105 protein-coding genes, 7 pseudogenes and 1 riboswitch (1 of these 113 cut by a window edge) are annotated in these 114,689 nt (G+C 44.0%); of the genes and pseudogenes, 52 read left to right on the plus strand and 60 right to left on the minus strand.

All coding sequences use genetic code 11. The annotated features are described in order from the left end of the window. Together BWI96_RS06370 and BWI96_RS06375 are read left to right on the plus strand one after the other, a co-directional pair. Positions 1–347, plus strand: partial view of a nuclear transport factor 2 family protein gene (locus tag BWI96_RS06370; protein WP_106635846.1) — the 3' portion only. 154 nt of this gene lie to the left of the window's left edge; the window shows 347 of its 501 coding nt (coding positions 155–501); its start codon lies beyond the left edge, outside the window; the stop codon is at positions 345–347. A 26-nt stretch (positions 348–373) separates the two neighbouring features. Further along, positions 374–1,627, plus strand: coding sequence for a DUF937 domain-containing protein (locus BWI96_RS06375; RefSeq protein WP_106635847.1), 1,254 nt, complete (start codon positions 374–376; stop codon positions 1,625–1,627). Positions 1,628–1,679: 52 nt separating this feature from the next. Here the strand turns inward: BWI96_RS06375 and BWI96_RS06380 are convergent, their stop codons facing one another. The 3 genes and pseudogenes from BWI96_RS06380 to BWI96_RS06390 all read right to left on the minus strand — a co-directional run bounded on the left by BWI96_RS06380 (position 1,680) and on the right by BWI96_RS06390 (position 4,756). Next, the gene (locus tag BWI96_RS06380; protein ID WP_106635848.1) at positions 1,680–2,942 is read right to left on the minus strand and encodes a HAMP domain-containing sensor histidine kinase; all 1,263 of its coding nucleotides are present in this window, start codon (positions 2,940–2,942) and stop codon (positions 1,680–1,682) included. After that, positions 2,939–3,615 (minus strand): annotated as a pseudogene (locus BWI96_RS06385) (response regulator transcription factor). The gene BWI96_RS06380 and the pseudogene BWI96_RS06385 overlap by 4 nt, the downstream one beginning before the upstream one ends. A 505-nt stretch (positions 3,616–4,120) precedes the next feature. Continuing rightward, entirely contained in the window at positions 4,121–4,756 is a 636-nt protein-coding gene (locus BWI96_RS06390; RefSeq protein ID WP_106635849.1) for an HAD-IA family hydrolase, read from the minus strand. A gap of 522 nt (positions 4,757–5,278) precedes the next feature. On the opposite strand from BWI96_RS06390, the gene BWI96_RS06395 reads away from it, so the two are divergent. From BWI96_RS06395 to BWI96_RS06420, 6 genes are all read left to right on the plus strand, one after another. Then, entirely contained in the window at positions 5,279–5,725 is a 447-nt protein-coding gene (locus BWI96_RS06395; RefSeq protein ID WP_157830241.1) for a hypothetical protein, read from the plus strand. 100 nt (positions 5,726–5,825) lie between these two features. Beyond that, on the plus strand, positions 5,826–8,045 hold the full coding sequence (locus tag BWI96_RS06400) for a TonB-dependent receptor (protein WP_106635851.1): 2,220 nt from the start codon (positions 5,826–5,828) through the stop codon (positions 8,043–8,045). A gap of 15 nt (positions 8,046–8,060) precedes the next feature. Beyond that, entirely contained in the window at positions 8,061–8,615 is a 555-nt protein-coding gene (locus tag BWI96_RS06405) for an AraC family transcriptional regulator (protein ID WP_106635852.1), read from the plus strand. An 81-nt stretch (positions 8,616–8,696) separates the two neighbouring features. Further along, the gene (locus tag BWI96_RS06410; RefSeq protein WP_106635853.1) at positions 8,697–10,040 is read left to right on the plus strand and encodes a hypothetical protein; all 1,344 of its coding nucleotides are present in this window, start codon (positions 8,697–8,699) and stop codon (positions 10,038–10,040) included. Positions 10,041–10,071: 31 nt separating this feature from the next. Then, complete coding sequence (locus tag BWI96_RS06415) at positions 10,072–10,410, plus strand: four-helix bundle copper-binding protein (RefSeq protein WP_106635947.1); 339 nt, start codon at positions 10,072–10,074, stop codon at positions 10,408–10,410. A 183-nt stretch (positions 10,411–10,593) separates the two neighbouring features. Further along, entirely contained in the window at positions 10,594–10,938 is a 345-nt protein-coding gene (locus BWI96_RS06420; RefSeq protein ID WP_106635854.1) for a heavy-metal-associated domain-containing protein, read from the plus strand. Positions 10,939–11,198: 260 nt separating this feature from the next. On the opposite strand, the gene BWI96_RS06425 is transcribed toward BWI96_RS06420, so the two are convergent. The 3 genes from BWI96_RS06425 to BWI96_RS06430 are packed head-to-tail and all read right to left on the minus strand — an operon-like array spanning position 11,199 to position 13,090. Beyond that, on the minus strand, positions 11,199–12,371 hold the full coding sequence (locus tag BWI96_RS06425) for a glutathionylspermidine synthase family protein (RefSeq protein WP_106635855.1): 1,173 nt from the start codon (positions 12,369–12,371) through the stop codon (positions 11,199–11,201). A 57-nt stretch (positions 12,372–12,428) separates the two neighbouring features. After that, the gene (locus BWI96_RS23190; protein ID WP_369804089.1) at positions 12,429–12,641 is read right to left on the minus strand and encodes a hypothetical protein; all 213 of its coding nucleotides are present in this window, start codon (positions 12,639–12,641) and stop codon (positions 12,429–12,431) included. Further along, on the minus strand, positions 12,638–13,090 hold the full coding sequence (locus BWI96_RS06430) for a hypothetical protein (RefSeq protein ID WP_369804090.1): 453 nt from the start codon (positions 13,088–13,090) through the stop codon (positions 12,638–12,640). Before BWI96_RS06430 ends, BWI96_RS23190 begins: the two co-directional genes overlap by 4 nt. Before the next feature lie 201 nt (positions 13,091–13,291). On the opposite strand from BWI96_RS06430, the gene BWI96_RS06435 reads away from it, so the two are divergent. Both BWI96_RS06435 and BWI96_RS06440 read left to right on the plus strand, forming a co-directional pair. Beyond that, positions 13,292–13,855: a hypothetical protein gene (locus tag BWI96_RS06435; protein WP_198555157.1), complete on the plus strand. Its 564-nt coding sequence runs from the start codon at positions 13,292–13,294 to the stop codon at positions 13,853–13,855. After that, a complete protein-coding gene (locus tag BWI96_RS06440; RefSeq protein ID WP_157830242.1) occupies positions 13,816–14,355 on the plus strand; it encodes a hypothetical protein in 540 nt (179 codons plus the stop codon). Before BWI96_RS06435 ends, BWI96_RS06440 begins: the two co-directional genes overlap by 40 nt. A 131-nt stretch (positions 14,356–14,486) precedes the next feature. On the opposite strand, the pseudogene BWI96_RS06445 reads toward BWI96_RS06440, so the two are convergent. The 7 genes and pseudogenes from BWI96_RS06445 to BWI96_RS06475 all read right to left on the minus strand — a co-directional run bounded on the left by BWI96_RS06445 (position 14,487) and on the right by BWI96_RS06475 (position 22,366). Continuing rightward, positions 14,487–15,406: pseudogene (locus BWI96_RS06445) on the minus strand (sugar phosphate isomerase/epimerase family protein). Between the two features lie 174 nt (positions 15,407–15,580). Further along, entirely contained in the window at positions 15,581–16,261 is a 681-nt protein-coding gene (gene deoC, locus BWI96_RS06450) for a deoxyribose-phosphate aldolase (RefSeq protein WP_106635858.1), read from the minus strand. A 175-nt stretch (positions 16,262–16,436) separates the two neighbouring features. Next, positions 16,437–17,441, minus strand: coding sequence for a YpdA family putative bacillithiol disulfide reductase (locus BWI96_RS06455; RefSeq protein WP_106635948.1), 1,005 nt, complete (start codon positions 17,439–17,441; stop codon positions 16,437–16,439). 64 nt (positions 17,442–17,505) lie between these two features. After that, positions 17,506–18,120, minus strand: a complete 615-nt coding sequence (locus tag BWI96_RS06460) for a hypothetical protein (RefSeq protein WP_106635859.1) — start codon at positions 18,118–18,120, stop codon at positions 17,506–17,508. Positions 18,121–18,225: 105 nt separating this feature from the next. Next, positions 18,226–18,762, minus strand: a complete 537-nt coding sequence (locus BWI96_RS06465; protein WP_106635860.1) for a hypothetical protein — start codon at positions 18,760–18,762, stop codon at positions 18,226–18,228. A 308-nt stretch (positions 18,763–19,070) separates the two neighbouring features. Continuing rightward, complete coding sequence (locus tag BWI96_RS06470; RefSeq protein ID WP_106635861.1) at positions 19,071–19,739, minus strand: hypothetical protein; 669 nt, start codon at positions 19,737–19,739, stop codon at positions 19,071–19,073. 491 nt (positions 19,740–20,230) lie between these two features. Beyond that, on the minus strand, positions 20,231–22,366 hold the full coding sequence (locus BWI96_RS06475) for a M3 family metallopeptidase (protein WP_369804093.1): 2,136 nt from the start codon (positions 22,364–22,366) through the stop codon (positions 20,231–20,233). 194 nt (positions 22,367–22,560) lie between these two features. On the opposite strand from BWI96_RS06475, the gene BWI96_RS06480 reads away from it, so the two are divergent. After that, the gene (locus tag BWI96_RS06480; RefSeq protein ID WP_198555158.1) at positions 22,561–23,070 is read left to right on the plus strand and encodes a DUF1877 family protein; all 510 of its coding nucleotides are present in this window, start codon (positions 22,561–22,563) and stop codon (positions 23,068–23,070) included. Positions 23,071–23,126: 56 nt separating this feature from the next. Here BWI96_RS06480 and BWI96_RS06485 read toward each other — a convergent pair whose 3' ends face one another. After that, positions 23,127–24,647, minus strand: coding sequence for a DUF4394 domain-containing protein (locus tag BWI96_RS06485; protein ID WP_106635863.1), 1,521 nt, complete (start codon positions 24,645–24,647; stop codon positions 23,127–23,129). Between the two features lie 658 nt (positions 24,648–25,305). Between BWI96_RS06485 and BWI96_RS06490 the strand changes: the two genes are divergently transcribed. After that, the gene (locus BWI96_RS06490; protein WP_106635864.1) at positions 25,306–27,042 is read left to right on the plus strand and encodes an alpha-glucosidase; all 1,737 of its coding nucleotides are present in this window, start codon (positions 25,306–25,308) and stop codon (positions 27,040–27,042) included. A 302-nt stretch (positions 27,043–27,344) separates the two neighbouring features. Further along, entirely contained in the window at positions 27,345–28,382 is a 1,038-nt protein-coding gene (locus tag BWI96_RS06495; protein ID WP_198555159.1) for a hypothetical protein, read from the plus strand. On the opposite strand, the gene BWI96_RS06500 is transcribed toward BWI96_RS06495, so the two are convergent. Beyond that, entirely contained in the window at positions 28,354–29,586 is a 1,233-nt protein-coding gene (locus BWI96_RS06500; protein WP_106635866.1) for a glycosyltransferase family 39 protein, read from the minus strand. The two genes, BWI96_RS06495 and BWI96_RS06500, sit on opposite strands and share 29 nt — an antisense overlap. 6 nt (positions 29,587–29,592) lie before the next feature. Then, positions 29,593–30,438, minus strand: coding sequence for an orotidine-5'-phosphate decarboxylase (gene pyrF / locus BWI96_RS06505; RefSeq protein WP_106635867.1), 846 nt, complete (start codon positions 30,436–30,438; stop codon positions 29,593–29,595). A 298-nt stretch (positions 30,439–30,736) separates the two neighbouring features. Between pyrF and rfbC the strand changes: the two genes are divergently transcribed. From rfbC to BWI96_RS06520, 3 genes are all read left to right on the plus strand, one after another. Further along, a complete protein-coding gene (gene rfbC, locus BWI96_RS06510; protein WP_369804095.1) occupies positions 30,737–31,195 on the plus strand; it encodes a dTDP-4-dehydrorhamnose 3,5-epimerase in 459 nt (152 codons plus the stop codon). 65 nt (positions 31,196–31,260) lie between these two features. Further along, positions 31,261–31,782 (plus strand): hypothetical protein, encoded by a 522-nt coding sequence (locus BWI96_RS06515; protein WP_157830243.1) that lies wholly within the window; start codon positions 31,261–31,263, stop codon positions 31,780–31,782. 1 nt (position 31,783) lies between these two features. Continuing rightward, entirely contained in the window at positions 31,784–32,347 is a 564-nt protein-coding gene (locus tag BWI96_RS06520) for a thiamine phosphate synthase (protein ID WP_106635869.1), read from the plus strand. Here BWI96_RS06520 and moeB read toward each other — a convergent pair. Genes moeB through thiS form a run of 7 tightly spaced genes read right to left on the minus strand, consistent with a single transcriptional unit; the run spans position 32,336 to position 38,760 of the window. Then, positions 32,336–33,397, minus strand: a complete 1,062-nt coding sequence (gene moeB, locus BWI96_RS06525) for a molybdopterin-synthase adenylyltransferase MoeB (RefSeq protein WP_106635870.1) — start codon at positions 33,395–33,397, stop codon at positions 32,336–32,338. The genes BWI96_RS06520 and moeB overlap by 12 nt on opposite strands. Next, a complete protein-coding gene (gene thiH / locus BWI96_RS06530) occupies positions 33,394–34,512 on the minus strand; it encodes a 2-iminoacetate synthase ThiH (protein WP_106635871.1) in 1,119 nt (372 codons plus the stop codon). The genes moeB and thiH overlap by 4 nt, the downstream gene beginning before the upstream one ends. Positions 34,513–34,536: 24 nt before the next feature. Next, entirely contained in the window at positions 34,537–35,307 is a 771-nt protein-coding gene (locus BWI96_RS06535) for a thiazole synthase (RefSeq protein WP_106635872.1), read from the minus strand. Next, entirely contained in the window at positions 35,282–35,917 is a 636-nt protein-coding gene (locus tag BWI96_RS06540; RefSeq protein ID WP_106635873.1) for a thiamine phosphate synthase, read from the minus strand. The genes BWI96_RS06535 and BWI96_RS06540 overlap by 26 nt, the downstream gene beginning before the upstream one ends. Beyond that, complete coding sequence (locus BWI96_RS06545; protein WP_106635874.1) at positions 35,914–36,681, minus strand: hydroxymethylpyrimidine/phosphomethylpyrimidine kinase; 768 nt, start codon at positions 36,679–36,681, stop codon at positions 35,914–35,916. Before BWI96_RS06545 ends, BWI96_RS06540 begins: the two co-directional genes overlap by 4 nt. Then, positions 36,678–38,543 carry a phosphomethylpyrimidine synthase ThiC gene (thiC, locus tag BWI96_RS06550; RefSeq protein ID WP_106635875.1) on the minus strand — a complete coding sequence of 622 codons (1,866 nt, stop codon included), beginning with the start codon at positions 38,541–38,543 and terminating at the stop codon, positions 36,678–36,680. The genes BWI96_RS06545 and thiC overlap by 4 nt, the downstream gene beginning before the upstream one ends. 1 nt (position 38,544) lies before the next feature. Then, a complete protein-coding gene (gene thiS, locus BWI96_RS06555; protein WP_232793604.1) occupies positions 38,545–38,760 on the minus strand; it encodes a sulfur carrier protein ThiS in 216 nt (71 codons plus the stop codon). 91 nt (positions 38,761–38,851) lie between these two features. Continuing rightward, positions 38,852–38,946, minus strand: a riboswitch (TPP riboswitch). A gap of 144 nt (positions 38,947–39,090) precedes the next feature. Between thiS and BWI96_RS06560 the strand changes: the two genes are divergently transcribed. Continuing rightward, a complete protein-coding gene (locus BWI96_RS06560; RefSeq protein WP_106635877.1) occupies positions 39,091–39,429 on the plus strand; it encodes a hypothetical protein in 339 nt (112 codons plus the stop codon). A gap of 82 nt (positions 39,430–39,511) precedes the next feature. Here BWI96_RS06560 and rplI read toward each other — a convergent pair. From rplI to BWI96_RS06580, 4 genes and pseudogenes are all read right to left on the minus strand, one after another. Then, positions 39,512–39,954, minus strand: a pseudogene (rplI, locus tag BWI96_RS06565) (50S ribosomal protein L9). Between the two features lie 88 nt (positions 39,955–40,042). After that, on the minus strand, positions 40,043–40,294 hold the full coding sequence (gene rpsR / locus BWI96_RS06570) for a 30S ribosomal protein S18 (RefSeq protein ID WP_106635878.1): 252 nt from the start codon (positions 40,292–40,294) through the stop codon (positions 40,043–40,045). A gap of 84 nt (positions 40,295–40,378) precedes the next feature. Then, positions 40,379–40,741, minus strand: a complete 363-nt coding sequence (gene rpsF / locus BWI96_RS06575; protein ID WP_106635879.1) for a 30S ribosomal protein S6 — start codon at positions 40,739–40,741, stop codon at positions 40,379–40,381. 212 nt (positions 40,742–40,953) lie between these two features. Beyond that, positions 40,954–41,928, minus strand: coding sequence for a hypothetical protein (locus BWI96_RS06580; RefSeq protein ID WP_106635880.1), 975 nt, complete (start codon positions 41,926–41,928; stop codon positions 40,954–40,956). A 161-nt stretch (positions 41,929–42,089) separates the two neighbouring features. Between BWI96_RS06580 and BWI96_RS06585 the strand changes: the two genes are divergently transcribed. The 4 genes from BWI96_RS06585 (at position 42,090) to BWI96_RS06600 (ending at position 45,378) form a co-directional block, all read left to right on the plus strand. After that, entirely contained in the window at positions 42,090–42,770 is a 681-nt protein-coding gene (locus BWI96_RS06585) for a YggS family pyridoxal phosphate-dependent enzyme (protein WP_106635881.1), read from the plus strand. A 52-nt stretch (positions 42,771–42,822) separates the two neighbouring features. Continuing rightward, positions 42,823–43,803: a GSCFA domain-containing protein gene (locus tag BWI96_RS06590; protein ID WP_157830244.1), complete on the plus strand. Its 981-nt coding sequence runs from the start codon at positions 42,823–42,825 to the stop codon at positions 43,801–43,803. 123 nt (positions 43,804–43,926) lie between these two features. Continuing rightward, positions 43,927–45,036, plus strand: a complete 1,110-nt coding sequence (locus BWI96_RS06595) for an Mrp/NBP35 family ATP-binding protein (RefSeq protein ID WP_106635883.1) — start codon at positions 43,927–43,929, stop codon at positions 45,034–45,036. A gap of 90 nt (positions 45,037–45,126) precedes the next feature. Then, entirely contained in the window at positions 45,127–45,378 is a 252-nt protein-coding gene (locus BWI96_RS06600) for a NifU family protein (protein ID WP_106635884.1), read from the plus strand. A 5-nt stretch (positions 45,379–45,383) separates the two neighbouring features. Here BWI96_RS06600 and BWI96_RS06605 read toward each other — a convergent pair whose 3' ends face one another. From BWI96_RS06605 to atpA, 5 genes and pseudogenes are all read right to left on the minus strand, one after another. After that, the gene (locus tag BWI96_RS06605; RefSeq protein ID WP_106635885.1) at positions 45,384–46,235 is read right to left on the minus strand and encodes a transglutaminase family protein; all 852 of its coding nucleotides are present in this window, start codon (positions 46,233–46,235) and stop codon (positions 45,384–45,386) included. 222 nt (positions 46,236–46,457) lie between these two features. Then, positions 46,458–47,203 (minus strand): annotated as a pseudogene (locus BWI96_RS06610) (peptidase). Between the two features lie 141 nt (positions 47,204–47,344). Next, a complete protein-coding gene (locus BWI96_RS06615; RefSeq protein ID WP_106635886.1) occupies positions 47,345–48,307 on the minus strand; it encodes an alpha-E domain-containing protein in 963 nt (320 codons plus the stop codon). 224 nt (positions 48,308–48,531) lie between these two features. Further along, entirely contained in the window at positions 48,532–49,413 is an 882-nt protein-coding gene (gene atpG, locus BWI96_RS06620) for an ATP synthase F1 subunit gamma (RefSeq protein WP_106635887.1), read from the minus strand. An 80-nt stretch (positions 49,414–49,493) separates the two neighbouring features. Then, complete coding sequence (gene atpA, locus BWI96_RS06625; protein ID WP_106635888.1) at positions 49,494–51,083, minus strand: F0F1 ATP synthase subunit alpha; 1,590 nt, start codon at positions 51,081–51,083, stop codon at positions 49,494–49,496. Between the two features lie 457 nt (positions 51,084–51,540). On the opposite strand from atpA, the gene BWI96_RS06630 reads away from it, so the two are divergent. The 6 genes and pseudogenes from BWI96_RS06630 (at position 51,541) to BWI96_RS22210 (ending at position 60,451) form a co-directional block, all read left to right on the plus strand. Beyond that, positions 51,541–54,522, plus strand: coding sequence for a DUF5689 domain-containing protein (locus BWI96_RS06630; protein WP_106635889.1), 2,982 nt, complete (start codon positions 51,541–51,543; stop codon positions 54,520–54,522). Between the two features lie 455 nt (positions 54,523–54,977). Further along, positions 54,978–56,276 (plus strand): sialate O-acetylesterase, encoded by a 1,299-nt coding sequence (locus BWI96_RS06635; protein WP_198555160.1) that lies wholly within the window; start codon positions 54,978–54,980, stop codon positions 56,274–56,276. A gap of 262 nt (positions 56,277–56,538) precedes the next feature. After that, positions 56,539–57,309, plus strand: coding sequence for an FKBP-type peptidyl-prolyl cis-trans isomerase (locus BWI96_RS06640; protein ID WP_106635891.1), 771 nt, complete (start codon positions 56,539–56,541; stop codon positions 57,307–57,309). Between the two features lie 321 nt (positions 57,310–57,630). Then, a pseudogene (locus BWI96_RS06645) lies at positions 57,631–59,597 on the plus strand (carboxy terminal-processing peptidase). A gap of 108 nt (positions 59,598–59,705) precedes the next feature. After that, positions 59,706–60,104 carry an NIPSNAP family protein gene (locus tag BWI96_RS22205; protein ID WP_232793605.1) on the plus strand — a complete coding sequence of 133 codons (399 nt, stop codon included), beginning with the start codon at positions 59,706–59,708 and terminating at the stop codon, positions 60,102–60,104. 2 nt (positions 60,105–60,106) lie between these two features. After that, positions 60,107–60,451, plus strand: coding sequence for an NIPSNAP family protein (locus BWI96_RS22210; protein ID WP_232793606.1), 345 nt, complete (start codon positions 60,107–60,109; stop codon positions 60,449–60,451). 209 nt (positions 60,452–60,660) lie between these two features. Here the strand turns inward: BWI96_RS22210 and BWI96_RS06660 are convergent, their stop codons facing one another. The 3 genes from BWI96_RS06660 to BWI96_RS06670 all read right to left on the minus strand — a co-directional run bounded on the left by BWI96_RS06660 (position 60,661) and on the right by BWI96_RS06670 (position 63,938). Beyond that, complete coding sequence (locus BWI96_RS06660; RefSeq protein WP_106635950.1) at positions 60,661–61,635, minus strand: polysaccharide deacetylase family protein; 975 nt, start codon at positions 61,633–61,635, stop codon at positions 60,661–60,663. Between the two features lie 85 nt (positions 61,636–61,720). Then, the gene (gene murA / locus BWI96_RS06665) at positions 61,721–63,028 is read right to left on the minus strand and encodes a UDP-N-acetylglucosamine 1-carboxyvinyltransferase (protein ID WP_106635894.1); all 1,308 of its coding nucleotides are present in this window, start codon (positions 63,026–63,028) and stop codon (positions 61,721–61,723) included. A gap of 82 nt (positions 63,029–63,110) precedes the next feature. Beyond that, entirely contained in the window at positions 63,111–63,938 is an 828-nt protein-coding gene (locus BWI96_RS06670; protein WP_369804099.1) for a DUF4290 domain-containing protein, read from the minus strand. A 1,410-nt stretch (positions 63,939–65,348) separates the two neighbouring features. Between BWI96_RS06670 and BWI96_RS06675 the strand changes: the two genes are divergently transcribed. Both BWI96_RS06675 and BWI96_RS06680 read left to right on the plus strand, forming a co-directional pair. Beyond that, positions 65,349–66,197, plus strand: a complete 849-nt coding sequence (locus tag BWI96_RS06675; protein ID WP_106635896.1) for an SPFH domain-containing protein — start codon at positions 65,349–65,351, stop codon at positions 66,195–66,197. 67 nt (positions 66,198–66,264) lie between these two features. Further along, complete coding sequence (locus BWI96_RS06680; protein WP_106635897.1) at positions 66,265–66,438, plus strand: Arc family DNA-binding protein; 174 nt, start codon at positions 66,265–66,267, stop codon at positions 66,436–66,438. A gap of 72 nt (positions 66,439–66,510) precedes the next feature. Here the strand turns inward: BWI96_RS06680 and BWI96_RS06685 are convergent, their stop codons facing one another. Continuing rightward, positions 66,511–68,148, minus strand: a complete 1,638-nt coding sequence (locus BWI96_RS06685) for a M1 family metallopeptidase (protein ID WP_106635898.1) — start codon at positions 68,146–68,148, stop codon at positions 66,511–66,513. Between the two features lie 171 nt (positions 68,149–68,319). Further along, positions 68,320–68,946 carry a DUF1080 domain-containing protein gene (locus BWI96_RS06690; RefSeq protein WP_106635899.1) on the minus strand — a complete coding sequence of 209 codons (627 nt, stop codon included), beginning with the start codon at positions 68,944–68,946 and terminating at the stop codon, positions 68,320–68,322. A gap of 340 nt (positions 68,947–69,286) precedes the next feature. Between BWI96_RS06690 and BWI96_RS06695 the strand changes: the two genes are divergently transcribed. Continuing rightward, on the plus strand, positions 69,287–69,718 hold the full coding sequence (locus tag BWI96_RS06695; protein WP_106635900.1) for a hypothetical protein: 432 nt from the start codon (positions 69,287–69,289) through the stop codon (positions 69,716–69,718). A 4-nt stretch (positions 69,719–69,722) separates the two neighbouring features. On the opposite strand, the gene BWI96_RS06700 is transcribed toward BWI96_RS06695, so the two are convergent. Next, the gene (locus BWI96_RS06700) at positions 69,723–70,076 is read right to left on the minus strand and encodes a GNAT family N-acetyltransferase (RefSeq protein ID WP_106635901.1); all 354 of its coding nucleotides are present in this window, start codon (positions 70,074–70,076) and stop codon (positions 69,723–69,725) included. A gap of 403 nt (positions 70,077–70,479) precedes the next feature. Between BWI96_RS06700 and BWI96_RS06705 the strand changes: the two genes are divergently transcribed. From BWI96_RS06705 to BWI96_RS22220, 3 genes are all read left to right on the plus strand, one after another. Further along, positions 70,480–70,866 (plus strand): DoxX family protein, encoded by a 387-nt coding sequence (locus BWI96_RS06705; RefSeq protein WP_198555162.1) that lies wholly within the window; start codon positions 70,480–70,482, stop codon positions 70,864–70,866. A gap of 74 nt (positions 70,867–70,940) precedes the next feature. After that, complete coding sequence (locus BWI96_RS22215; protein ID WP_232793608.1) at positions 70,941–71,549, plus strand: MFS transporter; 609 nt, start codon at positions 70,941–70,943, stop codon at positions 71,547–71,549. Next, complete coding sequence (locus BWI96_RS22220) at positions 71,543–72,109, plus strand: MFS transporter (protein ID WP_232793609.1); 567 nt, start codon at positions 71,543–71,545, stop codon at positions 72,107–72,109. Before BWI96_RS22215 ends, BWI96_RS22220 begins: the two co-directional genes overlap by 7 nt. 51 nt (positions 72,110–72,160) lie before the next feature. Here BWI96_RS22220 and BWI96_RS06715 read toward each other — a convergent pair whose 3' ends face one another. The 3 genes from BWI96_RS06715 to BWI96_RS06725 all read right to left on the minus strand — a co-directional run bounded on the left by BWI96_RS06715 (position 72,161) and on the right by BWI96_RS06725 (position 74,471). Further along, a complete protein-coding gene (locus tag BWI96_RS06715) occupies positions 72,161–72,625 on the minus strand; it encodes a methylglyoxal synthase (RefSeq protein WP_106635903.1) in 465 nt (154 codons plus the stop codon). A 9-nt stretch (positions 72,626–72,634) separates the two neighbouring features. Continuing rightward, positions 72,635–73,132 (minus strand): AAA family ATPase, encoded by a 498-nt coding sequence (locus tag BWI96_RS06720; protein WP_106635904.1) that lies wholly within the window; start codon positions 73,130–73,132, stop codon positions 72,635–72,637. Positions 73,133–73,433: 301 nt separating this feature from the next. Continuing rightward, entirely contained in the window at positions 73,434–74,471 is a 1,038-nt protein-coding gene (locus BWI96_RS06725; RefSeq protein ID WP_198555163.1) for a PmoA family protein, read from the minus strand. Positions 74,472–75,716: 1,245 nt separating this feature from the next. Here BWI96_RS06725 and BWI96_RS06730 point away from each other — a divergent pair. Together BWI96_RS06730 and BWI96_RS06735 are read left to right on the plus strand one after the other, a co-directional pair. After that, on the plus strand, positions 75,717–76,490 hold the full coding sequence (locus tag BWI96_RS06730) for a response regulator (protein WP_106635906.1): 774 nt from the start codon (positions 75,717–75,719) through the stop codon (positions 76,488–76,490). 30 nt (positions 76,491–76,520) lie between these two features. Next, positions 76,521–78,332 (plus strand): histidine kinase dimerization/phosphoacceptor domain -containing protein, encoded by a 1,812-nt coding sequence (locus BWI96_RS06735; protein WP_106635907.1) that lies wholly within the window; start codon positions 76,521–76,523, stop codon positions 78,330–78,332. A 39-nt stretch (positions 78,333–78,371) separates the two neighbouring features. Here BWI96_RS06735 and BWI96_RS06740 read toward each other — a convergent pair whose 3' ends face one another. Further along, a complete protein-coding gene (locus tag BWI96_RS06740; protein ID WP_106635908.1) occupies positions 78,372–79,811 on the minus strand; it encodes an MFS transporter in 1,440 nt (479 codons plus the stop codon). A gap of 131 nt (positions 79,812–79,942) precedes the next feature. Between BWI96_RS06740 and BWI96_RS06745 the strand changes: the two genes are divergently transcribed. Together BWI96_RS06745 and BWI96_RS06750 are read left to right on the plus strand one after the other, a co-directional pair. Next, positions 79,943–81,148 carry a class I SAM-dependent methyltransferase gene (locus tag BWI96_RS06745; RefSeq protein ID WP_106635909.1) on the plus strand — a complete coding sequence of 402 codons (1,206 nt, stop codon included), beginning with the start codon at positions 79,943–79,945 and terminating at the stop codon, positions 81,146–81,148. Positions 81,149–81,256: 108 nt separating this feature from the next. Next, on the plus strand, positions 81,257–81,934 hold the full coding sequence (locus BWI96_RS06750) for a hypothetical protein (RefSeq protein WP_157830246.1): 678 nt from the start codon (positions 81,257–81,259) through the stop codon (positions 81,932–81,934). 293 nt (positions 81,935–82,227) lie between these two features. On the opposite strand, the gene BWI96_RS06755 is transcribed toward BWI96_RS06750, so the two are convergent. The 4 genes from BWI96_RS06755 to BWI96_RS06770 form a co-directional block, all read right to left on the minus strand. Then, entirely contained in the window at positions 82,228–83,154 is a 927-nt protein-coding gene (locus tag BWI96_RS06755; protein WP_106635911.1) for a fasciclin domain-containing protein, read from the minus strand. A 104-nt stretch (positions 83,155–83,258) separates the two neighbouring features. Beyond that, positions 83,259–85,550 carry an alanine racemase gene (alr, locus tag BWI96_RS06760; RefSeq protein ID WP_369804100.1) on the minus strand — a complete coding sequence of 764 codons (2,292 nt, stop codon included), beginning with the start codon at positions 85,548–85,550 and terminating at the stop codon, positions 83,259–83,261. A gap of 218 nt (positions 85,551–85,768) precedes the next feature. Then, positions 85,769–86,512: a magnesium/cobalt transporter CorA gene (corA, locus tag BWI96_RS06765; protein WP_232793610.1), complete on the minus strand. Its 744-nt coding sequence runs from the start codon at positions 86,510–86,512 to the stop codon at positions 85,769–85,771. Then, complete coding sequence (locus BWI96_RS06770; RefSeq protein WP_106635913.1) at positions 86,512–86,853, minus strand: hypothetical protein; 342 nt, start codon at positions 86,851–86,853, stop codon at positions 86,512–86,514. Before BWI96_RS06770 ends, corA begins: the two co-directional genes overlap by 1 nt. Before the next feature lie 192 nt (positions 86,854–87,045). Here BWI96_RS06770 and msrB point away from each other — a divergent pair, with 192 nt between their 5' ends. Next, complete coding sequence (msrB, locus tag BWI96_RS06775) at positions 87,046–87,594, plus strand: peptide-methionine (R)-S-oxide reductase MsrB (protein ID WP_106635914.1); 549 nt, start codon at positions 87,046–87,048, stop codon at positions 87,592–87,594. 85 nt (positions 87,595–87,679) lie between these two features. Here msrB and BWI96_RS06780 read toward each other — a convergent pair whose 3' ends face one another. Continuing rightward, the gene (locus tag BWI96_RS06780; RefSeq protein ID WP_106635915.1) at positions 87,680–88,396 is read right to left on the minus strand and encodes a YebC/PmpR family DNA-binding transcriptional regulator; all 717 of its coding nucleotides are present in this window, start codon (positions 88,394–88,396) and stop codon (positions 87,680–87,682) included. Between the two features lie 179 nt (positions 88,397–88,575). Here BWI96_RS06780 and BWI96_RS06785 point away from each other — a divergent pair, with 179 nt between their 5' ends. Continuing rightward, positions 88,576–88,941 carry a hypothetical protein gene (locus BWI96_RS06785; protein ID WP_106635916.1) on the plus strand — a complete coding sequence of 122 codons (366 nt, stop codon included), beginning with the start codon at positions 88,576–88,578 and terminating at the stop codon, positions 88,939–88,941. 419 nt (positions 88,942–89,360) lie between these two features. Here the strand turns inward: BWI96_RS06785 and BWI96_RS06790 are convergent, their stop codons facing one another. The 11 genes from BWI96_RS06790 to BWI96_RS06860 all read right to left on the minus strand — a co-directional run bounded on the left by BWI96_RS06790 (position 89,361) and on the right by BWI96_RS06860 (position 98,167). Beyond that, a complete protein-coding gene (locus BWI96_RS06790; RefSeq protein WP_106635917.1) occupies positions 89,361–89,762 on the minus strand; it encodes an Hsp20/alpha crystallin family protein in 402 nt (133 codons plus the stop codon). 193 nt (positions 89,763–89,955) lie between these two features. After that, positions 89,956–90,675 (minus strand): carboxypeptidase-like regulatory domain-containing protein, encoded by a 720-nt coding sequence (locus BWI96_RS06795; RefSeq protein ID WP_198555164.1) that lies wholly within the window; start codon positions 90,673–90,675, stop codon positions 89,956–89,958. A gap of 287 nt (positions 90,676–90,962) precedes the next feature. Continuing rightward, a complete protein-coding gene (locus tag BWI96_RS06800) occupies positions 90,963–91,559 on the minus strand; it encodes an outer membrane protein (RefSeq protein WP_106635919.1) in 597 nt (198 codons plus the stop codon). Positions 91,560–92,061: 502 nt separating this feature from the next. After that, entirely contained in the window at positions 92,062–92,712 is a 651-nt protein-coding gene (locus tag BWI96_RS06805; RefSeq protein WP_106635920.1) for a hypothetical protein, read from the minus strand. A gap of 122 nt (positions 92,713–92,834) precedes the next feature. After that, positions 92,835–93,542, minus strand: coding sequence for an MBL fold metallo-hydrolase (locus BWI96_RS06810; protein WP_106635921.1), 708 nt, complete (start codon positions 93,540–93,542; stop codon positions 92,835–92,837). Between the two features lie 244 nt (positions 93,543–93,786). Then, positions 93,787–94,170 (minus strand): hypothetical protein, encoded by a 384-nt coding sequence (locus BWI96_RS06820; protein WP_106635923.1) that lies wholly within the window; start codon positions 94,168–94,170, stop codon positions 93,787–93,789. A 146-nt stretch (positions 94,171–94,316) separates the two neighbouring features. Next, entirely contained in the window at positions 94,317–94,550 is a 234-nt protein-coding gene (locus BWI96_RS06825) for a hypothetical protein (RefSeq protein ID WP_198555165.1), read from the minus strand. Beyond that, positions 94,547–94,873 (minus strand): DUF2085 domain-containing protein, encoded by a 327-nt coding sequence (locus BWI96_RS23195; RefSeq protein WP_198555166.1) that lies wholly within the window; start codon positions 94,871–94,873, stop codon positions 94,547–94,549. The genes BWI96_RS06825 and BWI96_RS23195 overlap by 4 nt, the downstream gene beginning before the upstream one ends. Further along, positions 94,870–95,958, minus strand: coding sequence for a tetratricopeptide repeat protein (locus BWI96_RS06835; protein WP_106635925.1), 1,089 nt, complete (start codon positions 95,956–95,958; stop codon positions 94,870–94,872). Before BWI96_RS06835 ends, BWI96_RS23195 begins: the two co-directional genes overlap by 4 nt. A 1,228-nt stretch (positions 95,959–97,186) precedes the next feature. Further along, positions 97,187–97,498, minus strand: coding sequence for a DUF4304 domain-containing protein (locus tag BWI96_RS06850; RefSeq protein WP_106635927.1), 312 nt, complete (start codon positions 97,496–97,498; stop codon positions 97,187–97,189). A 453-nt stretch (positions 97,499–97,951) separates the two neighbouring features. Further along, positions 97,952–98,167 (minus strand): hypothetical protein, encoded by a 216-nt coding sequence (locus tag BWI96_RS06860; protein ID WP_106635928.1) that lies wholly within the window; start codon positions 98,165–98,167, stop codon positions 97,952–97,954. A 283-nt stretch (positions 98,168–98,450) separates the two neighbouring features. Between BWI96_RS06860 and BWI96_RS06865 the strand changes: the two are divergent. The 5 genes and pseudogenes from BWI96_RS06865 to BWI96_RS06875 form a co-directional block, all read left to right on the plus strand. After that, positions 98,451–99,521: pseudogene (locus tag BWI96_RS06865) on the plus strand (deoxyribodipyrimidine photo-lyase); the annotation flags it as partial. A gap of 101 nt (positions 99,522–99,622) precedes the next feature. After that, positions 99,623–99,811: a hypothetical protein gene (locus BWI96_RS23200; protein WP_369804096.1), complete on the plus strand. Its 189-nt coding sequence runs from the start codon at positions 99,623–99,625 to the stop codon at positions 99,809–99,811. 142 nt (positions 99,812–99,953) lie between these two features. After that, positions 99,954–100,526 (plus strand): hypothetical protein, encoded by a 573-nt coding sequence (locus tag BWI96_RS06870; protein WP_106635930.1) that lies wholly within the window; start codon positions 99,954–99,956, stop codon positions 100,524–100,526. 21 nt (positions 100,527–100,547) lie between these two features. Then, positions 100,548–100,880, plus strand: coding sequence for a hypothetical protein (locus tag BWI96_RS21490; RefSeq protein ID WP_157830247.1), 333 nt, complete (start codon positions 100,548–100,550; stop codon positions 100,878–100,880). Positions 100,881–101,053: 173 nt separating this feature from the next. Beyond that, positions 101,054–101,503 carry a response regulator gene (locus BWI96_RS06875; RefSeq protein ID WP_198555167.1) on the plus strand — a complete coding sequence of 150 codons (450 nt, stop codon included), beginning with the start codon at positions 101,054–101,056 and terminating at the stop codon, positions 101,501–101,503. A 49-nt stretch (positions 101,504–101,552) separates the two neighbouring features. Here the strand turns inward: BWI96_RS06875 and BWI96_RS06880 are convergent, their stop codons facing one another. Further along, positions 101,553–102,434 carry an SDR family oxidoreductase gene (locus BWI96_RS06880; protein WP_255400637.1) on the minus strand — a complete coding sequence of 294 codons (882 nt, stop codon included), beginning with the start codon at positions 102,432–102,434 and terminating at the stop codon, positions 101,553–101,555. Between the two features lie 232 nt (positions 102,435–102,666). Here BWI96_RS06880 and BWI96_RS06885 point away from each other — a divergent pair, with 232 nt between their 5' ends. From BWI96_RS06885 to BWI96_RS06920, 8 genes and pseudogenes are all read left to right on the plus strand, one after another. After that, entirely contained in the window at positions 102,667–104,964 is a 2,298-nt protein-coding gene (locus BWI96_RS06885; RefSeq protein ID WP_106635932.1) for a glycosyltransferase family 4 protein, read from the plus strand. A gap of 105 nt (positions 104,965–105,069) precedes the next feature. Continuing rightward, a complete protein-coding gene (locus BWI96_RS06890) occupies positions 105,070–106,569 on the plus strand; it encodes a glycoside hydrolase family 130 protein (RefSeq protein WP_198555168.1) in 1,500 nt (499 codons plus the stop codon). 109 nt (positions 106,570–106,678) lie between these two features. Next, positions 106,679–107,119, plus strand: coding sequence for a hypothetical protein (locus tag BWI96_RS06895; protein ID WP_106635933.1), 441 nt, complete (start codon positions 106,679–106,681; stop codon positions 107,117–107,119). A 156-nt stretch (positions 107,120–107,275) separates the two neighbouring features. Beyond that, positions 107,276–107,755, plus strand: a complete 480-nt coding sequence (locus BWI96_RS06900) for a MarR family winged helix-turn-helix transcriptional regulator (protein ID WP_157830248.1) — start codon at positions 107,276–107,278, stop codon at positions 107,753–107,755. A gap of 41 nt (positions 107,756–107,796) precedes the next feature. Then, the gene (locus BWI96_RS06905) at positions 107,797–109,137 is read left to right on the plus strand and encodes a TolC family protein (protein WP_106635935.1); all 1,341 of its coding nucleotides are present in this window, start codon (positions 107,797–107,799) and stop codon (positions 109,135–109,137) included. Between the two features lie 18 nt (positions 109,138–109,155). Then, positions 109,156–110,211 carry an efflux RND transporter periplasmic adaptor subunit gene (locus tag BWI96_RS06910; RefSeq protein WP_106635936.1) on the plus strand — a complete coding sequence of 352 codons (1,056 nt, stop codon included), beginning with the start codon at positions 109,156–109,158 and terminating at the stop codon, positions 110,209–110,211. A 102-nt stretch (positions 110,212–110,313) separates the two neighbouring features. Continuing rightward, a pseudogene (locus tag BWI96_RS06915) lies at positions 110,314–113,447 on the plus strand (efflux RND transporter permease subunit). A gap of 155 nt (positions 113,448–113,602) precedes the next feature. Then, the gene (locus BWI96_RS06920; RefSeq protein WP_106635937.1) at positions 113,603–114,133 is read left to right on the plus strand and encodes a ferritin-like domain-containing protein; all 531 of its coding nucleotides are present in this window, start codon (positions 113,603–113,605) and stop codon (positions 114,131–114,133) included. Positions 114,134–114,442: 309 nt separating this feature from the next. On the opposite strand, the gene BWI96_RS06925 is transcribed toward BWI96_RS06920, so the two are convergent. After that, positions 114,443–114,689 (minus strand): T9SS type A sorting domain-containing protein (locus BWI96_RS06925; protein ID WP_157830249.1); only part of this gene is annotated, 247 nt, incomplete at its 5' end.

Genomic DNA, 114,689 nt, shown 5'->3' on the forward strand with positions numbered 1-114,689 from the left:
CCACGGCTAACCTGAGAAGTTTGGCAAATGGGCGGGTAACGAGTACGCCCGTAAAGGAATTTATCGGCAGAACGCCCAAGGGAGGAGCCAACTGGACTGGCCGTATCGTTTCTTACAGTTATTTAGGAACGGCAGGTTCGGCAGTGCTTGAAATGCAACTGGATGCTTTCAAATTTGTTGACTTTTTGTCGTTGATGAAAATCGGAAACGACTGGAAAATCGTAAGTAGAGTATTTACGCGGGCCGACAAAAATCAGCCCATTACCTCAGTTGGAGGAGGAAAAGCCGCTGTAACGCAGAAAAAATCTGCTGCGAAGCCTAAGCCAAAGTCAGATGATGGTTGGTGAGATTGATAACCTCCAAAGAACTACTAATGAATATTTTTTCGTATCTAAAAGATTCACTTTCTGTTGAGGTCGTAGAAGCCATTGCTTCGTATGTAAACGAAAATTCGGATCGGGTAAAGCAGGCGGCAGATCTGGCCGCTTTGTCCGTCGTTGCTGGATTTCTGAAACGATCATCAAGCGAAAGTGGAGCTAAAGCTTTATTTAAAGCGATTGAACGTGAGAACATTTCTCCGGAAAAATCAGCTCAGCTACCTCAATTGCTGAAAGACCGGGATCAGATCTCACAGATTGCTCAGAAGGGAAGTAATCTCTTTAGTCATTTGTTACCTGATAAACGGAGTGTGGTAATCACGATGATTACTGGTCAGGTTAAAATTCGGAATTCTTCGGCGACCAATGTGCTGGGAATCTTATCCTATTTGGGGGTCGATATCCTGGGTAAACAGATTAGGGATCAAAACCTGGATGCCGTTGGCCTGGCGTTATTGCTTCGTAATCAGAAGGACAATTTAATTAAAGAAGTTGATCCTGAGTTATTTAATAGGGTAGCGGTTACGCTTTCCATTGAAGAGTTCGAACGGCTGGGTTACGTAACGCCCGCGGAAGAAGAAACCGTGGAAGTTCAGGAGCGTCCGCGTTCCAGAGGAAACGAAAATCCGTACGCGGATCTGACGGAAAGCTCCACTTTCCCCTGGAAAAGCGTCGTAGCTGGTTTGGGAATTCTGGCGGTTCTGGGCGGAGGTTATTATGCCTGGCAGAACTACGGAGATTCCATTAAAGCCAGCACCAGCCAGGATTCTACCTCGCTGGAAGAAGTAGCCGTTCCGGCTGATTCAACGGCTTTATATCCAGATACTTCGGCAGCAGCCAAGCCAGGGGTTACTCCCAATACAGCGACGTCGGCAACTTCGGCGGCGGGTGGTCTGGCGGATAAACTCACCAAACATCTGGCTGATCCGTTGGGTAAACCAGGAGCCTATTTCACGTTTGATGAGGTGAGCTTTGATCCGATTACAAATCAGCCTACGGCTCAGTCGACGCCGGCCCTGAACGCATTGGCAGAGGTTATGAAAAAGAATCCTAACCTGCAATTGAAGTTCACTGGAGTGACCAAGCAGTTGGGTAATAAGAAAAACGTTTTTAAGCAAGCCAATAGCATTAAATCCTTTTTAACCAACGCAGGTGTAGACATCATGCGACTGGATGCCGCAAGTTTCCTTTCTTCGGATTCAACCAAGCCCAACCGCAGCTACATTGCCGTGAAGGTGATACGTCAGTAATCCCTTATTGATAGAAGAACCTCCCGCCATCGTATCGTTGCGGGAGGTTCTTCTATGATTTTAAGCTCAAACAAAAGGTGTGCAGGCCGTTTACCTCGGTGTATTGAATTTGTAAGCCGTAGTTATCGCAGATTTCCTTCACGATGGCCAGGCCAAGTCCCAATGATTCGGAAGAACTGCCTTCTTTTTTGAATCGGGAAAAAAGCTCGTTGGGGGCGTGAAGAAGGACGTGCCCGGTATTGCTGAGACACAAACGATCTGATGATGAATGCAAGCGGATTTCACCGCCGGCTACGTTGTGCCGTAATGCATTACTAACCAAATTGGTAATCAGACTTTCCGCCAGAACTGGGGGCAACACAACCATAAATGGAGATTCAATAGTAACGCTCAACTGAATCTTTTTATACTGCACCATTTCCTCCATATCCGCGAGTTTCTCGGTCAACTCTTCGCTCAGATCGATGGTCTGTTGATTCACAAATTGCCGATTTTCAATCTTCGCCAGTAATAATAAACCCTGATTCAGGCGTGACATTCGGAGCGAGGCTTCGTAAATCGTTTGAATCCAGTGCGTTTGGTTTTCCGTGAGTTGCTCGGCTTGAATCAATTGCTCGACTTTGGCATTAATCAGGGCTAGCGGCGTTTGTAACTCGTGGGAGGCATTCTCCGTAAACTCCTTGAGATTCAGATAATCATGCAAAATCTTATCCGACATCTTCTGAAGGACTTCGTTAAGTTCATTGAACTCGATAATCTCCGGCTGAGCGAGCTGAAGTTTCTGTTTTTGCGTTAAATCGAAATGTTTAATTCGGGAAAGGGTATCGTAAAAAGGCTGCCAAATGCGGCCTGAAAGCTGGTTTTGAAACCAATAGGTACCCAGCAATAATAACCCCAGCATCAGAGCCATGGTAAAAGTAATGGCCTCAATGAGCCGATACGACTGAATCATGGATTTGCGAATCGTTACCCGATGCTCAACGCGTTGAATGGGCACGTAAAAGGTAAGCTGCCGAAAAGGGATCATTTTCTGCGAATACCGATCCTGAATGAGCGTGTCCTTGAACGTTTCTTTGAAGTCAGTGGGTTCGTGGGCGGGTTCTACCTCAATTTTATTCTCGACGAAATACGAATCCTGCTTCCAGTTGTAATGATGGATGTAGACTAGAAAATCGCGTTTTTCAACCAGCAATCGGCTTTCCACTTCATCGTAAATCAGCCATTTGATAATGCCATACATGCTAAATGCCGCTATGACGTACAGACTTAGCGAAAAGAATAGATAAATGCGGTTGGTTTTTTCCAGTAATCTCATACTTCGCCGAATTTATAACCAATGCCGTAAATCGACCGAATGTAGTCGCGGCTGCCCTTTTCAATCAGTTTGCGACGCAGGTTTTTGATGTGCGAGTACACCATATCCAGCGAATCGGCGGAGTCCATGTGGTCACCCCAGAGGTGTTCGGCAATGGAAACTTTGGTTAATGCAACGTCAATATTAGAGAGAAAATAGAGTAATAAATCGTATTCTTTGCGGGATAATAGTGTTTCCTGTTCTTTCACGAATACTTTCCGGGAAAGCGATTGCACCACGATTTCGTGGTACTGAATTTCATTGTGCCCTCCAAAATTTCGGCGACGAATCAGGGATTTGACCCGGGCGTGAGTTCTGATAAATGAAAAGGCTTGGTTAGGTAATCGTCCGAGCCCACTTCCAGTCCTTTGATCCGGTCTTCCAGAGCATTACGGGCTGAGATAATAATAATTCCCGTCGAAGCCGAGCGTTTTTTCAGGGTTTCAATCAATTGGAGTCCATCGCCGCCGGGTAGGGTTAAGTCAACAATGATACAATCGTATTCATAGAGATACAGTTTTTCGTCAGCCTCCTGATACGTAGCCGCCATCTCGCAACGGTACCCTTCTTTGCTCAGGTAAGCCGTTATACTCTCGGCTAAACCCTGCTCATCTTCAACCACTAACATTTTCATAATTCACCCATTTACTGATTTCGTCAGCGAAGATAAAGTACCAATTTGGGAAAGAAATGGGAGATTCTGCATTGAAATTCCAAAGCAGATACGCGGCTTCATCGCTTCTGGCCGGGAGATGAGTATAAATAAATGGGAAACAAAATTGCCTTTACCATCCGCCCTGGTTGGTGTCCTCACTAACCCCTACCTTTTAGTAATGGCTGGTGAAGACACCAGCAGGGTAGTAGAAAACCGCTTCTTATCCAGAAACATCCACCGTGGTTGGTGTCCTCACCAACCACTATACTTTTAGTAATGGCTGGTGAGACACCAGCCACGGCGGGAGGACTAGTTACAAAAGCCACCTCTTACCCAGACCCGATAAAGTCGCGTCTCCACACCCTGGTTGGTGTCCTCACCAACCACTATGCTTTTAGTAATGGCTGGTGAAGACACCAACCAGGGCGGGAGAATAAAAGGTAATAAAAACCAACTCATACCCTGACACAATGAATTCACATCCCTACAAAGGGGGATGCGTTAGTAAGGCCAGTAGTTCGTCCGTAGAATTTACGTAATAATCCGGCGGATTCTGATTGATTAATTCCATCGGATCATACCCCCAACTCACCCAGGCAATGGAAATCTGAGCGGCCCGGCAGGCGGTAATATCCCTTAATTCATCACCCACATAAAGAATCTCTTTTGGAGTTACCCGTAAATCTTTCATCAAGCGATTCATTACTTTATGTTTTCCGAACAAATTTCGAGACGTATAAATGTGTTGAATTGCGGTTATTTGATTGGATTGAAGGAAATTCTGAATGTTTGATTTAGCGTTGGAAGAAATAATGGCCAGCGTAAAACCCTGATTTTGGAGCTGATTTAACAGGGCTTTGATTCCTTCAAAACATTCCAGCCGATGCATGGCTCGTCCGTATTTTCTCAAAAAAAGAAAAGATATCCAGGGAATATGATACAGTGGAATTCGCATGATTTTAAAGCGTTCGCGAATGGAAAGCTTTCGTAGCTCATGGATGTTTTCGGAATCTAAGGAGAGGTAACCATATCTTCTGGCGATCTCGTTGTAGACCTCTACGAAAATGTATTTGGAATCAACTAAAGTGCCGTCGAAATCGAAAATGATGGTTTTATACATGAATGCATGGGTGGATAACAAAGAAAACTCAAGGTAATAAAATGCTTCGGCTGTTCATAAATCGCTCGATTATTATCCAGAAAATTAAGCCGAAGGTTTGAATAACTCAGTTCCAGAAATGAAAATACTAACCCAACAGACCACTGGCTTTCATCGCAATTATTCCCACCGGGTAAGAAAGCTACGCTTGATAAGTTCAGAACTGGTCAAGGGAATAAAAGAAACACTTTATTAAAAGTTGCCTAAAAGTTATAATCGAAGATATTATGGCGAATCAGGGCTTCTGAAATTTTAAGCGATGGGGTATGAGCTAACTTCCTCGCAGTGTCCCCGGAGGAAATCCGGGGAAGAAACGTGTGATAGATTGGAGCATAAACTTTTTCGCCAATGGTCATCTCAAAGAGGTAGAAGCCTATTTAACTCTTATTTTTAGACAGCCTCTTACATTTATATGGAAAAAATTTAAAAAGGTAGATTGGGGAAAAAATAGTAAATACCTTTGTGTCCAAACTTCTACGGTATATGAAACCGTCTATACTCTTTCGACTGTTTAACGTATTTATGGTATTGGTCGTCCTGACGACATCTACGGGTTTTGGACTCGTGGAGCACACTTGCCATATCCGTCACAAGAAGAAAGTTTCACTGGTTTCGTTTGATGAAAAGAAGTCTTGCCCCGCTTGCCTTCACAAGCAACATCCTAAATCCAGCCATCAGAGTCTTAAAAAACAGAGTTGCTGTCAGGAAGAAACCCGGTATGAACACGTTTCGTACACGTCTTCGATTACCAAGCTGGCGGCAAAGTTTGTTAAGATGGTCGTGGAATTCACGGCTCATGTGGCCTATTACCTCTTCCAGGTACTGCTCAATGCCTTTCGCTCACTTCTTTCGAGTGCCTATGACGCACAGGCGGCCATTCCGCTTTCCGGGCGAAGTTTACTGGTTTTTGTGCAATCTTTCCTGATTTGATTGGCTATGAATGATTCATTCTGAGGAAGTTACTGTCCTTTGATGGGCCTTGATGCTTGTGCATTAAGTCTTCATTCTGTATTCATTTAGCCATAATTTTATGCGTATTCAGCGATTCGTATTCACTGGAGCATTGCTTCTGTGGACCTGTTATACTTCCCTTGCTCAGACGTTAAACGGCCGTGTGGTCGAGAAGCAGAGTAATGGGAGCCTTGAACCTTTGGTAGGAGTAACCGTCTATTGGTTAGGAACTTCTATTAATACCCAGACCGACGGTCGGGGAAAATTTTCGATTATTAAACATTCGGATCAGCAAAAGCTGGTGTTTTCGCTGGTGGGGTATCGCTCGGATACCCTTCAGGTTAACTCACTGGATTCACTGACGGTTACTTTGGTAAATGCCAATCAGCTTCAGGAAGTAACCGTCACCAGTGCGGCCTCTTCCATTGACCGCATTAACCCGATTCATACGGAAATTATTACCTCAAAATCGCTGGCGAAAGCCGCCTGTTGTAATCTTTCCGAAAGCTTTGAGACCAATGCTTCGGTTTCGGTGAGTTACGGCGATGCCGTTACGGGAGCCAAGCAGATTCAGTTACTGGGTCTGGCCGGAACGTATGTACAGATCAATACCGAAAACATACCTAACATTCGGGGTTTGAATACGACGTTCGGACTGAATTATACACCGGGTACCTGGATCAGTTCGATTGATGTTTCCAAAGGCGTAGGCAGTGTAGTGAATGGCTACGAAGCCATGACCGGAGCGATTAATATCGAACTGGCTAAACCCGACGGTGACGACAAACTTTTTCTGAACGGTTACGTGAATAGTTTTGGCCGGGCGGAGTTGAATCTGAATCTGGCTAAAAAACTGACCGATAAATGGTCGGTGGGGCTGTTAAGTCACGGGAGTACGCTGCAAACCCGGCTGGACAAAAACAAGGATGGATTTATAGATGTGCCGCTGTATTCGCAGGGCAATATCATTAACCGCTGGAAATACCAAAGTGACCGCTGGATGACGCAGTTTGGCGTAAAGGCTCTATACGAAGATCGTTTAGGCGGACAAATGGACGCGGGGCGGGACCGACCCAACGTGTACGAGTTTGGTAACGTAACCCGCCGACTGGAATTCTTCAGTAAAACGGCCCAGCTTTTTCCTGAAAAGCCTTACAAGGGGTTAGCCTTAATCTTTAATGGCGTCTATCACGATGCTTCGGCTCGCTTTGGTTTCAAGCGTTATTCAGGAGTTGAGCAAACGCTTTATGGAAACCTGATTTACCAGAATATCATCGGTGATACCCGGCATACGTATAAGTTCGGAGCCAGTTTCATGCTGGATGATTTCAACGAGAAATTCCTGGATTCTGCTTTTGTAAGAAAAGAACTAGTTCCTGGAGCTTACGGAGAGTATACCTATACAATTCCCGAGAAAATGACGCTGGTCGCTGGTGGACGGGTAGATTTTCATAACCTCTATGGAACCCGCTTTACGCCTCGTTTACACGTATTAGTTCACTTGCCCGCCGAAATTGATGCCCGGGTGAGTGCCGGAAAAGGCTGGCGGGTGCCTAACCCAGTAGCTGAAAATTACGGAATGCTGGTTAACTCCCGGAATTGGACCATGCTCGATTCCCGCATTAATCCCGAACAAAGCTGGAACTATGGCCTGAGTCTGACGAAAGCCTTACCCTGGGGCGGTAAAAACAGCAGCTTCACGCTCGACTTTTATCGTACGGATTTCCAGAATCAACTGGTGGTAGATATGGAATCGGCGGATCGGATTGTGGTGTATAACCTGCGTGGCAAAAGCTATGCGAACAGTTTTCAGGCGGAATGGAACGTGCAACCCTTACCCCGTACGGAGATTAAGCTGGCCTATCGCTGGTTTGACGTGCAACAGACGGTTCGAACGCCGGGCGGCGACCAGACTTTGTTACCCAAAATGTTTGTAAACCGCGATCGGGTTCTCTTCAATATCGGCTGGGCTAGTGACCGATTTGAGAAATGGAAGTTTGACTTTACCTGGCAATGGAATGGTCGCCGACGCGTGCCTAATAGCGAAGCTGGGCATATTCATGACGTTACTTCACCACCCGTGTATGCTCCAGCCTTTTCGAATCTGAATGCTCAGGTAACCAAAAATTTCAGAACCTGGGCCTTATACGTAGGAGGTGAAAACCTGGCCAACTTTACCCAGAAAAATCCAATCATCGGAGCAAATGATCCCTTCGGGAAAAACTTCGATGCCTCGATGGTATGGGGGCCGGTGATTGGCCGAATGATTTATGCTGGATTTAGATACAAGATTCAGTAAACGAAAACGCAAAGGATGACGACGGTATATATCAAAAATATGGTTTGCGACCGCTGTAAAATGGTGGTGCGGCAAACGTTCGAATCGCTGGGAATGAAGCCCGAGCGGGTCGATTTAGGTGAAGTTGACCTTGCCAATGGCGTGTCTGATTGGGAGGTTCTTCAAACGCACTTAGAAAGCTTGGGCTTTGAGTTGCTGGAAGATCGGCGTCAGCAGTTAGTAACCCAGATGAAGCGATTGATGCTCGAATACATCAGTCAACCGGGACGGGCTAGGCTAAACATATCCAGTTACTTATCAGAAGAGCTGAACCGGGATTACAGTGCCTTAAGTAAGCTTTTCTCAGAGCTGGAAGGTCTGACTATCGAGCATTATCTGATACGGCTAAAGATTGAAAAGACCAAAGAGTTACTGACCTATAATGAACGTAACCTCAGTGAAATCGCGGATTTACTAGGGTACAGTAGCGTTGCTCATTTATCCAATCAATTCAAAAAAGTAACCGGGGTAACCCCCAGTCAGTTTCGGCAGGGCCATCAGTCTACCCGCCAGTCGCTGGATCAGATTTGAAATTGTAGACACGCGATTGATTGCGTCTAGTAATAAGACAAGGTTAAAGAGAAACGAACCGAGTAACAAACAGTAAAAGCCATGAAAAACCTACTGATAACTGCCTTGCTATCTGGCTTATCCGTAACCTCGTATGCTCAGCATGAGCATCACCAAATGCAGGCGGATACGACCAAACCCAACCATGAAATGTCGCATGAAGGTATGAATCACGAACACCACGAAGGTCACCCTTCGATGACACATTCGTATTCGCTGAGTTTACCAATGAATCGAAATGGATCGGGAACGGGCTGGCAGCCGGATGCTACGCCGTTGTATGCCTGGATGAAACATCAGTCGAAATGGATGTACATGGTTCACGGAAGTGTTTTTCTGAGGTATACGGGTCAGAATATAAACAATCCGGGCAAACGAGGGCAGGCGAGCCGATTATCAGCTCCGAACTGGGTAATGGGGATGGCCCAGCGGCCCGTAGGTAAGAATGGGTTATTCACGGCTTCGTTGATGGTATCGCTGGATCGTTTAACCGAAGGAGGTGGAGGTTACCCCTTGTTGTATCAAACCGGAGAAAGCTGGAAAGGAAGTCCTCTGATTGACCGTCAACACCCACACGATTTAATTTCGGGACTGACCGTCGGTTATACCCAGCGATTAAGTGCAAAAGTTGATATTTCGGGTTATGTGGGTTACCCGGGTGAACCAGCTTTGGGACCCGTGGCTTTCATGCACCGTTTTTCCTCCATGAATAACCCCGATGCCACCCTGAGTCACCACTGGCAGGATGCTACGCATATTACCTTTGGCGTAGCGACGCTGGGGGTTCGGATTGGTCAGGTAAAGCTGGAAGGGTCCAGTTTTACGGGTCGGGAACCGAATGAAAATCGATACAATTTCGATAGGCCTCGTTTTGATTCGTATAGTTACCGTGTTTCCTGGAACCCATCTATGCATTGGTCTTTGCAGGCTTCCCGGGCTTACATTCATTCACCCGAAGGATTGCATCCTGAAGAAAACGTCAATCGAACCACGGCTTCGGTTCAGCACGTGATTCCAGCCGGAAAGAATAGCTGGGTTGCTTCGACGGCTTCCTGGGGGTATAACCAGTCGGGAGATCATCATAACGAACATTCAGCTTTGGTGGAATCAAACTGGCAGCATGAGACCTGGGCGGTCTATGGGCGTTATGAATTTGTTCAGAAATCAGCCGAGGAGTTAGTTTTGCCTACCAGTCTGATTTACAACGTCAATGCTCTGAGTTTAGGATATAATCATCAAGTAGCCCAGATGGGAAAATTATGGCTAGTAGCGGGTGTGCAAGGCACTGTTTTTTTGCAGGATAAGGCATTGAATTCGTTATACGGATCAACGCCCTTAGCCGGGCAGGTTTATCTGCGACTGATGCCGACCCGGTTAAAAATGTAAGATTCATTTTCCAACCAAATCCTTGATTGCTATGAATAGGGAAGCCTGTATCGAGGCCTGTCTGGCCTGCGTAAAAACCTGTGAAGCCTGCGTTACCAATTGCGTAACCAAATCCGGGCACGAAATGGATCGTACGAAGTGTATTCAGTTATGCCGGGATTGTGCGGAAGTTTGTACCACCTGTGCTCGCTTGTGTGCCCGTGACTCAGACTTTGCTTTGGATATGTGTCGAATGTGTGCGGAAGTATGCAAAGCCTGTGCGGAAGAATGTGAAAAACACGCCACTCACGGCGATGAAGTATGTGCCCGTTGTGCCGAAGCTTGCCAATACTGTGCCGAAGTATGTGAAAATATGGCAGTTGCTGCTTAATTGATGGGTTTAAATAGGGTTTGATTGTTTGAGGTTTGAAAATATTGAGTGACTAAACATTTTCAAACCTCAAACTTTTCAAACCTCATCTAACTATCAACCTCAAACGTCTCAAACTTTTTCAACCCATTTTAAACTTTTAAAACTCCCTTTATTGTTTCATTACTAACCAATCAAAAAATCATGGTAAAATCTCTGGTATTAAGTTTCTGTTTGCTCCTTAGCGGAATGGTTTGGGCGAAGGACGAGCCTAAAACGGTGAAAATTAAAACTTCAGCCATTTGCGGCATGTGCAAAGCTCGAATCGAGAAAAATCTGGGATTTTCGAAAGGCGTGAAAGATGCCAACCTGGATTTGAAGGACAAAGTAGTAACCGTAACCTACGATGGTAAGAAGACCGACGAAGCTCAGATCATCGAAACCATTACAAAGACGGGTTACGACGCAAACGCAGTTCCTGCGGATCAGAAAGGTTACGATAAATTACCCGCCTGCTGCAAGAAGGACAGCAAAATGAAACATGAGTAATTAGTGTTCGGCGGCCGTCGCTACGGTTTGCCGTTTACTGGGTTCAGTTATATAGCCAAAAAGGTTCGTTTCACTCTAGAAACGAACCTTTTATTATGTAGAGACGCGACTTTATCGCGTCTGGGTAGAGGCGGTTTATGTTGCTGATTGGGATTTGTAATCCAGAACCATTCTGTTAAGGATCTGTGATCATTGCGATTGTAAATTCCCGGCAGATGGCTTTCGGATTGCAAATCCGAAAGAGCGGTCACTGTAAAGTATTATTCGACCAAATGGCCGGAAAACTGGGCCGAGTTATCCAGAATTTTTCCGCCTCTTCTAAATCCTAGACCGCAGCCTTCTCCGGCAAAAAACACGCCAGCCTGATAGCGATTCCCCTGAGCATCGGCGGGAAATTCGGTATATTCCTGATAAATAACCGGCTGCTCGCCGTATTCACCTTCCGCCTGTTCGGAGACGGCTCCGTTTGTATCCAGAATTTCAACATTTGCTCCTTCGCGGCCAAACAATACTTTCCGAACGGATGGTTTTCCAGTGGGAGCCTGCTCAGTGGTGGGTAATAACAAAGGGTGATTCGGGTAAAGCTCCCATAACACTTTCAGGATTGCTTTCGACTGAAACAGTAAAGTATAAGCTGGGTTAATAATCACCGTTTTCCGATTTTTTACCATCTGAGTTAATAGATCGGCCAAATCGGGCTCGTCCCAGGCGATGTATTCCCAGGGAACGAGCTTGAACCAGAAGTCAAATTTCTCGAACGTACCATTCTGAGGATTTTGGCGGAATAATCCTTCGCTGGGGGAGAATTCCACTTCGTCTACATACGCATATTCAATGTCAAAGCCGGCTTCGCGGGCGGCTTCTCCGATGACCTGCACGTTCGCATCATCCTCGGGCGTATCCCGCATGGAAGAGATCAATAGGGTAGGCGTAAGGTCGGAGTTGAGGTTCCGAAGAATTTCGAAATTCTCAACCAGCGATTCGTACAAGGTATTAAACTGAGCCGCTTCATCCAAACCATTGGCCTTTAAATGGGCCCACTGCACAATGCCCGTTTCAGGAATGCAGGTAGCAGTGTCGGCGTTAAATTCAATGAGTTTAATGGGTAAACCACTAATTCCACCCGCCAGGTCAAATCGTCCGTACAGATGCAAATGGCGGTCATCATTCCAGGACAATTTCACCAGATCAATCAGGTTTTCGGGAATGCCGAGTTCTGCAAAGCGATGCTGATCAATGACGGCCTGTCCGGCTTCGACGAACATTTCATAAAGATCATTCGCCGCGTCATAATAAGCCTGAGCTTCGGTCTGATTAACGCTGACTAATTCGTGGGTAAGGTAAGGCAGGGTATCGGAACCAAGCATCCAGTCCCAGCCAATCTGACGAAGCTGCGTTTCTGGTGAGGTTGGTAACGTTTTTATTTTGATCATGAATTTTTAGTTTTCAGTTTACCATTTTCAGTTGTCAATTTTATGAGGCTCAGAATTTTAACTGAAAATAGTAAACTGACAACTGAAAACTAAATCATCCTCCATAGCTTCGGCTGCGGCTTCCGCCGAAGAAACCACTGCGACCACTGGATGGACGGGAGGTTTTGACGATTCTGGTACTGCGGGAGCTTTGTACTTCCTGACGAACATCGTTGGAACGGCGAAAGGCACTGCTATTACTGTAAAAACGCGAGCGTTGCTGTTCTTCATCGGGACGGCCGTAGTATTGCTGATAGCGGCGGTTGTTGAGTGAGTTGGCTAGAAAATAACCCATTCCCCCAAAGCAGGGCACTCCCCAAGCCGCTATGTCCGGCGTGATACTGAGGGTTATTCACTACTTCCCGGTCAATTAAAGCCTTGGCCGACTGGGCATTTAAAGTATCCCGGTGCCCGTCGTAATACCGGACAATTGCCTGACTGCTGTCTGCCGCTACGGACACTTCGTCCGTAATTTTAAATTCTCCCGGACTTGTTTCAGTAATGTACGTACGTACGCCTTTACTAAACGTGGTTTCTCGTTTTTCCTCGTATTGTTGTTCATTAGAGCCGCCGCAACCCTGAAGGGCAACTGAGCCCGTCAGAAGAGCCAGAGCGATGGTGCTGCCAATGGTAATGTCTTTGGTTTTCCTAACAAAACTTCCTTTTCGCGTGGGTGTCATGGATATAGATTTAGAATGATGGATGTAAAATTTTTCGATAGTTGTTCTTGAAAATGTATTACAAAAATGGAATTAATCCGCTCATAATTGGAAGAATGATTTAGTCCAGCGGTAAAAAATGACCCGCCTTACGGGCACTTTTCGTGATGAACTCCTGAAAAGTTAACGCATAAAACCGTTCTTTGTGTTCACATGAAAACCATGCTTGATTCACTTATTGAACGAATTGCAGTCCTACAATCAACGGGAGACGCTACTTATGTGGCAGGTCTTTTTCCTTCGCAGCGTCTCAAAAAAGAACTGAATTACCTTCGGGAAGATTCCAATATTTTCTTTACCGCCATTACCGTTTTTACACTTCAGGAAATCCGCTCTTCTTTGTCAGGGCGGAGCCAGCAAATCGTTGATGACATTACTGATAAGGCGGCTTCTACGTATCCCCTTTATCAGAATAAGCACGGTTTAGCGACGTATAACTTTTACCAGACCCAGCCTTCCCATCACTTCCCTAACGGTCGAATCATGCATCGGACGCAGCATTTTAAACTGCCTGATGATGTGGATGATACCGTCATGATTTACCTGATTACGCCGCGTTCGCAGGAAGAGCATCTGTGGCTAAAAGCGAAGTTAAGGCTCATGCCAATACGATCAAAGGCTTATCCAAAACCGGGCCTTTGGCATTTCGAAAGCAAAAAATTTACTCCACCTGGTTCGGGGAAAAAATGCCAATTGATTTTGACGCCAGCACCCTGTCCAATGTGATGCTCTGGGTTTTTCGGAATCAGTTACCGCTGGACGAATTCGATCAAAATGTGCTGGAATTCATTGCGTACAGCATCCGTTCGGGTGACTATCGGGAGCGACCCCTGGAGGTTTCAGCGTATTATGCGACGACGCCCTTGATCATGTATCATGTCGGTCGATTACTGGCCGAAGTCCCAGTGCTGAGTGATTGTAAGCCCCTTTTAATCCGGGATATGAAAGCCTGGAAATCCGAGACGTTCATGGATCAGCTCATGCTGGCGACGACGCTTTTACGGCTGGGCGAAGATCCGGGTGAGGTAATTCCAGCCCACTGGACATTTGAGACCCTACTGGAACAATCCCGGCATCATTACTTTTCTATCGCCCCTATTCTGAATTATTACCCGCAAACCCGCTGGTTAACCCACTGGAAATTAAGCCATATTAACTGGGAATGCCCCGCTCATTCGCTGGCTCTAGTGGCGGAGTATTTGGTTTTAAAACAGGGAATGGAGTAAGTTTTGAGTAGTTGATAGTTATTAGTTTAAAACACCGCTGCCAGCTTTTTCGCTGGCAGCGGTAGTATCCCCGACTCCTGAAAGTCTTAAGTCAAGACACTTAGTTTTCGGAAGTCGAATAGAAGAAATACTTACGCCAAAAATTGCTTCACATAATTTCTGGAAGTCAGAATGGCGGCCTGTACATCGCGAAGATTGCCTTCATAGGCTTTATCTTCCACTTCAATGACCACGGGGCCACGGTAACGAACGTCGGTAAGAGCAGCGAAGAAAGCCCGCCAGTTGACATCTCCCAGTCCGGGAAGTTTGGGTGAATGGTAGAGGGATGGATTTGCCATAATCCCTACTTCATTCAGCTTATCCCGATACACTTTTACGTCTTTCAGGTGAATATGATGCAGGCGACCCTTGAAGTCATAAATCGGACGAATCTCATCCATCATCTGCCAGATTAAATGGCTGGGATCGTAGTTCAGACCTAACGTCGGAGAGGGGATAATTTCAAACATTCGCTTCCAGATCGCGGGCGTAGTCGCCAGGTTTTTACCCCCGGGCCATTCGTCGTCCGTATACCACATCGGACAGTTTTCAATGCCGATTTTGATGTTATGCTCTTCCGCTTCTTTCACAATTGCGGGCCAGTGTTCGGCGTAGAGTTTTAAGTTTTCAGTAACCGTCAGCTTCGGATTCCGCCCAATAAACGTATTAACCACGGGCACTTTCAACTGAGCTGCCGCCCGGATGATTTTCTTGATGTGTTCGCGGTAATACTCCGCCTTCGCCGGATCAGGATCGAGGGGATTGGGATAATAACCCAAGCCTGAAATAGATACGCCGTACTCTTTCGTCCGGTTGTGAATATAGGCCACGGCCTGAGTATCCAGTTCATCCACGTCGATGTGCGTAACTCCGGCGTATCGGCGGGCTTCCGAGTTATCCTTGGGCCAGCACATCAGTCTACGCACTTAAAATCGTGCTGAGAAGCAAACTTTAATACGTTTTCAAGATTATAGTCTGGCAAAATAGCCGAGACAAAGCCGAGGTCAAGCATGGTAATTTAATTTTTAATGAGGAAATCAATTTTGAATGTTTGAGTGAGAGAGCAATGTTGAAGGAGTGAATGAGAGAAGGAGTGAATAGTTGTAGGAATTTGATTTATCATTCAGTCATTATGGTAAAACGCAACTGATCTTTTGAGATTTAAATGATTCCTTCATTCTATCCTTCACTCATTCAAAATTGACTCCGTCGAGCTGGTACCGATGCGTTGGACTCCCATTGCTTTGAGTTTTAGGACCTGCTCCAGCGTACGGATGCCACCCGAAGCTTTAACTGCAACGGTAGGGCCGATGTGATCCAGCATGAGGCGTAAATCGTGTTCGGTAGCCCCTTGTGATTCAAACGCTCCCGTTGAGTTTTTAACGTATCCAAACCCTGTGGATGTTTTCACAAAGGCTACTCCAACTTCCGTACATATTTCGCAGAGTTTAATTTTATAGGAATCGCGGGGTAAGAAATCGTTCTCGAAAATAACTTTAAGAATGGCTCCGTGAATGACACAAACGTCCTGAATGGCCTGAATTTCAGACTTTACGTACGCCCAGTCTTCACTTAATACTTTGCCTATATTCACGACCATGTCAATCTCCGTAGCTCCTTCTTCGCAGGCTTGAATGGTTTCGGCAACTTTTACCTGAGTGCTAGGGCTGCCATGGGGAAAGCCAATGACTGTACAGACCAATACGCTGCTGCCGGATAACCATTCGGCGGCTTTTTTAACCGCATACGGCTTGATACACACCGAAGCTACATCATATTGAATCGCTAATCGACAGCCTGCTTCCAGTTCCGCATCCGTAAGCGTAGGGTGCAGTAAAGCATGGTCGATCATTTTAGAAACGGACATGATTTTAATTTTGGATGAGAGAAGGAGGGAGTCAATGTTGAAGGAGTGAATGAGCGAAGGAATGAATGAGTAAATAATTTAAATCTCAAAAGTTAAGTTGCGTTTTACCACAATGCCTAGACGATAAATCAAATTCCTATTCACTCCTTCCATCCTTCAACATTGATTCTCTCCTTCATGATTGCCTATCAGCACTGATTTTTTCGATGATCTTTTCGGCGTGAATGCGGGAGTTTTCGATGAACCAGACGTGCGTATCCATACCGCCGCAAACAACACCCGCCAGATAAACGCCGGGTTTATTACTTTCCTGATTTTCGGGATCGTAGGAGGGATAACGTTTTTCGTCATCCGACAAAGTAATTCCAGAACCCGTGAGGAAATCGAAATTGGGTTGATAACCCGTTGCTGCTACCACAAAATCATTGGGGATGGTAACGAGGCCATCGGGTGTTTGAATATCAACTTCCGTTTCTCTAATTTCCATCAGGTTCGAATGGAAGTAGGCTTTGATTGAACCTTCCGCAATCCGGTTTTCGATGTCCGGTTTTACCCAATACTTCACCCGGCGACCAATTTCACCATCTCGAATGACCATGGTTACCTCAGCTCCTTTGCGGTACGTTTCCAGAGCGGCGTCTACCGAAGAATTGTTTGCACCGACCACCAGTACTTTCATTCCCGCATAAAAATGAGGCTCAGAATAGTAATGCGTTACCTTGGGCAAGTCTTCCCCCGGAATATGCATCAGGTTAGGTGTGTCATAAAAACCAATCGCAATGACTACGTTCGAAGTGAGATACGTTCCTTTGGAAGTTCGAACGATGTACTGACGATTTTCAAGGCCGTCTATGCTTTGCGTATGATCCTCAATCGCATCTACTTTCTCAAATAGCCTGATATGCAGCTGGTTGGACATCGCCACACGGCGATAATATTCCAGAGCTTCCGCCCGGGTTGGTTTGGCGTTGTTGGAAACAAAGGGAACGCCACCGATTTCAAGGCGGTCACTGGTAGAGAAGAAGGTCATATTGGCTGGGTAATTGTAAATCGAATTAACCAGACAGCCTTTTTCCAGAATGACGTATCGCAGACCTTTTTGTTTGGCGTGCAGGCCGCAGGCCAAACCAATGGGGCCGCCGCCGATGATGACTACGTCGTATAATTGATTATCTGCCATTTTCAAGAGAAGAACTAATGTAATAAGTCAACAGAGCATTTTGTTGGAAAGGTTCAAACGAAAATTAATTCAAACGTTCAATTTCCCGACGGATGTTTGCTCTGGCCTGAGTTTCGTACTGATCCTGAAAAAGATGCGTCTTGTAAATATTAGCCATAGCCAGAAATACATTCAGAATTTTCTTACGGCCATCGGCGTAAATAGCCTCAGGGATAGCTTGAAATTCGGTTCTTATTTTCTGGGCATAGGCATCATAGGCTTCGGGAGATTCTCCCAGAATCGCCAGATCAAAGTCCAGCAAAAAATCCAGATCGCTGTCTTCGGTATGATTGGCGTGCGTCTTCGTCGAAAGAATGTACTCGTAAATGGTACGAATGGATTCCGTACTTAAATCCGTTTTTGATAGCCATTCCTGAGCTCGTTCGGCACTCTGAAGTTCATTATTCGTGTAAAGAGGTTCGTAGATAACATCATGGAAGGCGATGCTCAGCAAAACAATATCCGGCTGGTGCAAATGTTCGCGGTGAGTTGAGAACAGGTCAAACATATGCTGGATATGCGTCCAGTTATGATACGGGCGAACGTCCGTATTGCTATAATATTGATCCAGAAAAGCCATTACCTTCTCGGCGTAGGACAGATCGGATACCGATTGCAAAAGTGCCTTCAATTCCTCCATAACTCAAACCTATAAAAAGTATGCGTTTACAAAATGATATAGGTTATAAAAAGCAAACGACTCGCGGGTAGGCGAGTCGTCTGAAGGATAGGGTCAACGCATAGGCTACTTAGCTTTAAGGCCCAGAATAACGTCCATTTCTTTTGTCTTAACAGTGGTAAGATCAACATTCTTTTTTTCTAGAACTGCGAAACCTAAGACATAAGCAAGAAAATTTTCATTATTAAGTTCTAGATATTTTTCTGGACTTTTAGAAATATCCAATTTTTCTCCTAAGAATAGCTTTAAAGTTTGTCCATCAAGGCTAACAATTTTGAAACTAATATCTTCTTTATCGACAGTAACCTTTAAAATATTATCTGTAAGAGTCCATTTTCCTGTTTCTTTATCGCCGTTTTCGTCAGTGCCTACATACTCGCCATTTTCCTTTAATAGCATACCCGTAGAAGAGGCATCAGCATCACCATCTACCGAGTAAGTGTTACCGTCTACTTTTACATCAACGCTGTTTCCTACCCAATTTTTGTTAACCAGATCGGATTTTTTGATGGGATTAGAGGCATCTTTGTTATCTTTTGAACAACTAACTAAAGTGAAGATTGAAATAAATAAAAGGATGGTGGAAGATCGTAAAAAATTCATGGTTAGGATGAGTTTATAATGGTTGAGGTGGCAATATGCAATTTGTTTTAATGAGTGTGCAAGTCAATTTTAAAAATTCATGAAATTATAATATAAACCGATGTATGGTTATCTTTAGGTAAGAGCCTAGATGGTTGTTCAGGAATAAAGTAAAATATTGAGCTACCCTTACTTATCATTCATGATTATTATAGCGATTAAGCTATTTATATAAGTTAATAATTGTGTAGCTAACTATATAAATTGGTAGTCAATATATATTAGGTTAATTGTTTTATAAAAAATATCATAAGCGAACTAAAAACTAGTTAAAAAATATTATCGCCAAATAGGATATCGTAAAAAGAAAATTTAATAGGCTCAAGTACTGTATCTAATCCTGTACCAAAAGGGATAACCCCTGTAATTGATTTTTGTAAAAAGCGATAATCAACGAAACTGTAATTTGGATAATAATAAGTAATATCTTTAATTATTTTAGATGTCCATGTGTGCTCCAGCTCCGAAATATTTTCTCGATGAAACGGCCCAAATGATTTCTTTCCATAATTATTTACTAAAGGTGCCTCATTGACAGTATATCTATAATCAGCTTCAGAAGTAAAGCTTTCAGTTATGAATACAGTAAAATAGGAAGACATTAGAGAAACAGAAATATTTATATAAGAATCTTGATATATTCTGTTATTTGATGATGAATAAAACTTTAAAGCCATTTTTAAACTTGGCTCTTGATAATAAGATAGATCTAAAAGCTCGAATTGGGGGAAGTCATTGTGAATAGCGTGCTTAAATAGGTTCCAATCCTTGGGGCCACTGTGACCATCTATAAGTGTATTGATTTTTTCCTCTACAATCTGCTCAAGTTTAGAATAGCCTATATACCTATCTCTATAAAAGGGTAGACCGATTGGGTAATATTTACTTATAGCCTCTAATAAAAGAAATGCTAAGTTAGCTTGATTGGATGATTCCATGGTTACTAAATAATTGTTAACTTGGACATTCAATATATTGTAAAGGCTCAAGTTAATAATTATTTAGTAACCATACTGAGCATTATTGATTTTTATACTTTCATTGCCCAATATCATTTGCATGAATTAAATAGGGTGATAAAAATGAATACAAAAATTGAAAAAAGATTTATCTTAGAATTGATTTCATAACTTGTAAAGCTTATAAGCCAAGGTTTAAATATTTATCTAATGAGTGTAAAGTGGATATCTACATATTGTATATAATACTAAGAAAGAAAAGAAAGTATTTTACTGACTCTTTCTGTATGTTTATAGCTACTGTAGTATTAAAGATATTTGTCTTATTATCAATTAATTATATGTAGTTTGTTTTGTACAATGGGTAAAACAATTCTAATGGCAACAAAAAAGTGGTATTAATTAAGTGCATAAAAAAAGCCGCTTCCCTGCGACAGGGAAGCGGCTTTTTTTTATGCACTTAATTAATCTTATTGAGCAATTAAACCAGCCCGGCGTAACATGGCATCGGGTTGAGGTTCGCGGCCCCGAAAACGTTTGTAGAGTTCCATGGGCTTCTCAGTACCTCCTTTCGATAAGATGTTATCGCGGAAAGATTTAGCGACTTGTTTGTTGAAAATACCTTTCTGTTTGAAGAGATCAAAAGCATCCGCATCCAGTACTTCACTCCACATGTACGAGTAATAACCGGCTGAATACCCCCCCGCAAAAATGTGAGCAAACGCTGGACTAAGGGCCGTACCTTCCACAATTGGGTATACTTCCGTCTGAGCAGCTACTTCTGCTTCTACCTGTGCCACCGTTTTTCCGCTGGGAACTTGTCCGTGCCAGGCCATGTCGGTCAGGCCGAGGTTAATCTGACGAGCGGTACCTACGCCAGCCATGAAGTTGGAAGAAGCTTTCAGTTTCTCAATATATTCCTGCGGAATAACTTCTCCCGTTTGGTAGTGCTTGGCAAAGAGTTTCAGTACTTCTGGTTCAAGGCAGAAATTCTCCATGAACTGACTGGGTAACTCAACGAAATCCCAAGAGACACTGGTTCCGCTCAGGGCGTCATACTTCACGTGTGAGCTCATGGCGTGTAGGGCATGACCGAATTCGTGGAAAAGTGTTTCCACTTCCCGGAAAGTCAGTAAGGAAGGCGTCGTTTCGGTAGGACGGGTGAAATTACACACGTTCAATACGTGCGGACGAACGTCTTTCCCATTGGCAAAATGCTGCGAACGCGTGCCCGAATTCCAGGCTCCAGCCCGTTTGCCGGGGCGGGGGAAGTAATCACCGTACCAAATGGCTAATAACTGGCCTTTGTCGTCCAGAATTTCATAGGTTTTTACTTCTTCATTCCAGGTTGGAATATCTTTACGTTCCTTGAAAGTCAGGCCGTACAACTTATTCGTCAGCGTGAACAGACCCTCCAGAACGTTTTCAAGTTTGAAGTAAGGCTTCAGTAATTCGTCATTAATCGAGTACTTCTCTTTCTTCAGTTTTTCCGCGTAGTAACCCGCATCCCAACGTTGAAGAACGGGTTCAGCATATCCCTGTTTTCTGGCAAATTCAGTTAATTCCTTGATTTCCCGTTCGGCTGCGGGTTTGGCGTAGTTCAGCAGGTTTTTCTCAAACTCCATCACCTTCGCCGGATTTTCTGCCATGCGTTCTTCCAGCACGTAATCCGCCCAGGTTTTATAGCCTAGAAGCTTGGCTTTTTCGTAACGCAGCTTTACAATTTTCTGGATGATTTCCTGATTGTCGTTTTTGTCGCCTTTAAAACCGCGTTTATTATACGCTAACCAAAGTTCTTTCCGCAAAGCTGCGTCGTCGGCGTATTGCATGAACGGGCCGTAGCTGGGAGCCTGAAGCGTAAATACCCAACCTTCTTTATTCATCTTCTTCGCCGTTGCTTTGGCGGCTTCTTTTACGAAGTCAGGCAACCCAGAAAGACGTTTTTCGTCGGTTACCACAAGGCTGTATTCATTCGTTTCCGCGAGGTTATGCTCGTTAAACTCGATGGATAACTGCGATAACTCCTTATTAATTTCGCGAAGCTTGTTTTTGTCGGTTTCCGAAAGGTTCGCACCACTGCGGGCAAAACCCTTGTAGGTTTTCTCCAGCAACATCTGATCTTCCTTGTTGAGTTTCAGCTTGTCGCGTTCATCCCAGACGGCTTTTACCCGGGCAAAGAGCTTATCATTCAGCGAAATATCATTGCTGTAATCCGTTAACAGCGGCGAAGCTTCACGAACCGTTTTCTGGATTTCGGGTGTTGTTTCCGCACTGTTCAAGTGGAATAAAATGGGGGTTACGCGGCTTAGCAATTCTCCGGCATTTTCCAGAGCCACGATGGTGTTCTGAAAAGTGGGCTTTGCCGCGTTAGAAATGATGATATCAATGTCTTTCCGACCTTGCTTCATGCCTTCCTGAATGGCTGGGATGAAGTGTTCTACTTTGATTTTATCGTAAGCGGGCGTTTCAAAAGGAGTTTTAAACGCCTGTAAAAGAGGATTTTCTTCCATAGGTACAGACTTAACAGTAGCGTTAGGGCCCTGAGCGTGAATCAGCGAGGGACTAGCCGCCAGACTTAACAGCAGAGGGAGTTGTTTAAGTTTCATAGTCTATTGATGTTAGGTAAAACAAATAACGAATTTGCTAAGGAAACCGTGTTTTACCAAACCGCTCATGGAAAAAGCGGTAGACGGATTGACAAGTTATAGAGCTATGTTTGTATTCATTAATGAAAGAATAATCCAAAACACTCGTATCAGTTCATCTGATCTGATCGGTTAGTAACCTTATTTTTATGAGCATGAATCTCTTTTTGCTTCGCGTCAGTGAAGCACGTTTAAAAGATTATCAGCTTAATGGCAAAGTCAGTGAACGTAATCCATTAGTAGAAGATCTGGATCATGCCAGTACCATCTTTACAAAAGGAGAATTTACGAGCATAAAAAAATCCTGGGAAGGAATTGTGTTTTTGATGACTGGAAAGCCCTTTGAAGAAGCTTTAACCGAGCCATTTACTACGGTCATTACGGGTAGAAAATCCCTGGAAGTAGCATTGCCGACTGCAACAGTTGCCCCACGTTACCTGACGAGCACAGAGGTTATTCGGGCCCATCAGATGTTACGTTTAATCACGAATGAAATTCTGATGGATCGGTATAATGCAGGAGTAATGAATGATCTGGGTATTTATCCTGGAAACTGGGAAGCACCAGAAGCGAAAAGTTACCTTCTTCGGGGATTCGATCACCTGAAAGATTTTTACGTCGAAGCTGCCACTCAAAAGCAGGCAGTTATTATGTTTTTAGCCTAACAAAAAAGGTACGGCCCAAATGCACCGTACCTTTTTATTTATCAAAAACACAAAACTTAAAAACCAAGTCCTAAGGCAAAGCCGCGGGCAGATTTTAGCGGAGCAGAAACCTGCGTAGCTTTACCCGTCGTAAGGTCAACTTTGTAAAGCAGCGTGCTGCCTCCTGACTGAAGAATGGCATAAGCCATACCCGTAGTGCCCCCAATGTCAAACCCATTATTACCTAAAGCGTCCACTCCAGAAGGACCTACAGGAACCAGCGTTCCATCATTAGGAGGAACCTGACGATAGAGTATATCCGTGTTGGTATCGAAGTTGTACAACGTTGTTGCGGTAGCTCCAGCATAGTTATTAGTATAAGCAGAAGCCGTTACCGAAGGCGTACCAGGATTGATCGTACCATCAACTGTTGCTACCAGCGTAGAAGGTTCAACCCGTAAATTCTGACCCGTGTTACTAATGATTCGAATGCGGTCGGCTACCGGGTTGAAATCAAAACCGAAATCTGTTCCCTGTAAGGCAACACTTAAAGCACCAGAACCTACGGGAGCTGCGGCTCCAGAAGACGTATTGATTACGTAAATCCGGCTGTTACTACCCAAAGCATATAACTGGCCCGTCGCTGGGCGGAAGTCAATGCCCAGCACACGTTCGCCCGTTTGAAGACCTGTGATGGCTTTAGTTGTCACGGCACTGGCGTTGGCAGGATCAAAAATCAGCAATTCATAGGTAACTGCATCGATAGAATACGCTACGGGTTGGGGTACTAAAGCAATACCGAGTAATTCACGATCCAGATCGCCCAGCTTTTTCAGGCTGCCATTGCCCACATCCACCTGGGCAATTTCCCATTTCCCCTCCACTTTTACGGAAGCCAAGGTGAACGAGTTGTCGGGAGAAATATCGAAACCACCCACGGCTTCAACGTTTAAGCCCAGCGAACCCACGGGAACAAGCGTACCATTGTTCGGAGGGTCCTGCTTATACAAACGGTCGGTTACGGGATCAATGTCATACAACGTGGTCGTGGTAACTCCGGCACGGCTGTTGGTATAAGCAGCAGCTGTAATCGTGGCTCCAGAAACACCGTTAATAGTACCGTCGATGGCTGCTACATCACCCGTCTCAGGGTGTAAACGTAAGTTCTGGCCGGTATTAGTAACCAGGCGAATTCGGTCTACTGTGGGATTGAAATCAAAAGCAACTTCAGTACCGTTAATGGCTGTAGATAAAGCCTTTACTAGCGTGGCTCTTCCCGCTGAACCGTCCGAAGCGAGGTTAATGGTATAAAGCTTGCTGGCATTGGTCACTGCATATAATTGACCCGTTGCCGGACGGAAGTCAATAGCTAATACTTTTTCACCGTCGGGCACTGCCACCTTGAAGGAGCGAAGCGGAGCATTGGGTGACAACGTGCTGATTTGCTGTAACTGGTTGTCGGTAGTTAAACCATAGAAAATCTGGTTGGGAAGTGGTGACGGAGGAGTCCGGTGGTCCATGCATGATTGCAGAGAAACCAAAGCGGCAAGTGTCACTACGGCACCCAACTGGCGGATGCCTCTGTACAGATGTACCATGAAACAGATAAGTTTATAGTGAAAATGAAAAAGGATTAGTAATGACAGCGTAATAAATTCGAACGAATTATTACCATCTGTTAACAGGGTAATAACTAATAATTTTGAATCTGGTTTTAATAAATATCAATTAACCTGATTTATGTAGGGAATTGAAAAGCTAAAGTATTTAAAATCAGAGTAATATCTAAATTGCTAGACAAAAAATATACTTGCCTTAAAGAATTTACCAGGGACATTTATTACCGCAATAGGTAGTCCGATTTCTGGATAATTGGGGGTTAAAAATAAACACGAATGCAGGGGCTGAACGCACTAAACGTACCGATACTCAGGTCATTAGTAACCTCATGCGGGTGGCTAAGTTTTCCAGGGCAATCAAGCCGCCGCTTGTTGCTACCTCAAAAGTCATTAGAGCTTCAACCCGTCCTACAAGAGTAATTACAGTTATCCTCAGCCAACAGCTTTAACTACTACGGAACTTGCCTTTTGTTGTAGGCTTACTTAGTAGGTTTGAACGGTAAAAATATGGATGAATATACCCATCTGATGTGTTTTTACGGTATTACACGATTTATGACTGTATATTGAAAAGCTGTATGTATATTTTCACTTTAGTGATATTTTTTTGCCTTTTAAATATACAATTACTTGCTGTATGATAAAGAAAACAATTCAACTAGTTACCATAATCTGGATGATGGGAATGCTGCATGCACAGGCTCAATTGAACAAAAATTACAGTAAACAACGGAAATGGTGGAAAGAAGCGGTTGTCTATCAATTGTACCCCAGGAGTTTTAAGGATTCGGATGGTGATGGGGTCGGTGATTTGAAGGGAATTACCGAAAAACTGAATTACCTGAAAAGTCTGGGCGTTGACGTTGTATGGCTCAATCCCATCTACAGCTCCCCCAATGACGACAATGGCTATGACATCAGCGACTACCGCAACATCATGAAAGAGTTCGGTACCATGAAGGATTTTGATCAGATGTTAGAGGGAATGCATGAGCGTGGCATGCGGCTCGTTATGGACCTGGTCGTCAACCATAGCAGTGATGAGCACGAGTGGTTTCGCCAGGCCCGAAGTTCAAGAGACAGCAAATATCGTAACTATTACCACTGGTGGCCGGAGGAAAAAGGTACGCCCCCTTACCGTTACAGCTTGTTTGACGTAAACCACGATGCCTGGAAATACGATACGCTGACCCGTTCCTATTACTTGCATTATTTCTCCCGCAAACAGCCCGATCTCAATTGGAGTAACCCGGATTTAAGAAAAGAGGTGTACGACATCATGAAATTCTGGGCCGATAAGGGGGTGGACGGTTTTCGTATGGATGCCTTCCAGTTCTGTGTGAAGGACACTTCGTTTCCCGTATTTGAAGGACTGAATGCTTCCAACTTCGTCCAGTTCTACGCTATGGTGCCTCCCATACACGATTATCTCCAAGAAATGCATAAGGAGGTGTACGCCAAATACAACTTGATGAGCGTGGCCGAGGGGGCGGGACGAAACATGCAGGACGCCCACGATCTGGTGGATACCCAACGAAAGGAATTGAATATGGCCTACGCATTCGATGCGGTAGACGTGTCTTCCAGTCCCGATTATAGTATGCTGAAGCTGAAGAAAACCTTCACCAAATGGGACAAAGAATTTCAAAATGACGGCTGGCTATCCATATTCATGGGCAACCACGACCAATCCAGAGTTATTGACCGCATCGGCAATCCTTCTGAGCAATATCGGGAGGCATCCGCCAAGCTGATTTCTACATTTCTGCTCACTATGCGGGGCACGCCTTACATTTACAATGGCGACGAAATTGGTATGACGAATGCCGGATTTAAGGACATTTCGGAATTTAAAGACATCCAGACCATTAATGAATACAAATACCAACAAAGTCAAGGCGGTGACCTAGCGGCGTTCATGCAAAAAAACATTAAATACAGCCGGGACAATTCACGCACGCCTTTTCAGTGGAACGATGGAGACAATGCTGGATTTTCGACCAGCCAGCCCTGGATCAGGGTGGGTAACAGCTATAAGGAAATCAATTTGCAAAACCAGGAAAACAATCCGGAAAGTTGTGTCAATTATTTCAGGCAAATGGTAAAGTTCCGGAAAGACAACAAAGTCTTGGTGTATGGCGACTATACAGTTGTGGATGAAAACAATCCTAATATCTACGCCTATACCCGCATCGAAGGAAATCATAAACTCCTGGTTGTGTTAAACTTCAGCGACGTTACCTCCCAAGTGACCATCCCGAAAGCGATGCGGGTTTCAACCGTAGAAATCAATAACCTACCCACCAAACCGACCATTACAAACAATACCATTGCACTTCTCCCTTGGCAAGCCGTGATTTACAAATTAAACTAGGCAAGCGGGTATTTTTTTTAGCAAAGTCTTTGTATGGAATGGCAACCAAACCAGGCATAAAAGGCTTGGTTTGGTTAAAAGCCTGAGCTATGCTCTTACGTTTATTACATTCATTTGTAGCTAAGGTAGGAGCCAATGAGTAGTATACTATTTCTGAATGGTAGTTATTGATGTGGTTTTGGATAGGATTGCTGTTTTAAGTAGCCTATTGAATTAGATAAAAGAATACCTGAAATAAGCCTGAACGAAAGGTGAATTAAAAAAACTAAGGCTTATTCGTGAGCGAATGATCAACAAAAATCATGAAGGAAGACGTTGTTATTCATAAAAAGAAACCCCTGTTTCCTATTAGTCAGGAGTTGCATAAGTACTTGCATACGTATCAGCGGGAGGCGAAGTTACCTTTGGGTTATGCGGATTTGATGAACTTTCAGGAGTCTATTCCACTGGTTGACAAACACGGAAAAGATACGCTGTGGGAGACTCCCATTTATCCTTCGTATGACATTGATCGCATCCATAAGGGACTGAAGAAAATTTATGCGATGCTCAATACCTCGGGTAATCTTCACATTGTCGAACACAAGTACATCGACCGGATTGATTACTGTACGTTCGGTAATACGCATCCGTTTCGGGTTCGGATTGTGAATCGACTCAATGATGTTTATGATTATTTCTACGTCAAAAAGGCGGATGCCTCCCGGATTTACGGACTGGAACTGGAACATACGTTATCGCCCAATGACGTTAATTACCTGGTTGATCATACGACTCTCGTAGAAGAGCACATTGCGGGAATTCCCGGCGATGTATTCCCACAGAAATACATGCTCAAAATTGAGTATAACCCGATTCGAATTGCGAAGGAGTTTGTGAAGTTTAACGAACGCTGCCTGATTATGCTGTTGGGCGATATGCGTTCGTATAATTTCGTTTGGCAAATCACGCCCGATTTTGATGATTTTCAGTTTCGTATTCGTTGCATCGACTTTGACCAGCAGTTTTACGAAGGGAACCGGCGGGTGTATATGCCACAGTTTTTCAAGGAAAACTATCCTTACGTAAAGCTCGCGATGGAGCACCTTACCGACAAAACCGTCTGGCAGTACCAACAGGAAGAACGCTCCATGTTAATCCACCGCATACGAAGCGAAAGGCATCGGCTGGCTCATCTACGTGATGTGGCCAATCGTCATCCCTTATCGACAGAGGCTAATATTATGGAGCTAAAAAAGGGACTGGCGGATCATTACAAAAACAAGCTGTATCTGAAATGTAACAGCATGGTTGATATTGTAGAGCTCAATATTAAGAACGTGATTCGGCAGGTATTGTAGGTTTTTTAACGAAGAGAAAAGCGATGTAAAGCATCACGAAGGGCATGGCCGGAATCATGTATCGCAGCAGAGGAATAATGATAAGGGTAGTGCCCCAGTAATACAAAATCAGAAGCAGGGGAATGAAGAAAAACCAGGAAAAATAACGACGGGAGAAGCTTCGAATTATTCCTGCGGTGGCCGGAATCAGGTACAGAAACTGAAGAACCATCACTGATTTTTCATTCGGGTTATCCCAGAGGCCGTACCAGCTTCTCAAAAGTTTATACCCCAGTAACTGCAATAAAACCAGCGGTTGAGCTTCCGTTACTTTCTGGAAAAGAGAAGGTAAGGTAGGAGGGGCAGAGGCAACTTTGTCCATGAAATCATACAAGTCTTTCGGAACCGAAATAGGCGAGCCGTGATACGCTTTATGGCCGAAAATTAAGCCTTCGTAAATGGCAAGAACGGATTTTCCCTGCACCATGATCCATTCGTGATTGTAATGATAGACATACAATTCCCAAGGTAATACGGTTAGACAAAATCCTGAAAGCCAAAGGGCTATGGCTGTTCCGAGAGAATGACGTCTGTTGACCTGCTGGTAGTTGTACCAAAGTACATAAATCACTAAAATGACAGCTAGATAGAGGGTAATCGGACGAAGCAGGCAGGAAATCCCTAACCAAAATCCGCCGATAGCCATTTGCGTTACCTGACCTTTTCTTAGATAAGTCAGGTAGTGGCTCAGGGCTGCGAGAAAGGTCAGCAGAAAAGGAATTTCGCTGTTAGGTTGCGTATACAGAAGGAGCTGAATGGGATAAGTCGCCCAGAGCAACGTTGCGATTTCAGCGGATACTTCTGGAAGAAAGTGACGGGCAATTTTTCGAAAATAAAGTAAGGAGAAAGCACCTATCAGCAAATCGATGCCAATAACCGTCAGGGTACGGTCCAGCGAAAAAACATCCGCCAGAGCGTGAATTACCATGAGAAAGATTGGATAACCCGGAGGAAAAAAAGTAAAAGCCTGCCCCTGATCCAGGTACCCTTGCCCACTGGCTAATACGTCAGCCATGCGGGCGTAAGTAATGTAATCGGGTGGGATGGGGCGTTTGCCCCACCACATGACAACGGTAAGTAACTCAATACCAATAACAAAGAGAAACCAGAAACGGCGTTTTTGTTTTTCCGTTTGCTGACTCCATTGTTTGAGTAAAGACCCCAACGTTTTCTAGTTAAGATATTCGTTTAGATACTTCGCCATTTCCTGCTGTACCAGACGAGCTTCGACGGCGGCCCGTTCAGCGAAGTCCGTACCTGAGGAGGCGTAAATAATGGCACGCGAGGAATTAACGAGTAGTCCGCACTGACGATTCATGCCGTACTTGGAAACCTCTTCCAGGCTGCCACCCTGAGCACCAACGCCGGGAACCAGCAGAAAATGCTCGGGTACTAATTCACGAATTCGCTGTAATTGATGAGCTTGCGTTGCCCCTACGACATACATCAACTGATCGCGGTTACCCCAGTTCTGGGAAGTCATCAAAACTTGTTCAAACAATGCTCTGGAATGAATTGCTTCTGCATTTTTAACTTCCAGACGCTGGAAATCGCTGCTTCCGGCATTTGAAGTTAAGGCCAGCAGAATGACCCATTTGCCCGGAAAATTCAGAAAGGGCTTTACGGAATCCTCTCCCATGTAAGGAGCTACCGTTACGGAATCGAAATCCAGCCCCGATGCTTCTTTATCGAAGAACGCACGGGCATACAGTCCAGACGTATTTCCAATGTCTCCGCGTTTGGCATCGGCAATGGTAAAACATTCTTTGGGAATAATTTCCAGCGTTTTCTGCAAGCTCTCCCAGCCCCGAGGTCCCATGGCTTCGTAGAAAGCCAGATTGGGCTTATACGCAACAGCGTAGTGATGCGTCGCTTCAATAATGGCCCGATTGAATGCAAAAATCGGATCCGACTCCGAGCGTAGGTGAGCCGGGATTTTTTGAATATCGGTATCTAAGCCTACGCACAAGTAAGAAGATTTAGATTTGATCTGGGCAAAAAGTTCGGAACGAGTCACGGGTAGTAGGGATAGTTAAATCGAAAGTTCAGTTAGGAAACCAGAGATATCGAGCTGGAACGGATGAATAATGAAAGCTAAAAAATAAACTTTCATCAACAAAAACCGATGGAGCATGAGGAAATCCCTATTTTTGTCCAGCAAAATTGTCTCGCTATTCTTTAACACGCAACCCTTTTATACTTTGCATGGAATTTCGTCCTGGCCAGCTAACCGGATTGGTTGAGTTATTTCCCCGAATTTTTGAAGATGAACGCGGCTTTTTTGGGAGTCGTTCAATGAACCAGTTTTTCAACAGGTGGGCCTTCCTTCAGCCAGCCAATTTGTACAAGATAACCATTCTTGGTCTAAAAAAGGCGTTTTGCGTGGTCTACACTGTCAGCATGAACCTTATGCTCAGGGGAAATTAGTGCGTTGTACGCAGGGAAAAGTGCTGGATGTTGTAGTTGACATTCGTCCGAATTCTCCAACGTTTGGACAGCACGAAAAATTTTTACTGGATTCGGCTCTTGGTAACATGCTTTGGGTTCCCGGCGGCTTTGCTCATGGGTTTATCGCTTTGGAAGAGGCGACGTTCATGTACAAGTGCACCAACCTCTATAACAAAGCAGCCGAATCAGGTTTGTTATGGAACGATCCCGAATTAGGCATTGACTGGGAATTTGAGAAATACGGCATCGAAGCCCCGATTGTTTCAGCCAAAGATCAGATTTTGCCTACCTGGAAAGAATTTCAGGAATCTTTAGCAGCGAAATAAGCTTCAAACCATACGTGAAAAGCCCGGCTTGTGTACTTGACAAGTCGGGCTTTTGTGTATAAAACATGGAATCGACAGCGATAGCAATAGCGGCGGTACTAAAAAAATATCGTTTGCCCGCATTATGGAATTACGCCCTGGCGACCCTTGAAATAAGTACGAAAGAGGGTGGCACGATGGGCTTGCAATGGCGTAACTTCCCAAACCAGATGAAAGCGGCGGTTATTACCGAATCGCTGACTCATGACCAATTAAAAGTAGTTTTATTACCCATTATCCCGAAAGAACAAGACCCGATCCCGCACGCAGGAACGTATAGCTTTTCTGAAGAACAGGTTTTAAATTATCTGGAGGAAACGGGCGATGATAACCCTATTCATACGGGGAATCTGGCGATTGTACCGGGATTATTATTGCTTTCTTTTCTGGAAAAGAAAATACTGCAAAAGCCTTTACAATCCGTTTCAGTTCGTTTTTATGAGGCTCTTTTGGTGAACGAAAATTTTGACGTAGAGCAACGAACTACGAGCGAATGGCGGGTAACGAAAGGATCGAAACAGATACTACTTACGTTGAAATTTAGCTGATATGGATTCTTTTTTATGCGTAGCCATCACTCCCGATTCAGTAACAGATCAAAACATAATTGAAGAATTGTGGTCGGAGGGGCTGGATTACCTGTATTGGCGAAAAACGGATGTACTAACGCAGCCACCGCCGATTCATCACTCGAATAAAATTCTACTGGCTTCTTCACAGCCAACGAGTTACCTCTGGCATTTGAAAGAAAAAGATCAACAGGTATTACCTGTAAATCAGCGGGCTTTTTCTACCAGCATTCATCAATTATCTGACTGGCCGTTGTGGACTAATAAAGTGGATCTGGTTTTTTACAGTCCCGTTTTCGAGAGTATCAGCAAACCCGGGTATGGACCGGTTCTTTCCTTAACAGCAATTGAATATCAACTAAAAAAGCTTCGTTCCGAAGGTGAAAACCTGCCTAAGATTGTTGCTTTAGGAGGCGTTCATCAAGGTAATATCGCCGCCGTACAACGGTCAGGATTTGATGGAGCCGCCTTGATGGGAAGTTTATGGAACAATGAAAATCCAGCGAATGCTTTGCGAGAATTACGTCAACAATTAAAGCTGTAATTGTCGAATGGCATGCAGTCCTCCACTGAGATGATGCACTTGGGTAAAGCCCTTTTCTTGTAATAACTGAACCGCTTTTTTGCTGCGTATTCCAGATTGGCAATGCACAATAATCGTTTGGTGAGCGGGAAGTTCGTGGTAACGAACCGCAAGTTCGGCTAGTGGAATTAACGCTCCTCCCAGATTATCCCGTTCGTATTCTTCTGCTTCGCGAACATCCAGTAAAAAAGGTTTATCATCCTGATTCATCCATTGCCAGAATTCTGAAACGGTTAATTCTGAAATAACTGCTTCGCAAGTTTGGGAAGCGTCTTGTAATGCAGTAATCCGAAGATTTTCAGGATTTAACTCGAATGAAAACGTTGAAAAACTGAACTGTAGGGTATTAAAACAGAGCAACGTGCCGCTTAAGGGTTCGCCTATATTCGTGATCAACTTAATGACTTCATTCGCCATTAGGCAGCCCGTGATACCCGGTAATACCCCCAGCACACCCACCACGCTACAGGCTTCAAGTTCGCTGGGTTCGGGGTATAGGCAGCGATACGTAGGGCCGCCCCGGTAATTAAACACACTGACTTGTCCTTCAAATTTAAAAATGGAGCCAAAGACCAGTGGGTTATTCAAAAGGACACAGGCATCATTAACCAGGTAACGCGTCGCAAAATTGTCCGAACCATCGACGATAATGTCATAGTTTCCGAGGAGGGTTAATGCATTCGCTGCGTTTAGAAATACGGGATGAGCAATCACCTCAATATGTGGATTCTGCTGACGTAATACATGAGCCGCCGTCTCAGCTTTTGACTGACCGATGTGTTCGGGTGAGAAAAGAATCTGACGTTGCAGGTTGCTCAGGGAAACCGTATCTCCATCAATAATCCCAATCGTGCCCACGCCCGCGGCTGTTAAGTACTGCAAAACAGGACAGCCTAAACCGCCCGCCCCTATAACCACGATGCGGGCTTGTTTGAGTAGTTTTTGTCCTTGTAACCCAATCTCGGGCAGGCGGATGTGGCGATTGTATCGTTCTAATTCTTCCTGATTCATACGAATGAAGGGTCCCAGTCTTTCCAGACGGGTACGTACCCCTGATTTAAAATGACGGATGAGATCTGAGCGGGGGTACGTTCATCGGAGATTTCAAACTGCTCCAGCGATTCAGGTTCGACAACGTATCCACCGGGGTTCGTTTTCGATCCGGCACTCATGTGTGTAATGCCCAGCTTGACCAGGTGATCCCGAAAACGTGGTGTTTCGCGGGTTGACAACGATAACTCGACGTCTTCATTGAATAAGCGATAGGCACAGATTAACTGCACCAGTTCCTTGTCGCTCATGCAGGATTTAAACGTCTGAAAATGATCCGTCAACTGGATGGGACGGAGGCGGGGAAAAGAAATACTATACTTACTCTGCCAGTACGTTTTTTCGAGGTATTGTAAATGCAAAGCGGTAAAAAAACTATCCGTCCGCCAGTCTTCAAGGCCTAGTAATGCTCCCAGGCCAATCTTGTGAATTCCCGCCTGGCCCAACCGGTCGGGAGTTGCAAGCCGATAATGAAAGTTAGACTTTTTGCCTTTAGGATGGTGCGTTTTATACGTTTCCTCGTGATACGTTTCCTGGTAAACCAGAACCGTGTGCAGCCCTTCGACTATTAACTCCTGATATTCTTCAAGATCAAGTGGCTGAACTTCCATCGAAATATTAGCAAAATGGGGCCGCAATAATCGGATGGCATTTTTAAGGTAGGGAACTCCAACCGTCTGATTAGCTTCGCCCGTTACCAGAAGCACATGCTCATAGCCCAGCTCTTTGATGGCTGCGGCTTCCCGTAGAATCTCCTCGTCCGTCAGCGTTTTGCGGCGGATTTTATTATCCAGACTAAAGGCACAATAGGTGCAGATGTTCTGACACTCGTTGGACAAATACAAGGGAGCATAAAGCTGAATGGTTTTGCCAAAACGCTTCTGGGTTAGCTGATGACTGAGCTGAGCCATCGGTTCCAGGTAGGCCAGAGCCGCCGGAGAAATCAGGGCTTTAAAATCCTCAACCGAACGTTTCTTAGCGGCTAAGGCTTGCTCCACGCGTCTCGGTTTCGTATCCTGAATTTCCTGAGTAACCGTATCCCAGTGATAATGATCAAACCAGGTTTTAAACATCATGTTTCAATCGTTTAGAGCGTGGTTCTACAATTCATCCAGAAAAGCCGTTAGAGGACTGCTGGCATGAGCATAGACAGAAGTCGAGGCCAGTCGGGCTTCATAAGCCGTGCGTCCGGCTTCTACGGCCATTCTGAAAGCCTGAGCCATTCGCACGGGCTGTTCGGAGACGGCAATGGCCGTATTCACCAGTACAGCATCGGCACCCAATTCCATGGCGGCGGCAGCGTGAGAGGGAGCTCCCAAACCCGCATCCACTACCACCGGAACGTTGCTTTGTTCGATAATGATTTCCAGAAAATCGAGTGTGCGTAAGCCTTTATTGGTTCCGATGGGAGCCCCCAAAGGCATAACTGCGGCGACGCCTGCTTCTTCCAGCCGCTTGCATAAAACCGGGTCGGCGTGGATGTAAGGCAAGACGACAAAACCCAGCTTTACCAGTTCTTCGGCAGCCTTTAACGTTTCAATGGGGTCGGGTAATAAATATTTAGGATCGGGATGGATTTCCAGCTTTAACCAATTCGTTTCCAGAGCTTCACGAGCCATTTGAGCCCCGAAAACGGCTTCCCGTGCTGTGCGAACGCCGGAAGTGTTGGGCAACAAATGAGCATCGGGCAGGTGGGTTAACATTTCATCTTCAGCGTTACCCGCATCTACCCGTTTCAGAGCCACGGTAACCAGTTCTGTACCCGAGGCCGCCAGTGCTTCCTGCATGAGTTGAACCGAACCGAATTTTCCCGTTCCGGTAAAAAGCCGGGATTGAAACGTACGATCAGCGATAATCAGGGGTTGATTCATGAGATAGGCAACTTTGGATGAATAATCGGGTTTGTTCAGCAGGATTGACAGCCTGAGTAATCGCCGAAGAAACAGCAATTCCATAAAGGCCCGTGTCCAGCAAGGCAGGAACGTCTGCCAGGGTAATCCCTCCGATGGCAATGACGGGGATGGTAATGGAACGCTGCTGCAACGCTTTCATAAGAGACTCATACCCAGCTAATCCAAGAATGGGACTCAGTTTTTCTTTGGTCTTTGTAAACCGGAAAGGTCCCAGACCAATGTAGTTGGCTCCCGCCTCGGCATGCATCAGAATATCTTCCAGCGTATTAGCTGTTCCGCCGATAATGATTTCCGTACCTAGTAATTGACGGGCTTGGGTAAGGGACATATCCTCTTTGCCCAAATGCAATCCGTCAGAGCCAATTTCACCCGCCAGATGAGTATTATCGTTAATAATCAACCGGGATTGATGGGAATGGCAAACGGCCTGGGTTTCCAGAGCAATTGCTTTCCAATCTTCGTAACGTTTATTTTTCAGCCGAAGCTGAATCCAGTTCCCCCCCGCCGAACAGGCTTGCTCGGCCTGTTCGGGAGTGGTGACGATGTAATGTAATCGGCTTATAGTCATACGATTGTCTCGTGAAAACCTAATAAATAAGGCGTGCTGGCGAGGTAGCGATCCATGTATAATCGTGCCCTGGCACTAGCTTCTTTTTGCGAAAACCCTTTGGCTAAACCAGTTGCCAGAACCGCTGACAGGACACAACCGCTGCCATGTTTCTCGCCGTTTGGAATAAAAGGAGCGGGATACGCGATTACCGTTTGATGGATGTCAAATAGGTAATCGGTCACCTGCCCATTTTCGGAAGAACTATGCCCGCCTTTCAGGTAAACGTTACAGTAATTGCTCAATGTTTGAGCCGCTTTCTGAGGGTCCTGTTCTCCAGTAATCTGCTGTATTTCGGGAATGTTGGGTGTAATTACCGTCAGCTTTTGCAGAATGGGTACCAGTTCATTCAGTGTTAACCGATGAAAATCAAACCCCGCCGAAGCCTTCAAAATGGGATCCCAGAGGAGGATAATCTTTGGGTTTTGAAGGACTAACCAATCCAGTAGTCCCGACAGAACCGACATCGATTCGATTAATCCAATCTTCACCACCTGAATCGGATAGCGTTCAAAAAGCGGCTCACATTGAGCAATGATTTCTTCCAGACTAACCCAATGGACCTTCCGAAACGAAGCATCGTGCTGAATCGTGAGAGCCGTAGCAACCGCGAGACCATAGGTTTGCTGAGCTTCAAAAACCTTGACATCCGCCAGAATTCCGGCCCCGGCACTGGGATCGAGCCCGGCTATGCTTAATACGTAAGGTCGTTCGGTCTGGATCATAAGTAAATTTCGCCGCCCTGCTGAACGAACTCTTCAGATTTGATCTTCATGGCTTTATCGAAAACCTCTTCCCCTTCAATCTCGTGCTGTTCGGCGAAGGCCCGTACTTCCTGCGTAATCTTCATTGAGCAGAAATGGGGTCCGCACATGGAGCAGAAGTGGGCGAGTTTAGCTCCTTCGGCGGGAAGCGTTTCGTCGTGGAATTCGCGAGCAGTATCGGGGTCCAGTGAAAGATTGAACTGATCTTCCCAGCGGAACTCAAAGCGAGCTTTACTCAAGGCATTGTCCCGGTATTGAGCCCCCGGATGTCCCTTGGCTAAGTCGGCGGCGTGAGCGGCAATTTTATAGGTAATCACCCCATCTTTCACGTCCTTTTTATTGGGTAAGCCCAGGTGTTCTTTGGGGGTTACGTAACACAGCATGGCCGTACCAAACCAGCCAATCATGGCAGCACCAATACCCGAGGTAATGTGGTCATAACCCGGAGCAATATCCGTTGTCAGCGGGCCGAGGGTATAGAAAGGAGCTTCGTGACAATGTTCCAATTGCTTGTCCATGTTCTCTTTGATGAGGTGCATGGGCACGTGACCGGGACCTTCAATCATCACCTGAACGTCGTGTTTCCAGGCAATTTTGGTTAATTCCCCGAGGGTTTCCAGTTCAGCAAACTGAGCCGCATCATTAGCATCTGCAATCGAACCGGGCCGTAAGCCGTCGCCGAGCGAAAAACAAACGTCATACGCCTTCATAATCTCGCAGATTTCTTCAAAATGAGTGTAGAGAAAATTCTCTTTGTGGTGAGCCAGACACCATTTCGCCAGAATACTACCCCCACGGGATACGATACCCGTTACTCGCTTGGCAGTCAGGGGAATATAGCGAAGTAATACACCCGCATGAATGGTAAAGTAATCCACGCCTTGCTCGGCTTGCTCGATGAGTGTATCCCGGAAAATCTCCCAGGTAAGGTCTTCGGCCTTTCCATTTACTTTTTCCAGAGCCTGATAAATGGGAACCGTTCCCACGGGTACGGGGCAGTTGCGAATAATCCATTCGCGGGTTTCGTGAATATTTTTTCCCGTCGATAAGTCCATGAGCGTATCACCACCCCACCGACAACTCCAGACTGCTTTTTCTACTTCTTCTTCAATGCTGGAGCTAACTACGGAGTTACCAATGTTGGTATTAATCTTCACCAGAAAATTGCGGCCAATAATCATCGGTTCGCTTTCCGGGTGGTTAATGTTGGACGGGATAACCGCCCGTCCGGCAGCAACTTCCTGACGGACAAATTCGGGAGTAATGAACTTTTGTGGCGTATTCGCTCCGAAACTGTTGCCCGGATGCTGGTGCTTCAGAGAGGCTTCCTGCTGTTCAATTCGCTGGTTTTCCCGAATGGCGATGTATTCCATTTCGGGAGTAATGATTCCCTGTTTGGCATAATGTAACTGGCTGACATTTAGCCCTTTTTTAGCCTTTAAAGGTAATCGGATATGCTCAAAACGCAGAGCATCCAGGCTACGGTTCGCTAATCGTTCGTTGCAGTATGCTGAAGAAAAAGAATCCAGTTGTTCAACGTCGGCCCGATCCTTAATCCATGCTTCCCGAAGTCGGGGTAGACCTTTTTGTAAATCAATAGTAGCATTGGGATCGGTGTATGGGCCGCTGGTATCATAGACCGTAACGGGAGCATTGGGTTGTCGGCTTTCTTTGCCGTTGAAATTCGTAACCGTATCCGAAAGGGTGATTTCCCGCATGGCTACCTGAATGTTATGCAGCGTACCGGGAACATAGACTTTCCGTGAACCTGTCAGTGGAGCACGGGTAATGGTTTGGGGCGATGGCAGTTTTTCGTTTTTCATGTTAACCTCCCTGAGTGGCTTGAAGAATGGTGATTTTCTCGTTCTCGGATACGATAAAATGTTCCCAGGCAAGACGGGGAACAATGGCATTGTTAACGGCAACGGCAATGCCTTTTTTTTCGGCGAGGGCCAGTTGCGTCAACAGCGAACGCAGAGACGTAGCCTCTGGCGTAAGAACGGCTTGGTTGTTGACAAATACGGTCATAATGCGTTTCATGTCGCATGAAAGCACAAGCCCAGGGGAGACAGAAAATTTGCGAGGAGAGCAACGAAAACACCCGTGCATACGGACATGTTTCCAGAAAGAATGTAAGATCCTCACTTTTCCCTACGCAGGTCCTAACCTGGTCAGGTTCAAAGGGTATGTCTCAGCCCAATTCAACGGGCACCCCTAAAGTTTGGCTTTTCAGCGAGGCAAAGGTAGAAAGACTTATTAGCTTTCAAAGAATGAACGTAATTTTTTAACTAAAAAGGCCAGGTGTGTCTAGGGCTTAGCAATGCTACGGCCAGCGTGGTTCGATTAGTTTTTACTGGTAGTAATTAGGTTATGGGAAGCCGAGAAGATTTGAGATGGAAGGGGAGAAATGCTGCCAGCGGAAAAGCTGGCAGCGGCAACCGAGATGAAAGTGGGTTAAAAGCGGGCCGGATTACGTTGCTTAAAATGTCGCTGCCAGCTTTTTCGCTGGCAGCCAATAAGTCAATAGGAAGCCGAGAAGCTTTGGAATGGAAGGGGAGAAATGCTGCCAGCAGAAGAGCTGGCAGCGGCAACCGAGATGAAAGTGGGTTAAAAGCGGGCCGGACTACGTTGCTTAAAATGTCGCTGCCAGCTTTTTCGCTGGCAGCAATAAGTCATAGGAAGCCAAGAAAATCTGGAATGAAAGTATAAAAATACTGCCGGTAAAAATATAACGCAGAAAGCCCCCACCAGTATAAACCAGTGGGGGCTTTCATATATGAAGAGCTAAAGCTTATTCGCCTACGATAACGAAAGCTACTTTGTGCTTCACTTCTTTGTGAAGATCAAGCGTAGCAGAGTAATCGCCGAGTGACTTAACTTCAGAGTCAAGCGTGATTTTCTTACGATCTACTTCAAAACCTTTTGCTTTCAGAGCGTCAGAGATTTGAGTGTTCGTTACACGACCGAAGATACGTCCGCTTTCACCTACTTTAGCAGGAATTTCCAGCGTCAGATCACCGATAGAAGCTGCTAATTCTTCAGCATCTTTTTTCAGTTTCTCGGCTTTGTGAGCAGCTTGCTTAATGTTTTCAGCAAGGATTTTTTGTTGGCTTCGCTGGCCATTACTGCGAATCCTTGGGGAATGAGGTAGTTACGACCGTAGCCAGCTTTCACTGCTACTAAATCGTTCTTATAACCCAATCCCGCGATATCGGTTTTGAGAATAACTTCCATTTCTTTAAATTAAATGAGTTTTATGAGTTTCCAGTTTTCGGTTGTCCGTGGTCAGTTTTTCTGAAAACTGTAGACAGACAACGGCCAACTACTTCAGAGAATCGCCAACGTATGGTAATAACCCAATGTGACGGGCACGCTTCACAGCCTGAGCTACTTTGCGTTGGTTCTTCAGCGTAGTACCAGTAATACGACGGGGAAGAATCTTGCCTTGCTCATTCAATAACTTGAGAAGGAAGTTAGGATCCTTGTAATCAATGTATTTAATGCCGGCTTTCTTGAAGCGGTCATATTTTTTGCGGTTCTGGTTTTTATCCAGAGGTTCGTTTTGTAATGACATGGTCGTGAAATGATTTTAGTTGATGGTTATTAGTTGATAGTTGTTAGATCAAACAACCAGCAACGAATAACTACTAACGATTAACTATTCAGCGGAAGCTTCTTGTTTCTTACCTACCAGACCTTTACGCTTGCGTTCGTTGTAAGCAATCGCGTGTTTGTCCAGAGAGATAGTAAGGAAACGCATCACTCGCTCATCACGACGGTATTCTGTTTCGAGAGTAGCGATTACGTCTGGGTTCGCTTTGAATTCTACCAGGAAATAAAAGCCAGTTCCTTTTCCTTGAATAGGGTAAGCCAGTTTTTTCAGGCCCCAAGACTCTTCGTGGATCAGTTCTGAACCGTTATCCGTAAGAATTTTTTTGAATTTGTCGACAGCATCCTTCGTCTGGACGTCAGACAAAACGGGAGTAAGGATGAATACTGTCTCGTACTGTTTTTGTGACATGTGTTAGTACGGAAAATGTGAAAAAATTAATATTAATCGAAAATCGAGCCGCAAAAGTACATACTTTATCTATAATAATAAAACGCTGCCCTTAAATATTTTATAATTAATTGTAGGAGAGAAGATTAACGCAGATACACGGTATAACTTAAGTCAAAAAAAGCTTCAACCGGAAAGGTTGAAGCTTTGACATTTCTGAATTGAACAAGAACTTAAAACAAACCGCTACGCACTTCAAACGTGCCTTCGCCAATTTTCACGCCTTCCGAGAACAGCTCAATCTGGTGTTTACCCTTTTTGAATGGAATGCCACGTTTATAAATGACATCCACCTGCTGCCCATTGCCCTGGTAGGTAATGTCTTTCTTGGTGGTAAAAATCATCTCCTTGTTCTGATACATAAAAGTGCCGGAGCCCGTCGCCATATCAGAAATAATAGCTCCCGAAGGATCCAGCACTCGTACGTAAATTTCCTTTTCGTTTTTCTCGGTCAGGGCATTATCGCCCAAACCAAAAGCAATTCGAATCTGATCAATCTTATCCGCTTTGATTTTTTCCCGCTGCTTGCCGTTCGAGTTAATGGCATACACCATCACGTTCTGAGCTTTCAGAGCGGCAGCAATGTTAATTTTATCAGTCAGTTCCTTATTATTAGTCTTCAAGGTGCTGAGCGAATCACCGTAAGACTGTTTGGTCTTTTCGATTTCCGTTTTCAGTCCTTCGTTATTGGTAGTCAGTTCCTGATTTTGAGTAGTGAGGAGCCCGTTTTCTTCCCGAAGTTTAACAATGTCTTTGTCCTTCTGGGCCAGAATTACGTTGTATTCCTTGATCTTCGCTTCGTACTTTTTGATATCGGCTTCAGTGGCGTTTATGATGTTTTGTTTATCGATTTCGAGTTTGGTTTTCAGTTGCATTAACTCGTCGATATTACCACCCAGCATACGGATTTCAGCAATTTTAGCATCCAGTTGCGTCGATATGGAGTCGAGCTTGGTATTGGTCTTGATGATCTCGCGTTGTTGAGCTACTGTCCGGGACGAAAGCGTCTCCCGTTCATTCCTTTCGTTAAAGTACAGGAAGCCCAGAATGGCCACAAGTCCACCCATAACAACAAGGGCAGCAATGAAGTAATTTTTTTTGTCAGAGTCTTTCTGTGGTGTTGAGCGGGTATAATCGTAAGGTTCCATGCGTTTGTAATAAAATGGAGGTACGGGTAGACAAAACTACGGCTAAGACGGAACAAGTCAACAACTTATCCAGGAAAACCGAATTAGAAATTTAACGTTGTCCCCTAAAAGTGGTAGGCCGTTGACGAGTTTACCACTACTTTTGTGGAAACAATTATAGAATGAGCGTAGCTGAAAATCTGAATACAATTAAAAAAAACATGGCTGGTTATCCAGCTCGTTTGATTGCCGTTACCAAAACTCACCCCGTAGAAACGCTTCGTGAAGCTTACGAAGCTGGAGCCCGAATTTTTGGAGAAAACAAAGTGCAGGAGATGGTAGATAAGTGGAAGCAACTTCCCGAAGACATCCAGTGGCACATGATTGGCCACCTGCAAACAAATAAAGTCAAGCCGATTGCTCCCTTTGTATCCTTGATTCATTCCGTAGATAGTTTCAAATTATTGCTGGAGATTAACAAGCAGGCTGGAAAAGCTAAACGGGTGATTGACTGCTTATTGCAAATTCATATTGCCACCGAAGAAACAAAATTTGGATTCAGTTTTCAGGAGGCAGAGGCGGCCCTACATTCAGAAGCTCTGAATGGTTTACAGAATGTGCGGATTGTAGGGTTAATGGGAATGGCTTCGAATACCGAAGATAACATTCAGGTACGAATGGAATTCCGGGGATTGAAGCAGTTTTTTGATCGTATGAAGGCAACGGTTCCGCAGACGGATCGTTGTCAGTTGCAGGAACTTTCCATGGGAATGAGCGGTGATTACGAAGCTGCCCTGCAGGAAGGAAGCACGCTGATTCGCGTAGGTAGTGCCATTTTTGGAGCCCGCGAATACGCCGAATAATCAACCGGAAGGTTTTCAGAAAAAGGCTGGAGACCTTCCTTTTTTCTTTCCCATGAACTTCAGAACCGAATTCACTATTCCTGCTTCTGATTGGAAAATCAACCTGGATTCGAGCGTCGTTTCGATGGGTTCCTGTTTCGCTGAAGTCGTCGGAACGCGTTTGCGACAGTATAAAATGGCAGGTTTGTATCAGCCGTTTGGTACGCTGTTTAGCCCAGTGGCCTTATTTAAAATCCTGTCCAATGCCTTGAAAGACCAGCCTGCGGATCCTCGGTTATTTTTGGAAAGGGAGGGACAGTGGTTGCATTACGATTTCCATTCCTCGATTTCTGCTTCTAATCAGGAAGAGCTTAATCGGCTAATTACTAATCAGTTAGTATCTTTAAAAGAAAATCTGTCTAAAGCTCAGGTATTAATTCTGACTTTAGGTTCTTCGTGGGTGTATCAGCTGAATGATACGCCTGCTTACGTAGCCAACTGCCACAAACAGCCTGCCCGGATTTTTACGAAAGACTTGTTAAGCGTTAAAACGATTTGTAAGGAATTTGGTAACGTATATACCTTACTGAAGCAAATAAATCCGGGTTTACGTATTCTCTTAACCGTAAGTCCCGTACGTCATGCTAAAGACGGCATGATGGAGAATTCAGTGAGTAAGTCCATCCTGCGGGCGGCCTGTCATTACCTGATTACCGATTACCAGGACACTGCCTATTTCCCAGCCTATGAGTTACTACTGGACGATTTGCGGGATTACCGATTTTATGAAACCGATCTGGTTCATCCCAGCGAAATGGCTGAAGAGTATATCTTCGAAAAATTTCAGCAAACGTATTTTAGTAAAGAGCTAAGTCAGTTTGCAAAAGAATGGCAACGGCTTACTAAAGCCCTGAACCACCGGCCTTTCCAACCAAACACGGGTACTTATCAAAGCTTTCTGGAAAAACTAAAAACCGATTTTCTTCAATTACCTGTAAATACGCAAATGGAAGTAAGCGAGATTGAGCGTCGCCTGAGCAATATCCGGCTATAAAATGCTTCTAAATAGGGGAAATACAGGAAGATAAACAAGGTGCTACGAAACTTACTGGTTACCTTTGTGGTTACGAATGGGCGGGTTTTAAAGGATTAAACCTCCATTGATGAATCTTACTTTATGGGCGAATTACGAATTAAGAAAGAAGATATTATTAAAGCTTTAGGGACCGTTGAAGAACCGGACTTAAAGAAGGATTTGGTTACCTTGAACATGATCAAGGATGTGGAGTTGGGCGTGGGTGAAGTACGTTTTACGGTGGTATTAACAACCCCGGCTTGTCCCCTGAAGGAGGTTATTCGTCAGCGTTGTGAAGATGCCATTCATGAGTTGGTTGACCCCGAATTACGGGTGGTAATTCATATGACGGCTGACGTAACAACGACAGCTTTCGGAAATAAAACAGTACTGTCAACGGTGAAGAACGTCATCGCCATTGCTTCCGGCAAAGGTGGGGTAGGAAAGTCGACCGTAACGGCAAACCTGGCGATTGCTCTGAAAAATTCAGGAGCTAAAGTCGGAATTCTGGACGCTGACATTTATGGTCCTTCGATTCCGGTGATGTTTGGTGCGGAAGATCTGCAACCAACCGTAACGGTACTAGAGGGTAAAAACATGATTAATCCCATTCTTCAGTATGGGATTAAAATGATTTCGATGGGATTTTTGGTTCCTGCCGACAGTCCGATGGTGTGGCGTGGTCCGATGGCCAGCCAGGCTCTGAAGCAGTTGATGGGGGACGTAAACTGGGGTGAACTGGATTATTTGTTAATCGACTTACCTCCCGGAACGGGCGATATTCACCTGACGCTGGTGCAGTCGGCTCCAATCACGGGTGCGGTCATTGTTACGACCCCTCAGAAAGTGGCTTTAGCTGATGCTAAAAAAGGACTGCAAATGTTCCTTCAGCCACAAATTAACGTTCCGGTTCTGGGAATCGTCGAAAATATGGCCTATTTTACGCCTGCTGAATTACCTGACAATCGGTATTATCTGTTCGGTAAAGGCGGTGGTAAATGGCTGGCTGAACATTATGAAATGCCCTTCTTAGGAGAAATTCCGTTGGTTCAGGGTATTCGTGAGGCTGGCGACGAAGGAAAACCTGCGGCTACTCAAATCGATAGTTTGACGGCGGTGGCTTTCCAGAAAACGGCTGAAAAATTAGCTCAGCAGGTAGCCATTCGAAACGCAACGCTTGAGAAGACCAAGCCCGTTGAAATGACAGTATAAGAAGCAAAAAACAGGAGTATTCATAAATTATTGGAACACTCTGCCTCTGAATATATAATTCAGACAGATCAAAAGCATTATCAGACTATAATGGAAACGAATCTCGAACATCCACTATCAGGGAAAGTAGAACAGGCCTTAAACAGTATTCGTCCGTATTTGGAAGCCGATGGTGGTAATGTCCGTATCATCGAAATTACGGATGATAACACCGTTAAGCTGGAGTTATTGGGAGCCTGTGGGTCCTGCTCTATGTCAGCTATGACCTTCCGCGGAGGCATTGAAGATGCCATCCGCCGTCAGGTGCCCGAAATATCAAGCATTGTTGCCGTGAACTTATAACGGTCTTAGTATAATATTTCCGCTGGAGTAACCGTTACGGTAGCCTCCAGACTTGATTCTGCCTGTCCGGTATACTTCCCGTGTACCGGACTTATCATTTCCGGGGATGCTGAAACGGCCAGCACTAGATGTGATTCTGCTGCCAGACAGTTTTGCGTAGGATCAAAACCTCGCCAGCCCGCTCCGGGTAAATATACTTCTGCCCAGGCGTGAAGGTATTGCGGAGCATCCGAAGAGCCGATGTAGTAACCGCTTACAAACCGGGAAGCCAGCCCCAGACTCCGGCAACAGGCCATGTATAAACTAGCATAGTCGCGACAGGAACCTTTGCGGTTCTGAAGGGTATAGTCCGGCTCCTGAGGAAAGCCTGTTTCGCGAATTTCGTAGTTAAATTCTTCGTTGATAAATTCATTGAGTCGAATCAGGAATTGCAGGGTATCCCAGCGAGATTCCGTGGCAATGAGTTTAGTGAACTGCTCGACGGAGGGCGTAATGCCTTCTTTTTCCAGATACGGCGTTAATAATTTCCGTTCCTCTTGGGAGTACTTGATAGGTAACTTCTGAAATTCAAAGGGGTAAAGAATAAAATCGAAAGGATTGGATAAGCTCGTTTCTACTTCCGACTCAGCTATGAATTGAAGTTGATTGGTAGGTACGCTGAAGAATAACAAATGTTGAGTATTCCCTTCGGTATCAGAAATTTGAACCGTCTTGTCAGGCTCCGGTAAGATCTGAATTTTCGTGCTCTTTAATGACTGAAAGGCCGTTGATCGAGGCTGTAAATAAATCCGGTGGGGACTCAGGGTTACCGCCGAAGAATAGGTATAGTTCAGTTGATGACGTACACGATAAAGCATTGACGCTAAGAGGTTTTAAGGAAAACATAAGGAGAAAAACCAATCAGTCCCTTCGAGAGCAGTGAAAGAAAGGTAAAGGGCTTACATGCAAGATATGGTATATGGGTTATTTATCCAATGGATCTACCGCATTTTAGCAATCTCTTGAATGGATATTGCAGTAAAAATGAAAAAAGGATAATGAGTCCATTATCCTTTTTCTAGCCACAAAAGCTTCAGTAGTTAAGTCCGGTCGCTTACCAGGTTTTTCTGAGATTCGAATATGGGAGCCATCCAGTCACTGGGTAGTCGTTGGACAGACGATAGGAGTAATGCTCCCCACTGGTGAGCAATTTGTTCGACGTCTTCTTTTTCAAAACGATGCTCATGCATGTGAAAACTGTCTTTTTCGTAAACGGCCACATCAATTGGAAAATCTACATCGTTCGCACTAACCCGCGTAGAATCAAAGGACAAAAAGCCAATTTTTAAAGCGTCCTGAAGGGAAGTCTCAAAGCGTAGGCTCCGGCGTAGGATAGGGGTACCGTAGCCCGTATTGCCAATGATAAAAAAGGAGTGTTGGGTCCCACCTCAATCCAGTTTCCTTCGGGATAAAGCATGTATAACTTATGCTCGTCGTCGTCCTGCAATTGTCCGCCCACGATGGCGTACAAATTGAAAGAAAGTCCCGCTTCGGCCAACGCTGATTTATCCTCCCGGGCTACTCGCCTGACCTGCTCACCAAAGGCATTAACGGCCTTGTATAGTTTGTTGAAGTTCGCGTCTCTTTCGGCAATAACTTCCTGAAAATAGGTAATGGCCTTATCCCGCACGGAACGCAGGCCGGAAGTCATGATGAATAAGGAATGGTGCTCTACTTCGTGAATAGAAATCTTTTTATTGGTCGTTACTTCAGAACCAGACGTGAGGCGAGTATCCGCCAGAGCGACTAGCCCAGTTTTGGTTTTTATGCCCAGACAATACGTCATAAGTGGTAATGGGTGCTTCTAGCGTTAGGTTTTGATTTTGGTAATCAATGTCATGACTGATCTTTTACAGGAGAACAGAAACCCTAACAAAAGTAAATGTTTGTCGGAGCATAGATAAGGGATTGTCTTGCCTTTGCCAAACTAAATGACAGGTTTTAAATCAAAATAAGTTTCGAAAATCGCTTTTCCTACCTGATTGTTTTTTGACTGGAAGTTATCCAGAAATTCATGCAGGCCCGAGCTGAAAACGTCCTCGATCGTCATGAATTCAACCTCACTGCGAAGTTTACTTAACAAATGTTCGGCTGGGTTAGTGTAGCTGTTGCCGATATATCCCCCGGAGATTTCGTATAGTGAAAGTTCAGCCCGTTTCAGCGAGTGCATTACTGACCGGGGGAAGTTTTTTTCCAGAATCAGAAACTCTACAATGTGAGCGGGGGACATATTCTTGAATCGCTGGCGATACATGTTATAAGCCGAAACCGACTTTAATACCGAAGACCAGAGTAATAAATCGAGTGGCGAGCCTACCGCCGCTATTTCGGGCAGAAGCGTAAAGTATTTCACATCCAGGAAACGCGTGGTTTTATCGGCCCTTTCAAGCATTCGGCCAAGGCGGGCAAAATGCCATCCTTCATTACGCGTGATGGTTGATTCAATGATCCCGTAAAACGTCTGGCAGCCCAGTTTGATATGCTCATAAAAATCCTGAAAATGAGTCATTTCCCAATTTTTAGATTGCGTGGCCGCTTCTTTAACTTTCCAGTATAAGGCATTAATCTGTTCCCACATTTCCCGTGAAATGGCCTCCCGAATGGTACGGGCATTCTCGCGGGCGTTTTGCAAACAGCTTAGAATGGAATTAGGGTTTTTGGGATCGAACGTCATGAAGAAAATAATATTCTCCCGACTGGTGGTTTCGTAATGCTTATAAAAAAGTTTATTGTCGGCGGTGGCAATGATCAGCGGCTCCCATTGTTCTTCTACATCTGGCGGTAAATCCAGCATCAGATTAAAATTAACATCTACAAATCGGGCATAATTATCCGCTCTTTCTACGTATCGATTTAACCAGTAAATAGAATTTGCAACGCGACTTAGCATAGCTTGAATGGGAATAATATTCGGTTAATTAATAATAATAAGGCTCAATATGGTTTAAATGATAGTCATTTCAAAATTATATTCTGAAATATTCCGTTTTATTTAAAACTATATTTTTTAGGTAATCCCTGAAGGGGATTAGATCAATCAGCAATATAGAGAAAGGTAACAAAAAACCCTCACTCGAAACGAATGAGGGTCTATGCTTATACCAGAACGGGAGATTATGCTCCGGCAAGTGCTTCCGCACCGGCCACAATCTCAAGGATTTCAGTAGTAATGGCAGCCTGGCGAGAACGGTTATACTCAATACGAAGGTTCTTTAAAAGTTCACCTGCGTTATCAGTAGCCTTGTCCATGGCCGTCATACGGGCACCGTGTTCAGAAGCATTGGATTCTAAAACGGCCCGGTATAATTGAATTTTGAGTGATTTCGGAATGAGTTCTTTAATGATTTCTTCTTCCGAAGGCTCAAAAATATAATCTCCTTTTACTGCATTATCGTCTGCTTCTTTTTCAACGATGGGTAAGAATTGCTCCACGCGAATGACCTGCGTAGCAACGTTCTTGAATTCGTTGAAAACGATTTCTACGATATCATACTGGCCTTTGACGAAAGCCGCCATGATGTCTTCTGCCGCCTGACGAACAACGGTAAAGCTCAATCGGGTAAAGGTATCTTCGTAGGCGTGGTTCACTTTGTAACCACGACGAGTAAAGAACTCGCCACCTTTTTTACCGATCGATAAAATATGTACGTTGCCTGCTTGCTGCTGAGCCGCGTATTTTTGATTAATAACCGTCTGGGCAGCCTTACTTACGTTCGCATTGAACGCACCGCAAAGACCGCGATCAGAGGTAATGACCACGATGAGAACTCGCTCGATGGGTCTTTCCTGTTTGTAGGGATTTTCCTGAGCACCTTCAGCCCCCGCCGAAACGGTTTGCAGCATTTCGCCCAGTTTATGAGCATAAGGCCGCATCTGAATGATGCTGTCCTGGGCTCTACGCAGTTTAGCCGCCGCCACCATTTTCATGGCTTTGGTGATCTGCTGGGTAGAGTTTACGGAGGCAATCCGGTTACGAACTTCTTTTAAGTTAGCCATGGTGTTCGATGAAGAGACGTTCGATAGTGAGAGTAGATTAGCCCACTGTCTAATCAGACAATGGGCTACCGAACATCAGATCAGGCAACAGTCAGTTCGTACTTGAGTGATACTTCTTTCGCCACTTTTTCAAGGGTTGAAGTGATCGCATCATCGTACTTACCTGCTTTCAGTTGTTTTAATACGTCCGCGTTCTGATCACGGAGTAAGTTGATAAAATCAGCTTCAAATTGGCGAACCTGATTTACCGGAACTTTATCGATTAAGCCCTTGGTAGAAACGTGGATCATGGCCACTTGTTCTTCTACACGTTGAGGAGCTCCTTGTTTCTGAATCAGAATTTCGAGGTTACGACGACCGCGTTCGATGGTCAGTTTCGTAGCCGCATCCAGGTCAGAACCGAATTTCGCGAAAGCTTCGAGCTCACGGAATTGGGCCTGATCCAGTTTCAGCGTACCCGCTACTTTCTTCATCGATTTGATTTGAGCGTTACCACCTACGCGGCTTACCGAGATACCTACGTTGATTGCAGGGCGGATACCGGCGTTGAAGAGGTTAGACTCAAGGAAGATCTGTCCGTCAGTAATCGAAATTACGTTCGTTGGGATATACGCAGAAACGTCACCTGCCTGCGTTTCGATGATGGGGAGGGCCGTTAACGAACCGCCACCTTTTACGATGGGACGAATGCTTTCTGGTAAGTCGTTCATCTGAGCAGCGATCTCATCGTTAGCGATGATTTTCGCGGCACGCTCTAATAAACGGCTGTGCAGGTAGAATACGTCTCCGGGGTATGCTTCACGTCCGGGGGGACGACGAAGGAGCAGAGAAACCGTACGGTAAGCAACGGCCTGTTTCGATAAGTCGTCATAAACGACCAGAGCAGGACGACCTGAGTCACGGAAGAATTCACCGATAGCAGCACCCGTAAAAGGAGCATAGAACTGCATAGGAGCAGAGTCAGACGCACCAGCGGCTACGATCACGGTGTAATCCATCGCACCAGCTTTACGAAGAGCTTGTTCTACCTGTTTGATGGTAGAGGCTTTCTGACCGCAGGCCACGTAGATACAATATACAGGCTGACCTGCTTCGTAGAATTCTTTCTGGTTAATGATGGTATCGATCGCTACGGTAGTTTTACCCGTTTGACGGTCACCGATGATCAATTCCCGTTGGCCACGGCCTACAGGAATCATGGCGTCGATTGCTTTGATACCTGATTGCAGCGGTTCGGTTACAGGCTGGCGATAGATAACGCCGGGAGCTTTACGCTCGATAGGCATATCGTATAATTGACCAGCGATGGGGCCATTGCCGTCGATAGGCTCGCCCAGGGTATTAACCACACGACCAAGCATACCTTCACCCACGCGGATGGAGGCGATTTGACGAGTCCGTTTTACGGTGTCACCTTCTTTAATGTCAGAAGAATCACCTAATAACACGGCCCCGACATTGTCTTCTTCGAGGTTAAGAGCCAGAGCTTTAACGCCATTTTCAAAGGCGAGCAGCTCACCGGCTTGTACATTTGAAAGTCCGTAAATACGGGCCACACCGTCACCGATCTGGAGGACCGTACCCACTTCTTCGAGTTCGGCGGCAGACTTTGCTCCGGAAAGTTGCTCCCGTAATATCGCCGATACCTCGTCGGGTCTAACTGATGCCATACAGCAGTATTGGAAAGTTATATGAAACTCAGAGTTATTAATCTGTTTTCAGAGTGTGGAAAGAGTATGAACTCTGAAATCGCCCGCAAAATTAGCGACGAAATTTGATTTTCCGTAGGTAATCGAAACTTTTTCCTGTCTTTATTTTATACTTTTCTTAGAAAATGCGTTTATAGGCAAACTTATAATTTGAATTTACAGATAAAGTGTTTAGTACAGTTCATCTCTTTGACGTATAGATAGATTCGTAAGAGTACAGTAGAACTTCATAAGTAATCTGAAACCCTTATACAAGCCGCATACTAAAAGTTATAAGGCTATTAATAGGATTTAAATATGAATTAATTGATGTTTATGAATAATTATTACTAATTAACGTTTTCTTAATTAAACTTAGTATATAGTACTCTAGAGTGATTGATAAATTTGCTTAAGTTGGAACACTAATCAATCACTCATGAACAAACTTTTACAATTCTTTGTAACAGCCTTTTTCCTTAGCTGTTATTTTCAAAGCTTTGCCCAGGATTCCATTTTGTCGTATGATTTTACGACAAAATCGCCCGCAGCAGGTAGCTGGACTGCCAGTGGTTTATCAAGTATCGGGAAAAATGGCTGTACCGGTGACGGGTATTCTGCTCAAAGCTGGGACCCAGGCGATTATATTGAAATAGCCGCCAGTACTTCGGGCTTTACCGGTCCGTTCACGATCAGCTTCAATTCAAGAACATCTAATACCGGAACGAGTGACGTATTAGCCGTTCAAATCTCTTCAGGCAATACGGGGAGCAACTTTGTAGAATTAGGTACTTATAGTTTAACGACTACCTGCGGTAAAATATCTTTTAGCACGCCAGGAAATGCTACGGACTATGATAACAATGCTAATGTAAAAATTCGGATTATTAAAAAAAGTGGTAATTCTAATGGTGGTAACCACAGAATTGATGATTTCCTATTTACAGGGTATAGTGTTGCCCCTACCTTATTGACTTCAGTATCTTCCGTTTCTTCGCTGACGTACGAAGAAGGTAGTAGCGTATCAAATGCTAAAACATTCAATTTGTCGGGGCGTAATCTTAATCCGGCCAGCGGTTCTATTGCATTGACTGCTCCTGAAAATTTTGAGATTTCACTAGATAATACCACTTTCAGTAACACCCTCTCGGTATCTTACAGTAGTAATGCTTTAGCCAGTACACCTTTGTACGTTCGCCTGAAGACAGGACTGCCTGCGGGAGCCTATCCTTCTTCTGGAACAAGTGATCTTACTATTTCCGGTGGAACGGCTAACGTAGTAGTAAAAGTAAGTGGTTATGTCTCTCAAGTGCCTACGGGTACTGAGCCTTGTGCCGCCGCATCTGTCCCTATTTCTTCGGCTCGGGCTGGTTCAGTTGGGGCTACCTTCACGGTGACGGGTAGAATTACAGGAATTTTTTCCGGTACTAACATTTATATTCAGGATGCTACGGGCGGAATTTTAATTTACGATAACGCAGGCAAACAACCTGAAGAGCTTCGGGTTGGAGATGAAGTTCAAGTGACCGGAAACCTTACCGAATACAATACTGAAAAAGAACTGGCTTCTTTAACTTGTTTTCAAAAGACGACGGCAGCTAATAATCCAGTAACTCCGCTGGTCATTGCACCTGCTGATTTATGTAACCATCAGGGAGAATTGATTACTCTGAATGAAGATGTAACCGTTTCGAGTCCCGCAGGAACAACCTTTCTTGGATCCAATACGAACTATACGTTAAGTAACGGGCTTATTATGCGAGTTTTAAGTTCGACGAATCTCTCGGGAGCGACTCGCCCTTCTTCCGCTTTCAAACCAACGGGTGTCGTAACAATCTTTAATAATGGCTGTCAAATCTTACCCCGTTCGGTAGAAGACGTGCCTGGCTCAACGCCTCTACAGGGGGGAAGCTGCGGAACGGCTACGGCTTCGACGAGTGAAACTAAACTGGAAGTAACCAACTGGAACGTGGAATGGCTAGGAAATACGCAGTATGGCCCCACCAACGAAACGCTTCAGTTGAACAACGTGAAAACCGTACTGAGTAACATTGGCTCGGACGTATTCATGTTGCAGGAGGTTTGTAGTTATAATGCGGCTAACCCTTCCGATCCTTCCACTTCATTCGGAGCGTTAATTCAAGGCCTGAATGCTACGTATCCTACTCGTCAGTATGCGGGTGAGTGTTCTTCACGTTATTCGTATTCAGAAGTTGCCAGCCCTGATCCAATGGGGCAGCGGGTTTGTATCATTTATCGTACGGATCAGATCACGAAAGTGGCTTCTCGTCCCTTACTGACGAACGCTTCCGTAACGAACTATCCTACGGGTAATAATTCACAATTCTGGGCTTCTGGTCGTTTACCCTTCCTGTTCCAGGCAGACGTAAAGCTAAATTCTGCGACCGAAGCGACCCGAATGAACTTCATCGTGTTACACGCCAAGTCGGGTTCAGACGTGGCTTCGTATGACCGTCGTGTCTATGACTATAAAGTGCTGTATGATTCCTTGCAGGCACAATTTGCTTCTGAAAAAATCATCATGGCTGGTGACTTCAACGACGACGTAGATCAGTCCATCGCGGGAAGCAACCAAATCAGTAGTATAAAGGCTTTCCTGTATGCGAATCCCGCTACGACCAACATCGCCGATACGCGTCCAAATGCCAACTGGAGCTGTCTGTCGCGGATTTTCAGTACTGCTGGCTGTGCCAGTACGGTTAGCTATTCTGATTATATCGATCACGCTTTCGTTTCAAATGAAATCGTTTCTACAAATTCAGGGGGGCGTACGCTGGCAAGTGTTGTTTCGGTAGATGGCATTTACTCGCTGCGTCCTAGCGTGAGTAACTATGCTAATACGACTACAGATCACTATCCTACGTTTACACAAGTATCAATCACCGCTGATAATCCAACTCCGGTGACCTGGCTGGACTTCAAAGGAAAGTTAAACGAAGCGGAGCAGGTGGAATTAACCTGGGCTACGGCGAGCGAAAAGAACAACAGCCATTTCGAAATTCAGCGGAGTAAGGACGGACAGAACTTTGAAACATTAGCCAATGTAGCAGGTAAAGGAAACAGCACTTCGGTAATTCGCTATCAGTACCTAGACGAAACCCCCGGAAGTGGCCTGAATTATTACCGCCTGAAGCAAATGGATGTGAATGGTAATGCTGAAGTTTCACGAGCAATCTCCGTTGAAGTAGACGCCCTGCGGGTAGGTCCAAACCCGACTGCTAATGTCATCAGAGTAGATAGCAAGGGTCTGGTTGAAGTTCAGTTGTATAGCTTGTCAGGGGTATTACTGAAAAAGTCTTTGACCAATGAAATACAAATGACGGAGCTGGCTTCGGGTTCATACCTATTGAAGATTAGTACAGCCCATTCAACGACTTACAGAAAAGTAGTTAAACAATAAGTAACTCGTAATTTTCAGTAGTTTCTGGGAAGATTGAGAAACGTAAGTTTAGTCTTTGATTAGTAATTGTTTGACTAATAATTTGTTGATTTTTAATGAAGAGGAAGCTTGCTTAAGGGCTTCCTCTTTACTTTCTTTTGAGATTAAAAAATACATTTATGCTAGAATAGCTTTTGATAATTTACTATTGTTGTACCGATGAAACGATTTTTTGCCACTTATTTTACTACAAAAAGCTGAGTTTGCCCTCTTGCTCTAGTATTATTTGGGTAGCCGTTGTTTCCGCCAAAAAAACACTACTTAAACTAATGAAGAACATTTATTCGTTTTTCAGGGGTTGCCTCTTTGCCTGGGCAATCGGATCTTCATTCTTGGCTAAAGCCCAGATTTCTGTTACTTACCCCGTTTCTCGTATGGTTATTCAGAGAAACAATGCAAACCAAGCTGCCCTTTACATGTCTGGAAAAATCGCACAATCAGTGGATCGTGTGCAGGCTCGTTTACTAAAAAGAACAGGTGAGGGAGGAACTGCTGTTGATTGGCAAACCATTCAGACTAATCCCGAGAACGGTGTCTTTTATGGGTTTATTCAGGCTACCGGCGGTCGATATGATCTTGAAATTCGGGGCATGAAAGGTCAAAATCAGGTAGGGTCTGTCGCTCGAGTAGAAAAGGTAGGTATCGGTGAAGTGTTCTTGATTGTGGGCCATTCAAATGCACAGGGAGGCGATGGCTATAGTCCCAGTATTCCCTATGAAGAGTCCAATACAGTTTATCAGGATCAGGTAAACAGCATTGATTTTCGCGAGTCTTCACCGACGTATATTCCTTACTGGTATGAAACAGCTAGTCCGGATGATTTACCGGCTCTGGTTCCTTCGCAGCTTTGTCTCGAATGTGGCATGGCTCCGGGAGCTCCCCGCTGGTTCTGGGGCCGAATGGGAGAGGCACTCGTGCAAAAGTTAAATGTTCCCGTGTTGTTCTACAACGCGGCTTTTGGAGGAACTAACATTGAAATGACGTATAAGGCTGCTTACGACATTCCTTTTGATCATGGTTTTGTGCGGTATAGCCTGCGGCACCCTTACGTAAATATTAGGAACGTCTTAAAGAAATACGCTCCACAGTCTGGAATTAGGGGCATCCTTTCTGGGCATGGTTCAAATGACCGCCTGAATGTTGGTAAAGATTTTGAAGATCAATACATCAAGGTTATTGAGAAAACGCGTCAGGAATTGGGTTACCAGTCTCTGGCCTGGCTTGTAGCCCAGGATTGCTGGAGTGCGGGAAGATGTTATGGAAAATATGAACAATCGGATGCTAACAATACTGAACACATTACGAAAGCCCAGCTAAACTTAGTGGCTAAAGTAAGTGATGTTTTTGCGGGAGCAGATTTAAATACTATTGAAAGTGACGGTCGAATGGATATCATTCACTTCAATCAGACGGGGCAGAAAAAAGCCGCCGCCGCATGGGTGAAGGCTATCACTGAACCTCAGAATAACATTTCATTTTTATCAAAGTCGCAGCCTATGATTGCCAAAACGCCTGCTCCGGTGACGGCTAATCCAACAGCAGTCACTTCGGTAAAAACGGGTGCATGGTCTGATCCCTCCACCTGGAATTGCAATTGTGTGCCTAATTACTCGACGGAAGTAACGATTCAGGCGGCTCACGAAGTGACCATTAAAGGCGTGTTCTTTGCGAAAAAGCTGGTAAACAGGGGTAAACTCACGTATCAAACCAACTGAAAAGTTAAGCGAGGAAGCAAAAGCCGGAAATTCAGCAATGGATTTCCGGCTTTTTTGTTAAAATTTGGCAATACAGGCACGTTATTAAGATTTATTAGGAAGAAGGGAAGCCAAATTTCCTTTTTACGCTATAATTTTCATCAATTGCTAACGTTTTAGATAGGTATTAAAAGTAATTTCTATCTTCGTTCGTTTAATTTATTTCACTACCAACTATCCCTTTCTGAGAAGGCCTGTACTTCAAAATCAGTAAGTTTGCTTCATGAAAAAAAGTAGTATTGCTATTATTCTGGTGTCCTGTTCGTTAACGGCCCTTGCACAAACGAAGAAACCCGCTCCTAAACCCGTAGCTAAAAAACCAGTAGCTGCAAAGACGGCTGTGTCCCCCGCGTCTGCTTTGAAAACGTCGATGGATTCCGTGAGTTATGCCATTGGTATGGACATTGCCCGTAGCCTGAAAAACCCTTCGCTGACTAATCTGAACCTGGATCTGGTGGCTAAAGCCGTTCGGGATTCCAAGGATGAAAAATACGCTCTGACCCAGGAGCAATACCAAAGCACCCTTGCCAATTTCAGTGCCAAAATGCGTTCTTCGCAGGAAGCAGAGCAGGCTAAAGCTCAGGCTGAAAACGCAAAGAAATTTGAGCCTAATCGTTTGGCTGGAGAAAAATTCCTGGCAGAGAACAAAACGAAAGATAGTGTTGTTACTACGTCTAGTGGACTGGAATACAAGATTTTGAAACAGGGTAATGGAGCAAAACCAACCCTGGCTGATAAAGTAAAAACGCATTACCACGGTACTTTAATTGACGGAACCGTATTTGATAGCTCCGTGGAACGTGGCGAACCGATTAGCTTCCCACTGAACGGGGTGATTCAGGGCTGGCAGGAAGGCTTACAGTTAATGCCAGTGGGTTCTAAATTCCGTTTTTACATCCCTTATCAGTTGGCGTACGGCGAACGTGCCGCTGGTCAGATTCCCCCGTATTCAGCTCTGATTTTTGATGTTGAATTATTAGAAATTGAAAAGTAAAGAGTCGTTGGTTTGAACCCCCGATCCCTATAGCAAAGATTAAATAGAAGCAACGGGGTAAATGTCGGGTATTGTTTTTTTAGATACTCTTTGCCGATTAATACCCACATTTTCCGACGATTAATGCCTCAAGATAACATGTCTATGAAAAGCTATTTGCTCGCCTTTGTGCCGCTGGTGTTATTGGGGTTTCAACGAGAACATCCCTCTGAATCCCAGCACTTCAGCTCGGATCAACCCACTGTTTTAGTACCTACGGCTTCTCAGAAAGAAGTTGAAAAAGTAGTCACCACCATTCTTTCTTCATACCACTACCGCCGAATGCCACTGGATGATTCGCTCTCCTCTAAAGTTTGGACGAATTACCTGAAGGAAGTGGATAATGGTAAAGCCTACTTGCTGGCTTCTGACGTACAGGCCTTTGAAAAGTACCGCTACCAGATTGATGATTACCTTCAGGCTGGTAACCTTACCCCGGCGTATGATCTGTTCAATCTGTTCATGAAACGTTTTCACGAACGTATGGCCTACGTTAGTAAGCTGACAGATAAGCCTTTTGATTTCAGCAAAGACGAGTCTTACGAAACCAATCGTGACAAAGCTCAGTGGGCTAATAGCACAGCCGAGCTGGATGATTTGTGGCGTAAAATTGTGAAGAGTCAGGCTCTGGATTATAAACTTCAGGGTAAGAAAGACACCGCTATTTACCGACTGATTAAGGATCGTTATGTGAACCTTGACAAGCAAACCAGTAAGGTAAAGAGCGATTACGTTTTTCAGTCCTTCATGAATTCCTTTGCTGAAGTAATTGATCCGCACACGAGTTACATGGCTCCGCCGGATGCCTCTCGTTTCAAGGATGAAATGGCTCAGTCATTTGAAGGAATCGGGGCTACTTTAACGCCTGAAAATGATTACACGAAAATCCGTGAATTAGTACCCGGCGGTCCGGCTATGAAAAGTGGTCAGGTTCGTGAGAACGACCGCATCGTAGGGGTAGCTCAGGGCACAAATGGCCAGATGGTTGACGTAGTTGGCTGGGCATTGGATGATGTAGTGAAACTGATTCGTGGCCCTAAAGGCACAACGGTTCGGCTGAATATTCTGAAGCCAGATGCTCTTCCCGGAAGTCAGCCTCATGAAATCAAAATTGTTCGCGATAAAGTGAAGCTGGAGGACGGTGTAGCGAAAGCAGAAATCGTTCCGATGACTTACGGTAATAAGGAATATCGCATGGGAGTCATTACCCTGCCCGGTTTCTATCAAAACTTTGATGAAATGCGGAAAGGCGATAAGGATTATACTTCCACCAGCCGTGATGTTCAGCGTTTCCTGGAACAGTTTAAGCAGGCTAAAGTAGACGGAGTTGTGCTGGATTTACGCTACAATGGCGGTGGTTCACTGGATGAAGCGATCAAACTGACGGGCTTGTTCATTAAAGATGGTCCGGTTGTTCAGGTGAAAGATGCCATGGGTCGTATCGATGCCGATGATGATCCAGATCCACAACAGGTATATGCAGGTCCGCTGGCGGTTATCGTAAACCGTTTTAGTGCTCTGCTTCCGAGATTTTTGCTGGAGCTATTCAGGATTACAAACGTGGTCTGGTGATTGGAGGAACGACTTACGGTAAAGGCACTGTTCAGCAGTTACTTGATCTGAACCAATTCCTGCCCAAGGAAACGGAAAAAGTAGGGTTACTGAAAATGACGCGTGCCAAGTTCTACCGGATTACGGGTAGCAGTACGCAGCATAAAGGAGTTACGCCAGATATTGAGTTACCTTCTCGTTTCAGTGCCGAAGAATTCGGTGAAAGCTCTCAACCAACGGCTTTGCCCTGGGATCAGATCAAACCAAGTGTGTTTACGGAATACACCAATGTAGATCCAAAGACCCTTGAAAAACTGCGGACGAAGTACAACGAACGTTACAAGGCGGATCCCGATTTATTACGCCTGACGGCTGAAGTTTCGGACTTCCAGAAAAATAAAGACAAGACCTTGCTTTCGTTGAACGAAGCGAATCGTCGGAAGGAAATGGAAGAGGCGAAAAAGCGGAAAGACGAGCTGGCTAAACTCGGAGAAGGTAAACCTAATCCTTACGAAGTAGTGCTGCTGGGCGATAAGTTAACCCAACTCGGCACTGCCGGTGGAGGAATGCCTGGCCAGGACGTTGCTTCGGCTGATATTCGTCAGAAGATGAAAGAAAATTTCATTTCTAAATTCAAGGAAGACGCCGAGCTAAAAGAGTCCATTCGGATTTTAGCAGACTGGATTTCTCTGAAATAATACCGATAGTCGATTAAAAGGGAGCTGGACATGAATGTTCAGCTCCCTTTTTTGTGGATTTCAAAATTTACCTGACTTTTGCAGCGATCATAAATAACCTCTAATTCCATGCGTATTGTCCTAGTTCTATTGCTTTGTCTGAATCTTACCTCAGCGTTCAGCCAGTCTTCTCCAGCCAAAGATTCCCGTTTGTACGAAATGCGGGTATATTATTCACCCGAGGGAAAGCAACCTGATTTAATGAACCGTTTCCGAAATCACACCATGCGTATTTTTGCCAAACATGGGATGACTAACGTAGGTTACTTTGTTCCCCAACACAAACCCGATAGCTGTCTGATTTATTTCCTGTCGTACCCCAATCGGGCGGCTCGCGATTCGAGCTGGAAAGCGTTTAGTAATGACCCGGAGTGGAAGAAAGTAGCCAGCGAATCTGAAAAAATGGTAGGATCGTTTCTAAGGTTATCAGCCAGTTCTTTCACACCACCGACTTTTCTCCAGCCTTAGATATGAGTCCCAAGGGGAACCGGGTATTTCAGCTTCGTACCTATAAAACGACTCCTTACAACTTGCCTTTATTACTAGCTCGGTTTCGGAACCATACTACGAAGCTATTCGAAAAACACGGCATGAATAATTTCATTTATTGGACGCAGGACGACGCAGATAACATTCTCATGTATCTATTGACCCAGCCTAGTAAAGAAGCAGGAGAGAAGTCCTTTAAAGCTTTCCGCGAAGACCCGGAATGGATCTCGGTTCGGACGGCTTCGGAGAAATTAGCCAACGGCTCATTAACCGAATGGGTAACCAATCTTTATTTAGTACCAACGGATTTTTCTCCTCTGAAATAAATTCAGCAAAAAAGGCTTCCGATCGGAAGCCTTTTTTGTTACTAAGTTTTTGCAGTCATTGTAATGATAAGTAGTTGATTGCTTTTGGTTGATAGTCAATATTTTACAACAAAAAAGTGTATTATTAAATTGTTATAAGAACTTGGATGGTTCGGTTGTAAAACGTAGACTATCAATCTATCAACTGATAACCAAAAACGAACAACTATTTACTTAACCTGTTTACGGCGTTCTTTGATGTCCCGCCAGTTGGTTAAAATAATGTCATTCTGTTCGATGTATTTTCTTAATTCGGGATCAAGCATCGCTAATAGATCGCCCTTGCGGGTAGGGCCTGAGTCCGAAATGATTGAAAACTGAGGCGTAGGGTCTGTGCAATGCACAATGATCATCGTTAGTCCGGGCTTACATTCTTGTAATAACGCAAGAAACTTCTGAGTTTTATAAGCTCGTAAATTCTGATCAGTAAGGGGTTGTCCAGCGGGAGACTTCCAGCTATAGGTTTCGGTAAAAAGATCATCCAGCACGGGTAAACGGGCCGCCCAAAGTTTTTCTCCAATCATTTTAGTCGCTTTCACATCAATCGGGCTTTCCTTTTGAATCAAGGTATTATGACCACCCGGAAACATCACGGGAATCTTCTCTTCGATCCCTACTTTAACGTAGCGTTCTATAAACTTAGGCTGGAAAAGCGTGCCCATGTGTGAATCAATATGTGAAGGTTCTAGCCCAAACTGACGAAATTGGGCAATCTGAGCTCTAATCTCACTTTCCACTTCGTCGGGCGAGGCATGGGAGACAACCTCCGCAACGCCTCGCCAGTAGTAACCCTGTGGATCATAAAGACCAGGAGTTTTTTCCCTACCAGTTAAGGGCTGCCAGCGATAATCTTTCCATTCGGAGGTTAAAGTGAGATGAACACCTAAATCCCAGGTTGGGTTTTGTTGAGCGAGGTTCATGAAATGAGGTACCCAGGGACAGGGCATCATCACACTCGTCGAGGTCGCCACGCCACTACTCAGGGCTTTGCGGGTGCCTTCGTTAGAGTCATAACTCATTCCGGCGTCGTCAACGTGAAAAATGATGACTTTCTTCCCCTTTGGAAATCCCAGCTTTTCGGCGTACGTCTGAGCGGAAACCACTTGGGTTAACGCAAGGCAAAAAATCGTGAGGATTAATTTCATGCTAGTAAAGTAGTAAAAGAGGGAATGCAAAAAAGCCAGTACCTTAAAGATACTGGCTTTTAAAATAAGGGAGATTATCTAACGGTTACAAACGAACAATTTCGGCTCCAATGGCATTGAGGCGGGTGTCAATGTTTTGGTACCCACGGTCAATCTGCTCGATGTTATCAATGATGGAAACGCCGTTGGCCGACATGGCAGCAATGAGCAAGGAAACGCCCGCACGAATGTCAGGAGAAGTCATGCGAATGCCGCGTAACTGCAACTGGCGATTCAGCCCGACTACCGTGGCCCGGTGCGGATCGCAAAGGATGATTTGGGCACCCATTTCGATGAGTTTATCAACGAAGAACAGGCGGCTTTCGAACATCTTCTGATGAATCAGTACCGTTCCTTTAGCCTGAATGGCCGTTACTAGCACGATACTCAGCAAGTCAGGCGTAAAGCCGGGCCAGGGAGCATCTGCTACAGTTAGCATTGAGCCGTCAATGAAAGTTTCCAACTCGTAATGATCCTGTGCGGGAACGAAAATGTCATCACCCCGGAATTCCAGTTTAATACCTAATTTCTGGAAAACGCTTGGGATAACACCCAGATCAGGAATGGAGCAGTTTTTGATGGTGATCTCAGACTGCGTCATGGCGGCTAAGCCAATGAATGAACCGATTTCGATCATGTCAGGTAACATGGTATGATCGGTCCCTTTCAGTTCGCTGACGCCATCAATTGTAAGTAAGTTAGAGCCGATACCGCTGATGCTGGCACCCATCCGAACCAGCATTTTGCAAAGTTGCTGGAGGTAAGGTTCGCAGGCGGCGTTGTAAATGGTGGTTGTCCCTTCCGCTAAAACCGCGGCCATTAATACGTTAGCCGTTCCGGTTACGGACGCTTCATCAAGAAGCATATAGGTGCCTTTCAGATTGGAAGCATCTACTTTATAAAAACCACCATCTTGAGGATCAAAGTCAAAACGGGCCCCGAGGCGTTCAAAACCCAGGAAGTGAGTGTCCAGACGACGGCGACCAATTTTGTCACCACCGGGGCGGGGAATCCGGCCTTTTTTGAAGCGGGCTAACAGGGGGCCCAGCGTCATTACTGACCCACGTAAAGAGGCTGCTTTATGCTTGTAGGCTTCCGTTTCGAGGTAACCCATGTTAATGTCATCCGCCTGAAAACGAACGGAAGATTCACTCAGCCAGGTTACTTTTACACCCATTTCCCCCAATAAATCAATCAGGGCAATGACATCACGGATGCCGGGGATGTTATGAATCGTAACGGGTTCTTTCGTTAAAAGTACCGCACAGATAATTTGAAGTGCTTCGTTTTTAGCACCTTGAGGGACAATTTCGCCCTTCAGTTTTCTTCCTCCTGTTACTTTGAATGAAGCCATCTTTACAGTGAATAATGTATAGAAAAACGAGATCAGGCGGAAAGCCACGTACGGCTCTTGCTGATTCCTTAAAACCTATAAATTATTTTTTTCGGTTGTTACGATTGAAATGATTATTCGGATTATTCCGATTGTTATTATTGTTGTTGTTCCGACGCTGGAAATTATTCGGTTGACCCCCACGTTCGCTGCGATCATTACGATCATTGTTCCGATAGTTATTGTTCGGACGGCTATGCGTGTGCGAATGGTGATGACCACTGCTGCCACCTGCATTGCTGGAATAACGGTCCCGGGGAGCAATGTCTAAATACCCTTCATTACGGATACGGTCAATTTCCGTATTCAGGCCGCCTTTCGAAATAATTTTCAGGTGCTCTAAAACGGTCGAATCATCGGCGTTATCCTTATTCCAGGCGGTGTAAAAGCTCTTCATCATCTTGGCAATGTAACTGGCGAAAGCCCATCGCTCGTACTCGTTAGTTAATGAAATCGCTTTTTCCACCATAACTTCCAGATTTCGACCGTAGTGACGAAACTGTAGATGATGGGTATTGTAAGGAACAGGATTAGGTTTTTTCCCAATGGCCTCTGGCGATGGAGGAGGGAATGGGCTGTCCACATCGAGGCGGAACCGCGACATAATGTATAAATCATCCCAAAGCTTATTAGTATAATCCTGACCCTCCTTCATGGATGGGTGGATTTGTCGCATCAGCTCAATCAGTACGTAGGCCTGCTTCGTGCGTTTCTCGCGGTCTGAAATCGTAACGAGATAATCCACGAGTTTTTGGATATTACTTCCGTATTCTTTCAATCGAATGTATTTGTTTTCAGTGGACGAGATTGTGGATTGTTGGTCACATAAGGATAAGCCCTGACAAAGCGTCCGGCGTAACCGGGAGAAGATATAAACCCATCATACTCGTGAAGTTTTGCAAATGTATAAAGAAGCCCCTAAGTTCCAAACGGTAATAGCTTCCAGAAATAGAAAATTATTGATAAAATCCGTAAAATAATGGATTAAAATCGACTAGACTGGTCTCATCGCTAGAAGACTAAAATGTAATACCAGCCATTTGCTTATTACTCACTTAGAAACCTCCAGCTGTATAAAGTTTAACGACTTTTGTACGGCTTTCTGTATGTCTTAAACGTTTCATCGTTTGTGATTTAAGCAATCTGGAAATCCCTAGCGTTTAGTGACAAGGTTAGTAATCCTCATGCTTATCCGTGATCCTCAATAAGGTTTCCTACCTGCCGTTATTTTCCAAAGCCCTTCTAGCTGTCGCTCAGCTCTGTCCGAGATTAGCAAGCCTGTTTTTGTTGAGGAAAGATGTTGGCTGACCAGTTACTGGTTCGCATCCTACTGGCCAAAGGCGAGTGACTGCAAGAAAATGCTAGTAAGGAATCTCCCTCCATAGGTAACCTAACTCCTCGAGCTGTCATCTCGAACGGAGGAAGAGACCTTATGTAGGAATGGGGCAGTGTTAAGGTTAGTATAAATTACCTCGCAATTGCTTTACTACAGCCGAGCAACTGCGGGATTAACTTCCAGTCAGAAAGTGTTGCTAAATCCTAAATAGGGTCCTTCGCTTCGCTCTGGATGACAGGAGAAGAGACAACCCCAACTACTTCAGCCCAACCGATGCCAGCTTTTCCGCTGGCATCATTCGTCTAACGCTTCATATCCACCCCCGCACGCAGTCGCTCGGCTAGAAAGTGTTACTCAATCCTAAGTAAGGTCCTTCGTTTCGCTCTGGATGACAGCAGGGAGCTTTTTCGCTGTTATCCCTCGTTAGGGAATTTCTTCGCAGTCGCTCGGTTCTGGCCGAGTGACGCTATGGTTTGGCAGGCCTCTGGTCGGTGTTAGCAAGCCTGTTTTGGTTGGGGAAACATTGTTGGCGGATCTCCTACTGGTTCGCAGTCTACCGGCCAGAGACCTAGAGCTAGGTAGTCACTCGGCTAGAGCCGAGCGACTGCGGGAGTTAATCTAAATCCTTCAACTGTTATCTCGAAATCAGGGAGAGACCTTGCTTAGGATTGCGGGTAGCTTGACGGGAACCAAGTTAATGGGTTCGAAAAGATAATAACGTCCTTCGCTTCACTCTAGATGATAATATGGAGTATAAGCTCTTCCTGCAACGGACCTCTTGAACCAAGAGAAGCAAACTCACCTTGCAATCACAAAAAAACTGCTAGTTAACCACCTGACAACCAAATAATCAGATGATCCTCTTTTAAAGCCACTTATCCAGTTTCACCGAGGCAGTTCTAAATAGGTTAGTATTATTGTAATATCATTTTAATATCAACTACTATGAGAGACAAAATCGTTCATCCTCCTTCAGGTTATTTAATGCTGGCGTTGACTTTGCTGGCTTTTCCGGTCGGGATTGGGTTATTCTTTTACTCGCCGATTGTGGCGGTTGTAGTCCTTTTGGCCGCCCTCATTGCTTCGTTTGGCTTTTTCATTGTAAACCCCAACGAAGCTAAAATTCTGGTGTTATTTGGAAATTACGCGGGTACAGTTAAAGATTCCGGTTTTAAATGGTCGAATCCGTTTTACATGAAATCAACGATTTCACTGCGGGCTCGAAATCTGGAAGGGGATAAAATCAAGGTCAACGATTCACTCGGTAACCCAATCGTGATTGGTGCGGTGGTCGTTTGGCAGGTGAATGATACCGCCCAGGCTAAATTTGAGGTAGATAATTACGTTCAGTACGTGAAACTTCAGAGTGATGCCGCCCTGCGTCACATGGCGGGTACCTACGCTTATGATCATTTTGACGATGATCAGCAGGAAATAACGCTCCGTTCGGGGGGAGATTTGATTAATGAAAAGCTTGAAAGTGAATTAAGTGAACGTCTGGCTCGGGCTGGGGTAACCATTCTTGAAGCCCGGATTACGCACTTAGCTTACGCGGAAGAAATTGCACACGCCATGTTGCAGCGTCAGCAGGCAACGGCCATGGTTGCCGCCCGAACTAAAATTGTAGAAGGAGCGGTAGGTATGGTAGACCTGGCTTTAAAACGATTGACCGAGAACGCCATAGTTGAGCTGGATGAGGAGAAAAAAGCCGCTATGGTGAGTAACCTCTTAGTGGTACTTTGTTCGGACAAAGCGGCTAACCCCGTAGTCAATACGGGCACTTTATATCATTAACAGATCGATGGACAGGAATAGATTGAAGGGAGTATAGAAACTCTTGTTAAAGGTCCAATTACAAGTTATGGCGAAAGAGAAAGAAGCAAAAAAAGCCTTTGTTTTACGAATGGCTCCTGAACAACTGGAAGCTTTGCAAAAATGGGCAGATGATGAATTCCGTAGTTTGAATGGACAAATTGAATTTCTATTACATGAAGCATTAAAAAGTAAAAATCGCCTCCCCAAAGAGCGTTCCTAAGGAGTATCAGTCATAAAAAAGGACAGATACGCTTCGTGTCTGTCCTTTTTTATGACTTCTAGAATTAAACTACTAACTCTTGGTAATATTTTTGCTGTTAACGTAGTAATTAATATCTACAGTAACGGTAGAGTTGGGCTTGATTTTATTTAATTTTTGCCACTGATCCGTTGGCTTTAAAACTATTTCTTGATCGTCAATTTTGACTTTAACGGGCATGTCAAATTTAGATACACAGTTTTCCCAGCGATAAACGAGTTCATTATTTTTAAACTCATAGGTAAATACTGGGATACGAATGTCATGTAAATATTGTTCGAAAACTTTAGCAAGCTTTAAGTTTAAAGATTGACTTATGAAATTTTCAACCTGCGTTCCGGTGACTGTTTTATGGTAGAAAGTTTTATTGATACCTAATAACATCTGGTGCCAGCGTTCGTCATTACTAACAATCTGACGGATCATGTGAAGCAGGTTTCCACCTTTGTAATACATATCTCCTGATCCTGAATAGTTAAGATTATGTATACCAACCACAGGCCGATCATTCTTAATCAGTTTTCGACACCCAATTACATATGCTGCTCCCGCTTCTTTTCCGAAGTAATACTCTGTAAATAAAGACTCAGAGTAGTTCGTAAAACTTTCGTGAATCCACATATCGGCCACGTCATAATTGGTAATGCTATTAGCAAACCATTCATGGCCGGATTCATGAACAATGATAAAATCCCACTTTAAACCCCAGCCAGTAGTCGATAAATCCCGGCCTAAATACCCATTTCTGAAGCCATTGCCGTAAGTAACAGAACTCTGGTGTTCCATGCCCAGGTAGGGCACTTCTACGAGTTTATATCCGTCTTCGTAAAAAGGATAGGGACCAAACCAGTATTCAAAAGCTTTCAGCATCATCGGAACCTGTTGAAACTGTTTTTTCGCAAGCTCCAGGTGTTCCGGTAATACGTAATAATTCAACGCCAGTGGCCCTTTTAATCCTTGGTACGTTTCCGACCAATGCGTATAATTGGCAATATTTAAATTAACGCCGTAGTTGTTAATGGGATTAACTACTTTCCATTGAAAAGTCCGGGTTCCGTCGGTGTTTTCGGTAGTTTTTATTAACCGGCCATTGGATACATCCATCAACGGCTGCGGAACCGTCACGGTTATATTCATGCTGTCCGGCTCGTCGTAAGGATGGTCTTTATTCGGCCACCAGGAACTAGCTCCCAGACCCTGACAGGCCGTTGCAATGTAGGGCTGTCCGGCTTTATCCTTAGAAAAAACAAAACCCCCATCCCAGGGAGCCCGCCGGGCTACGTGGGGTTTACCTTCGTAATAAACCGTTAATGATTCCTGGTGATTGGGAACCTGCGATTTCTGAAGCTGAACAAAGTACGCATCGCCATCCTGAGTATAGGTAAGTGACCGACCATCCTGTTCGATTCGATTGATTTGCATGGGTCTTTGTAAATCAATCTGTAAGACCTGAGCAGATTTTAGGACTTTGTAGTAAACCTGATTGCTGCCCTTAAGCGTACTGTCTTTAGGATTAAAACGAACATTGAGATCATAAAAAGCCAGGTCCCACCAGGCCCTTTCGGGGGTTATGGTGCCGCGTAAAGTATCAAGCCTGGAGAATTCATACGTTTGAGCGAAGGTTGGAAAAACAATACCAATGGTAATAAAAATACTTAAATAGAATTTCATGGGTTATACATTCATTTGAGCAATGAGCTGCTGGGAAATTGTAGTGAATTTTTGGTAAGGGAAAGTAAAACTAACTAAATATATCTAAAAATGAGTATGTGAAATACCCATTTTTAGATAACGACGAGCCGTCCTGCGACAACTAACCCTTGTTGGCTGATTTCTATACATTTAATCAGCTAACTTTCGAACTTTAATATCTTTAAAATACACAACACTTTTGGGATCATGGCCTTGTAAAGCAAAGGTTCCAGAACTAATCAGGCGTTGCTTCATGTCAGTCGGACGCTCTGCATTAGCGGGTTCGGTGTAGTCTACCACAGTTTTATCATTAATCTTGATAACCACGTGTTTGTCCTGCACGGTAATCTGTTCAGTATACCATTCATTATCTTTAACATAAACCTCTTTTACATCCTGAATATTGTAAAGGCTGCCGGTGCGTTTCCAGTCGGTATGAGAATTGTTTACCTGAACTTCATAACCCTTCGCTGGCCAGCCGTCTTCCTGATAGGCAGTATGAAAGTAAATCCCTGAATTAGAGCCTGGTGTAGTTTTAACTTTAGCCTGAAATTCAAAGTTTTTGAAAGGCTGTTCGGAGCCTTCGTAGAACAAGTGAGCCACGGGACCGGCTACCTTAATGCAGCCATCTTCAACACTGAAGGTGTCGGCGTTTTTACCGACCTTCCAGCCCTTCAAGGTCTTGCCATCAAAAAGAGAAATCCACTGGTCTTTGGGAGGAATAAAACTCAAGGAGCAAGTGGTAAGAGCAATGAGTAATGCTACGTGTTTTTTCATCTTTCAATAAAAATGTAGAGGTTAATAAAAATTAGAAGAAGTAATGACAAAGTAAATTTTAAACATAAATGATAAGAATGCTAATAGTTATTAGCAATAAAGAGTGATTTTGAATGTAAGATCGCTCCTAAATACCCTCATTCAAATTAACTTACGTTAAAAAGGTAGGTTAGGGAGTTGTTTGCTATGAAAAAAATAATCATGATTATTGAGCATCATTTTAGGATAATGAAGCATTGTTTTTTGATACTTAAAACAAGTTTAGAAATGCTATATTAAAAATAAAATAGGCTGGCATACATTATTTATAAGTTTACGGATAAAAAAATAGATATACTGTATGGATTCTTTTGCAGCAACTGCCAGTGGAGTCGTTGGAGCTACTACGCTGACACTCTTGCATGAAACGGCTCGTAAAACCGTTGATGATGCTCCCCGAATTGATTTGTTAGGCAAACGGGCTATTTCTAAATTACTACCCGATTACCTGTCACCTTCAGAAGAGACGCTGCACAAAGCTTCTCTGGTAGGCGATATCATGTCGAATGCCGCTTATTATGGATTGGTAAGCATGGATAAGCCCAAAAACGGCCTTAGAAATGGGGCTATTTTAGGACTGGCTGCCGGTATTGGAGCTGTACTGTTGCCGGGACCGCTAGGCTTGGGAGAGGCTCCGAGCAATCGTACTACAGCTACTAAGCTGATGACTATTGGCTGGTACCTAGCGGGTGGGTTAGCAGCAGGATTGACTTTCAAATTGCTAAAACGTTAGGTAATTATAGATACCATTTTTCATAGACTTCCTGCTTAACTATAGTTGTATAGTTTTCAAATTGTTCGCAAGTTAATAACTGAGGCGAAGACATGATCCGTAAGGGAAAGGTCTCGCCTCTTTTCTGATAGGGAGGCTGGTAATAGGAGTAGTCATTGAGGCATAAACCCAGCCGTTCGTAAAACCTGATTCTGGATTCATTAATAGCATCCGTAGGAGGTTGCACTTCAAGTAATAGGGGTTGATCCGTCAGCAGTTGCTGCATGATGGTCGTTCCCGTTCCTTTGCCCCGGGCGTTGGCATGGACGGCCAGGTATTCCAGAAAATGGAACGTTTTGAAGTCCCAGCAGACGGCCATTCCTAAAATTCATGGTTTTCTTCCCAAACCAGTAATTGCATTTGTTCGTCTGCCAACGTTCTTTTTAAAGTTTCCAGGTCGCGTCTTTCGCCTGTGTGGAAAGCGGATTGTAACAAATTCCAAACCTCGGGGAAGTAGGGGTGATGTTCGTTCTGAATACGTATGAACATAAAACGCCAATGTGATGAAGTGAAGAGCAATCATTGTCATGAAGACTGAATTGGATTGCCAAACCAATAAATTAGAATATTTATAGATTGTGGAATGTTTCTTGTACTTTTTTTATTTAACTCAAAGGATTTGATGAACTTTGTTTACCTAGTGTCTGCAAGCATAGGGTTGCATGTTTAGTGGCCACTCGTAGACGATCAGAACTTTACCTAGCAGTCAGATGAATAATGGAATGTCATTTTTTCTAGCCCGCTTAGCGGTCGGCACTAGTTTGTTAGGGCATGGACTGGTTCGAATGCCGAAATTAAGTGGCTTTAGTGCCTGGATGGTAGACAAATTCAAAGATTCTTTGTTGCCTGAATCCCTGGTCACGCCATTTAGTTATGCTTTGCCGATTGCCGAGTTAATGGTAGGCGTTCTGATTGTGCTGGGTTTGTTTACTCGATTGGCCTTGACTGCGGGAAGCTGGATTATGATTAGTCTCATTTTTGGTTCGTCAATGGTAGAAGACTGGGGAGCCATTCCGTCACAGCTCATTCATGTAGCTTTTCTGACTATATTACTTGTATTTGAACATTCCCATAATTCGTATTCACTGGATAAAATGACCCGGAAATAGCTGACCAAGCATGTGACCAGGCATTTATGATCCAGCACTTTTGAGCAAACAGCGTTTTTCCCTTTGAAAATTATATGAAAAAGAGTCTTATTTCCTTAACTGTGGGCGGCTTCGGCATTGGTATGACGGAGTTTGTCATGATGGGTATTTTGCCGGATATTGCCAGAGATCTGCAAATCACCATTCCCGAAGCAGGGCACCTGATTTCGGCTTATGCTCTGGGGGTAGTTTTAGGAGCACCTCTGCTGGTTGGTATCGCTGGGAATTACCCTCCGAAGAAAATTCTGCTGGGCCTAATGGCCTTGTTTACCTTCTGTAATGCTCTGTCTTCTTTTGCTCCGAACTACCAACTCATGATGTTAACCCGATTGCTGTCGGGCTTACCTCACGGGGCATTCTTTGGTGTGGGTGCGGTAGTGGCCAGCCGTTTGGCAACGCCGGGTAAAGAAGCTCAGGCAATTTCGGTCATGTTTGCGGGTTTAACCATTGCCAATATCATTGGTGTTCCACTGGGAACGTATATCGGGCATAACATGAGCTGGCGAATTACTTTCCTGATCATTTCAGGGGTTGGCTTGCTAACGATGTTCAGTATCCAGCAGTTATTACCCAATTTACCTACGGTGGGGGATTCTAATATTATCAAAGATCTGAAGATTTTTACCCGCGTAGAACCTTGCTGATTCTTGGAATTACCGCCATTGGAACGGGTGGACTGTTTGCCTGGTTTAGTTACATTGCTCCTTTACTAACCGAAGTAGGAGGATTTAGAAGCGACCAGATTACCTGGATTTTGGTGCTGGCAGGTGTGGGTATGGCCGTTGGAAATGCCATCGCGGGCTTCACGGCTGATCGACTCTCTCCCATCAAAGCCACGGCTTTATTCCTCTTATTAATGGCGGTTTCGTTGACGGTTGTATCATTCATCGCTCCTTTCAAAATACCGCTTCTGGTAATGACTTTCGTAACCGGAGCCATTTCCTTCACGCTTGGAGCACCTATTCAGATCCTGATGATTCGGGCTGCCAATGGTTCAGAAATGCTGGCGTCTTCTGTAAGTCAGGCTGGTTTTAATATGGGCAACGCCCTCGGAGCTTACCTGGGCGGTTTACCGATTGCCGCAGGTTTGGGTTATACTTCGCCCCAGTGGGTGGGAGCCATGCTGGCGTTAACGGGTTTCCTGATGTCTGTGGTAGTCTACTATCGTCAGAAAAATGCGGTTAGAGAACGGGTATTAGCTTAATTATTGCTACTCAAAGGGGCCGTGCAAATCATTTGCACGGCCCCTTTTTCATTAATCGAAGTTTTCGACTACCTGGCGTTTCAGGTAGGTGCTGTAATCGGTCAACTGTGATTCGTAATCCTGATGCATGAAGGGCGAGCTGAGCAGAAAGTCGGCAGTGGCCCGATTACAGGCCATCGGAATATTCCAAACTACTGCCAGTCGTAATAAAGCTTTCACGTCCGGGTCGTGCGGCTGAGATTCCATCGGATCCCAAAAGAAAATGATGGCATCAATCTTCGATTCGGCAATCATGGCTCCAATTTGCTGATCGCCGCCAAGTGGCCCTGAGAGTAGTTTAGTAACTGGGAGTTTCAACGCTTCTTCCAGCAATCGGCCCGTTGTGCCGGTAGCAAATAACTGGTGCTTACTCAAGAATTCCTGATTCGCCAAAGCCCATTCCAGAATCTCGGCTTTTTTATGATCGTGAGCCACGAGGGCGATGCGTTTATGAGCGTTTAAGTGTCTGCTTGCCATAAGGGTGATTTATGAATTGGTTTCAGAAGGCCATGTAAAAGGTTGAAAATCAAATTTGCTTTTTAATTCCTGCAATTGCGAGTACTGATACGCTACGGCATTAGCACCCACTGAATCAGCCCGAAGATGGTCTCTTTCCTGACAAATTTCAAGAGGTGTATCAAACAATCGGTATTGAATATGGAAAGAAGGGAAATTTCGCAGCATTAAGGTAATGTATTCTTCAAAATACGTCTTTTTCAGATGCGTGTTATCCATCATTACGTTCCAGCCTAACCGTAAGGCATCAATCAATAGTTTGGTATGCATCCGATCAACCAGATTTTCAATTCGGCTCTGATCTTCCTTAGGCCAGTGCCAGTAGGTGCCAAGTGAAACGGGCAGCAGACTCCGCCTTAATTCATCCCGACTGATTCGCAACCAGTTCGGCTGATTCAGACAAAATTCTTTCGCCCAGGTTGATTTTCCGCTTCCACTAACGCCAATCAAAACGACCATTTGTTTCATAATTGGCAAGGTCTAAAAATTCCGTGAAAGTAAATCCATCAGCTTCGCGAGTGTTTAAAATTTATAATCGCTGGGCCTTGATGTGAGTTATGGCCTGGGCAATCTTTACCGATTGAGAATCGAGAGACCATGCATACCTTCAGAGTCCCTGGGTGAAATTCGGGGAAGCAACATGCTTCGCTCGGAATGAAAGGGGAGGATTACCAGTAAGGATCAGTCATTAGGTAACGCACCACGCTATTCATAGAAAAGTCCGCAAATCAGGACATTTGCGGACTTTTCAGGAGTTAGTTAACCACGGTTATTTGGCAAAAGCATCGGCTAGTTTGTTTAATTCCGCATCCGTAGCTCCGCCGGAAGTAATCACGACCCGATACCGGAAAACAACAGACTGTCCCTTCTTCAATTGATAGTTGAGCTCTTTTTTACCTTCTGTAAAAACCTTCTCACCTAATGGATTCAGGGCAAACAATCCGTAATCGCGGGCGTGCCAGAAAGTAGGATAGTTCACATTTTTAGGATGATCAATCATCGCAATGGAAACCGTTTCCTTCCCAATTTTTCCCGTCAGATTCATCCATCGACCCCGCGTACTCCACACTTTAGCACCTTCGATGCCCTCACTGGAACGATAGTTACCCGTTACGCCCGTATTGTCCAGCTTAGGAACTGCCGTTTCTACGCCATTGGCATCCGTATATTTTTCTGCTTTCGTAGAAGGTAACTCCAACTGACGGGCTACGCGAATGGCAAACATGCCATCTTTAACATCCTTAAAATGAACATCTTCGGTTGCTTTAAGAACGGTCATCCGATCAATGATGCGTTGCTTGTCTGTAGCGGTAAAGAAATAGGTGGTACGCTCTTCCAGTACTTTCCGACCTTTACCGTTGTCTTCCAGCCAATCGGCAGTAACGGTTAACTCGGCTCGTTTTCCGTCCTTTTTAGCCTTGATTCCCGTGTGCCGAATGGTACCGTATTTGGCTTTGGGATTAGGTGGTGTGTTGGAATTATTCCAGTAGTCATATCCATTTACATCTTCATAATTAAACCAGATGCCTACGTGGTGAGGATGGTCTACTCGTTCGCCAGGACGTGGATCAATAGGCCAGCCGCGAGTAATAAGATTACCCTGAGGTGAATAAACGGGATAAAGCACGGCTTTTTTCAGTACCTGCTCTCCCGGATAGAAGTAACTGGTGAAGGGCTTTCCGTCCACAAGAACATTTACCTTTTTAGCTTTTTCGTCAGATTTCAGCTCAATCATTTTTTGCCCCATTACCTGAACGCTGAGGAAAAAGGCTGAGCTACATAATAGAAGTTTAGAGAGAGAAGTCATAGAGTAGTAATGTTAAATCCATGCGAAACTACCAATGATATGACCCTTAACCATGGTGCTAACCCCACAAAGCATTCATTATTTATTACTGAGAGAAAATTAAGGACAAGCGAAATGGAAGATTACAGGAGAATAGAAATCTCTAATTTAAATGTAGATACAGTTAATTTGAAAACTAATCTAATTTAATAAAAACTTATATAATAAGTGTAAATATAATAGCTTTACAGGCTATTAAAATCCGGTAAAATAAAAAAGAATGATAGTGTATCTAAATTTGCATGAATAATGTTTTCATAAGTTGTTCATCCTGAATAGAATAAAATTTTAAAATTGTACATATTATCTTTTGGTAATATATGTACAAGTGTAAATTATAATTTAAGTATTTGATAGTCAATAGTTTCTGTATAAGGAAGAGTGGGATGAATAAATTTATTTACTGGATTATTTTAAGAAATAATTATCAAAATAAATTTTAAAAAATAGCTTTTTAGCGTGTTTACTCACTAAAATAAGTCATTGACTACCCTTCAAGTTTAGTTTACCTACATTTATAAAATTCAGGTACCTAAATACGCTATATTTGTAGTACTTATAAGAAACCGAATTACCCGCCATAAGGAATTGCATCTTTTCTTAAACTTATTCAGAGCTCTGTTAAGAGATGCATTGCAAGAACTTAAATCCGGTTTGGATTAACCTATGAATACTCAAGAGGAAGAGAGGCTTTTTACAAGAGGGCAAACGACTAAGGAGTCTTCTCTTTCTCGAGAGTAGTTTTGTATCGCTACTACTGTTCTGTCCGTGCAACTGTTCAAAAGCACCAGAAACACCATATTAGGGAACGCTAGTCTCCTGACGAATACAACCTACCACGCCTAAATCATTACTACGAACATGGCTACTACGAAGTGTTGCCCTTTTTGCAAAGCTTCAGAGATAGAACGCCGCCGCCGTCCTGCAGCGATTCGTACCTTTCTCTTTTTTATTCCTTTGAAGTGGTTTATCTGTCTAAGATGTAGAAGATTTTTTGCTAAACTTTAAAAAACAACATTTAATACGGAGAATACATAAATAAACGGAGCATTATTGCTCCGTTTATTATTTTTATAGGGTCATATAAATGGTATTGGTTAATTCTAATTAAAATTAATATCAAGTGATAATAATTTAATGGTTAGTAATTAGGTAATACAAGATAAGTTAATCAATCGGTGTTGAAATCAGGTAAACGTTAATCCAATGCAGGAAAATCGTGTGCGAGTATTAATCATTGAAGATGAAGCCGTTTTGGCAATGGATTTATGTGATACCCTCGAAACCGAAGGTTATTATGTAGTTGGAATTGCAAACAATGGAAAAAGAGCTTTAGAAATCTACCAGCAAAACCAGGTTGACCTGGTGCTTTGTGACATTAATATTAAAGGGGAATGGGATGGGATCGAAACCATAAATCAGTTGCAGAACATTAAAAATGTTCCAGTTATTTATATTACTGCATTGGCCGACAAGGAAACCAAAGACCGGGCTAAACTTACCTATCCAGCTGCCTATTTATTCAAGCCTATTAATAATGCTAATCTGAATATTTCTATTGAATTGGCTATTCAGAACTTTTTAGCCCGGGATGCTTCTGGTTATACGAAAGATCAGAATAAGATTACGGATAAAGATGTTCAATCTAAAGAAGTCATATTGAAAATTGAGCAATCTATCTTCATCAAACATAATTATCAGTTCGTGCGAATTGATATGCAGGATATCATTTACCTGGAAGCTGATAATACGTATACAACGATTGTAACCAGCGATAAAAAATATTCGATTCGTTTAACCCTGAATTTGACATTACTGCGACTTGGGGTCGAAAAATTAATGCGGGTACATCGCTCATATGCGGTTAATGTTCGTAAGATAAAGAGTTTCAATGAAAAAGAAATTGTCGCTGATCAGTACACCATTCCCATGGGACGGCAGTATAAAGATGAGTTCATGCGTATTTTCCAGATTAATTAATGGGTTTTGTATTCTCCAATATTGAATCGAATGAGAAGTATTTTATTAACCCTTATCCTAAATCTGGGATTGTTTTTACCTACACAGGCTCAAACCTCTAAAATTCAGCCTTTTAATGCCTACCTAGAAAGTATTGAAAATTTACCGGAAAAGGCAAAGTTTGATTCGATCTCCAGATATGAAGCAAACATGTCGAACCATGCCCGATACATTGATTCAAAACAGGCTATTGATGAGTTATTGAAAATCGCTACGCATCTAAAGGATACCATCCTCCTGGGGAGAACCTATTTCTCGTATGGGCTTCTGGCAAGGGATAAAAGCAACCTGCCAGAAGCTCTATTGCATTACGAAAAAGCATTACATTTTTTCACTGTTACGAAAGAGGTAAAGCGTCAAGCCAAAATACTGGACTTCATTGGGTTCTCGTATATTTCGCTAAATGATTTTGCCTCGGCAGAGCCTTATTTTAAAAAGGGGATGGTACTAGCTAATTCCATACAGGATAAAGACCTGATTATCCAGTTTAATATGGAATTGGCTACGATGGAGGATATGCGTAAAAATTATGCAAAAGCTCTTACATACAATAGCAAAGCCATGAAATACGCTGGTAACCAGAAAGAAGAATATTTAATGATCTGGTTTAACCGGGGCATTATTTATAAAAATGCCGGTATGTATAAAGAGTCTGAAGCTATGTATAAAGAATGCTTGGCCATAGCCAATCGAAAAAATGACAATTACATAAAAGGATATATTTACATGAATTATCCTAATACGTTGATTGCCTTGAATCGATTAGACGAAGCTGAGAAGTATGCTAAAATGGCTCTTCAATGGTGCGAAATTCAGCCTGAAAGATACCGATATGAACAGGAAATATACGGTACATTAACGAAAATATCGGAACGAAAAGAGGATTTTAAAAGTGCATTTCAGTATCAGAAAAAATGGATTGCGTCCAACGATACGGTCAATAGAACGGACAAAAATAAGCAACTAGCAGAGGCAGAAACCCGCTTCAAAACGCAGGAAAAAGAACAGGAAATTATTCGTTTGGACGAAGAAAATACCTCTAAAAGCAGACAATTCTGGTGGCTATTTTGCGGGGCAGGTGCCTTACTAATTATGTTCACTGTAGCCTTATGGCAATACAGACGTATTCGACAGGTGAATAAGGAGTTGGAGTCGACAAATGCTCTAATATGGAGTCGCAATAAACAGATAAGTGAACAGTCTGATCAGTTGAAAAATCTGATGAAAGAACTGCATCACCGGGTTAAAAATAACCTGGCCATTATTTCCAGTTTATTACGATTGCAATCCACCCGACTGGAAGACGAGGGAGCCGTAAAAGCTGTAAAAGAAGGCCAGCAACGGGTAGAAGCCATGTCTCTGATTCACCAGAAACTCTACGAAAGTGAGAATATAACGAAGGTGAATATGAAAGAATATATTAGTGATCTGGCCCAAGGATTGTTATACGCTTACGGCTATAAAATTGAAGATTTCGATTTACGAGTGGATATTGCTGAAATAGAGCTTGACGTAGAAGTAGCCGTTCCTTTAGGATTAATACTCAACGAGATTATTACTAATTCATTTAAACATGCGTTCGCACATATTGATAACCCACAATTGAGTATCATCCTAAATGAAAATAAACCATTTCATTTGGAAATTAAAGATAATGGTCCCGGAATAGATATGAATAAATGGCAACAGCCAACGGGCTCTTTTGGGAAACGATTGATTGTTATACTAAGTGAACAAATTGGGGCAATTCTGAAGGTTAATAATGAAAATGGAACACGATTTGATTTAGTGATGACTGTATAAAGGATATGAATAAAAAAAGGCTGCATAGGCAGCCTTTTTTTATTCGTCTTCCAGCTTACTGCCGGCGGTTTCCTTGATGAAAATCATCCCTACAATGAAAGAAATGGACGTTAATAAAATAGGGTAATAAAGACCGGCAAATTTTGAGCCTGTTAAACTCCCCAACCACGTAGCTACGAATGGTGAGCAACCACCAAATATTCCATTAGCAACATTGTAAGGGATGGAAAGTGACGTATATCGAATTTTTGTAGGAAATAATTCCACTAAAAAAGCAGCAATGGGCCCATAGGCCATCGTTGCAAATAAGACCTGAATAAAGACTAATAACCCAACGATAAAAAGAGTAGTGCTAGGAAGTATGATTTCAGTTTTTATTTCTGTTTTCCCGTTAGGAAGCTTAACATACGTTTGCGTTAATTTTTTGCCATCCGTGTAAGTAGAAACCTGAGCTTCGGGAGTGATTTTAGTTTCCAGGATAGTGCCGCTATTGACTGCGTGATCTAATCCTTTGTAGAGTGGATATAAAAACAAACTAGCTCCCAATAAACCCGCCATCATTACCTTTTTACGGCCAATTCGATCGGATAAGGTTCCGAAAATAACGAAGAATGGCGTGGCACAGGTAACGGCAACAGCCATTACTGTTTGGGCCGAACTATATTCAACATTCAGAATTTTAGTGATGAAAATCTGGGCGTAAAACTGGCTGGTGTGCCAGATGGCTCCCTGACCAATAATGGCTCCAAACATTGCAATTAACATAAGCCGAACATTGGCTTTACTCTTAAAAGCATCCCGTAAAGGAGTTTTGGTAATGTTACCTTCTTTCTTAAGCTTGGCGAACGCGGGGGATTCATCCATATTTCTGCGAATGAAATAGGAGAGGACAACCAGAAAACCAGACAAAGCAAAGGGTAATCGCCAGCCCCATTCGTTGAATACTGATTTTCCTAACGTAAACTGACAGCCGAGAATAACGATAATGGAGATGAAAAAGCCAATGGAAGCCGTCGTTTGGATATAACTGGTAAACTTACCTCTCTGATTATCAGGAGAATGTTCGGCTACATATGTAGCCGCACCGCCATATTCGCCCCCAAGAGCCAACCCCTGCAAAACCCGCAGTACTAACAGAATAATTGGGGCCAAAATGCCAATAGAAGCGTACTGTGGGATAAATGCAATGGCGAACGTACTGCCGCCCATCAGCATCAGTGTAACCAGAAAAGTATATTTTCGCCCGATCATATCACCTAACCTGCCAAAGACAATGGCCCCGAAAGGACGAGCCACAAATCCGGCTCCGTGGGTGGCCAGGGTACTTAAGAACGCGGCGGCAGGGTTTTCTGGCGGGAAAAACTTGGTAGAAATAATGGCTGCCAGGCTGCCAAAAATGTAGAAATCATACCATTCAATTACGGTTCCGGCGGAAGAAGCGAATATTACTTCCCAAAGACGTTTTTTTGAAGTAATCAGGGAGACGTTTTACTTTGCATGTGTAGAGGTTTGACTGCTTGCCCGATGGAGCATTTGGTCGAAAAATAAGGTTATTTTGTTAATTTATTCTAGTATTGGAAGAAACTTTTCCGTACGCTTACCCGTCAAATATGTCCCTGATTTCAATCCTGACCCAGCCCGAAGTCCGTTCGTTTATTGCTCAACATCAGGATGAAGACTGGCAACGGTTGCTGCTCTCCGCACACCGTTTTCCGGGGTTACCCATTAAAGAGATTGCTCTGCAAATTCAGTGTAGACAGAAAGCAAAAGGAAAACTGCCTTCCTGGCTGGCGGCTTCTGACGTACTTTTTCCCGGAATCATTCCGCTGGAACAGTGCTCTTCCGAGCGGACCGCACGCTGGAAATCTTCCCTGATGCGTGGCGATACTTATGCCGACCTGACGGGCGGAATGGGCGTAGATTTCTGGGCGGCTTCCGCTAATTTTCGAAAGGCGACGTATTGCGAGCAACAAGCTGATTTATTTGAATTGACGAAATGGAATCTTCCTCAGGTTGGGCTTACCGCAGAAGTAAACTGGGTACCGGGCAATGGCGTGGAATGGTTAAAGGAAAGTACTGAAAAACTGGACTGGCTTTACTTGGACCCCGCTCGCCGGAATCAAAGCAATCAGAAAATGGTTTACTTGTCAGACTGTGAACCTAATGTATTGGAAATCAGAGATTTATTACTTGAAAAGGCCAATAATGTATTGATAAAACTTTCGCCCATGCTGGATATTGACCTGGCGGTGAAACAGTTACAATGCGTGCAGAAAGTATATGTGATTGCAGTGGAAGATGAGGTGAAGGAATTACTTTTTCAGGTTAGTAATCAACGGACCGAAACGGAAATAGTCGCAGTAAATCTTTTAAAGAACAATCAGGAACAGAAGTTTACTTTTACCAGAGCGGAAGAGCAGTCGGCAAGCCCCCCATTTTCGCAACCCTTAACCTATTTATATGAGCCTAATGCAGCCCTTTTAAAAGCCGGAGCTTTCAAAAGTATTGCCGGAGATTCCTTATACAAACTGGCGGTAAGTAGTCATTTATATACATCGGATAGTTACAAGCCTGAATTTCCCGGACGGATTTTTAAAATCAATGCGGTAACTAAGGCTGATAAAAAGGAAATTCATCGATTAATACCTTCAGGAAAAGCTCATATTACGGTGCGTAACTTTCCAATGGGAGTGGCAGATTTAAGGAAAAAACTGAGTTTAAACGATGGAGGAGAGGTGTATGTATTTGCTACTTCGGATGAAAATCAGAAGAAATTAATCCTGGTTACCGAAAAAGTAAATCCAGAAAAGTTATAGTGAGTTTTTGTACTTATAAATTTAATTTTTCGTTATTAATTAGCCCTTAAATTACTTATTCCGTTAGAGGTATCAACACATCAAATTTACCTTCAAATTAATCCTTTTATGAAAACGAAATTTTTGACTCTTGTCTTTTTGTTAATGAGTAGTGCAGGAGTATTCGCTCAGGCAGATATTAAACCCGTTCAACAGGACGTAGCTAAAGTGAAACGAGTGGGTTATTTAATGACTACCAGCGTTGATAGCCGAATTGTAGAACAGGCCTGGAAAAAAAAGCTGGCTCAATACGGACGGGTATTATCGGAACGGGGTGGCGTTTACAAAGTGGAATATGCAAAGGTGCCTTTTTCCGATAAAAACGTACTGATCGTGAGTCAGATCGATTCCAGATCGAAAGGCACAACGCTTTTTCTTTCGGTAGATATGGGGAGTTACGAGTATGCTTCCAGCACTAACAATTACGGTCGTGAAGTAGAGGCCATTCTTCAGGATTTTCACAAAGAAGTGGATTACGAATCACAGGTAAGTGATGCAGATAAGACGCTGAAAGAAGCGACGGATAAACAGAAAGATGTCGTTCGTAAGTCAGAACGAAATCTGCGGAATTTAAAGGATAATCGAGCCGAAAAAATCAAGTTGTTCAAACGTCTGGAAGAGAACGAGAAGGAATTAGCTCAATTACAGGCAGACAGTGTCAGGCTGAGAAGTGAAGTAGAACAGGCTTCGAATTTGCTGGAAGATCAGAAGAAAAATAATGAATCGGTAAAAAGCCGCAAACCCTAATGACTACCTAAGATTTATTCAAGCAAGTTCGTCCGCGACAGTATCGCGGATGCCTGAGAAAAGCGTCTGTGACACTCCATATTACAATCGCTTTTTCACTAAGCTTGCCTGTAAACGTCCAATCCTCTGTCATCTCGAACGCAGGGAGAGACCTTCTGTAGAATGCGGAGGTATCGGGGTTAATTAAGACTTCCTAGATCAGTCAGTTCGCCTATAAACGGCAAGTATTTTCAATAACAGAGAGGGCCCGGTTATTAGAACCGGGCCCTCTCTGTTATTGAAAAATTCAAATGTTATTTAATTACGGCATCAATCCGATGAACGACTCCATTGGTAGTAGAAACATTAGATCCTGTAGTAAGGATCTTAGCTTTAGTAGCCGTTGAATCTGCTCCGGCATACAGCGTAATAATACCCGAAGCGTCCCGGCTTACGTTAATTGGGTGATTTCTCCACAAAGTGTTTACCGTATTACTCTTAAAGTTACTGGTAAAAACGCGGTTACTTATGACATGACCAGCAATGATATTTCTTGGGTAATCGCTGCTCAACGTATCTTTAAAATTGCGGAATGCCTCGTTGGTGGGAGCCAGTAATGTATAAGTCCCTTTGGCAATGGAGTCTGTCAGGGTTCTTAACGCGGGCCTTTTCAGTAAGCTATAGAGCGTAGAAAATTCGGGCGTATATCGGATATACTGAACGATATTATGCTGAGAGGTAGAGATAAGATGATCTACTTTATGCAAAATACCATTGGAAGCCTCAAGATCACCACTGACGATTTTAGAACCTCCGTTGACGTAAAGAACGGCATCTACGCTCGAAAAATAAACGGGTCGGTTAATAGCCGTAACATGGGAAGAAGAATCCAGGTTTTCAATTTTATATTCTGACACCACAATATGAGGTAAAAGAATAGCTCTGAGTGAGTCCGAAGAAAGGGCGTTAATATCAATGCTACTGCTGGAAAAAGCCGCATTAGTAGGGGCAAGTACGGTGTATTTTCCGTGTTCCAGTGTAGTAACCAACTGGGCTTTAGTAAGGGCCGAAACGAAGGTTGATAATTCAGGATCAGCTTTGGCAATCACCATGATGTTGTCGCCGGCTTCTTCATCAATTAACTCGTCCGTGCTTTTTTTGCAACTTACGAGAGCTAATCCTGCTAGTAGGGTAATAGATAATAATCGAAGGGTTGGTACAATACTCAGATTCATTTTCATAGGTTGTACTGTCTGTTTAATCAGTCCTAAAGGTAACGCTTAGAATGGGTTGTAGGTTATGATTTTCCGAATAAGTAGTCGTTAGCAGGAGCTGTGCAAGCCGTTTAATTACCTTCCCGATAAAACACGCGGCTTACTCGTTCGCCCACGCTGGTCAGGATTTCATAGGGAATGGTCCCGATCCAGGAAGCCAAATCGCGGATGGTAGGGAAGTCGCCGAAGATAATCACTTCATCGCCTTCCGAACACTGAATATCCGTCACATCCACCATACACATATCCATACAAATGTTGCCGACTATGGGGCACAGTTGTCCCTGAATCAGTACTTTACCCGTTCCCCGGCTAAATTTACGGTCATACCCATCCGCATACCCAATGGCAATCGTCGCAATTCGGGAATCACGCGATAAAACGCCTTTACGACCATACCCGACCGTTTCGGTTTGGGGGACATTTTTGATCTGAGAAATGATGGTTTTCAGGGTTCCGACGGTTTTCAGATTAAGCTGATCGTCTTCTTTCACGGCGGTTCCGTAGAGCCCTTTCCCTAACCGAACCATATCAAAGCGAGCTTCAGGAAAACGGGCCAGACCGGGTGAATTAGCCAGGTGCCGGATGGGTTGATAGGCAATGAAAGAGGAAATCCGATCCGCCATGTACGTATACCGTGCGATTTGCGTTCGGGTGAAATCGTCAAACTGGGCTTCGTCGGCAGCCGCTAAGTGGCTGAAAATACTGGCTACTTTGATCTCTGGATGTTGCTGTAATTCAGAACCTAACCAATCCAGATGAGCTTCTTCAAATCCCAGTCGATGCATGCCCGTTTCGACTTTCAGGTGAATAGAAACAGGTTCCGTGCGGTTTTTTCGGGTACTTAAATATTCTATAAACTCATTCCAGATGCGGGGACTGAAAATCTCTGGTTCGAGGTTGTAGTCTAGAACCTGCTGAAAGTTATCGGGCGAAGTATTTAGCACCAGGATGGGTAACTGAATACCAGCCTGCCGTAGGCGAACCCCCTCGTCGGGATAGGCAACAGCCAGGTAATTGACCCGGTGAAATTGCAGCAAATTAGCTACTTCTTCAATGCCACTTCCGTAGGCAAAAGCCTTCACCATCACCATTAGCTTGGTTTGGCGACCAATCTTTTCCCGGAAATAATTCAAATTATGGGATAAGGAATCCAGGTTTACCTCCAGAACGGTACCGTGCGTTTTCAGGGAAAGTTTACGGATGATATCCTCAAAATGATAGGTTCTGGCTCCTTTGACCAGCACCACACTTTCGGTAAAATCAGTGGTGCGGAATCTGCTCAGAAAGTCTTCTGTGCTTTCAAAAAACTTGGCGGGTAAAGCAAAAACCATCTGGTTGCGTTGCAAAGCGGGTCCGATGGCAATGAGCTGATTAACGCCTTTATCTTTCAGTAATCGGGCAATCTGTTCGTACAATTCCGCTTCGGGCATGCCAGATTGCAATACATCCGACAGAATGACAACCTTATGCGGACGTTCGTGCTGGTTTGACAGGAAGTCCAGAGCCATTTTTAGTCCCGCCCAATCATTGTTGTAGCTGTCGTCAATCAGGTAACAGTCGTTAATACCCTCCTTGAGTTCCAGACGCATGGAAACCGGGCGAAGGGCGTAAATTCGACGCTGAATTTCTTCATCTGAAACGCCGAATAACCGTAGAATGGCAATGCAGTGATTCAGGTTCTCCCACCACGCCGAACTAATGTTACTTTGGGTAGTAAAGGAATGCCAGGAATCCTTGGTTGACCAGCCAATGATTTGACAATCAGCGGGAAGAAAGTCGGCTAATTCGGCAGTGATTTCCTCGAAATCCCGGCAATAGACAAACGTTTTTACGTGACGGAACAACTCCAGCTTTTCCCGGATCTTCTGTTTACGATCCGTAAAAGCTTCATCGTGAGCCGTACCAATGTTGGTAAAAATCCCGATCGTGGGTTGAATAACGGCCTCCAGTCGGGCCATTTCGCCGGGCTGGGAAATGCCTGCTTCAAAGATGCCCAGTGTATCATGTGAATCAAGCGGCCAAACCGAGAGGGGAACTCCTAACTGGGAATTATAACTCTTGGGACTACGACAAATGGTAAACTCGGGGCTCAGAAGCTGAGCCAGCCATTCCTTAACAATGGTTTTCCCGTTAGAACCCGTAATGCCAATAACCGGAATATCGAATTGTTTTCGGTGCTCGGCTACTAATTCCTGTAAGGCATGGATCGAATTAGCTACCCGATGAAAGATAGCTTGAGGAAATGAATCAGTCTGAAAATCAGGCGATTCAACTACAAACTCCCGAACGCCTTTGGTGTATAATTCGGCGATGAACTTATGCCCATCGTGATGCGGCCCGCGTATCGCAAAAAAACAGATTCAGAAGGACTGGTTAACTGACGGCTGTCAGTAAGTATATAACGAGCGGAAGTATTCATGGCAATCAAAAGACGTACGAAGAAAGGGCAAAGGTAATAGAGTTTTCAGTTTTCGGTTGACAGTTTTCAGGTTTGCTACCAAGTCTCAACCACAGAGTAACTCCGAGTTTTCCTTTTTTGAAACGCTGTGGTTAATCTAAACAGAAAACAGAGAACTACTCAAATCCACTTTTTGACCCGGAACCAGGCTAGCATGGCTATGACCATAACAGCCATTAGTCCTAAGGCGAAAGGGTAGCCGTATTTCCAGTGTAACTCAGGCATGAACTCGAAATTCATTCCGTAGATACCCGCAATAAACGTTAAAGGCATGAAAATCACGGAAATGATGGTAAGCACTTTCATGATGTTGTTCAACCGGTTACTGATGGTAGAGTTATACAATTCCATGAGGCCCGTCATCTGATCTCGGTAGATTTCAATGGTTTCATTCACCTGATTAATGTGGTCGTATAAATCGCGGAGGTATAACTCGGTATTGCTGGAAATAAGTGACTTATCCGTTGAAGGGACTTCCCGGGTCAGGGCCAGTACAATTTCCCGCAATGGAGCCACCACTTTCCGCATCACACCTAATTCGCGTTTAACCGTGTACACTTCCTGAATGTGCTTTTGCTGAGCTTTTTGAAAAAGGGCTTCTTCGAGGTTCGCCAGATTCTCTTCTACGCAGTCCAGCACCCGAAAATACTGATCGACTATCACATCGGCCAGGGCATACAGCAGGTAGTCGGGCCCGTTTTGACGGGTTTTCCCAGCTCCGGCTTTGATTCGTTGGCGAATGGTTTCGAAAATATCGCGGGTTCGTTCTTCCTGAAAGGAAATGACCCAATTCGGACCAAGTACGAAGGAAACATGTTCGGGTTCTACTTCACGAGTGACGGGATTGTATTCAATCCATTTCATCACCAGAAATAGGGTATTATCTCCATAAAAGTCGAATTTGGGTTTTGCAGGGTATTCAGAATATCCTCCAACATCAGCGGATGCAGGTCATAAATCCGTCCGACTTGTTCAATGAGATCGGGCTTGTGAATACCATCAATGCTGAGCCAGGTAATAAAATCGGGATTAGGCGAGGGACCGACATCAGCCATGCTTTTAACCGATACGATTTGCTGTTCAGCCTTATTGAATACCGTTCGGATGATTTGGACATGATCGTCCAGGGGAGGACCAATGTATTCGAGTGTACCGGGGGAAGTACCTAAATTTTTACGTTCAAATTTATGTTTGCGAGAGGACATAAGTGCCAATTGAAATGCTCTGGAGCGATAGAAATCGAAAGTCGGTTAACGCTTGAAGACTTAGAAAAACATGTACCATTTTTATAAAGCAGCAGGCGTTTTTGTAAGTAGAAAAACTTTGTTTACTAACGAACGTTAGGGGTTGATTTCATGTTTTATCTGGAAAGGCATAACATTTTTCTAAATCCATCTATGAAAGCATCATTGCTAAGTTTACTACTGGTTATCTCCACAGTGATGATGGGAAGCTGCCAGTCACAATCAAAGGATAAGCCTAAAAATATGGAAGTGAAAACGAAAAACCCTTATTATTCCCGGACGGATACTACGAAACTTCATGTATCGAATGCGGAGTGGAAGAAAGTTCTGGAACCTGAAGTGTATGTAGTGGCTCGTGAGGCTGCCACGGAATGGGCTTTCCGTGGAAAGTACTGGAACTTCACGGGTGTAGGTACTTATTACTGTCGGGCTTGTGGCAACGCTTTATTCAAGTCAGACGCCAAATTTGCCAGTAGCTGTGGCTGGCCCAGTTTCTTTGAAACAATACGACCTCATAGCGTTTTATACAAAGAAGATCATTCGCACGGCATGCACCGCATTGAAGTGTTATGTGGACGTTGCGATGGGCACCTGGGACACTTGTTTGATGATGGTCCGGCTCCCACTCACAAACGTTATTGCATGAACTCGGTAGTGCTTGATTTTGAACCTGACGATGCTTCGCAGCAAGCGGCTAAATAATGGTTGCCAGATTTGGTAAGTTATGAATAACAGAAGGCCTGAAAGTAAATCTTTCAGGCCTTTATGATTTAGTAACGAAGCGGAATTACTTCATGTTGTGATACACGTTCTGAACGTCATCGTCTTCTTCAAGTCGCTCAATGAGTTTTTCAACTTCCAAGGCTTCTTCTTCCGAAAGTTCTTTCGAGTCGTTCGGGATTCTTTCGAATTCTGCTCCCTGAATTTCGTAACCGTTTTCTTCCAGGTATTTCTGTAAGCCGCCGAAAGCAGTGAATTCTCCGTAGATAATAACCTGATCGGTCTCCTGATCAAGGAATAACTCTTCGGCACCAAAATCGATTAACTCTAACTCCAGTTCTTCAATATCCAAACCGGGTTTATTGGCAATTTTAAATACCGATTTACGGTCGAAGATAAAATCAAGCATACCGGAAGTACCCATGCTACCACCCAGCTTGTTGAAATAACTGCGTACGTTTGCCACGGTACGGTTGGTGTTATCAGTGGTGCATTCCACCAGAACTGCCACGCCGTGAGGGCCGTATCCTTCGTATACTACTTCTTTGTAATCTTCCTGATCCTTAGCTGTAGCCCGCTTGATGGCACGATCTACGTTCTCTTTAGGCATGTTCGCCGCTTTCGCATTCTGAATCATCGCCCGCAAACGCGAGTTAGCGGTTGGATCTGAGCCACCACTTTTTACTGCCAGCGTAATATCCTTTCCAATTCGGGTAAAGGTTTTGGCCATTTGGCCCCATCGTTTGAACTTACGGGCTTTTCGAAATTCAAAAGCTCTTCCCATACTAAGTAGTGAATCGTTAGTGATTTTGTCAGATTTGATGAATCCGGGTTTTAGAGGAGTTACCCAAATCTGATTTTCTGCAAAAATACATGATGAGAGCTGACTTATGAAATGGGATTTTTATTCACTGGAATAGTCTTTTCTTTTTCATAACCAGAATCAACATAAATCTGTGTATCATGAATCCGGATAAAGAAAAAGAACAGGATCCTTATCATGTCCCTCAGCATGATCTGGAGTGGCAGGAAGATAATCAGCATAAGCATCATTACGAACACCTGGAAAAACGCGACCCCGAGAAGGGTTACAGCACTGATCCGGGCCAGGGAGATCCGGGTGTAAGTTACCCGTTACGCGACGAAGACACCGACCGCATTACGCAGGACCCGGTAGCCGATGCAGAAAACCTGAAAGAAAGTTACGAAATGGCTCACAACGAGGGAGAATCCCAGGAACAGGAAAAAACGGTTCAGGAGCCAATCGATCAATCCGAAACCGTTCAGTCTGATAAGAGCGAAACTGACGAAGAGACGAAAGGACTGTAAGTCATCAAGAGGGCTGGTAAATTACCAGTCCTTTTTTGTGTTCTAAATAAATAGAGACGCGATTAATCACGTCTGGGAGTCTACGGTTCGTCCGAGACGCTAAGCGTTGGAAACGCGGATTAATAGAGAAAAGTACATTACATTATTGCTACCAGCTTTTTTGCTGGCAGCCCTTTAGTGAAATTGAATACCCGCAGTCGCTCGGTTCTAGCCTAGTGACGCTATAATTTGGTAAGCCTCTGGCCGATGATAACCAGGGTATTTTGTGTAGGAAAGCGTTTGCACCCTGTTGGCTAGAGCCGAGCGACTGCACAAGAAACGAGCCTCGAATGGATCATGAAAAAAGGGGCTGACACCTGTGCCAGCCCCTTCGCTAATATGTTAGAAAATCTCCTGCCGAAAGAATAGATCAACAAAAGTTATTCCCAGTCTAAATCAATGTGACGTTGGTAACCCTCATCATTGCCTTCGTGAAAGGGAAGAAACACCCGCCAACGACCATTGCGGTATCGAGCAGAGATATGTTCCACGTCAACGTCACTGGGAATAATCAAGTCTCCTAGGGTAAAGGGTAAAAAGCTTTCTACCTCTTCATCTTTTTCTATTTTCAAAACAGGATGCAACGTATATAACCAAAGGTGTCCGTCTTCAACGTCAACCTGTAAGTCATCGGGATCAACTCCCGGCATCTTTACGAATACTTCATAACCACTCTCTCCACGGTTAACCCAGACTAATGATTCAGCCCGGCCTCCGTTGAGTGTATTCGCAAAGTCAATATTAGCGAGAATTTCTTTCGGTATTGAGATTTGAGATTTCATGGCTTTAATGAATTTTAGTGGGTAAAGTTAAAATACCCTACCAGAACCCTGGAGAAGCCATAATGACATTGGAATGGGGAATATAATCTACGTATTTTTTGAAAGAATGTAATTATGACAGGCTGAGGTTGAGCTAGATAACAAAAACGTCCGCTTTTTAGGGCGGACGTTCTGTTTTGTAGATTTCAGGAGACTAGTTACCTCGTTGCTGCCGTATGTAAGAATCACGATTTGTGTTCAAAAGCGGAGCATCGTTGTAAAGCGATTTCCAGGAATTATCTTTCAAGGCCCCATTCTTGATGTCCTTAATCATACTTGCCCAGGCAAAGGGATTAAAGAAAGGAATGGTGTTAGCAAAACCTTTATTGGCATTATAACTGGTAATCTGTCGCTGAGATTCCTGGAAAGAAGCACTAGGACCGTCTCCCTGCATTACCGCCATGCGACGAAGGTAATCAGGGTCAGTATTACGAGCTAAGGCTTCACGTTCGCGAGCATCGGGAAGATTCATCGCGAGAAACTCCTTTTTAAACTCTTCATAGTTCCGAAACGGATAAATCTTTACTTCCCGCAGGGTAATAGCATCTTCCCGCAGCACGATTTTGGCTGAGTAAGAAGCTTCATGATAGTTCTTAGGAATGATCAGGTATTGGCGGCGGTAACCGGTATAACTGAAAATGATACTATCACCGGGAAAAACGGGTAAGCTAAAATAACCGTTGTTAGTGGTGGCGGTACTCCCGCCAGACTTAGGAATCCAGATGGTAGCTCCGGGCAAAATTTCGGATTGCTTTCCACCCACAACAACTCCAGAGAACTGAATGGTTTTCACTTGACCCTGAGCAAAGCCTGACTCGTTGGATAAAAACACGAGCAAGAACGCTGAGAGTACTATAAATAATCGGTTAGTCATTCGATATAGGTGATTACCTTTGGCAAACATATCTATAAACAAATGTATTGATTTTCGACGAGTATTCATGGCTGTTATGAGATTTTAGGAAATGAATTCCCATAAAGATCAGGCAATCTACGAAGCTTGCTGTACGAAAGCTGTGCCAGGCCCTAACGCTCTGTTTAAACCAATACAGAGGCATGATGCAAAAAAACGCCCGAAGGATGCATGGCTTCGGGCGTTTTTTGACTTTTTACTAAACCGACTTTAGCCCGTTCTGTAAACAGTCCAACCTCAATGGTCTACTATTCTTTATAGAAGTTGTAAATCAGTGAAACCTGAACCGTTTGGTTGGTAAAGGTAATGCCGGGTTCACTGGTGATGAGGTTATTAAATCCGCGACTATACCGAAGCCCCAGGCTTACTTTGTCAGCAGCATCCATGAAATCGTAGCGTAAACCTGCCGTGAATCCATAATCTGTACGATTGTCAGGACCGCGAGGCGTGCTATTGGGTCCGTTCAGAGCATAGGCGTATTCTGGGCCTGCTTCGATGGTTAATCCTTCCGTGATGATATACCCCAAAACGGCGGCTGCCGAGGCATAATAAAAAGTATTACGCGTGATGGACGTACCTGTCTTAAAAGAACCACCTCGCTGGGTAAGTACTACTTCGGGCTGAATCACGAATTTGTTGAAGCGTTGACGATAGAATCCACCCAGGTGCAAGCCCGAATTAAAACGAGAAACTACGTCACTTTGAGGCGTACGAATGGTATTACCAGAACTCAAACCGGCTTTCAGACCAAAATGGGGTTTTAAATGTAACACCTGAGCTGAGCCATTAGTTGATACTAAGCTAATGAAAATCAGGGACAATAGGAGGGGGAGTTGTCGAAGCATCTGCCGATGGAATTCTAAATTTTAATCACAAAACAAAAGCAAAACGCTCAGATGGTCAAATTCTATATAAGAAAGCTGCTGAACCGTTCGGGTTTTCTGTCCACCATCCCCGCGTTTTGAATTAAAAGGTAGATGCAAATGGGACCTTTTTCGTTGCATGGCCCGATGAAAGAACGAACGCCACCGCTAATTAAAATACCCTACGGTTTTTTATGTAGAGACGCGACTTTATCGCGTCTGGGTACAGGCGGCCTTTGTTACTATCCCAATGATTCACACCTCCCGGCTAGACGCGATGAAGTCGCGTCTCTACTGGAAATGCTTGATTGCTATGCGTTTGGGGATTGGTAATAATCCGCTCTAGTTGGAGTCCTCACCAACCACTAGGCTATGAATGGCTGGTGAATACACCAGCCAGGGCAGAAAAGTTCATTAGAAGCACAAAACTTCAAGTTTACATGTCAGTACGCCTGACGCAAAACCCGTATTGTGTGCTGTTATTCTATTTCCCATTTATAATTGCTTCAATGCTTTCAAGTTGTCCGTCAATGATAACAAATTTGTCTGGGTCGGGATAATTTATACTTCCTATTAAGTCCCGTTTATGTTGTCCTGTTATTTTTCTGTTAGGTAGTATCTTCTTACCGTAATTGTATATTTCTAATAAAACAACTTCGCCTTTTTGACCATTACAAATTGCTATTTCAAAATTGTCAGAAGGAAAGTTTTTTGTTGGGTAAAAATCCTGTCCACCAAAAGAAAGTATTTTGTTGTCACTAATTTGAAACAAGTAATTTACTCCTTCGTCTTCAATTTCTGATAATTCAATATAGTTAGTTCCAATTACTTTTATTGACTTTACCTTGTTTGTCGCAAACACGAAATTAATATTCTTTCGCAATTTCTTCTGTTTTAAGTAAGTCTCTAAAAAAGTCCATACACCAATCAATATGTAAATTAATACTGTCCCAATTAATAAATATAATTCAGTTGTTGTATCAAGTCTGAAGTAAACGAAAGTTCCAACAATAATTGCTAGCAGTGTCCAGCCAACAAGAAATTTAATTTGAAATAACTTTTGTTTGTCAAGTCGTTTTAAGTCTTGTCTTAGAATTTTGATTTCCTTGTCAGATAATGGTCTTTCTGTTTGCACTGTGTCGTCAATTATAATAGAACATAACGTTTTAAAGCTTTATGTTCGTGGCGGCAATAGCGAACATTCAGCCGAGTTTTGTACTAAAGTTAAATAGAATTACCACAGTTTAGCATTTAACGTCAAGCCGCACTATTGCAAATACCCTGTTGGCGGTTCGGCTTTTGTCTGGAATACCATTTTTTAACTTGATTTTTGGATAATGGACCTCCATGTCCTACATAAATATTACTCAAATCCAAGTTTAATAGTTTTTCGATAGATTTATTTACTTCGTCCATATTAGTTGCATAATAGTGATAATTAGGTTTTTCAGACCCAAATTTACCCCCTAAATACCCACCCATTAAAACATCACCAATAATAGCACTTCCATCTTTAAACAATAAACTTATACTTCCGTTTGTATGTCCTGGCGTATGTATTATTTCAGCATCAAGCCCATAATCACGTGGGTCATTGTCAATCAATATTTCGTTATTACAAATCGGAAAGGGTTTGCTGACAAATGGTTTTAAAATTTTTGACATCAATCTTACGTTGATTGTTTTGTCACTCTTGCCTTCCAAACACATATGATTGTCGGCTATGTGGATTGCCGATTTTATGTGAGGATATTTTAGTTTTATTTCGGCTGTACTTCCACAATGGTCTCCATGTCCGTGTATATGAATAATAAGAGAAATATCTGATAATGTTAAATCGAACCTTTTTAGATTTTCATTTATTAAATTTAATTCCCCTTCATTTCCAGTATCAACAAGAATATTTTGGTCGCCTCGCAGGAGGTAAGTGTTTGCTCGTGATAGTTTTATTTGGTCAATATTCATTTTTTTGAAGCTTTTTATTTTGAAGCTGACCGCTAACGAACAGGTATTGCTGCAGGTGGGATATTTTATAACTGTCAGCCCCGTACTGCAGCTTGGCTTTACTTAATGATGAAATTAAGACCTTTTGCTCGGCTTTATTCGTCGAGCCCGAACTACTGTTGATAGTAGCACATAGCTGACGTTTCAATGTCCAGCCCCACTTGCAGAAATACTTTTGTTGTAGGCAGTTATCAGCCTCTGTCATCTAAATAAATTCAAATGAGGTCTTCAATGAATTGAACTTAGTTGTCAAATTATAGCGTGAGCCTACTTGAATTAAGTACGATTTTTTGTTCTTTAAAAACATAATTGCTTTTGTCGGTAATCCCATCTGGTCAAATGTGTACTCTAATGCTGTCACACCTTTATAAATAACATACTTGTATGTCATACCATTAGCCGCCAACTGATTTGCATACTCTTCAAAGTATTTCTTTTCAAAATAGGCGTAGTTGCTCGGAGAAATTTTATTACAGCTCTCCGCTTCGTCATAAATATTTATGTTGTTGATAACTCCATATTCAGGATTATCTTCATTTGCCGCACAAACGTATGCCCCAACAACTGTTTTGCCTTGTGCCTTTACCATTTGAATGAAAGTAGAATTAACTTTTAGAGTACAAGGGCATTTGACCTTAAAGCCAGCCGTTTTAAAAGATTGATAATAGTCTTGCCCAAACGTGACTAACGAAGTTGTCAGAGCGACGAAAAAAGTAACTTTTTCATTTTATTTTTTTAATGCCTTGCAGCCATTGTTGCTATTCGGATTATAATGCCAACAACCAATCCTGCTAAAGCTGCATAACATGCTGTATTGGCTTTTTCTGGACTTTTTCCCTTATGAACAAAATAAAGGATTGCTCCTACAATAGGGAAGCAGAAAGAAACGATAGTAAGCGGGATGCCTAATTCGTCTTTTGGTTTGTTTTCTTCGGGCAAGATTTGATTTTGCTGTTCCATGTATTTCATTTTAAGATTAGATTTCCTATAAATGTTCCGATATTAATGATTAGTGACATTGCCCCAACTCCACCTAAAATACCTGTAGTGAGCCTGATGAAATTTGTGCTTTCACGACGCATATAAGCTTGTGTTAATCCATCTAATAGTGTAGGCATTATTAGCAGAATGCTGAACAAGCTGCTTATATAGTACAAGTCGAAATTGAATACTGGAAAAGATAAATAACCCAAATAAATGCCAGTGCATCTGGCACATACAGGAAACTGTTTACCTCTCCAAAAGAAAGACCTTTCCGCTTTCCTGTGACAGCTAACGAATTGAATATTCATCGGCAGTATTGGTTGTATGCGTTTACAACATTAGTATTACCATTGTCAATTGCTTTCTTCAAATCATCACAACCGTTTTGACCCAAAGCAAATTTTGCAATACCTCTGTTACCTAATGCCATATTTGTAAATTCAGTATTGTAATTATCGTATTTGATTGTTTGAGTGAAATCTGATATGGCTAATTGATATTCTTCAAGCAACAATCTGGCATAACCACGATTATTATAAGCTTTATAATAGTTAGGGCGAAGTTTTATTGCTTCGGTATAATCAGCTATCGCACCTCTAAGATTATTTAAGTATCGCTTATTCAAAGCCCGGTTAAAGTAGGCTTCGGACTTCATGTAGTTATCTTCTTGCGGATAGTTTTCGATTGCCTTAGTGTAAAGCCTTATCGCCTCCTCTCTTTTTCCTAATTCTGATTGTTGTTTTCCCTGATTATAATAACTCACTGCTAAATCATGTTTGTCAAGATAAGTTCGCATTGATGTTTTCATTCCCTTGTCTTTAATGGAATAAATCACATCCAAGAACTCTTTTTGGTCGTACTTGAATTCATCTTTGTATGAATAGCTGCAAACCTGAATACAAGCACTTTTGCCGATACAAAATGCATTAAGACCTACTAAATTTCCTTTGATACTTATTCCCATGTCATACGTGAAAATCAAAATCTTATTCTTTTCATCATAATAGTTTTTACCAATTTTAAGTTCAACGTCGAATTTGCCGTTTGTCATTGTCTGCATCACCTTATCGAACTGGGGCTTATTGGTAAAATAGTCTTTGATTTTTTTTATCTGTTCTTCATCAGTAGTTGTAGCGTAAATATTTTTAAAAAGCATGTATGGATAATCCATATCCGCATTACCAACTTTCTGATAACAAGCATCATATTGAATATCTTTTCTGTATTCTAAAAATTCTTTTACATCTTTTAATTTTTGCTGTAGAACTTCCTTAGGTAACCGTTTCCAAGTTTTGTCAAAAGTGAAAATAAAACCTACAGGGCTTTCATAAATGGTTTGAGCATGTAGATTTGTGGTGCTCCAAAGGATTAGGAGAAGTAAGAAGTATCTCATTTTTCTGTGGTTACAAAGATTGTTTTTATGTATATCCAATTGCTATCAAAAATTCTCCAGTCCCCTCTGTGATTAATGACCAAGTACAGGATAAGATTATCCTGCATGTCGTAAATGTTGAATGTTCTCTTGTCATTTACTTTCAAATAACAGGAATAGTTCCCATGTTCGTCTTCAACATAAGTTCGGTCTTTATAGATAAGTTGCGGTGGAGTTGTCGTCGTTGATGGAGTTGTCTTGGGTGGTGTGTAAGTATAGGTATTGTAATAAAACGTATTGTATTTATTGTCAGGCTCAATCCAGCCTGGTTTCCCTGTATAAGGATTTACATTTCCTATTGTCGAGAAATTATCTCTGTTTGTTGAGTTAGGAGCTGTCCGAAAATATGGTTGAACATAAGTTCCATTGCTACGATAATAGCCACTTACTCTTACATGTCTGGGGTTTGTCTGTGCAAAACTGAAAATGGTCAGTAAAGCAAATAGAAAGACGAAAATGACTTTCAAAAAATGATGTCTTAATCTCACAGTCAGTTAATTTGGTCTAATGCTTGAAGGTAAAGGTTCTTTTCTCTTGCACAATTAGGGTGTGTCCACCAATTGCCTACAACTAACAGGGCTTTATGCAGGTTGGGAATTTGAATTACGTCTGCCCATAACCGCTGTAGATTGAAAATATTTCGTTGTATTTATGTACAAAAGTTGAATGTTATTCGTCTGCCTGAACTGGAGCTGGGATTTGCAATTTGCCGATGTTACAATGCCGTGCCCAACTTGCATGAAACTCCATGTTGTAGGCATGCCCCTCACCAGTCAGTAAGTTTCAATTTCTCTTTACTGTCTTTAATTGTGTCATCAAGGTAATTGTCTATTTGCGATTGCCCTGATTCAATGAGCTGCTTTATCTCCAAACATTTTTTAGCGGCTGTTTGAGCTCAATCTCTGTCGTCTCGGCTAAACTCTTTGTAACAAGCATTAAAATGTTTAACCGCTTTCTTAATTTGCCTTGCATGAAGATATATATGCCCCATGTCAAAATCTTCCCAACCAACCGTTCCTCATGCAACACGGTCGCCAAATTTATTAATACCAAGAAAATTCTTTTCGTAACAAGCTATTATCTCTTTACTGTTTTGAGTCGAGTCGAAAAAGGGAATAGCGAATGCTTTGATTTTGTCAAATAAGCCCACGAAATTTGAATTGCCTTCAATTTCAGTTGTATAGTTCCATCATTTATCACTTTTTGATTTTGTCGCCATTAAACCAAGTCTATTACCTGGCAGCAACGTTAGATACTCGTCATTATGTGAGAATAACGGTCTAATAGCAACGTTAACAGTAAAGTTTTGTCCACCATAAGCTGATTTTTGAAAGTCAAGAAACTGAAATACGTTGCCTGAAGTTAGCCTTGCTACTACTGATGATTTGTATTTCTTAAAACCAAATTCTTTTAAAGGCTCCTCAATGTATTGTCGTCTGGCTTTTGTGAAGTACTTTTTTGCGTCAAAGTCCTGCAATGTGTCACGTGTTTGATATGTCATAATGGGGTTGCCTACAACTCTCAAATAAACGAAAGTTTTATCGTATTTTTGTATTGTTTGGTGTTAAAGCAATATTTTGTTGTCCTATTCTTGTCGTACTTTTTGTATTGTTCAAGTTTGTACACCTAAGGATAAGATTTTTTTAACATTAATCCAACTTATTTTTAGTTCATCAAAAGGCTCTTTATTTTCTCAAGCGTTCTGTTGCTTACGTGGGTATATCGTAGAGTGGTTTTTATGTCGTTATGCCCTAGCAACTCTTGAATAAGTTTAACCTGTTGTGTGGATTAAAAGCTACCGCATGTTTTAAAAGATTTAAAGGCTTATTTTTATTAAAATTGATCCAATTAAGTATAGTAATACCACTAATTTTAGAACAAAGCCCATCGAAGGATTTAGCGTACGAGTGTCTCATGCTCTGGTTGGTGTCCCCACCAACCACTAGGCTACTAATTAATGGCTGGTGAGGACACCAGCCAGGGCGGGAGTAACGAAAACCGCCTGTACCCAGACGCAATGAAGTTGCGTCTCTACTGGCAATGCTTGATTGCTATGCGTTTGGGGAATTGGTAATAATCCGCCCTGGTTGGAGTCCTTACCAACCATTAGGCTATGAATGGCTGGTGTCTTCACCAGCCAGGGCAGAAGACCCGTCCAGTCTGCGGCCATTCTTGTTGAACCCCTCTGGTTTTATATGATCTGCTTCAAAGCTAAAAACCGCTTTCTAACGTTGGCAAAGTAGTTGAGGAAGAACGTAGCCACCGGTTCTAACCCTGCAAGGGTTAGAAAACTCAAAACTCAAAACTCAAAACTCAAAACTCAAAACTCAAAACTCAAAACTCAAAACTCAAAACTCAAAACTCAAAACTCAAAACTCAAAACTCAAAACCGCAGCGGCGGCCGCTCAAAACTGGTACAATTCTTTCGCCCATTTAAGACTTAATCTTCAGCTATGAATATTCTATGGTTTCAACGAGATCTTCGACTAGCAGATCATGCCCCATTGCAGGCTGCCATTGAAGCGGGGCAACCATTGTTGCTGTTGTACTGCTACGAGCCCACTTTGTTGGATGAAGGTCACTTTAACCCCCGGCATGGACGATTCATTATGGAATCGTTACAAAACCTGAACAGCATACTGAAAAACTCGGGTATTGTGCTGCACGTCTTCCGAAACGATTTTCTGGCCGTTCTAAAGAAGATTCATCGTCGCTACGGCGTAGGTTGTGTGTTTTCTTATCGGGAAAGGGGGCTTAACGTTCTTGAGCATCGAAATGCAGCAATTGAGGCTTTTTGTGATGAAAACGAAATTCAGTGGCACGCTTCTGAACCTTTAGAGGAGTTGCCACCAGCGGCTGACTGGAAAAAATTCTGGCAGAAAGAAATGAAAAAGCCAGTGATTACCCCTGATCTATCCAAACTAAAGCCTGCTTCGGTTAGTATTGGGTTTATTGAGGAACTAGCCGTTATTGATACACCCGACCATTATCACATTCCAGATTTTCATTTTCAGCGAGGAGGGCCAGAACAGGCAGAAGACTGGTTGAACAGCTTTCTGAAAATCAGGGCTGTGCAGTACCTTGAAGCCGATAACAACCCTTATTTAAGTCGCTATAATGCGAGCCGTTTGTCTCCGTACATTTCCTGGGGAAATATTTCGGTTCGGCAAGTGTTTCAGGCGAGCCAACAGGCCATGAAGGAAGGGTTTTACCCCAAGGCTTTAAAAGAATTCCTTACGCACTTATACAAGCGAGATCACATCCTGTTCACTACTCATCAAGGGTATGCCTGCGATAGTGAAGATTTGGGGACTGCTGCCGATGAAAATCAGCAAAGGTTATTCGATCGCTGGAAAACGGGGACGTTGGGTTTCCCGCTGGTAGATGCCGCCATGCGATGTCTGCTGGAAACGGGTTACCTCATCCCTCGTTTACGATCCTTATTACTCTCGGTTTTAAAACAAAGGTTACCTGCGTTTGAAGCCAAGGGTTTATGCTGGCTGGCTCAGCATTCACTCGACTTTGAACCTCGACTCTTTTATTATTACGCTTCGCAGCCGCTCGGTTCCAGAACGTTTTTGAACCCCGTTAAAGAATCACATACCATCCTTCCAGCATTCACTTTATGCGAATTTGGTTACCTGAGCTGGTGGCATTACCTCCCCGATTTTTACATGAACCCTGGTTACTCAAACGAGCCGATCAAAACAGATACTCGGTTTGGTTGGGAAGTTCCTACCCAGTGCCGCCTAAAGAATGGATTCCTCGAAGAATGCGTAAGAAAAAGTTACAAAGCAGATTGTTAAGCAGTTAATAACGTTTCTTGGTAATGAATTGGAAAACAGATTCTTATCATTAGTTTATAAAAGAGACTTTATCTAATCAGTTAATTAGAGCGTACAGAAAGGAATAGTTGGAACGGCTTTTTCTTTCAATTGAAAAAAACAACTATTACAATGGGAGAGGGAACAGCAGTTTTTCTAGAACAGGCCGCTCAACGTTTTGATTTCAGTGCTAGTGCCGTAGATCAAATCTGGCACGGTTTGTTACGTTCAAAAGGTCGGCAAGTACAATTCAATTCGCCCGAGCTGGGTGGTCAGGGACAATGGCAAAATGGAATGCTCATGATCACTGACTGGAATAATCATAGTCTTAAAACCCGTTTGCTGGGATTGATTAACGAGCTCGCTCCGAGAGCCGTTTCACAGGAGATGGCTTATGAGACATTACACGCAGGTGAGACGATTTCCCGACAGGAGCAGTCTTCTACTGGGCTAGGTACTCAGGAGGCAACCACCGCCGAGCCTGAAAAGACACCAATGGGGGGCTGGCAGGGCACGCAAAATGGCGTTTCCTATGTGTTTTATCCCGAGCAATCTTTGTTGGTTCTTAACTCCGGCAAACGTTACAGTACGGCCCCTTACTTTGTACTGGGACTGGGTCAGAACCTGCAACAAGGAAAGAACACCTTGGTATTATTAACGGATCAGGGGGAGATACCCGTTGACGAGTTAACACAGATCGATTAATCACTAAACTTTATAAATGATATGTACCAGGCTAATGAATTAACACAAGAAGACGAATTAGTAAGAGCCTCCTTATCTCCAGAAGAAGATGAAGTAGACGAGGAGTTAGATGAAGATCTGGATGATGAAGAATACGAGGAAGAAGATCTAACCGTTTATGACGACGAAGAAGACCCAGAGCTAACAGACGATGAAGCCGTTATTGAGGAAGACTTCCCCGATGATTCCAACATTGTGATTGGCGATGATGAAATCGACGAAATTGAGCAGATGGATACCCGCGATCAGGGTGTCTCAAAGCCTCATCCCTCGCAGGAATATTACGGAGACAACACGCTGACCAATACCAATTAGAAACTACGTTTGCAGACAAACGTCAGGTAGCCTCATCAATGTAGTTGATGAGGCTTTCTTTTACCCATCAAAAAAGTAGAAATAAAATCTATTTTAAACATTTATTCACACCTTTAGGTTAGTTAGGCACTTATTTTAGCTCAGGTGTTTGCTCTATTCTAGAAACTTATCAGATGAAAAAGGTGCTGGATTTCGTCCTGTTGATGGCAGAAGACGATTCCGATGATCGGGATTTATTCCGGGAGGCTCTCGAACAGTATTATCAGGTCAACGATATTCGTTTTGTGTCAGACGGACAGGAGTGTTGCGATTACCTGAAACGAAAGGGTCGTTACGAAAATCCTGAAGACAGTCCTCGCCCGGGCTTCATTCTACTAGACTTGAATATGCCCCGCAAAAATGGCAAAGAGGTATTGAAAGAGCTGAAGAATGATCCTGATTTAAAGAAAATTCCGGTGGTGGTATTAACCACATCGCATGCTCCCAAAGACATTCAGGACACGTACGACATGGGCACTAATTCTTATCTGGTTAAGCCGAGCTCATACACTGAGACACTGAGTATGGTTGAACATTTGGGGAAATTCTGGTTTAATACCGTTAAACTTCCTCCCTGCGGATAAAGCAAAAGGACGATGCCTAGAAGTGAAGAGAGGCATCGTCCTTTTTTTATTAGGCATTTACCACATCACCCCCGTTTGGATGTAGCGTTTGCCCCGTCATATAACTGGCATCTTCGGAAGCCAGAAAAACGTAACACGGACCCACTTCACAGGGTTGCCCGGCTCGGCCCAGAGCGGTATCTTTTCCAAATTTTTCAACTTTATCAGCCGTAAACGTGGCCGGAATCAAAGGCGTCCAGATCGGACCGGGAGCAACGGCATTAACTCGAATGCTCTTCTCTGCCAGTTGCTGCGAGAGCGAACGAGTAAAGGAAGTAATGGCTCCTTTGGTAGAAGAGTAATCCACTAAGCCTCCGCTGCCCCGAAAAGCCGTTACCGAAGTGGTATTAATAATGCTGCTACCGGTCTTCAAGTAGGGCAAAGCGGCCCAGCTAAAGTGGAAGAAAGAGAAAATGTTCGTCCGAAAAGTACTTTCCATTTCTTCGGGGCTCAACTCCTGGAAAGATGTATGAGGGTGTTGTTCGGCGGCGTTATTGATCAGAATATCCAGTTGCCCTAACGTCTGAACGGTCGTCTGGACGGCTGCTTTGCAAAACTCCGGTTGCTGGACATTCCCCTGAATCAATAAACAACGGCCACCTTCCGCTTCCACGAGTTCGCGAGTATCGTAAGCGTCTTCGTTCTCTTCCAGGTAAACAATAGCTACGTCAGCTCCCTCGCGGGCATAATGAACCGCCACGGAGCGACCAATGCCACTATCACCACCCGTAATCAGGGCTACTTTTCCTTTTAATTTTTCTGACCCTCGATAGGAAGCCCGGATGAAAATCGGCTTAGGGTTCATTTCCGTTTCCAGACCCGGTTGATGACTTTGCGTTTGAGCGGGTGTTTGCGTTTCCATATGCGTTTTATTTTTGGTTGGAACCGCCAAGAGCTAAAAAACAGTACCCAATCGCTCTATGAAAATCTGGAATTGTACCCTAATCATACGGGGAAATGTTACCACAATTTGAAAAAAACGCTGAATAGTGGCCTTATTAATGAATTGGTATCGATTTTTTAGTTCATCAAGCAACCTGTCTGCCTAAGAAAATATTGTCTTTTATTAAGATAAAAGCCTATACGTGCTAGCAACCCAACATGAGTCATAAATCGTCTTTACTATGAATAGTAACAAGCTCTTTTCTGATTTGATTGATACTCTACCTGTTCGTCGAATTGCTTTTCTGGGAGATTACTTCCCTCGTCAGTGTGGAATCGCCACCTTTACGCATGATCTGAGAACGTATTTTCAAAAACGTTACGAAGATCTGGACACGTTTGTAGTGGCCGTTGAGGATCATCCCGGAACCTATGATTATCCCGCTGAAGTAAAGTATACCTTCGACCAGAACAGTAGGTCAGCTTATTTGGAAACAGCTAAATATTTAAATGAGTCGGGTGTAGAAGCCCTTTGCTTACAGCATGAGTACGGTATTTACGGTGGGGAATCGGGTGAGTACATCATTGATTTGCTCAATCGGGTAAAAATGCCCGTCATTACCACCTTGCATACCGTTCTTCAGGACCCTTCGCCCTCACAGGACCGCGTGTTGCGTCAAATTGCCGAACGCTCTTCGTTTCTGGTGGTAATGTCCGAAAAAGGACGTCAGTTTCTGGAAACGATTTATGAAATCAGCCCTGAAAAAATTGCGGTTATACCTCATGGCATCCCCGACGTTCCCTTCTCTAATCCCGATGATTTTAAAAACAAATTCGGGCTGGAAAATAAAAAGGTAGTATTAACCTTCGGGTTAATCTCTCCTAATAAAGGTATCGAAACGGCTATTGCCGCTTTACCTGCCGTAGTAGCTAAACACCCGGAGTTAACGTACGTAGTGCTGGGAGCTACGCACCCCAACTTGATTCGGGAGCGTGGTGAAGAATATAGAAACAGCCTTATTAAACTGGCTGAAAATTTAGGAGTAGCCGAACACGTTCAGTTTCATAACCGCTTCGCCGAGCTTGAAGATTTACTTCAGTATCTGGAAATGGCGGATGTATACTTAACCCCTTACCTGAATGCTGCCCAGATTACCTCGGGAACGTTGGCATATTCGGTAGGCTGTGGTAAAGCCGTGGTGTCCACGCCTTACTGGCATGCCGAAGAATTATTGGCTAATAACCGCGGCATACTGGTACCCTTTGGTTCGTCTGAAGCCATCGCTGAAGCTCTGATTCATATGTTTGATGATCCACAATATCGTCAGGAAATGCGGGAGCGGGCTTATGAATTCAGCCGTCCGATGGTATGGCGGGAAGTGGTAGGCAATTACCGACAATTATTTGGATACAGTGTTTCGTCTCGGATCAACCTGAATTATACGGTAATGCCGAGTCTTAAACTGGATCATTTATACCGATTAACCGATTCTACCGGAATCATTCAGCACGCCCGTTATACCTTGCCTCACCGCGAAGAAGGGTATTGTACGGACGACAACGCCCGGGCCTTATTGCTGGCTTCGTATCTGGATGCCGACGGAGAAATCGTTGATGCCCGTATTCCCTGGATGATCGATGTATTTTCATCGTTTTTAAATCATGCTTTTGATCCCGAAAAGGGACGTTTCCGTAACTTTATGTCTTACGGAAGGGAGTGGCTGGAAAGCTACGGTTCGGATGACAGTCATGGCCGGGCTATCTGGGCTTTAGGTGGGATGATTGCCCGAATTCGACGTCCTGATCTTCGGAACTGGGCTCGTGATTTGTTCGACCGTTCTATCGATAAAGTTCTGGAAATGACCTCACCCCGAAGCTGGGCTTTCACCATGCTGGGTCTGAGCGAATACCTGCATCGTTATCCCGGTGAACGTCATAAACGAGAATTAAGAAAACAGTTAGGCGATCGTTTATGTGGTCTTCTGCGTCAGGCCGCTCGTCCACACTGGTATTGGTTCGAACCTATCCTGAGTTACGATAACGCTCGTTTATCACAGGCTCTGTTATGTTCGGATGTTCCTGAACATCAGTTGGTTGGTCTGCATACGCTGGAATGGTTACGCGATGTGCAAACTGCTCCGGCAGGCCACTTCAGACCCATTGGCTCCGAAGGTTTCTATCCTATGGGTAGTGAACCTGCTCTGTTTGATCAGCAGCCTCTGGAGGCAGCAGCGTCCATCGGAGCGTACTTGGCAGCTCACGCTTATACGGGACTGGATGTTTGGCACGATGCGGCTAATACTGCTTTTGAATGGTATTTAGGCAAGAATGATACCGGTTTACCGTTATATGACGAGACGTCTGGTGGTTGCTATGATGGATTACAGCCGCATTCGGTGAACTGTAATCAGGGAGCTGAGTCATGCCTGGCCTTTTTAATGGCCAGAGCTGAAATCCGGGCTGCCCAGTCGCAGCAACAATCTGCTATTATGCAGAAAAAGGCCCGGAAGCAGGCTGAATCCAAGTCTCTGAATAACTAAAGTAAACGTAGGTTTAGTATACTATTTATTGTTGTTCTCAATTTTGATTATCATTATCTAATGGTAATTAGGGTTGAGAACAATTCACTTCTATCGCACTGAAAGATGACCAAATCTCTGTTGAATGTAGAACGTTACCCACTAATTATTAACCCAGACCCCCGCCGGGTTTTGTTTCGGCCTTTTCATTTGGGCAACGAGCGAATGGTGTTAATTGTGAACCGTTTGCTAGCTCTGACAGCAGAGGAAGTCGAAGCAGAGCTCTCTCAGGTATTTCAGGAGTTTCGCCACCGCCACCAGGCCGTTGAAACGTATCTGGACCGTCGGGCCAAAGAAATTCTTTCCTATTTTGATCTGGAGGAAGAATTGAGCCCCTTACACCAGTTATTGATTGGGGCTTACTTTACTAACGAGTACGCCCTGGAAGCTGCGGCTCTCTTTAATCCTTCCATCGTCTGGCATCCCGACCAATCCAATCTACCCGAAGGTTGCCGTCGATTCATTATTAGTCTGCGGGCTACGGGTGAGGGGCACATTTCGTCCATCGTTTTCCGCTCCGGATTTGTCGATCAGAATGCGGGCATTTGGCTTGATGGGTATTCCCGGTATGTAACGCCGCCTGACTCTTACGAAGAAGCGTATCTTTCAAGAGACGTTTTTCAGCGAAAACTCCATGAGTTGGGCCTGGATGATGGATTTGCGAATAGCATTGTCAGTAAGTTGCCCGAAGAAGTTTGTTACTCAGACGTTTATCCGGTCGTGAAGGAAGCCCCGGCCTACCAGACGCATCGGGTGGCAGGCGATGGAATTCTGGCTTTAATGAAGGCGAATTACATCATTAACTACAGCGATGATCGGGCGTTGAGCGAACGCATCCTGTTCCCTTATTCTCCCAATGAAATGAATGGCATGGAAGATGCCCGTTTCGTAGAATTCACGGAGGAAGATGGAAAAACCACCTATTACGCCACTTACACGGCTTATAACGGACGTGTTATTTTTCCGCAGTTACTCGAAACCAGGGATTTCATTGATTTCCGGGTAAAAACCATGGCTGGGGATGTCGTCAAGAACAAGGGCATGGCTTTGTTTCCACGAAAAGTAAATGGGAAATACGTCATGCTGGGTCGGCAGGATGGTGAGAACATCTTCCTGATGGAATCGGATAACCTGTTTTTCTGGGAAACCAGCAAGCTGTTATTAGCTCCCAAGTATCCCTGGGAGTTTGTGCAGTTAGGAAACTGTGGTTCTCCCATCGAAACGCCGGAGGGCTGGCTGGTATTAAGCCACGGGGTGGGAGCAATGCGGAAGTATTGCATTGGTGTGTTCCTGCTGGACCTTAATAATCCAGAGGTAGTATTAGCCCGCTTGCCTTACCCCATTCTAACCCCGCAGGGGGAAGAGCGGGAGGGGTATGTACCTAACGTGGTTTATACCTGTGGAGCAGTTATTCACGCTGATAAGCTGTTAATTCCCTATGCCATGTCTGATTATTCGACGGGCTTTGCAACAGTTCCCATGGATGAGCTGATGCAGGCCTTATTACAGGAGCGAGACAATGCGGTGGGGAAAAATGCGGAAACGGTTGAGACTGAATCCAGATAATGGGGATTTTATTGCCTTAATTCATTGATTGATAGTAATTTAATCGTACGGCATGGTTTTGATACTAAATAGGTAATCCGTAATCCGTCAGACTAACATACTATATATCATGGGAACTACTGCACCTAACGAACTCCGCGTATTGGTACAATCTTTAAGCCAGCTCGTTCGGGCGGCCCGGGAATGTCAATCCAAGTATGCACACCTGAGTCATGAAGCTAAAATGCCTCGACTCAGACAACGTTTATCACGGATGAACGTTGAAAACGAATGCCTAGCAGATGAACTCCATCGGTATACACGTCAATATGGAATACAGGAAGAAGAGGAAACGGAAGTAGTAGTCGCTTCTCCTGCCATGGATTGGGATGAAGAACTGGATGGTTGTGAGAGCGGTACTGTTTCTATTCTGAACGCTTTTGAATCAGTAATGGAGCACCGTTGTCTGACCGCTTTCCCTGAGTTATACAAAACCCTGACCAAGCGTCGGGAATACATGTCTGAAAATTTAAGCTGGTTACGAAACATTCGTACTACAGCTCTTGCATAAACAGCCCTATTTATAGCTGAGTACATAAAAAATCCCGTCTGTGTGTAATCGCAGACGGGATTTTTTATGCCCTAAATTAATGATGATCGGTGGAAACATTTTTTGAACGGTATTGGTTGATATGTAAACGAATGTTAGTTTTGCAGCATGAATCCCATGAAAGAAAATTATGAATTAAAAGATGAGGCTTCCGTTGAACGAATTAAGAAGCTTTTTATCGTAAACATCTTGGGTCTTTCTCATTTAATTGTACGGGATACCAATCGTTGGCTGAACAAGCTGGGATATGCTCTTCAAATTGAGCAGATTCGAATTTTGATGACGATCAATTATTTGAAAAATCCACCTTCTCAACAGGATATTGCAAATATTCTTCAAAAGAATAAAGCTGGTATTCAGCGGTCTATCCAGACCTTACAGCGAGATGGTTACTTGAGAAGTACGACTGATGGTCAGGATAAGCGAAAGAATGTAGTAGTTCTGACACCAGCAGGTAAGCTCTTTGTGGAGAAGGCTACTGAGGCTCTGGAAGGCATGAATACTGAAATTGAAAAGTATTTTGAAGAGGATGAAATCGCCGTCTTGCGAAGAATCCGAAGCAAAATAGAAGCCATTGCCCAAAATGCAGAAAAGTAATCTTCCTATTTGATTTATTATTGATATATCAACAGTTTCCCATGAAAACGAACACTTTTTTGATTGCAATGTTGATGGCGGTGTTACCCTCACTCAGCGAAGCTCAAAATACGCAGCAGGGGTGGACCTTAAAACAATGCTTGGAATATGGTCTGAAAAACTTTGGAGGCGTAAGACTCGCCCAGTATAAAGTTGAAACGGCCAACCAACAGGCCCGTGAAGCAATCTCTCAATATTTACCACAGGTAACGGGTACGGGTACGTTTACGGATAACATCAAGTTGCAGCGAAGTGTCATCCCCGCTGGAACCTTCGGTAACCCCGAACCGCTGACCGTTGCTTTTGGTCAGAAGTACCAAAATACAGTATCGGCTCAGGCTACGCAGACGATTTACGACAAAACGCTTATTCTGGGAATCAAGGCAAATGAGCCCAACCAGAAATTAGCCGAACTGAATACTCGCCAGACGCAGGAAGATGTGATTTATAACATCACCAAAAACTATTATCAGGTTTTTGTATCCCAGCAACAGATTGCTCTGTTGAAAGATAACATGACTCGTACCGAACAAGTACTAGGGGTTCTGAAATTGCAACGGGACAACGGCGTGATTCAGCCCGTGGATTATACTAATACGGAAGTGAGTTATAACAACACTCGCTCACAGTTGGTATTAGCCGAGAATTCGCTGGAATTAGCCATCAATCAATTGAAGTATCAAATGGGATTGTCTCAGGATCAGCCCTTAATGTTAACGGACTCGAGTATTCTGAAACAACTACCTAAAGCACAAAAGCAGGAATTTGATCCCCGAAACCTGGTTAGTTTCCAACAGGGCGAACGGAATCTGGACCTGCAACGCATTCAGATGGCCCGTACAAAAGCTGGGTATCTTCCCACATTAACGGCTAATGCGAGTTACGGTACGCTTTCTTTCTCGAATCAGTTCGGGGGAGCTTTTCAGAACTTCCTGGGTTTCGGTACAGTTGGCCTGCGTTTGAATCTGCCCATTTTTGATGGCTTTAGAAGAGACGCTCAGTATCAGCAGAATCGGTTGACGGTGATGACACAGGAAGAACAGCAGCGTTTGAATACGGAGGCATACAAGTTGCAGTATAACAACGCTGAGTCTCAACTGATACGGGCCAGAACCAATACGGAAAATGACGACCGGACAGTGAAACTGGCTCAGCAGGTGTATGAGATCACGACGCTTCAATACAAGCAGGGGGTTAAAAACCTGACGGACTTACTGAATGCGGATAAGTCTTACCGTGAGGCTCAATCGAATTATATCAACTCACTCATTAACTATTACCAGGCTCAGCTCGATCTGGAGCAGTCGCAGGGTACACTTCTGAATTTCTATAATCAACTTTAGACGTCTTTCCCTATAACCATGAAACGTACAACCATAATCGTCATCATCGCAATCGTTGCCATTATTGGGTTAATTGGCTTCCAGCTTGCGTCGAACAAGAAAAAACTTGACGAGAAAAATCAAATTCCGACCAACACAAACGTCCAGATTCCAGTAACCGTTGCAACGGTGCAGGAAGGCGAAGTGTCCCAGCAACTTATCAAAACGGGTAATCTGATTCCGTTCCGAGAAGCCGAAATCATGGCTACGGCGGCAGGTAAGGTAATGAAGGTTAATTTCGAGTTAGGCTCGTCGGTTCGCCAGGGGGCTACGATGGTACAGGTAGATAACCAACTGAAAGAGTTATCCCTGGAAGCAACTCAACTGAACATCGAAAAGCTGAAAAAGGATGTAAGCCGTTACAACACGCTTTACGCGGGCAACGCTACAACCGAATTACAGGTAAACGACACCAAGTATAACTACGATAACGCTGTTAATCAGGCTCAGCAAATCAAAAAACAGATTTCGGATGCTACGATCAAAGCTCCGATTAGCGGTCGTGTCGTAAAGAAAAATATCGAACCCGGCGAATACGTAAACGTGGGAACTTCTCTGGGTACCGTTCTGGATATCAGCCGTTTGAAAGTACAGGTATTAGTGAACGAAAGTGATGTGTATTCACTGAAAGAAGGACACAGCGTTAAGTTAACCACCAGCGTATTTCCTGATCGCGTGTTCAACGGCTCCATCAGTTATATCGCTCCTCAGGGGGATGAGCAGCACAATTATCCCGTAGAAATCACAATTCAAAACGGTAATACACTCAAGGCGGGAACGTTCGTGAACGTTGATTTCTCACAAAAATCAAATCAGAGAGCCCTGCAAATTCCACGTTCAGCTCTGGTAGAGAGTGTGAAAAATCCTTACGTGTATGTAGTAGAAGGCCAGGTAGTGAAGCAGCGGAAGATTCAGGTAGGTCGTGAATTAGGCGATAACATTGAAGTATTATCGGGCCTCAACGCCGGAGAAAAAGTAGTAACCACAGGTCAGATCAACCTAAGCGAAGGCTCTGCCGTGCAAATTACGAAGTAGTTGATAGTTGTTTGTTACTAGTTGTTTGATTGACAGTTTGTTGGAGGTGTTATTACCCCTTTCTAACAACTTACAACCATCAACGAAAAACTAAATAAAAATATGTCGATAACCGAAGTAGCCATAAAAAGACCCTTGCTGGTGACTACCATTTTTACGGTACTCATTCTGTTTGGAGTCATTAGTTATCAGCAGCTTTCGTATAACCTGCTGCCCAAATTTGAGGCGAACGTAATCAGTGTTTCTACGGTTTATCGGGGGGCTGCCGCCGATGAGGTGGAAACCAACGTTACCAAAAAAATAGAAGATGCCCTTTCATCTCTGGAAGGTCTGGATCGTTTGAAATCTACTTCTCAGGAAGGTGTTTCTTCCGTTATCATTCAGTTGAAAAACGGCGTTGATGTGAATCAGGCCCAGCAGGATGCTCAGCGGAAAATCGATCAGATTCTTTCGCAGTTACCCGACGACGTAGACGATCCGATTCTCAATAAATTCTCAACGGATGAGTTACCCGTTCTGCGGATGGGCGTAACGGCCAAACTGGCCCCAACGCAACTCTACGATTTGATCGATGAAAAACTGAAACCACAGTTATCGAATGTAGCTGGGGTAGGTCAGGTAAACTTAGTCGGTGGAACCGAGCGGGAAATTCAGGTGAACATTGATCCTGCTAAATTACGGGCCTATGGTATTTCCATCGGTCAGGTTTCTCAGGCCGTATATAATGCCAATGCCAGTTACCCGGCGGGTCAAATTGAAACGCAACAGTCCCAGTATTCCATTCACTTTGATGCAACGGTGCAATCCGTTGCCAAAATGCGGGAGCTGATCGTAGCTCGTAAACCCGGCGGTGGTGACGTATTACTGAAAGATTTGGGAGAAGTAGTGGATGGTACGGCTAAGGTTACCGCCATCAACCACATCAACGGTATTCCTTCGGTGGGACTTCAGGTATTGAAGCAAAGTGATGCCAATGCCGTTGACGTAAGTAAGCTGGTAAAAGAACGGATCGCTACGCTTGAAAAACAGTACTCGTCCATTGGACTGAAATTCAATATCGCGGCGGATCAGTCTATTTATACCCTGGCTTCAGCCACTGCCGTAGTAGACGATTTATTTCTGGCGGTGGTGATTGTGTCGGTTGTAATGCTCTTATTCCTGCACAGTTTCCGGTCTTCTTTATTCGTTCTTGTCGCGGTACCTTCGTCGATTCTGCCGACGTTTATGCTGATGTATTTATCAGGCTTCTCGTTGAACCTGATGACGCTGATGGCCCTTTCGCTGGTGGTAGGGATCCTCGTCGATGATTCCATTGTAATTCTGGAGAATATTACCCGCCACATGGAAATGGGTAAGGATCGTCGTCAGGCCGCTATCGACGGACGGAGTGAAATTGGGTTTACCGCTCTGGCTATTACCCTGGTTGACGTTGTAGTATTCGTGCCACTAGCCATGACGGGCGGTTTGATTGGAAATATCCTCCGGGAATTTGCCCTCGTGGTAGTATTCTCTACCTTGATGAGTTTGATGGTTTCCTTTACCATCACGCCTTTGCTGGTATCTCGTTTCGGTAAGCTGGAGCATTTGAATCCAAAATCACTTTGGGGAAAAATCAACATAGGGTTCGAACGGTTCATTGATCGCCTCATTGCTTATTACGGTAGCGTACTGAAGACGGCTCTGAGCCATAAACGCTGGGTGTTCCTGGTGGTGATTCTACTTTTTGTAGGCTCCATTGCTCTGGTTCCCGCCGGATTCATTGGAGGTGCTTTCATGCCTGCCTCTGATCAGGCGAGATTGCCATTCAATTGGAGTTAGCTCCAACGGCTTCGGTATACCAAACCAACGAAGCCGTTCAGAAAGCAGAACAAATTCTGCTCAAGCACCCCGGCGTAACAAACGTGTTTTCAAACGTAGGGTATACCAGTACGGCTATCGCTTCGACTTCCAACAGTAACATCGCGGATATTAACGTGAAATTGGTGGATAAGAAAGAACGAACCTATTCAACCGATGAGTTCGGGATGGAGGTTAAGAAAGAAATCAGTAAAATTCCTGGAGTGAAAGTAACGGCAAGCCCGGTAGGTATTGTAGGGGCATCCGAAGCACCCATTCAGATTGCCGTAAAAGGTACCGACATGAACTCCATCCGCAAAGCAGCGGCGGAAGTGCTGAAGATAACAAAATCGACCCCCGGTACACAGGACGTAAAATACTCGGTAAAAGATCCGAAGCCCGAGGTTTCCATCAAACTGGATCGTGAGAAAATGGCTCAGTTGGGCATTAGTGCCGCTGACGTTGGGGTGGCCCTGCAAACGGCTTTCCGTGGCGACGACCGGGCTAAATTCAAGCAGAATGGTAATGAATATGACATTTTGGTGAATCTGGATCAATTTAACCGATCCAGTGCCAATGACGTAGGACACCTCTTATTTGTGAACAACCAGGGACGTTCTTTTGAGTTATCGCAGTTTGCTCAGGTAGACGAACGCGTGGGAGAAAGCGTGCTGGAGCGTAATGATCGATTATCTTCGATTACTGTTAACGCTCAGGTAGTGGGCCGTCCGGTAGGAACAGTAGGGGACGACATCAAGGAAAAGATGAAGTCTGTGAATTTAGGCGAAGGTGTTTCTGTGCAGTACTTAGGTCAGTTACAGCAACAGTCGGATGCCTTTGGTAGCCTGGGTCTGGCCTTAATCATGGCTATCCTGCTGGTTTACTTTATCATGGTGGCCCTGTATGAAAGTGTGGTGTATCCATTCGTAGTACTTTTCTCCATCCCCGTAGCCCTGATTGGAGCTTTATTAGCTCTGGCTCTGACGATGGAAAGCTTAACGGTATTCTCCATTGTAGGTATGATCATGCTGATGGGTCTGGTAGCGAAAAACGCCATTCTGATTGTAGACTTTGCCAATCACCTCAAGGCTGAAGGCAAAGAAGTAGTAGCCGCTCTGGTAGAAGCAGGTAAAGAACGTCTTCGTCCCATCCTGATGACTACGCTGGCGATGATTTTCGGGATGTTACCTATCGCTCTGGCTAGTGGGGCAGGGGCCGAAACCAAAAATGGAATGGCCTGGGTCATCATTGGTGGCTTGACGAGTTCGTTAGTCTTAACCTTGTTTGTGGTACCTTCGGTGTACCTGGTTGTGGATCGTATTCTGGCTCGTTTCCAGAAAAAAGAACCTCAACCCCAAAAGCCTGAAGAGTTGACGGCTTCCCGATTAATGAATGAGTAACACTTCATTTGCAAACGACGCTCCTTTTCAAAAGGGAGCCGTTTTTTTTGCCCTCTTTGGGGTAACTCTTCGCCTCTGTCGTGGCTGGATCACCCCTTTTCTGCAGTGGAATATGCTTTTCGGAATAATCGATACAAACCAACCTATGTACAATCATGGCAAGTATTGCAGATTTATTTAAAACGGATAAGGCTGAGGGCCTTTCCGAATTATTCATCGCTCAATTAAAAGACATTTACTGGGCAGAAAACAAACTGACCGAAGCCCTACCCGAAATGGAAGCGGCGGCTACCTCGGATGAATTGAAAAATGGCATACGCAAACACCTGGCAGAAACGGAAGGACAGATTGCCCGTCTGGAGCAAATCTTTACTTCTATCGGCGTAGAAGCCGAAGGCGTCAAGTGTGAAGCCATGGCTGGATTGGTAGAAGAAGGTCAGGATATTGTTGCTGAAACGCAATCGGGTACGCTGACGCGAGACGCGGGTATTATTGCTGCCTGTCAGAAAGTAGAGCACTACGAAATTGCTTCGTATGGTACCTTAACCGCATGGGCAAAAATTCTGGGTTACGAAGAAGCGGCCCGGCTGTTGCATGCCACTTTACAGGAAGAAGAAGCAACGGATTTAAAGCTTACCAATCTGGCCGAAACGTTTATTAACGCTTCGGCATTGATAGAAAACTAGTTTTCTGTTGGTAAGAACAAGAAACTTTTGAAAGAAAAAAATCCATACTACCAGTATGGATTTTTTTGATGGGTTGGTGCTATAAACCACTCGGTTTTACCCGAACGCTACGACGTCCGCCAACGTCTCCAACCATGGGATTACTCCCACGCTATTTACGACTCCAGGTGAAGTTTGGTTGCGTAAAATAGCTAAGCAATGTTAATTATAAATTGATATTATTAACAAATGTTTAGGTTTTTTTGAGGGAACGGTCAGCCTATGGACGCTTAAAATACAATTCTTCAAGTCTATAAATAAAGCCTTAACTTAAGGCAGAGCCACTTTAACGGCCTGGGTTTTGCTGGGGTTTTCCAGTCGGATGAGGTACAGACCTGAACCCAGCGAAGACGTCTGGAATTCGATGGCATTGAGCCCTTTCACCAGCTCAAGCTGTTGGGTACTCAGCGTGCGACCCGATAAGTCCAGCAGACTCACCCGGGCGGCTTTGGCCAGCTCCTCATCGCCATAATTCACCACCGCTTTGACGGTGCGATCACTCTGGGTAGCCGCCCAC

The organism is Siphonobacter sp. SORGH_AS_0500 (genome assembly GCF_002838835.1).
In the GTDB taxonomy this organism is placed as follows: domain Bacteria; phylum Bacteroidota; class Bacteroidia; order Cytophagales; family Spirosomataceae; genus Siphonobacter.

Coding starts and splice junctions, on each gene's coding strand:
- BWI96_RS06375 (WP_106635847.1), top strand. CDS start 374: ATGAATATTTTTTCGTATCTAAAAGATTCACTTTCTGTTGAGGTCGTA.
- BWI96_RS06380 (WP_106635848.1), bottom strand. CDS start 2,942: ATGAGATTACTGGAAAAAACCAACCGCATTTATCTATTCTTTTCGCTA.
- BWI96_RS06390 (WP_106635849.1), bottom strand. CDS start 4,756: ATGTATAAAACCATCATTTTCGATTTCGACGGCACTTTAGTTGATTCC.
- BWI96_RS06395 (WP_157830241.1), top strand. CDS start 5,279: ATGAAACCGTCTATACTCTTTCGACTGTTTAACGTATTTATGGTATTG.
- BWI96_RS06400 (WP_106635851.1), top strand. CDS start 5,826: ATGCGTATTCAGCGATTCGTATTCACTGGAGCATTGCTTCTGTGGACC.
- BWI96_RS06405 (WP_106635852.1), top strand. CDS start 8,061: ATGACGACGGTATATATCAAAAATATGGTTTGCGACCGCTGTAAAATG.
- BWI96_RS06410 (WP_106635853.1), top strand. CDS start 8,697: ATGAAAAACCTACTGATAACTGCCTTGCTATCTGGCTTATCCGTAACC.
- BWI96_RS06415 (WP_106635947.1), top strand. CDS start 10,072: ATGAATAGGGAAGCCTGTATCGAGGCCTGTCTGGCCTGCGTAAAAACC.
- BWI96_RS06420 (WP_106635854.1), top strand. CDS start 10,594: ATGGTAAAATCTCTGGTATTAAGTTTCTGTTTGCTCCTTAGCGGAATG.
- BWI96_RS06425 (WP_106635855.1), bottom strand. CDS start 12,371: ATGATCAAAATAAAAACGTTACCAACCTCACCAGAAACGCAGCTTCGT.
- BWI96_RS23190 (WP_369804089.1), bottom strand. CDS start 12,641: ATGAAGAACAGCAACGCTCGCGTTTTTACAGTAATAGCAGTGCCTTTC.
- BWI96_RS06430 (WP_369804090.1), bottom strand. CDS start 13,090: ATGACACCCACGCGAAAAGGAAGTTTTGTTAGGAAAACCAAAGACATT.
- BWI96_RS06435 (WP_198555157.1), top strand. CDS start 13,292: ATGCTTGATTCACTTATTGAACGAATTGCAGTCCTACAATCAACGGGA.
- BWI96_RS06440 (WP_157830242.1), top strand. CDS start 13,816: ATGCCAATTGATTTTGACGCCAGCACCCTGTCCAATGTGATGCTCTGG.
- deoC (WP_106635858.1), bottom strand. CDS start 16,261: ATGTCCGTTTCTAAAATGATCGACCATGCTTTACTGCACCCTACGCTT.
- BWI96_RS06455 (WP_106635948.1), bottom strand. CDS start 17,441: ATGGCAGATAATCAATTATACGACGTAGTCATCATCGGCGGCGGCCCC.
- BWI96_RS06460 (WP_106635859.1), bottom strand. CDS start 18,120: ATGGAGGAATTGAAGGCACTTTTGCAATCGGTATCCGATCTGTCCTAC.
- BWI96_RS06465 (WP_106635860.1), bottom strand. CDS start 18,762: ATGAATTTTTTACGATCTTCCACCATCCTTTTATTTATTTCAATCTTC.
- BWI96_RS06470 (WP_106635861.1), bottom strand. CDS start 19,739: ATGGAATCATCCAATCAAGCTAACTTAGCATTTCTTTTATTAGAGGCT.
- BWI96_RS06475 (WP_369804093.1), bottom strand. CDS start 22,366: ATGAAACTTAAACAACTCCCTCTGCTGTTAAGTCTGGCGGCTAGTCCC.
- BWI96_RS06480 (WP_198555158.1), top strand. CDS start 22,561: ATGAATCTCTTTTTGCTTCGCGTCAGTGAAGCACGTTTAAAAGATTAT.
- BWI96_RS06485 (WP_106635863.1), bottom strand. CDS start 24,647: ATGGTACATCTGTACAGAGGCATCCGCCAGTTGGGTGCCGTAGTGACA.
- BWI96_RS06490 (WP_106635864.1), top strand. CDS start 25,306: ATGATAAAGAAAACAATTCAACTAGTTACCATAATCTGGATGATGGGA.
- BWI96_RS06495 (WP_198555159.1), top strand. CDS start 27,345: ATGAAGGAAGACGTTGTTATTCATAAAAAGAAACCCCTGTTTCCTATT.
- BWI96_RS06515 (WP_157830243.1), top strand. CDS start 31,261: ATGGAATCGACAGCGATAGCAATAGCGGCGGTACTAAAAAAATATCGT.
- BWI96_RS06520 (WP_106635869.1), top strand. CDS start 31,784: ATGGATTCTTTTTTATGCGTAGCCATCACTCCCGATTCAGTAACAGAT.
- moeB (WP_106635870.1), bottom strand. CDS start 33,397: ATGAATCAGGAAGAATTAGAACGATACAATCGCCACATCCGCCTGCCC.
- thiH (WP_106635871.1), bottom strand. CDS start 34,512: ATGATGTTTAAAACCTGGTTTGATCATTATCACTGGGATACGGTTACT.
- BWI96_RS06535 (WP_106635872.1), bottom strand. CDS start 35,307: ATGAATCAACCCCTGATTATCGCTGATCGTACGTTTCAATCCCGGCTT.
- BWI96_RS06540 (WP_106635873.1), bottom strand. CDS start 35,917: ATGACTATAAGCCGATTACATTACATCGTCACCACTCCCGAACAGGCC.
- BWI96_RS06545 (WP_106635874.1), bottom strand. CDS start 36,681: ATGATCCAGACCGAACGACCTTACGTATTAAGCATAGCCGGGCTCGAT.
- thiC (WP_106635875.1), bottom strand. CDS start 38,543: ATGAAAAACGAAAAACTGCCATCGCCCCAAACCATTACCCGTGCTCCA.
- thiS (WP_232793604.1), bottom strand. CDS start 38,760: ATGAAACGCATTATGACCGTATTTGTCAACAACCAAGCCGTTCTTACG.
- BWI96_RS06560 (WP_106635877.1), top strand. CDS start 39,091: ATGGGAAGCCGAGAAGATTTGAGATGGAAGGGGAGAAATGCTGCCAGC.
- rpsR (WP_106635878.1), bottom strand. CDS start 40,294: ATGTCATTACAAAACGAACCTCTGGATAAAAACCAGAACCGCAAAAAA.
- rpsF (WP_106635879.1), bottom strand. CDS start 40,741: ATGTCACAAAAACAGTACGAGACAGTATTCATCCTTACTCCCGTTTTG.
- BWI96_RS06580 (WP_106635880.1), bottom strand. CDS start 41,928: ATGGAACCTTACGATTATACCCGCTCAACACCACAGAAAGACTCTGAC.
- BWI96_RS06585 (WP_106635881.1), top strand. CDS start 42,090: ATGAGCGTAGCTGAAAATCTGAATACAATTAAAAAAAACATGGCTGGT.
- BWI96_RS06590 (WP_157830244.1), top strand. CDS start 42,823: ATGAACTTCAGAACCGAATTCACTATTCCTGCTTCTGATTGGAAAATC.
- BWI96_RS06595 (WP_106635883.1), top strand. CDS start 43,927: ATGGGCGAATTACGAATTAAGAAAGAAGATATTATTAAAGCTTTAGGG.
- BWI96_RS06600 (WP_106635884.1), top strand. CDS start 45,127: ATGGAAACGAATCTCGAACATCCACTATCAGGGAAAGTAGAACAGGCC.
- BWI96_RS06605 (WP_106635885.1), bottom strand. CDS start 46,235: ATGCTTTATCGTGTACGTCATCAACTGAACTATACCTATTCTTCGGCG.
- BWI96_RS06615 (WP_106635886.1), bottom strand. CDS start 48,307: ATGCTAAGTCGCGTTGCAAATTCTATTTACTGGTTAAATCGATACGTA.
- atpG (WP_106635887.1), bottom strand. CDS start 49,413: ATGGCTAACTTAAAAGAAGTTCGTAACCGGATTGCCTCCGTAAACTCT.
- atpA (WP_106635888.1), bottom strand. CDS start 51,083: ATGGCATCAGTTAGACCCGACGAGGTATCGGCGATATTACGGGAGCAA.
- BWI96_RS06630 (WP_106635889.1), top strand. CDS start 51,541: ATGAACAAACTTTTACAATTCTTTGTAACAGCCTTTTTCCTTAGCTGT.
- BWI96_RS06635 (WP_198555160.1), top strand. CDS start 54,978: ATGTCTGGAAAAATCGCACAATCAGTGGATCGTGTGCAGGCTCGTTTA.
- BWI96_RS06640 (WP_106635891.1), top strand. CDS start 56,539: ATGAAAAAAAGTAGTATTGCTATTATTCTGGTGTCCTGTTCGTTAACG.
- BWI96_RS22205 (WP_232793605.1), top strand. CDS start 59,706: ATGCGTATTGTCCTAGTTCTATTGCTTTGTCTGAATCTTACCTCAGCG.
- BWI96_RS22210 (WP_232793606.1), top strand. CDS start 60,107: ATGAGTCCCAAGGGGAACCGGGTATTTCAGCTTCGTACCTATAAAACG.
- BWI96_RS06660 (WP_106635950.1), bottom strand. CDS start 61,635: ATGAAATTAATCCTCACGATTTTTTGCCTTGCGTTAACCCAAGTGGTT.
- murA (WP_106635894.1), bottom strand. CDS start 63,028: ATGGCTTCATTCAAAGTAACAGGAGGAAGAAAACTGAAGGGCGAAATT.
- BWI96_RS06675 (WP_106635896.1), top strand. CDS start 65,349: ATGAGAGACAAAATCGTTCATCCTCCTTCAGGTTATTTAATGCTGGCG.
- BWI96_RS06680 (WP_106635897.1), top strand. CDS start 66,265: ATGGCGAAAGAGAAAGAAGCAAAAAAAGCCTTTGTTTTACGAATGGCT.
- BWI96_RS06685 (WP_106635898.1), bottom strand. CDS start 68,148: ATGAAATTCTATTTAAGTATTTTTATTACCATTGGTATTGTTTTTCCA.
- BWI96_RS06690 (WP_106635899.1), bottom strand. CDS start 68,946: ATGAAAAAACACGTAGCATTACTCATTGCTCTTACCACTTGCTCCTTG.
- BWI96_RS06695 (WP_106635900.1), top strand. CDS start 69,287: ATGGATTCTTTTGCAGCAACTGCCAGTGGAGTCGTTGGAGCTACTACG.
- BWI96_RS06700 (WP_106635901.1), bottom strand. CDS start 70,076: ATGGCCGTCTGCTGGGACTTCAAAACGTTCCATTTTCTGGAATACCTG.
- BWI96_RS06705 (WP_198555162.1), top strand. CDS start 70,480: ATGTCATTTTTTCTAGCCCGCTTAGCGGTCGGCACTAGTTTGTTAGGG.
- BWI96_RS22215 (WP_232793608.1), top strand. CDS start 70,941: ATGAAAAAGAGTCTTATTTCCTTAACTGTGGGCGGCTTCGGCATTGGT.
- BWI96_RS06715 (WP_106635903.1), bottom strand. CDS start 72,625: ATGGCAAGCAGACACTTAAACGCTCATAAACGCATCGCCCTCGTGGCT.
- BWI96_RS06720 (WP_106635904.1), bottom strand. CDS start 73,132: ATGAAACAAATGGTCGTTTTGATTGGCGTTAGTGGAAGCGGAAAATCA.
- BWI96_RS06725 (WP_198555163.1), bottom strand. CDS start 74,471: ATGACTTCTCTCTCTAAACTTCTATTATGTAGCTCAGCCTTTTTCCTC.
- BWI96_RS06730 (WP_106635906.1), top strand. CDS start 75,717: ATGCAGGAAAATCGTGTGCGAGTATTAATCATTGAAGATGAAGCCGTT.
- BWI96_RS06735 (WP_106635907.1), top strand. CDS start 76,521: ATGAGAAGTATTTTATTAACCCTTATCCTAAATCTGGGATTGTTTTTA.
- BWI96_RS06745 (WP_106635909.1), top strand. CDS start 79,943: ATGTCCCTGATTTCAATCCTGACCCAGCCCGAAGTCCGTTCGTTTATT.
- BWI96_RS06750 (WP_157830246.1), top strand. CDS start 81,257: ATGAAAACGAAATTTTTGACTCTTGTCTTTTTGTTAATGAGTAGTGCA.
- BWI96_RS06755 (WP_106635911.1), bottom strand. CDS start 83,154: ATGAAAATGAATCTGAGTATTGTACCAACCCTTCGATTATTATCTATT.
- corA (WP_232793610.1), bottom strand. CDS start 86,512: ATGAAATGGATTGAATACAATCCCGTCACTCGTGAAGTAGAACCCGAA.
- BWI96_RS06770 (WP_106635913.1), bottom strand. CDS start 86,853: ATGTCCTCTCGCAAACATAAATTTGAACGTAAAAATTTAGGTACTTCC.
- msrB (WP_106635914.1), top strand. CDS start 87,046: ATGAAAGCATCATTGCTAAGTTTACTACTGGTTATCTCCACAGTGATG.
- BWI96_RS06780 (WP_106635915.1), bottom strand. CDS start 88,396: ATGGGAAGAGCTTTTGAATTTCGAAAAGCCCGTAAGTTCAAACGATGG.
- BWI96_RS06785 (WP_106635916.1), top strand. CDS start 88,576: ATGAATCCGGATAAAGAAAAAGAACAGGATCCTTATCATGTCCCTCAG.
- BWI96_RS06790 (WP_106635917.1), bottom strand. CDS start 89,762: ATGAAATCTCAAATCTCAATACCGAAAGAAATTCTCGCTAATATTGAC.
- BWI96_RS06795 (WP_198555164.1), bottom strand. CDS start 90,675: ATGACTAACCGATTATTTATAGTACTCTCAGCGTTCTTGCTCGTGTTT.
- BWI96_RS06800 (WP_106635919.1), bottom strand. CDS start 91,559: ATGCTTCGACAACTCCCCCTCCTATTGTCCCTGATTTTCATTAGCTTA.
- BWI96_RS06810 (WP_106635921.1), bottom strand. CDS start 93,542: ATGAATATTGACCAAATAAAACTATCACGAGCAAACACTTACCTCCTG.
- BWI96_RS06820 (WP_106635923.1), bottom strand. CDS start 94,170: ATGGTAAAGGCACAAGGCAAAACAGTTGTTGGGGCATACGTTTGTGCG.
- BWI96_RS06825 (WP_198555165.1), bottom strand. CDS start 94,550: ATGAAATACATGGAACAGCAAAATCAAATCTTGCCCGAAGAAAACAAA.
- BWI96_RS23195 (WP_198555166.1), bottom strand. CDS start 94,873: ATGAATATTCAATTCGTTAGCTGTCACAGGAAAGCGGAAAGGTCTTTC.
- BWI96_RS06835 (WP_106635925.1), bottom strand. CDS start 95,958: ATGAGATACTTCTTACTTCTCCTAATCCTTTGGAGCACCACAAATCTA.
- BWI96_RS06850 (WP_106635927.1), bottom strand. CDS start 97,498: ATGACATATCAAACACGTGACACATTGCAGGACTTTGACGCAAAAAAG.
- BWI96_RS06860 (WP_106635928.1), bottom strand. CDS start 98,167: ATGGCCGCAGACTGGACGGGTCTTCTGCCCTGGCTGGTGAAGACACCA.
- BWI96_RS23200 (WP_369804096.1), top strand. CDS start 99,623: ATGCGAATTTGGTTACCTGAGCTGGTGGCATTACCTCCCCGATTTTTA.
- BWI96_RS06870 (WP_106635930.1), top strand. CDS start 99,954: ATGGGAGAGGGAACAGCAGTTTTTCTAGAACAGGCCGCTCAACGTTTT.
- BWI96_RS21490 (WP_157830247.1), top strand. CDS start 100,548: ATGTACCAGGCTAATGAATTAACACAAGAAGACGAATTAGTAAGAGCC.
- BWI96_RS06875 (WP_198555167.1), top strand. CDS start 101,054: ATGAAAAAGGTGCTGGATTTCGTCCTGTTGATGGCAGAAGACGATTCC.
- BWI96_RS06885 (WP_106635932.1), top strand. CDS start 102,667: ATGAATAGTAACAAGCTCTTTTCTGATTTGATTGATACTCTACCTGTT.
- BWI96_RS06890 (WP_198555168.1), top strand. CDS start 105,070: ATGACCAAATCTCTGTTGAATGTAGAACGTTACCCACTAATTATTAAC.
- BWI96_RS06895 (WP_106635933.1), top strand. CDS start 106,679: ATGGGAACTACTGCACCTAACGAACTCCGCGTATTGGTACAATCTTTA.
- BWI96_RS06900 (WP_157830248.1), top strand. CDS start 107,276: ATGAAAGAAAATTATGAATTAAAAGATGAGGCTTCCGTTGAACGAATT.
- BWI96_RS06905 (WP_106635935.1), top strand. CDS start 107,797: ATGAAAACGAACACTTTTTTGATTGCAATGTTGATGGCGGTGTTACCC.
- BWI96_RS06910 (WP_106635936.1), top strand. CDS start 109,156: ATGAAACGTACAACCATAATCGTCATCATCGCAATCGTTGCCATTATT.
- BWI96_RS06920 (WP_106635937.1), top strand. CDS start 113,603: ATGGCAAGTATTGCAGATTTATTTAAAACGGATAAGGCTGAGGGCCTT.